This window comes from Cellvibrio fibrivorans (assembly GCF_031457055.1).
Taxonomy (GTDB): Bacteria; Pseudomonadota; Gammaproteobacteria; order Pseudomonadales; family Cellvibrionaceae; genus Cellvibrio; species Cellvibrio fibrivorans.
This window is the reverse complement of sequence record NZ_JAVDVX010000006.1, coordinates 57,672-173,014: the sequence shown is the minus strand read 5'-3', so window position 1 is coordinate 173,014 and position 115,343 is coordinate 57,672. Positions and strand designations below refer to the sequence as shown.

The window sequence follows — 115,343 nt, the reverse complement described above, 5'->3', positions numbered from 1 at the left end:
GCCGGCGGGAAAATACAACGCGTAAATACCGGTAGGTAGTAGCGAAATAAACGGCAGTGCACACAAGAGTTGAATGGATGCACGACGCGATAATGTTGCCAGCCGGGGTAACAGAAATGGCATAACGGCGTAGAGAAATACCAGTGCCGAAATCGTCCAGGTTGGCCACGACCAAATGGGCACAAAATCCGGATACCATGCCTGTGTTAAGGTCAGTGTCGTAAGGCCGCTGGCCACCAATAACCACGGGCTAGTACCTAGCGATAGTTGATAGGCCGTTGTCATGAGCAAGGTAATCAACATCAGTATTAAATGGATGGGATAAATGCGGATCGCACGCGCCAACCAAAATGTTTTTTTGGGAATACTCAATTGCCCATCCTCGCCCCAATACAAATAAGCAAGGATAAATCCCGAGAGCAAAAAGAAAAAACTGGTCGACATCCAGCCATTGGCTATGGCAGTAAATAGCGGCGCGGGTAAATCATTCATACCGCGCAGCAAGTTTTCCATACCCGGTTCTTTTTTCATATCAAACAGAACCCAGAGATGAAAACAAAAAATATGGAGGATCGCTACAAAGCGTATACCTGTGAGCGCAGGCAGATGGGGCCCGTGCTGTTTCGGACGAATATCATGGGGGTTGCTGGTCATATTTAACTTCCTTTAAATAAATGGAACCGATTTATCTCGATTTATTAATTAATACGCAATTTTTCGTAACTGCTAAAACGGGTGGGATCAGAAATAATAATGTTATCGCCCGGTAAGAGGCCTTCAATAATTTCAATATGGTTGGCCGATCCCTGCCCGAGGCGTACGGCAACCCGCTCAAAAAAATGACCGTCGTTGCTTAATTTATAGAGCAGGGTTTTGCTTTGGCTTTGCACAAAGAGCGGGCGCGCAACGTAAAGGGTATCGGCAATTTCAGTAATTTTTATTTCGCCATCGACACTCAAATCAGGTCGTGCGTCATCGGGCAGCGCTTGCGTCAAAACCACATCCACTTGTACATTGCCATTGATAACCGCCGGGTCAACGCGCGCAACCTGGCCTTCAATTTTATTGTTGCGGGTATCGATAATAACGCGCTGCCCCAGCGCTACTTCGCGAATATTTAGCTCGGGGATTTGCAGCTCGGCAATCAGCGAATCTTGCTGCGCCAGCTTGGCAATATTATCGCCCATCATTACCCGCTGGCCGGACACCAGTGGCAATTCCAACACAACGCTGTCCATACTCGCTTCAATGCGTAAATCATTTACCTGCTGCTGGATAATCGCCACGCGCTGTTTGTGTTGGTTCAAACGCGCCTTGTGCGCATTGCGCTGCGCAGTTAACGACTCTTCCATTTTGCCAAGCTGTTGTTGGTGCGTTTGCAAACGCTGTTGGGATTGATCCATGGCGAGGCGGGTGCGGTTGTAATCCAAACGGGAGACAGCACCGGTTTTAATCAGATCAGCGCGCGCCGTAAACTCCAGCTGGCTGGTTTCATAATCGAGTTGTGCATTGAGCAGATCGGATTTTTGTTGTTGCAGGCTGGATGCCAAGGCAACATCGGCTGCGGTAAGCTCTGCTTCCAGCGCCGCTAATTCCCATTGCGCTTCCGCGAGTTGCTGAATCAATCGTGGATTATTTAACTCCACAATCAAATCACCTTTTTTCACGCTGTGCCCAGGTTTCACCGCGCGCTTTACCAATGTGCCTTCTACATTCGCAGACAGCCACTCGATATTGTCTGGCACCAGCACACCGGTGCCTCGTACCGATACGGTAAATTTTCCGCGTTTGACTTCATCAAACACCAGGGTATCGGCATCGACACTCATATCGGCCTGAGCGAGATACCACAAATAGTAAATGGCAGAGATAACAATCAGCGCCGCTAACGCCAGTAGCAAATTGCGTTTACGCAGGCGCGGCTTTTTTCGCTCGATACTGACGTCCATTGCTTTTCCGTTTTTAATATTGATAAAACGGATATAGCAGCTTCCATGCCATTTTTTAAGTGACTGTTTTTTCTACATTATTTATTTTTTGTCGCGGAGCAATCCCGAAATCGGGAGGCGAGCCTGTAACACCAATCCCGATATCGGGACTCGGAATCATTCAAATGAGCGATATAAAAAATATGTTATTTACTTCCTAAAAATTCCACGAGTGATTGATCAGTTTTACCTAACAACCGTTGTGGAAACCATTGCAAACTCTGCTCGCTCTTAATGGCAGGAATACGTTGTTCAGGTGTGATAAAAATTATTCTTTCATTATTTTTATCGATGCTGTGTTTGGCAACATCAAAGGTAAAGGTGTAATAGGGTTCAACCCCCATGCGTAAATCCGCGATACTGATCACCCCGTTTTGTTGTTCCATTTTGAAATAACCGTGACTAAACCAGGCGATGCGGTTAACTTCCCAATTGCTCCTGACCACTTGGTAAATTTCCTGACCGCGCGGGTATTCCACAAAACGAATTTCGGTATCACTATCGAGCAACGAATAAAAACTTTCGGCATAGCCTTCGGGGGTAATAGCCACAACACGCCATAACAAACTATTAAAAGGCGCTGCTGTCACCAGTCGTTGTTGCACTGACAAACCTTGCGCTGCGAGGGATTTATCGGCGAGCGTGCCAACATAAAATTGCATCGCAAGACCCCACAGTAAATACACACTGCTAGCTGCAAGGCCAAATGTGTTCCAGCGCAATCCGGCTAGTTGTTTGCGCGCAAGCGCTATGCCCGTGCCGATTAACAGCGGTAAGGTATAGAGCGGATCGATGACAAATACGCTGCCAATACCAAAGGGATAATCGCTAAACGGCAGCGCGAGCTGGGTACCGTAGATCGTCATGGTATCAAGTAGCGGGTGAGTAACTAGTACCAGCCATACGGCGAGCCACCAGTATTTAAATAAATGCATTTCACGCGCGAGCTTCGCGGTAATCCATGCAAACAAAGGCGCGACCAAGGTGAGGTAAAACAGCGCGTGGCTTTCTGTGCGATGTAGTGTCATATCGCGTATTGGATCGCCGTGCTTAATCAGCACATCCAGATCGGGCAAGGTGCCCACTACCGCGCCCATGACTGCCGCTTTCCAGAGCGCCGTTTTGCGCCCCATCACCGCAACACCCACCGCAGCGCCCAACGCAATTTGTGAAAGTGAGTCCATTTTATTCCTCGTATTCCGCTGCGCGGATCACCGCTAAAAATTCATCGCCAAAACGTTTTAATTTGCTATCGCCCACGCCGGTAATGCTGCGCAGTTGTTCCGGTGTGAGCGGGCGGAACTCCAGCATTTCGCGCAAAGTGGCATCGTGGAAAATAACATAGGGCGGCACACCCTGTTCTTCAGCGAGACGTTTACGGCAGGAGCGCAATGCATTCCATAAGCCTTGATCTTCCGCTTCGATATTCTGGCCAAGGTTTGCACGGCGCGGTGTATTGGCAACGGCCTTAAGCTCGCGACGCAAACTGATTTTTTCTTCTCCGCGCAAGTACGTACGGCAGGATTCATTTAATACCAAGCCGCCAAAACCATCGACATTCACATCGAGCAAGCCGCGTGCAACCAATTGGCGGAAAATCGATTTCCACTCATCTGCACTTACATTTTTGCCGATGCCGTAAGTGGTTAATTTGTGATGATCAAACGACAGGATTTTTTCATTGTTGCTGCCGCGCAACACATCGATTACATGCCCAGCGCCAAAACGCTGGCCGGTACGATACACACAGGAGAGTGCCATTTGCACTGCCTCGGTCGCATCCCACGTCTGCGGCGGCGAAATGCAGCAGTCGCAATTACCGCAGGGCTGCGCGAGCGTATCGCCAAAATAGCGCAATAAACTCTGGCGACGGCAACTGGTAATTTCACACAAGCCGAGCATCGCATTTAAACGCTGCTGTTCATTGCGTTTAAATTCTTCACTGCCTTCGCTCTGCGCCATCATCTGCCGCAGTTTTACGACGTCCTCCAAACCATAAAGCAGTAACGTTGTGGCCGGTTCACCATCGCGCCCTGCGCGACCGGTTTCCTGATAATAGGCTTCAATACTTTTAGGCAGATCCAAGTGCGCCACAAAACGCACATCGGGTTTATCGATGCCCATCCCAAACGCGATAGTCGCCACCATAATGATGTTGTCTTCGCGTAAAAACCGCTCCTGGTTTTTTTGGCGCACATTGGCAGGCAAGCCAGCGTGATAGGGCAGCGCGGTAAAATTTTCACTGCTCAACCACTCGGCGATCTGCTCCACTTTATTGCGCGACAGGCAATACACAATGCCGGAATTGCCCGCTTGCTCCTCGCGCAAGAAACGCATCAACTGGATTTTGGGATTATTCTTTTGCGCGATACGGTATTGGATGTTCGGGCGATCAAAACCATTGATAAATTGCTGCGCATTTTCAAGTTGCAGGCGCGCGATAATTTCATCGCGCGTGCGCACATCCGCGGTTGCCGTTAAGGCAATGCGCGGCACCTGTGGAAATTCGCGGTGCAGCAATTCCAGCTTTAAATAATCGGAGCGGAAATCGTGCCCCCATTGCGATACGCAGTGGGCTTCATCAATCGCAAACAGGGAAATTTTTATTTGGTGAAATAGTTCCAGGGTGCGCGGCTGGATCAATCGCTCGGGCGCAACGTAGAGCATATCCAATTCGCCACGCCGCAAAGCTAATTCGGTTTGCCACATTTCTTGCGGTGAAAGCGACGAATTTAAAAACCCGGCGCGCACCCCCAATTCACGCAGCGCACTCACTTGGTCTTGCATAAGCGCAATCAATGGCGATACCACAATGCCTACACCCTCGCGCACCAGTGCAGGAATTTGGTAACACAGGGATTTACCGCCACCGGTCGGCATAAGCACCAGAGCATCGTCACCAGCAACCAAAGCATCAATCACTGCTGCTTGCGGGCCGCGAAATTCGTGGTAGCCGAAGACGGTATTTAAAATAGAGAGGGGAGTTTTCATTTAATTGTGCAGTCCTTTTGCCCGGAGTCCCGATACAGATTTCAAACACGTTAAAACAGTATTAATTGGCATTGCTAACCTTTGATCGAAATGATGCGTACATTCATCAAAAGAGCGATTTTTCAGTAAATTGATGAATATATCCATCAATTTATGGGAGGAATTTAGCAGAAAAAAGTGCAGCCTGAAAAAGCTCAGCCGCACTGGAAGATCCCTGCAGGCGGGTTGGCCTAGTTTTTCAGGGTTTTATTAAGGAAGCTGATGATGTCATCCATGGGCCAGAGTGCGTCTTTATTGAAACAGCTGCCCACCCAGTTGCAGCCATTGTCCAGATAGGCGTGGGTTTTGTTGGGGTAGACCTTGTATTCCACCGGTTGTTTGCCCGCTTTGAGCAGATCCACATAGTGCTGCGCCGCTTTGGGCGGGGTGGTGGTATCCATGCTGCCCACGTGCACAAATTGCGGCGGCAGTTTGTATTCGCTCGCCTTGGGGACGAAATAAATTGGCGATACCGCTTTGTAGCGCTCAGGGTTGTCATTCACATTAAACGCATTGCTAAACAGGCCGCGCGCCTCGGCCTTGCCGAATTTCCAAAATACGTTGTTGGGCGATTCAAATCCGCCTTTGGCAGCTTCATACAGATCAAAGGCACCGTAGCTCACCACAGCAGCCTGTACTTTTAATCCATCCTCCTGTGCGATTTGTTCGGCGGTTTTGCCTGCGGGCAGATAGCTGGGGTTGAAGCCCAAACTGTTACCGGCAAAGCCATCACTTTCAAGCTGACGCCCGCGCGTAAGAATCATGGTAGTGAGATGGCCGCCCGCGCTATCGCCGGTAATTGCCACACGTGTTGGGTCACCGCTGTATTGCGCAATATTCTCTTTCACCCAGAGCAGGCCACCGAACACATCTTCAATAATCTGGTTCATGGTCACACTGTTGTTTTGGTCGCCGAGCAATCGGTAATTCATATTGGCGACCACAAATTCACCCTCGCGCGCGACCTTGGTGGCCATGTCATTCATGATCGAATTGTTATTCACCAGCCAACCGCCGCCGTGATAAATGACCAGCACCGGATAGGATTTTTTACCGGTTTGCGGCACATAAATATCGAGTGTGAGAGGGAAGTTATCGGGTTTGGCGAATTGGATTGCCTTATGGACGTTGACCTCGGGCGCCGCGCCATCGGCTTGTGCGAACAGCGTGCAGCAGCTCAGGGTCAGGGTGATTAACAGCGTGATAGTTGTGCGCATGGAGATCTCTCTGTAGTAGTGAGTTATTGTGATGTGGAGTTTTGTTGTAATCAGAGCATAGATGCCGCGAGCCTGCGGCGGAAGTGATAAGCGTCAGCAGTTTTGATGTTGCTGTGTAGGATGGAAAATTCGAAGCAAAAAAAAACGGCGCACAGGGCGCCGTTTGTACCACAAGGAATCGAGTTAAACTTTAAAGCTGTCTATCTGCTTTTTCAGCTCGCTGGTTTCGTTAATTAATTGACTACCGCTGTGGTTGACCACTTGCGCATTTTCCACCACGTTTTCCGACAGACCGTGAATGGCGGTAATGTTTTTACTCACTTCATTGGCAACCGAACTTTGCTGATGTGATGCGGTAGCGATTTGATGGTTCATATCGTTAATGATGCCGATATTTGCGCGGATTTTATCGAGTGCACCACCCACTTTAGATGCGGTATCGATAGTTTCACGCGCTGAGGCTGTACTGGTATTCATTGCCTGATGTGCTTCATCGGCAGCGCGTTGCAGCTGCACAATAATCGATTCAATTTCTTCGGTAGATGAACGGGTTTTTTGTGCGAGTGAGCGCACTTCGTCAGCAACCACAGCAAATCCACGCCCTTGTTCACCTGCGCGCGCCGCTTCAATCGCGGCGTTAAGGGCGAGCAAATTCGTTTGTTCAGCGATGGTGCGGATCACTTCCATTACCGAGCCGATATTGACCGAATTATTTTTCAAAACCTGAATTTTTTGCGCTGTGGATTCAATCTGCCCGGTGAGTCGATTCACATTTTCCAGTGAAAGGTTAACGATGGCATTACCTTCTTCCGCTAGGATACTGGTTGCACTGGTGCGCTCGGCGGTATCACCAGCATGGCGCGCAATTTCATTGGCCGATGCAGACAATTCTTCCACTGCAGTGGCAACCAATTCAATTTCACGCAATTGTTGTGAGGTGGAATTCACCGTGCTTTCGGTGGCGCTGCTCATCTTGTTGACGTTGGTGCGAACCTTGTCGTTAACCTGAATTACATTGCGAATAATATCGGCAATATGCTCCATCACCAGATTAAAATTGTGTGCGAGCGCCGCGATTTCATTTTGACTATCCGTGGGCAGACGACGGGTTAAATCACCACCCCCACCAGCAATGGTAGCGAGCGAGCGGGTCACTTCATCAACCGGCCCCAAGACCAGGCTGCGTATCAACAAATATACGGTGATTAAGCTGGCAGCGAGCAATGCCAACACGGTTAGCACACTGGTTTCGATTTGGTCAGCCAGGGTGTCACTTAATTCCTGAGTGGAAAAACTGATGTCATAGCTGCCGATGGTGCTGCCGTTATAGACGATAGGGATCGCAGTGCGGGAGATCTGGTTTTCGCTGCGATCATCATCCGCTGCCTTGGCAAGCGACTGACCGCGATGGTCAACCACATTCACCGAGGTAACCAGCGACGTATTTACCAGCGACTTGGCTATAGCTTCAATCTGTTGGAAATCGTAGGCGAAAACCGCTTCCAAAATTGAACTGTTAGTCAGGGCGATCATGGCTGAGGTCTCTGCCTCCAGCTTTTTTTCTTGTGCACTCGATGCGATCTTGTAATTGGTGAATGCCACGATTACCGCAATCGCCACCATGGCAATAGTCAACACCATCATCAATTTGGTGAGTAAGGATTTCTGTACCATGTTTCCCCCGAAAATATTCGGCTATTAGACTTATTTGGAGTTCCCAGTGTTATTGGCGGCAAATCGGCACCAATCTTGAGGATTGATGTAACCAGATACTTGGGTGATTGCCTTTTATGGCGGTATACAGACGATTATTAAGTGAGCTGTAGTAATGAGCCGGTGACACCAACGGCTGTTGTATACCAGTTAGCAGAGTATAGACACAGCTTTGGAAAGCTGCGCGAAGAAGAAAAGAAGATCTAAAAAGATGTTTTTAATGCCAGGGAGAATATAGTAAGAAATACGGGGGATGAGCCGCCGGTATAAACCGGAACTGGCTCACCCCAAGCCGAGCGTTTCAGCGATTAATCATCGCTGTCTCCATCGGGATCATTGCCACCAGCCATACCCAACTCCTTGAGCTTGCGGGTGAGCGTGTTGCGCCCCCACCCCAGCAAGTTCGCAGCATCGCGTTTGCGGCCAGCGGTGTATTTCAAGGCAGTTTCTATCAATGCGCGCTCGAAGGTGGGCACTGCCTCGCTCAACAACTGGTGTTGGCCGCGAGTTAACGCCTGGTCAGCCCAATGGCGTAGGGCTTTTTCCCAATCGTCCGCCGGGGTGCTGGTCTCTTTGTTTTCGAGCAGCTCGGGCGGCAGGTCTTCAATATGTACTTCGCGCCCGGATGCCATTACTGTGATCCAGCGACAGGTGTTCTCCAGCTGACGCACGTTGCCCGGCCATTGCAGGGTGCAGAAATATTCTTCAGTTTCCGGTAGCAAGACTTTCGGATCGACATTCAGTTCGGTCGCCGCTTTGTGCAGGAAGAAACGCGCCAGCTTGGGGATATCTTCACGGCGGTTGGCCAGCTTGGGGATATGGATGCGGATAACGTTCAGGCGATGGAACAAGTCTTCGCGGAAACGGTTATCAGCTACCAGAGTTTCGAGATTTTGGTGGGTTGCAGCGATGATGCGCACATCCACTTTCACCGGCGTGTGTCCGCCAACGCGATAGAACTCGCCATCGGCCAATACGCGCAACAGACGGGTTTGGGTTTCGGCAGGCATGTCGCCGATTTCATCGAGGAACAGCGAGCCGCCGTTAGCTTGCTCAAAACGCCCCTGGCGCTGGGCAGCCGCACCGGTAAAGGCACCTTTTTCGTGGCCGAACAGTTCGGATTCCATCAAATCCTTGGGAATCGCTGCCATGTTTAAGGCAATAAACGGCTCGTTGCGGCGCGGACTGTGGCGGTGCAGGGCGCGCGCCACCAGCTCTTTACCCGTACCCGACTGACCGTTGATCAGTACGGTGATGTTGGATTGCGACAAACGGCCAATCGCGCGAAACACTTCCTGCATAGCCGGCGCTTCGCCGATGATCTCGGTATTGGTCTCTAGCGCAGTCTCGGCACCGTGTTCGGTTTTTTGCTCTTGCGCATGGGCGAGAGCGCGCTGGGTTACCGCGACGGCATCGTCCACATCGAAGGGCTTGGGCAGGTATTCGAACGCACCGCCTTGATAGGCCGCAACGGCGCTATCCAGATCCGAATGGGCGGTCATGATAATGATCGGAATCTGCGGATGGGTATTGTGCAGATTGCCGAGCAAGGTCAGGCCGTCAGTACCCGGCATACGGATATCGCTGATGATAGCATCGGGCGTATCGCGGTTGAGCTGGCTCATGGCGCTATCGCCCGAGTCAAACACACGGGTTTCGATGTTCGCACCTTGCAGGGCTTTTTCCAGCACCCAGCGGATCGAGCGATCATCATCAATAATCCAGACTTTATTAGACTTCTGCATGTTGCGCTTCCATTGGTAAGTAGAGTGAGAAACGGGTTTTGCCCGGCTCACTTTGGCACTCGATGAGGCCGTGATGTTGATGGATGAGGTGTTGTGAAATGGTCAAGCCAAGCCCCGTACCTTCGGCGCGGCCGGAGATCATCGGGTAGAAAATGTTTTCGATCATATCGGCGGGAATGCCGGGGCCGTTGTCGATAATATCGACCCGGCAGATAAGAGAATGATGTTTGCGGCCAATGGTGTACTGCCGCTGGATGCGCGTGCGCAACTGGATGACACCATTGAGTACGTTGGCTTCCACCAATGCCTGCATGGCATTGCGCACTATGTTAAGCAGCGCCTGGATCAACATCTCCTTGTCGCCCTGCATGGGGGGGATACTCGGGTCGTAATCGCGCACAATTTTGATTGCATCGCTGCTTTCGGCCTTGATGATATTGGCCACCCGTTCAATCGCCTCGTGGATATTGAGCGATTGCCACTTGGGCAACTGGTTGGGGCCAAGCATCCGGTCAACCAGATTACGCAGGCGATCCGCTTCATCAATGATGATATTGGTATATTCAGTCAAACCGGAATTGGGTAGCTCGCGCGCCAACAATTGCGCTGCACCGCGAATGCCACCTAAGGGGTTTTTGATCTCGTGCGCCATACCGCGCACCAGATTGCGTGTGGTTTCGTGTGAAGTAGTGAGCATCTCCTCGCGGCTGATACGCAGCAACCGGTCGATCGGCTGGATTTCAATAATCAGACCATCGTGGTCACCAAACGGGGTTACGGTGTAATCCACGGTAATGGAGCCGCCACTGAGTAAGCGCCACTCGGCATGGCGCTTGGTGTAGTGGTTGGCCTGCGCTGCAGCAAGCTTAAGCTGACGGTCAGTTTCATCCGACTCATAAAAAAAATAAGTGATCGGCTCGCCGGTATTGCTCTCGCAACTCATGGCGAGCAGGGCTTCGGCAGCAGGGTTCATATGGCATAGCAGCAGGTCGGTATCCACCAAAATAATGGCGGTGCTCAAACTATCCAGTATGGGTTTGTAGATATCACGCGGACTCACTAGCTACTGCTCTCCTGAACGCCTCGACAATGGGCATAGGCAGTACTGCAAAAACCAAACCAAGTTAGAAATACCCCAGATTCGGTAGTTTTAGTTGCTGCACTCGTCCATTTTGGGGATTTTCAGGAAAATGATAGCACCAATTTGGTGCGTCTATTTTGGTGTGGGCTTTGAAAGGGCATTGTTATGAATGTTTGGGCGAATAATGTTCACGATGATAGGGGCAGATGTGCCCAATGATCGACCATTTTCATCTATAGCTTCCACGACTACTGTATGGGTGCCACGCGGAACATCCTTGACGATGATGTTATTCATGGTTGTCTCTTCCAGCAATTCACCGTTCATAAAGTACACCAGCAGGTGCCCTTGTTGGAGTTCCGGAGTGAGATTGATGGCTATAGCCAGATCGCGTTGACCAACGGGAATCGTGACATCATTGCGCGGGCTGATAATGGTTATTTGGTAATTAAGTGCGGCAGGCTGGGCATTCACTGGGTCGACAGCTACGGATTGAGGTAAAGCCTGAGGTTGGGCGCCTGGCACAGTATTGATCTCGCGCAACTCCAGCTTTTCAGCTTTTTCGGTGCTGGGTTTGTCGGTGTATTTGATGTTGCCATCTTTATCGACGGTCTTGTACACATCAGCTGCACTCACTTGTGCTAAAAACACTATCACCATCAACACACTGCGCATTACCTGTCCCCTATTACCCGATCGGTTTTCCCTAGAGTACTCTTGCGCCCCACAAAGAAAAAGCCCGCGCCGTTTCCGGTGCGGGCTTTTTCACAGATTAACCGGACCTAAGCCCGTTTAGCCTGCCAGCAGGACTTACACGCTGTAGTAGAGTTCGAATTCTACTGGGTGCGGAGTCATGTTGATGCGTTGGATCTCTTGTTTCTTCAGGTCGATGTAAGCATCGATGAAGTCTTTAGAGAACACGCCGCCAGCCAACAGGAAGTCATGGTCTGCTTCCAGGTTAGCCAGTGCTTCTTCCAGAGAAGAACACACTTGTGGGATTTCGGCTTCTTCTTCCGGCTCCAGATCGTACAGATCTTTGGTCGCTGCTTCGCCCGGATGGATCTTGTTCAGAACACCGTCGATACCCGCCATCAGCAATGAAGCGAAGCACAGGTATGGGTTAGCAGTTGGATCAGGGAAACGGGTTTCGATACGCTTGGCTTTCTCACCAACAGTGTAAGGAATACGGATAGAAGCAGAGCGGTTACGTGCAGAGTAAGCCAGCATTACTGGAGCTTCAAAGCCTGGAACCAAACGCTTGTATGAGTTGGTAGACGCGTTACAGAAAGCGTTCAACGCTTTAGCGTGCTTGATGATACCGCCAACATAGTACAGGGCAGTTTCAGACAAACCAGCGTAAGCGTCGCCAGCGAATTGGTTTTTGCCGTTCTTGGAGAAAGACTGGTGAACGTGCATACCTGAACCGTTATCACCGATCAGAGGCTTCGGCATAAAGGTAGCGGTTTTACCGTATTGGTGTGCAACGTTGTGTACGCAGTACTTGAGGATCTGTACTTCGTCCGCTTTCTTAACCAGAGTGTTAGCGCCTACGCCGATTTCACATTGGCCAGCGTTAGCAACTTCATGGTGATGGATTTCGATTTCCAAGCCCATAGCTTCCATCGCGTTACACATAGCACCACGGATGTCGTGCAGTGAGTCGATTGGAGCAACCGGGAAGTAACCGCCTTTTACGCGTGGAGCGTGGCCGTGTTTGCCTTCAACGTCGTCACCTGATTGCCATGCAGCTTCTTCAGATTTGATCTTGTAGAAAGCGCCGCCCATACCTGAATGGAAATGAACGCTGTCAAAAATGAAGAATTCTGGTTCTGGACCAAACAGGGCAACGTCGCCCAGACCAGTTGATTTCAGGTACTCTTCAGCGCGCAGGCCGATAGAGCGTGGGTCGCGGTCGTAACCTTGCATGGTTGCAGGCTCAACGATGTTGCAACGCACGTTGATGGTCGCTTCGTCGTAGAAAGGATCCAAAACGGCAGTTGAATCGTCCGGCATCAGGATCATGTCGGAATCGTTAATGCCTTTCCAGCCAGCGATAGAAGAACCATCGAACATTTTGCCATCAACGAAGAAGCTGTCGTTAACCACGCTTGATGGGAAAGTTACATGCTGCTCTTTACCTTTGAAATCGGTGAAGCGCAAATCAATCCAGCGAGCTTCGTGTTCTTTGATCAGGTCTAAAGTCTTAGACATTGAATGCCTCCAAGTTGTAATAGCCCGAAGGCTACGGATTGTGAAAGTTGTTATTGCGGCCGGTAAACAATCCAGAAGGGCGGTTTACCTGAAAATTTTCCCCACTTCATCCGGGCTCGCGACTCATTTCGGTGAGCGGGGCAAGACTAGGGTGTCAGAAAAGGGGCAAAATATATGCCATTTAAGGAAAATAGCAATAAGCGTTTAAAAATAAGGCTTTCCAGTGATAAGGAGAACTCGTAAAAAAAGACATTGCACCAAATTAATGCATGTAATTTTCAACTTGCACCAAAATAATTCAAAATATACCGGTTTACCGCTATGCCTTTTACCTCCCAGCAAAACGAGCGCTAGTGTGCCAGCAGCATGCGCCAAATTGCATCACTTTTATGGCCGATTCCATGTAAATCCTGAAGGCGTCCATAGACCGCGATGGGAGTTAGTATTTTGCCTAAATTTACCATAGCGAATATCTATAAGGTTCGGATCGAATGGCGCAAAAAATCACTGTAGTTTGCGCCCTTCGTCAAATCGGCGATGATAAAAAAACACAAAATACATATAAGAAGTAAGGGCTTAAAAAATGCACATGACAACAACCGAAATTTTTCTGATTGCAATGGTGATCATTTTCACCATTCCTTACTTGATTTGGCGTCTCGGCCGGACGGATTATTGGGCACCACTGGTCGTCGTACAAATCATTATGGGCATTGTGCTTGGCCCGGGTGTGCTGGGTAAGGCGTTTCCCGAGTACTACACCTTTGTGTTCAACCCGGACGTGATCAAATCGCTCAACGGTATCGCCTGGTGGGCGGTGATGATTTTTGTGTGGATCGCCGGTATTGAGCTGGACCTGAAAAAAGCTTGGGAATACAAGCGCGAAAGCGGAATCACCGCCGGTTTGGCACTGGGTACGCCGCTGCTGTTTGGCTGCGGCGCCGCGCTGGTGATGATGTCCTTCAGTGACGGCTGGATGGGGCCGAAAGGCATGACCTGGCAGTTTATTCTCGGTGTGGGCATGGCCTGTGCGGTAACGGCATTGCCGATTTTGATCTTGTTGATGGAGAAGCTGGACATCCTGCGCCAGCCAATTGGCCAGCGGATCTTGCGCTATGCCAGCCTCGACGATATCGCTATCTGGGGCGTATTAGCGCTGATCCTGCTGGATTGGGAACGCGTTGGTCGCCAGGGCATGTTCCTGATGGGCTTCGCCGTGGCCGCCTATTTGTTCCGCAAATTGATGGTGGCCATTCAAGAAAAAGACCGCTGGTATGCCGGGTTTATCTGGTTGGCCGTAATAGGTTTAGCGGCAGATTGGGCTGGCCTGCACTTTATGGTGGGTGCCTTCCTGGCCGGTGCAGTGATGGATGCCGACTGGTTTAACCAGGAAGATATGGACAAGCTGCGCTACTTCATTCTGCTGACCGTTATGCCGGTATTTTTCCTCAGTACCGGCCTGCGTACCAACTGGGATGTGGGCGGCTCAACGGTATTTATCGCCGCAGCAATCCTCCTGGTCGCCTCGATCTCAGGCAAGCTTGTGGGCGTTCACGCCGCCGGCAAAATCCTGAAATGGCAAAAGGGCGAGGCATCCGTCATCGGCTGGCTGCTACAGACCAAGGCGCTGATTATGATCATCTTCGCCAACGTGCTGCTCGATAAACAAATCATCACCAGCGAGACCTTCACCGCGCTGCTGATTATGGCGGTCGCCAGTACCATGCTCACGGTGCCGGTGGTATCACCCAAGCTGCAAAAAATCAAAGAGCTGATCTTCCGCTCCAAATAATGCAGATCCCCCCGCCCCTAAACAAAACCCCTGGTTCGTGAGCCGGGGGTTTTGCATGTAGCAATAGAGCAATAGCCGATCCTCTCGCCTTGGTGTGGCGATAACCTATACTGACACTTAATTCCACGCAGTTTTCATTGCGGGCTTGCTTTATAATCGCCGCCTTTTTATCCAGCCAGCATCCGCTGCATCTTGTCAGGCGCACTTCCCATGCATGTTGTTGTTAAAGTCTTTTCCGAAATCATCATTAAAAGCACCCCGGTCCGGAAGCGCTTTATCAAGCAATTGCGCGATAACCTACGCCTGTTGCTGGGGAGTTTAGGGGTAGATATCGATGTGCAGCGCGATTGGGAAAAAATTGAAATCCGTTGCCCAAATGCCGATGCTGAAATCGCCGCGCAGATCGCCGAGGTGCTGGCGCATACCCCAGGCATAGCTAACTTCGCCGTCTTACACGACTATCCACTCGGTGACCTGGACTCCATCTTTCAGCACACCCTGACCCACTGGCGCGACGCGCTCGCAGGCAAAACCTTTTGTGTGCGTGTCAAGCGAGTAGGTAAGCATCCCTATAGTTCGGTCGATGTTGAGCAATATGTCGGCGGTGGATTGCTACAGCATTCAGAGGCCAAGGGTGTAAGCCTGCATAAACCCGATGTCACCGTGCACCTTGAAATTAAAGGTGAGCGCCTCTGGGTGCTTACCAGCAAAACCCAAGGCATGTGCGGTTATCCGCTCGGTGCGCAAGACCCGGTACTGTCATTGATTTCCGGTGGATTTGATTCAACGGTTTCGACTTATCTGTGCATCAAACGGGGCCTGCGCGCGCACTACTGTTTTTTTAATCTCGGTGGACGCGCCCATGAAATTGGCGTAAAAGAAGTGGCCTATTATCTATGGAATAAATACGGCGCATCGCATCGCGTTAAATTTGTCACGGTGCCGTTTGAAGAAGTGGTGAAAGAAATTCTGGAGAAAGTAGACAACCCTTACATGGGTGTCACACTCAAGCGCATGATGCTGCGCGCGGCAGAAAAAGTGGCCGAGTCGCTGGAAATTCCCGCACTGGTCACCGGCGAAAGTGTAGCGCAGGTATCGAGCCAGACTCTCGTCAATTTAAATGCAATTGATCGCGCAATCGATATGTTAGTGCTGCGTCCACTCGCCACTATGGACAAGGGCGACATCATTGATCTCTCACGCAAAATCGGCACCGAAAGTTTTGCTGCGAGCATGCCGGAATATTGCGGCGTAATCTCTGTGAACCCGACCACTCGTGCCAAGTTGCCCAAGCTCGAATATGAAGAAAGTAAGTTCGACATGACCATTCTGGAGCGCGCAATTGCCGAGCGCCGCGCACAAAATATTGATGAAATTGTCGATGAGTTGGATGCAGATTTATCGGTGCCGGTAGTGGGCGAAGTCAACGCGCCCGATGTGATTATCGATATTCGCCATCCGGACGAGCAAGAAGCCAGCCCACTGAAAGTGGTTGGCGTGGAAGTGCGTACAATTCCGTTTTATTCGCTCAACCACAACTTTGCCAATCTCGATATGAGCCGCCAATATTATCTCTACTGCCAAAAAGGCGTGATGAGCCAATTGCATGCGGCAAATTTGAAGGATGCGGGAAAGTTGAATGTCGGCGTATATCGTCCAGAACCCAAGAGTGCCTGCGCTATTTCATGAGTCTACCAACGGCCACCCTACAGAGGGAGCGACTCGCTGAATTTGATTACCTGCGCGGCATGGCAATTGCCATGATTGTGTTGGGGCATTCGATTTTTCTTGCTCAACCGGTATTCCCGGCGCTACTGGAAAATTTATTGCGCGGCGGCACTGGCTTGTTTGTGTTTATTTCCGGATTTTTCTTTCATCGTGTTTTTTATCCGCGTTTTGATTACACGCAATTTATCACCAAAAAAGCCAAGTCCCTGCTGATCCCGTTTCTAGTCACTTCCCTATTCGCCTTATCGATTCGCATGCTCGGTTGGTGGCAAGACGGTCTCAGCTGGCAACAAAATTTACTTAATCTGTGGTACACACTGCGCAATGGCTATGTGCTTTATCCGCACTGGTATATTCCGTTTATTTTTATCACGTTTTTGTGTTCGCCATTGCACCTTGCTTATATTCGCGCAGGTTTATCGGCGCAAATTTTGTTGCTTGTCACTTTTTCTTTAATTGCGTTATTGATTCATCGTCCACAATCCAATTCCAACTTTTTACAATCGCTTATTTATTTCACACCTTATTATTTACTCGGGATTTTATTTTCGCAGTATGACGAGCAGTTGCGCCGCTGGCATTGGCCATTGCTCAGTGTGAGTGTATTTGTTATCGCCACCACTGCGCTGGTGCAAACCTACGTTCTGGTTCACGTTGGTAACTATCACAAAGCTGCATTTACCTATGAAGGCTGTGATTTGCAATTTATCCAAGTCCTGTTCGGCTGCATCGCCATGCTCGCATTGTGCCGCCATATCCGCCCCTGGCTACAGCAACATCTATGCTGGCTGGCGGAATTGAGCTTCCCGATTTTTTTTATCCACCCGCTGCTGACGATTGCGCTGGAAAATCTGGCGGCACTGGAGGCAATAAAACCGTTTTTTCCGGTCGCCAGTTTGGCGACCAGCTTGCTGGTGTTCAGCGTGGTGTTTTTGGTGCAGTTTTATGGATCGGCAGGGGTTGCAGTGGCAATCAAACACTTCGCCGGCAGCCGTAGCCGCTGGTTGATTGGCTAAAATCCCCCGCTCGACACCTCAAACCGCACCCCGGTAGCCCAAAAAATCACCAATTAATCCCTCGTAGTCATATCCGTGCAACACCTTCATAGGTATAATGCGCGCCTTTTTACGCTTCCCCTTTTGCCTCAGACAGGCGCATACCCAAGAGAAATCCCACAGTGACAGATCAATCAGCTATCGAAAAACTGCGCAATATCGCCATCATCGCCCACGTTGACCATGGTAAAACCTCTATGGTTGACCAGTTGTTGCGTCAATCCGGCACCCTCGACCGTCGCGATGAAAGCGCGGAATTAATCATGGATAGCAATGACCAGGAGCGCGAGCGCGGCATTACCATCCTGGCCAAGAACACTGCGATCAAGTGGAACGACTACCGTATCAACATCGTGGACACCCCCGGCCACGCCGACTTCGGCGGTGAAGTAGAGCGCGTATTGTCGATGGTTGATTCGGTATTGCTGATCGTTGATGCTGTTGGTGGCCCAATGCCACAAACCCGTTTCGTGACATCAAAAGCGTTTGAACAAGGGTTGAACCCGATTGTGGTTATCAACAAGATTGACCGCCCGGGCGCACGTCCTGAGTGGGTTGTTGACCAGGTATTTGATTTGTTCGATCGTTTGGGTGCGACTGAAGAGCAGCTCGACTTCCCCATCATTTATGCCTCTGCACTGAATGGTGTTGCCGGCCTGTCACCCGATGACATCGCTGACGATATGACCCCGTTGTTCCAAATGATTGTCGATCGAGTGAAGGCGCCACAGGTTGACCTGGATGGCCCATTCCAGATGCAAATCTCTGCGTTGGATTACAGCAGCTATGTAGGTGTTATCGGGATCGGCCGTATCACCCGCGGCAGCCTGTCGCCCAACCAGCAAATCGTGGTGGTTGATCACCAAGGCAACACCCGTAAAGCGAAAGTACTGCAAGTCATGGGCTATCACGGCTTGCAACGTATCGAGACTGACAAAGCCTATGCGGGTGATATCGTCTGTATTACCGGTGTGGATAAACTCGGCATCTCCGATACCCTGTGCAGCCCGGATTGCATCGAAGCCTTGCCAGCCCTGTCTATCGACGAGCCAACCGTAAGCATGACCTTCCAGGTAAACGATTCTCCATTTGCCGGTAAAGAAGGCAAGTACGTGACCAGCCGTAATATCAAAGACCGCCTGGATCAGGAATTGATTGCCAACGTGGCACTGCGCGTTCAGCAAGGTGAAACGCCGGATAAATTTATCGTGTCTGGTCGCGGTGAATTGCATCTGTCAGTACTTATCGAAAATATGCGTCGCGAAGGTTACGAACTGGGCGTTTCACGTCCTGAAGTAGTACAAAAAATCGTTGATGGCGTAATCCACGAGCCGTTCGAGCAAGTGGTTATCGACGTTGAAGAAAAAGACCAAGGTAAAGTGATGGAAGAGCTCGGCCTGCGCAAAGGCGAGTTGAACAACATGGAGCCGGATGGCAAAGGCCGTATCAAGTTGGAATTTCTCTGCCCATCGCGCGGTTTGATCGGTTTCCGTGGCCAATTCCTGACCATGACTTCCGGTTCAGGCATCATGACCAGTATTTTTGATCACTACGGCCCGGTAAAAGAAGGCGAAGTGGCCAAGCGTCAAAACGGCGTATTGATCTCTATGGTGAAGGGCAAAACTCTCGCCTATGGCCTGCACCCGCTGCAAGAGCGTGGCCGTTTGTTCTACGGCGCTGGTGTTGAAGTTTATGAAGGTCAAGTAGTGGGGATTCACTCGCGCAACAATGATCTGGTTGTAAACCCAACCAAAGCTAAACAATTGACCAACGTTCGTGCTTCCGGTACTGATGACGCGCTGACCCTGTCACCGCCAATCCGTCACACACTGGAACAAGCGCTGGAATTTATTGAAGATGATGAGTTGGTAGAAGTAACACCACTTAGCATCCGCGTGCGCAAAAAACTGCTTACTGAAAACGAGCGTAAGCGCGGCAAAAAAGCGTAACGATTAGTTTTCGCTATGTGATGAGAAATCCCCGAAGTGAAAACAACGGGGATTTTTTTTGCCTATCTTCGGCATCCGTGCTGGTTTACCTGCCTATTATCGGACAACATTAATGAGCATTAAACAATCCATCTTCGCCGCGCTCAAAAAAAATCTCTTACCCGGCTTAGTATTGCAGTTATTTGCCGCCAGCATTTTAGTTATTTACTTTTTTGTTCCCGCCTCCAGACCGCTATTCACTTTATTTGGTGAATTAAAACAAACCTACGGCTTTGGTTATTCTTTTATCGCCACGGCTTTGTTCGGCGGACTCATTCCCTTTTTATATTTACTGCTAACAAAAAGCCTCGCCCCCAATCGCAACGTTGTAGGCCTACTGTTTTTTTATATTGTCTTTTGGGGGTTAAAAGGTATGGAGGTGGATTTTTTCTATCGTCTGCAGGCCGACTGGTTCGGCAACGGCAACGATATAAAAACCATCGCAACCAAAATGGCGATAGACCAATTCCTCTACAGCGCACTCTGGGCCGCACCGGGCATCACAATCGTGTATTTGTGGATGGAATCCAATTGGAATTTTACTGAAACAAAACAAGCGCTGACCAAAGAATTTTTCTGCGTAAAAATTCCCACGGTAATTTTATCGAATTGGCTGGTATGGATTCCGGCGGTGTGTGTCGTCTACGCCATGCCAGCGGAGTTGCAGATACCCCTGTTTAATCTTGTGTTATGTTTTTGGGTATTGTTGTTGGCGGTATTAAACAAAAAGTAGCATTACATCGCATTCGATTGCGCCGGGCGGCGCAATCGAATAACACCTTTACGCGCGGCGTTTTCTCGCTGCGCATAAACCTAATAAACCCAAGCCCATCAGCAGCAAACTGCCTGGCTCTGGTACTTCTTGCGCATCCACGGCGATACGGAAGATCAGGTATTCGTCGTGATTAAAACCAGGGGACGTTGGATTGGTATCACCATTACTGCTATACCATGACCAACGTGCAGCTGCATCAATCTCTGGGCGTAAACCCCATGGGCTTGCACCATTACCGTCACCTGCAGTAGTTGCAACCCAGCCACCGGAAGGGTTATTGCCCGCATTTGCCAACAACAATTGACTGGTCAGCTCAGCAAAATCACTGGTTGTTCCAGAGTAAGGGGCAAAACCATAACGGCCAGTGGCAGTCACTTGCCATTGTGGGTCGTTACTGTAAAAACGGTCGTTGTTCAATAAGTTAGTAAATTGCGCCAGGAAACCTTGGGCAACAGCAATATCCGATTGAGTAACAACATAAATAAAATTGTTAGTCGGCAGATCGAAAGCGTAGCTCTCGGTGGTAGTCCAGTCGCTATCGCTGCCTACAAAGTTAGTTGCTTGTGTCTCTGTGCCGTAGTAAAGCGCGTAGGAATTATCGACGGTAATATCTACCTCAAACGGAATTGCATTTGCGTGCAACGCAACACCACTAAAAAGTAAACCGCCTAATATGTTGGTAAAGAGTGAAGATCGATTCTTGAAACTCATGATTAATCCTTTGGGTAATTATTAAAACAAGGTTTGATTAAGGCATTGGTACTGCAGTTACTTCACCAAGAGCGTGTGCATAAAAACACCACGGCATTGTATGGCCAAGGGAGAATAAAAACATCTGTCGAGGATTTTTACAGGAAATTATCGGCTGGGGATCTGCATGGCAACGCGGTTGTCGTATAAATATGCACGAAACAAAAACGGGAATTGTATTGCACGATTACTAGTTGCTGCACAAATATAAACAGCCACTATTAATCGCGCAACAGTTTGTTAGATGTGATCAAAATGTATAAGTCGCACCAACAGAAATCATATTGAGGTCATCAACTGCGTCGAGATCAAGCACTTCATATTCGGCTCTGATGCCAAAAGATCCAAAGCTCAGTTTTGCGCCCGCGCCATAGGCAGTTGCCGATTCTGAATCATTAAAATCAATATCATCGATAATTGAATCCATATCCGTATCGGAATAACCCAATTTACCGAATAACCCCAGCGGGCCAACATTAAACCCAAGAACGCCAAATAATTCTGATGACACAATTTCAGTATTCAGGTTCTCATTGCCAAATTTTCCGTACTCGCGATAATCGGCTTCAATCGCCAAATCCAAAAATGGTACTAACCCGAAGTTGTATCCAAAGAAAACCTTGTGGCCATTGTCCTCATCATCCAATTTGAACGATGTGTCGTCTCCAAAATCAGACTCAACCGAGGTTTGGCCGACACTACCACCAATGTAAAGCCCGGATTCAGATCCCGCCACAGCCACTAATGGCAAAGAGGTCAGCAGAAGGAACAATGGCGCCACAATTAACTTTTTCATAAAACACTCCTCTGGGCCGAACAGTTAATTAGGATAAGACAGGAATTATCTACAGCAAAAGTAAGATGCGTATTGGCGTAATGCACCTGCTAGATTACAGCCTAAACACTTACAGCGGGTTTGTCGATTGAGGTTTTGTGACGGGTGTGCAGTATCGGTCCTTAATTACTGCACAATAAGAATTTTTTCATTCCACAAGGCGCCAACTAATGGCGACGGATTAAGTGTGCCAACGCATGAATATGATCGGCGCGGTCATTCAGCGCAGGTATGTATTGGTAGTGTTCACCGCCGGCATCCATAAATGTATGGCGATTTTCTACCGCCAACTCTTCCAGGGTCTCCAAGCAATCGGCGCTAAACGCGGGAGATAAAATTGCAATATTTTTAATACCTTCGGCGGGTAAGTTTTTCAGGGTTTCATCGGTATAGGGCTTCAGCCATTCGGCGTAACCGAAGCGCGACTGGAAACAGGCCATGTAATCATCTTTATTCAAACCTAATTTTTCCGCCACAAGACGTGTGGTTTTAATGCAGAGGCAGTAGTAGGGATCACCCAATTCGAGATTGCGTTTGGGAGTGCCGTGATAAGAAAAAAGTATTTTTTGCGGTTTGCCATTTTTTTCAATGTGCTCGCGTACTGAATTCGCGAGTGCATCGATGTATAAAGGTTCGTCACAATAATTATTAATAAAATGCAATTCCGGTACCCAACGCCAATCCTTAAACTCTTTTGCAACAGCATCAAAGGTTGAGCCAGTAGTGGGCCCAGCGTATTGTGGATAAAGCGGAAGCACTACGATTTTACGCACACCTTCATTTTGCAGTTCGCGTAAGGCGCTCGCGATAGAGGGATTACCGTAGCGCATACCGAGCTTCACGCTGTAACCATCACCCAGTTGTGCCTGTATCGCCGCTTGCTGCTGTTTACTGATAGCCAACAGCGGCGAACCTTCACTAGTCCACACACCCTGGTAAAGCTTGGCAGATTTTTTCGGGCGCACGCGCAAAATAATACCGTGCAAAATAAAAAACCAAACCAGCTTTGGAATTTCGATTACCCGCGGGTCTGATAAAAACTCACCCAGATAACGACGCAGGGCCGATGCTGTCGGTGCATCGGGTGTCCCAAGGTTTGCCAGTAGCACTCCCACCTTGGCGGGTGGTTTATTGGCGGCGTGGAAGACCGGATCAACATCATAATTCAGGGCGCGGAATTGGCTCATGTAATTTCTCCGGGAGGGAAGTAGTCGGTAACAAAATGCCGCACAACATACTCGCTCACTGAATGAAAATCCAGCGTGCGGGATGGTGATCGCAATAGCAGAAGCGTGCGTACAAACACATGGAAGCTGATTATCCAGCATATCGAGGATCAACCTTATGCCATTGCCCCAGCCGACTAATCGCGCCCAGCTCTATTATGACGGCCGATGCCCATTGTGCGCGCGGGAAATGGCTTTTTTACGCAAATTCAAACATGCGGGACTAACTCTGGTTGATACACATCAGCTATTACAACTCACCGACGAAGAACAAGAGCAGATGCTGCGCAACTTGCATTTGCAAATGCCCGACGGCAGTTGGCGTTTTGGCGTGGAAGCAAACGTAATTGCCTGGTCGTTTACCCCCATGGGATTTTTATGGAAGCCCTTGCGTTGGAAAATTTGGGCAGCTGTTGTCGATAAAATTTATCAGCGTTGGGCCGACCGCCGCTACTGTCGCAGCTATGCTTGCACTGTAACTCAAGGAGTTAAATCATGAACATCAGTACTCGTGCATTGATTTTTAGTTACAGCGACTGCGTACACTATTTGGCAGGAATTACAGACGAACCTGAAGGGAAGAGTGAGCTAGCTCGATTGCTGAAAGATGATGCGGGCAAGTTACGTAAATTTCCAAGCTTGTATCGCGCACAACTAGCATTGAAAGAAATGGGTTTTGAGCGTTGCTGGTTGGTAATGCACTCACCTTACGACGAAATGATTGGCAATGGAGCAGCGCAAAAAACCGAGCTACCTATGCCGCTTGCGGCGATAAATTAAGTTTGCCTTAAGGATTTAAAAAATCACCGCTGGAGATTTTTTCCAGCCCTGCGATGGGGTGCTGGTACGAATAAATCCATGCCATCAGCGAAGTGCCCTTATCAGTTACGACCGTTATTTGTTTACGCTGATACTCCTGATCAGGTTGCGATGGATAAGTACATTCTTCGTAAGCATCCAGCCGTTGAAGCTGTTCGTTGGAGCTTAATCGGTATACCTCCCCAAGCACCCAGCCCGCTGCATCATCCAGCACTAACGCGGGATAATAACTCACCCGATAAAGGCTGCCTCTAACGTTTGCACTACCAACAAACTCCGCATTCGCCAAATAGGTTTGATGCGCGCCTGTTGTGCAAGCGCGCCGCAGGGTGCCATAGACAAAAATATATTCAGTCTGCATGAAAATTGGGCGCAGCAAGCGGCGCCCCTACGGGTTTTTATTGTGGGGATAGTTGGTAAATCTTTGCTTTGCTTTCATCGGTGACCAAATACACCAAGCCATCGGGCCCTTGTACGACATGACGCAGGCGTTGATCCAATTCTTTGGCTAGCGAGCGTTCTTCTTTGGTAATTTTTTCGCCATCGACTACTAAACGCACAAACGTTTTATCTTTCAGGCTGGTGAGTAGAATATTATTTTTCCACTGCGGAAATTTGTCGCCCGTGTAAAAAATAAATCCAGCTGTGGCAATCGATGGCACCCATTTGTAATTGGGTTGTTCCATTCCTGCTTTGTGGGTGCCTTCGCCAATTTTTCCACCGCCGTAGTTTTCCCCGTAGGTAATCACTGGCCAACCGTAATTTTTTGCCGCGCGATCAATATTTAATTCATCTCCACCCTGGGGGCCGTGCTCGCCAGTCCACAACTCTTTAGTGATGGGGTTTATTGCAGCGCCTTGCATATTGCGATGTCCATAGGACCAAATCTCTGGCAACGCACCAGGTGTTTTTACGAAAGGATTATCCTTGGGCACAGTACCATCGGCATTAATGCGAACCACTTTACCTTGATGGTTATCGAGTGTTTGTGCTTTGTCTTTTTCACTGTAGCGATCGCCCAAGGTGATAAACAGGGTGCCGTCCGGTGCCCAGACCAAACGCGAACCAAAATGTGCACCCGAATCAATTTTTGGTTGCTGGCTAAATACACGCGTGACATTTCCAAGTTTATTGCCATTGAGCGTGGCAAAACTCACAGCAGTGCTATTGCCGCCCTTGCCCGGCTCTGAATAACTGAAATAGATTTTTTTGCTGCTGGTGAAATCCGGTGCGAGCACCACATCCAGTAACCCACCTTGACCCTGCGCATAAATTTCCGGCAGGCCTGCAAGAGGCTCACCCACTTTGCCGTCGGCACTCACAATGCGCATACGTCCACGACGCTCAGTGACCAGCATGCTGCCATCGGGTAAGAACGCCATGCCCCAAATATTCTCCAAACCTTCGGCGATGGTTTTAACCTGAATATTGCCTGTTTCTGTTTTTACTGAAAGTGTTTTTGCGTTTGCAAAGGGTGTGATTGCGGCGATACACAGAACGAGACTGAGCGTGCGAAGTTTCATATTGATCTCCTGAGAAGTTGGCTCAGGGTAACAAGGCGGTTGTGCAAGGGCAATTCAAGGTTTGTTAAGCAGGTTAACATTCGTGCGGCGCAGTTGCTTCCGGCTCCTGCGCGTATTTTTCTTTCATAAGGTGCAGAAAATGTTTGAGACTTTTGCTATCGCTGGTATCAAATTTTTCATCGGTCACCACAATCGACTGAATGCGGTCCAGGCGGAAGGTGCGATAGTCATCGCGCAGATGACACCAAGCCACCAGCGTCCACACCTTGCCCCAAAAAATCATGCCGAGAGGTTCGATGGTGCGCGAGCTGTGCTGTTCGTCGGCGCGCACATAATCGATCGCCACCCGCTGGCGCAAACGGATCGCCTCGCGCATCGGCTGGCTGTGGGCGGTGTAATACTTTTGCACTTCCTCCATATTTGGCACCAGCAGCGGCAAGCTCTCATCGCTGTGTCGCAAATGATCGGGTAATACGGAGAGAATTTTCTGGATCGCCTGATTAGCGTGGATAGCCATATCCGTATCACCCCAACTGCTAACCATGCGCGCACCGAGCAGCAGCGCCTCGACCTCTTCGCGGTCAAACATCAGGGGCGGCAACTGATAGCGGTGCGACAGGCGATACCCCACGCCCGCCTCCCCCTCAATCGGCACGCCGGACAAACTGAGCGATTGAATATCGCGGTAAATGGTTCGCTCGGAAACGCGCAGGTGCTCACTCATCTGCTTGGCAGTGAGCACGGTGCGACGGTTGCGCAACAGTGTGGTGAGTTGAAACAGGCGTTCGGCGCGATGCATAAAAGACTCGGGAGCAGGAAGGAGGGTGCGCTATGCTAACCAGCGTCCCTGACAGTTTATGTCAGTAAGCGATTAAATGTTAAACGGCCTTTCAGCATGTACGCCCTAAATACCGGTCAATTTGTGCTAAAGGTCTGTTTTTCGCTGCAAAAAGTGATCGCTTACGATAGTTGCTGTGCTACCTTTATTGGACGTTATCCCGCGCGCATCCCCATGTGATTGACCCGAACAAGGCGAGTTTATGCAGATTTTTTATCCCGAGATAAAACCCTACCAGCGTCACCAAATTGCCGTAGAGCCTCCCCACGAACTGTATGTCGATGAATCCGGCAACCCAGATGGCATCCCCGTGCTGTTTGTCCACGGTGGGCCAGGCGCAGGTTGCGGCAAGTATGACCGCCGCTTTTTTGATCCGGAAGTCTATCGCATTGTCCTGTTTGACCAGCGCGGCGCAGGCCGTTCGCGCCCGCATGCGGAACTGGAAGGCAACACCACGCAAAAACTGGTGGAAGATATTGAAGTAATCCGCACTACACTCGGCATCGATAAATGGGTGTTATTCGGTGGCTCATGGGGCTCAACGCTTAGCCTGGTCTACGCCCAAACCTATCCCGAGCGCGTGCTGGGTTTAATTTTGCGCGGCATTTTCCTCTGTCGCCGCGAAGACCTGCTCTGGTTTTATCAGGAGGGCGCCAGCCGCTTATTCCCTGATTATTGGGATGACTTTGTTGCGCAAATTCCCGAAGCGGAACGCAGCGATATGATTGGCGCTTACTATCGCCAGCTGATCGGCGACAACCAAATCCAACAGATGACTGCGGCAAAAATCTGGTCGGGCTGGGAAGGGCGCACCGCTACCCTCAAACCCTGCCAGGATGTTGTGGATTCCTTTACCGAGCCACATCGCGCACTCTCGCTGGCGCGCATTGAAGCCCATTATTTTGTGAACGACGCCTTCCTTGAGCACAACCAGATTTTGCGCGATGCCCATAAACTTGCCGGAATTCCCGGCACCATTGTGCATGGCCGCTACGATGTGATCTGCCCGCTCGATAACGCCTACGCATTGCACAAAGCCTGGCCTGGATCAGAACTGCAGATTATCCGCGAAGCGGGCCACGCCTCGCGCGAGCCGGGCATAGTGGATGCATTGATCCGTGCCACCGATGACTTAGCCAAAAGTTTGCTGCACACCGGTGATCAATTGGCCTAATCATCCTGGTAACCAAAACGGTAACAACGGAGCCGCTGGGCTCCGTTGTTATTTTTGCAGCGGCGTTTTATAGCCGCTTTTTGTACTAGACAATTCGATGTTATGATCCAGACCGCAGACTCAAGATCTGCCACTATCGCACTTGCGTACAGTGATAATAAACACCTTACTGACGATCAGGCTGAGTAGATAATTAATAAGATGCCGTACAGCCGCAGCGGAGCAGTGACCTATGTATGACGTCATTTTTAACACCCATGATGTAGTGCTGTTAATGACAGCCTATCAATGTATTTTATTTGCACTCTTGTTGCTTACAATCAAGCGCGACAAATATATCCGCAATGTTTTTCTCGCCTTTTTTTTGCTACAGCAAGCTGCTATTCCCCTGGATATCTTAATCAGCTTCGGTGCTGAGTTTCGCCATATCGCGATTAAGTGGTCCCCGGATTTATTTTACGTATTTGGTTTTGGTTACTGGCTGGAAGGCCCTCTGCTACTCTGGTATACCCGCTCGCTGATCTACAAAGACTATCGTTTGCGTTTAAAAGACATTATTTATTTGCTGCCGTTTATCGCCTATGCGGGCTATCAATTAATTTTTTATTACAGCTTGGATGTGACCGATAAAGTCAGCATCCAGGAAGAGTACGATTTATCTGTCGCGCCACAAATCATGAATTACGTTACCCTGTTCCGCGAACTCTTCCGTGTGGCATTGGGGATCATTTGCCTGATTGAAATCAAACGCTACACCCAACACATCCGTACCAATTTTTCAGACATCGATAAAATCGATTTGACCTGGTTAAAAATTCTGGTGATCGGGTTTTTGGCGATTCGTTTTTGGGCAGTATTGGTCGCAGCCATGATTATTCTTGCCATTAGCTTTGGCATCAGTACCAATTTTGAAATCATGGGTTTGATTGGCAACTACACAACCTTCTTTATGGTAAGTGTGTTGATCTTCTTTGGCCTGGGGCACTCCAGTGTATTTGAAGGATTGGAGCAACGGCAAACGCCTAACGAAGAGCCCGCAAAAGATGAGCCAGAGCAGGCTAAAGAAAAAATAACCCCCGAACTGATCGCGCAAATTACGCAGTATATGGAAACCGAAAAACCGTATCTAACCCCGGCACTAACGCTGGAAAAACTGGCGATACAAATGCGCATTCCCGCGCGGCTATTATCCAATATTATTAATCGTCATTTTAATTGTCATTTTTTTGAGTTTATTAACTCCTATCGTATCGATGAAGCCAAGCACATGCTGTCCAACCAGAATCAATCGGACAAAACGGTGCTCGATATCATGTTGGATGTTGGCTTTAACAGTAAGGCTACCTTCAATACCCTGTTTAAGAAAAAAGTGGGTATGACCCCGAGCGAATACCGTAAGTCGGTGAATACGCTTTAATTTTATTGAGTAAGTTTTATGCTAGGTACTTTATGTTAGGTCTCATACAGCGCGTCAAAAAAGCATCTGTTACTGTCAATGAAGAAATCACCGGCGAAATCCAACAGGGCATTTTATTACTGCTCGGTATCCAAAAAAATGATACCGAAGAAACCGCCAACAAACTGATCGATAAAATCCTTGCCTACCGGATTTTTTCCGATGAAAACAACAAAATGAATTGTAATATCCAGCAGATCGACGGCGGTGTTCTGGTCGTCTCACAATTCACCCTCGCCGCCGACACCAAAAAAGGCCTGCGCCCCAGCTTCTCTTCCGCTGCACCACCCGCCCAAGCTGAAGCGCTCTACGATTATTTTGTGGCACAGCTGCGCAGCAAACACTCGCAGGTTGCCACTGGGATTTTCGCGGCGGATATGCAGGTGAGTTTAGTGAACGACGGGCCAGTGACGTTTATGTTGGAGATGGAATAGAACATCTCCCAACTTATAAAGTTTACTTTTAATCACGGAACCGATTTATGCAAATTCAATTAGCAAACACACCCGAAGAAAAAATCGCATGTTTTGCAGTCATGTCTGAACTGCGCTCACACCTGTCACTTGACGCTTTCATGGCACTTGTTGAGCGAATGCGCAAGACTCATGGCTATGAGTTGGCTTATCTGGATGATAACGGCATTAAAGCGGTGGCGGGAGTTCGTATTGCAGAATGGCTATACACGGGTAAATATCTGGAAATAGACGATCTGATTACAACGGCGACAGAACGATCGAAGGGTTATGGCGCCGCATTGTTTGATTGGGTTGCAAACTACGCACGCGAACACAACTGTATTCAGGTGCGGTTGGTATCCGGCGTGCAAAGAATTGATGCACACCGGTTTTATATCAACATGGGAATGAAATTCGAAGCTAAATATTTTTCGTTGAATCTGTAATAAATTATCCTGAGCAATCATCTATCGATTTAAGATAAATCTATGTATCAGTGCGCGCACCCATATTCTGCATATCGTAGCCTGAGGGTGCTTGATAAACCCGCAAACCAAATTCTGGCACTATGGCAAAAATGTGATCAAAAATATCCGCTTGGATTGCCTCGTAATTAGCCCAGCCAGTGTCATTCGAAAATGCATAAATCTCCAGCGGGATGCCGTTCGCATCTGGTGCAAGTTGGCGCACGATTTGCGACATGTTGGGATGAATGGATTTGTGCTGCTTCAAATACATGCGCAAATACGCGCGAAATGTCCCAAGGTTAGTCAAGCGGCGGCCGTTCACAGGCGAGCTTAAATCGATCTTGGTTTGATTATTTTCAATTTCTATCTCGGTAAGTTTTCGCTCGATGTAATCGCTGAGTAACGCAGCGCGACGCAAACGTTTGATATCCTCCGGCTGCAAAAATGTTACGCTGGTAGCATCAATATGAATGGCACGTTTAATCCGTCGTCCGCCCGATTCGGTCATGCCGCGCCAATTTTTAAACGAATCGGAAATCAATGCATAGGCAGGAATCGTGGTAATGGTGTTATCCCAGTTGCGAACCTTCACTGTCGTCAGGCTGATGTCAATTACTTCGCCGTCGGCGCCAAATTTAGGCATCTCCAGCCAATCGCCCACTGCCAGCATTTCATTCGCAGAAAGCTGAATGCCTGCGACAAATCCGAGAATGGTGTCCTTGAATACCAACAGTAGCACTGCGGTCATTGCGCCTAAACCGCTGAATAATAAAACTGGCGATTTGCCGATTAATAGCGAGAGTGAAAAAATAATTGCGATAAGTGCTGCAATCAGTTTGACACTTTGAAAAATTCCACGGATAGGTAAATTCCGTTTTTGACTAGCAGGCCGAAAAATATCTTCCAGAAAATTCAGCAGCGAAAAGAGTGATAAGAGCAAGTAAAACAAAATCCACAAATGTGCAACCGTACTCACCAGGCTAAATATGTCAGAATCTTTGGGTAGCCAAATGCGCGCCTGCACCAAAAACACAAAACCCTGAAACACCAATGCAATGCGGCTGAGTAACTTGTGTTGGTAGAGCGCCAGGCTCCAGGGGATTTGTGATTTATGCGCACTGCGTTTAAACCAGCGTAAGATTACTGAGTGCAGTAAAAAATGCAGCACCAGCGCCGTCACTAAAAAAATTCCCGCCACTATCAGCGCGTAAGCCCATTCACTGTATTCCCAGTTATTGGTTTTAAGCCACTGTACAATGTGCGCTTTCAGTGTTTCTCCAAGCTGCATGGTGGTTCCTCTTGCGGTGTGGATAGTGCGGTCGCCGGAGTATAACAGAGCATAAAAAATATCAGTCATCACGCCGCTAACTAACCGGCAGCCATAAAAAAACCCAGCACGAGGCTGGGTTTGGATGCAAGGGAATGTTAGTCAATCACGCCTCATTGTTCGGCTTGCCAATCGTGGCCAATATCCCACCATCCACATACACAATTTGCCCGGTCACAAAATCACTAGCTTTCGAAGCAAGGAAAATCGTTGCGCCTTGCAAATCATCTGGATCGCCCCATTTGCCTGCGGGGGTGCGGTTAATGATGAAATCATTGAACGGATGGCCGTCTATGCGAATGGCTTCGGTTTGGCTGGTGGCGAAATAGCCGGGGCCAATGCCGTTGACTTGCACATTGTATTTTGCCCACTCGGTGGCCATGTTTTTAGTGAGCATTTTCAAACCGCCTTTTGCGGCTGCGTAAGCGCCGACAGAATTGCGGCCAAGTTCGCTCATCATCGAACAGATGTTAATAATTTTTCCCTGGCGACGCTCAACCATTTTGCGTGCGATGGGGCGGGTCATGGTAAATACACCGGTCAAATCGATTTTGATCACTTCTTCAAAATCTTCCAGAGTCATTTCTAATAAAGGTGTGCGTTTGATGATGCCAGCGTTGTTCACCAGAATATCGATTGGGCCGTGGTCTTTTTCGATTTGATCGACAGCGGCTATAACTTGTGCTTCATCAGTCACATTAAATTTGTAACCAAAGGCTTTAAAACCTTTTTCGCGATATTCGTTTACCGCGATGTCGATTTTTTCTTGTGAAGAGTTGCCGTTGATAATTAATGTGGCGCCTGCGCTTGCGAGGCCGCTGGCCATGGCCATGCCCAAGCCATGGGTCGCGCCGGTGACCAGTGCAATTTTTCCGGTTAAATCAAAGAGTGGGTGATTCATGTTTGTATCTCTATCGAGAAAGATTTGTTATTTGGAATTCCTCCCATATTTCGCTAGGCTCCATACGGGCTACGAATAAAAAATCGTTATTTCAATTCGCTCGGCTTATGGAAATCCATATCGGTGTAGTCCATATTCTCGCCTGCCATGCCCCAAATAAAGGTGTAGTTGGCGGTGCCGACACCTGAGTGCATTGACCATGGCGGCGATACTACGGCTTGCTCATTGCCCACCCAAATATGACGAGTTTCATTCGCTGGGCCCATAAAATGGCACACCGCATGAGTGTCGGGGATGTTGAAATAAAAATAAGCTTCCATCCGGCGGCTGTGGGTATGCATTGGCATGGTGTTCCAGATGCTGCCGGGTTTTAATTCGGTCATGCCCATTTGCAATTGGCAAGTATCGAGCACGGTGCTAATCATCAATTGATAAATGTCGCGCTCGTTACAAGTGTCGCCGGCGCCCATATGCAGTACTTTACTGTTTTCCTTGTTTACTTTCTTAGTCGGATGGCTCGTATGAGCAGGTGTGGAGTTCAAATAAAACTTGGCGGGATTGTTTGCATCATCGCTGCTAAAAAAGACTTCTTTTGCGCCGCGGCCAATGTAGAGCGCCTCTTTATTGCCGATTTCATAGATTTCTCCATCAACCGACACCTTACCGCTGCCACCAATGTTAATTGCACCTAGCTCGCGACGATCCAAAAAGAATTCCATTTTCAGTTGGTCGTAGGTTTCCAGTTGCACGGATTTATTAACCGGCATAACTCCGCCTACCATCAAACGCTCGTAATGGGTGTAAGTGAATTGCACTTCATCGGCGACAAAAATGCTTTCTACTAAAAAGTGTTTGCGCAATTTTTCGGTGTCGTAGTGTTTGTAGTCGTCGAGGTGGACGGCAAAACGCTCTTCAAGGACTTTCATAATAAACCTTCTGTTTTCGGCTAGGCCATTGCAAAACGGCATTCATGGTTGATAACTAAACGGTGTTGTGTACGCAAGCCAGTGAAAAATTAACACTGGCTATGCGGAGCATTATTATTTTTTAAGTAATTTATACATTTCCACACCCGCCAGAATAAACGGGGTGTTGCCTTTTGCATCATTAGAGACAATGCGCTCGGTCATGTAATAGTCGTAGCTGCCGTCGCGGCCGAAACCTAAACCGGCAACCAAGCATTGATCATTCATGCTAACTTTTCCATCGGCATGCACAGTCACAAATTCATTGATCATGCCTTGGTAACTTTTTATCGCAACGTCGCGATAGAATTCCGGCAAGTAACCTTTGTTAACGCCCTTGATATAAAAATAGGTGAACATAGCACTAGCGGTTGATTCGCGATAGTTGGCGATGGCGCCGGGCTTGTCGATAATTTGCCACCAGGTACTTGTCTCAGCATCTTGGTAACGCAAAATATCGGCCGCTAATTCCACGCTGATATCGATTAAGGTTTTGCGCAGTTCAGTTTCTGATTCTGGAATAAAATCCAACACATCTACCAAGGCCATCGCATACCAGCCAATGCCGCGTGCCCAAAATTGCGATGCACGGCCATGTTCTTTATCTGCCCACAGAGCTTGTTTTGATTCATCCCATGCGTGGAAATACAAACCAGTTTGCGGATCGCGCAATTGATTACGTGCAATCACAAATTCATGCACTGCTTCTTTAAAACTTTCATGTTGTTGTTCGCCGGTTTCATAGAGCGATGCGTATTGCGCGAGAAAGGGCATGCCCATGTAAACACCGTCGAGCCACAACTGATTGGGGTAGGTTGCACGATGCCAGAATGCGCCTTCGCTGGTACGTGGATGACGCTTTAAATTTTCCCGCAAAAAATCTACCGCTTTGCGATATTTTTCTTGCTTGGTGCGCTGCTCCAGCAGAATGACCATTTGACCTGGTTTGGTTAAATCGATACTGAATAGATCCGGTTCAAACGTGTGAATATGGCCGTCGTCGCGGATATAACTACCCGTTACCGTTTCCAATGCTTTTTGATAGGCGGGATTAGGGCTGATGCTGTCCAATTCTTGCAGTGCATGAATTTGCATGCCCACCACATCGTATTCAAATTTGCCGGGGCGCTTGCGGTATTCATCCCAACCTTGATAGTGATAGTTCAGGGTTTTGCGTTCCAATTCTGAATCCGCCAAACCTTTAGCCCATTTCAATGCCGCTTCTGCATCAACCGGATTTTTCTTCGCATCAGCACTGAGTGTTGATTCAAAACGCACACGCGGTGCTTTGGTCAAGCGCCCCACTTCGCGGTCGAGATAGGCTTTAAAATCCGCTTCGGTTTTGATGCCATCCAATTCGTGTTCCCAGGCTGCGAGGAAATAATATTCCAGTTCGCCACCTTTATCTTTCATCACCGATACATAAGAATTTTCATCGGTGGTTTGTTCAGCGCGATCATCGCGGCGGAAAATAACCGCCATACCCAAATGATCATTCTCGCCACTTAAACTTTGTTTGCCCCAGCTTGCCACATAAGTCCAGGCGTAACCGCTAATATTCTGGTTTCCTTCAATAAGCGTGGTGCCTTTATGTTTTACTAAACCAATTGCGAGGTTAGGTAATTGTTGACTGGATTTGAGTTTGACATTGACCAAGCGACTGCCAGCATTCATAGAAAAATGCGCACCCAAATCCACTTTTTGATTGTTGATTTGCCAGCCGTTGTAATTGATTTTGAAACCGGAATAGAGATTACCATTGTTGGTGATAATCGCATCGCGTGTATCCACGAGCGAAACCAGATCAACACTTTTTCCATTCCAGAAACCAAAACCGCCCATGCCGAGCGATTTACCGACTTTTAAAACGTCCACTCCCCAATCAGCATTTAAGTGATAGGAGTCATAACCGTCCAGACCTACTTTTTGTAAAACCACATCGCTGGTTTTTTTACCGAAGATATCAAAACCATTGCGCCAATCGAGATACACACGGTAGGCAACTTTATCCGATTCAATACCAGGGCCTTCGTAGCGAATCCAGTAGGAGTGATCGGTGTATTGCGGTGGTGGCGTTACGCTTTGCACATTTTTAAAGGTGCCGCCGATATATTCTTTACCTTTCCACTCTCCGCCTTCTTTAATCGAAATTTCCGCCTGGGTTTGTTTTCTCAGCGCCGGTTTGGCGATGACAGGATCGCTGGAAATAGTGAAGGATTTTATTTCTGCTGGATTAAAATCAGCAGCTAGCAACAAGCCATCGAGAGTGCCGTCGCCATCGGTATCGACGGTTTGTGATGGTTGTGCGACGTTACCGGCTAAAATATTGAGATGGTTAACAGCGGCATTATCAGCTGTGATACCTAAATCATAAAAAGGAAAATAAATGGCTTCTTGCTGCAATGCAAAATTATTGGCATTGGTAATTTCTGCCGTTGCCAATTGATGGTTGACAGTAACGGGTTGCGCAACAGGTGTTGTAGCAGTAGCTTGTTGTTCGTCGGTTTTTTCGGGTGAGCAACCAGTTAATGCTGCCAGAAAAATACCACCATAAATCACTCTGCTTTTAAACAATACACTCACGCTGCACACCTCTTGTCGTTCAATAAAAGTCACGCACTAATAATCAAACAGGGATGCCAGCAAGCTGGCATCCCTTTTTGTTTTACACACTTTTCACAAAATGACGATCAAACATTCATCAGTATTTGTACTGAACACCCAAGTTATATTGGATGCCGGTGTTGTGGTAGTAAGACAGACGTTGATTGTCTTCCGAACCAACCCATTGGTCATCCACTTCGTCAGTTAAGTTAAGCGCTTCGAAAGTGAACTTTAAGCTGTCGTTGAATTGATAGCCAAAAGAGGCATCCACGTTGGTAGTTTCATTTGTGCCTTCTTCATCGTTGCCATCGCGCCCAATTGGGGTAGTCAAATAACCGCTACGGCTCGCTAACGAAACACGGCCACTAAATACATCATTTTCCCAATAAAGCGTTGCACTAGTTGTTTCATCAGATAGGTTCACCAATGGTTTGGTTGCCTGAACAATCAGGTTGCCATTTGTGATGTCTGATGCAGCGCTTAAATAGTCGAGGTCTGAATCGACACTTGTATAGGAACCAATAAAACCGAAGTTGCTTAAGAATCCAGGTAGGAAAGTAAACGGCTGTTGATAACTGATTTCATAACCATCCAAATCACCACCTGGGCCATTTGCAGGTGCTGAGTAGTTCCAGGGTAGGTTTTCATTACAGTTAGAACCATAACCGCCCAGTGAGGCGCCTTGAGTATTACATGCGTTCACAGCAGCTTCAGTTGGTAAACCAGTTTCAGTATAGATTGGAGTAGAGCGTAAGGTTTGGATATGGCTTTCAATTTCTTTCTTGAACAACGTTACGCTAACCAAACTGCCTTCACCAAAATACCACTCAGCACCCAAGTCATAGCTTTTTGCTTTGGTTGGTTCAAGCAGAGGGTTTGCACCAGAAATATTCAGGTTGGTACCGGCAACGCCCACACTAACAGCAGGAACAATTGAACCAAGGCCTGCACGTGAAATACCTTCCGAGTAACTTGCGCGAAGTACAACGTCTTCCATTGGTTCAACTTTTATATTGAGTGCAGGCAGCGTGTCTGAATAATTGTGTTCAACAGTAACGTAAGAGCGACTAGCCAGCGTGCCATTGAGCCAGCCACTGGATGTTTGATCGGTTTCAAAACGACGTACACCAATATCACCACTTACAGGCACTGAACCAATTTCAAAATTAAAATCGATTTGCGCAAATACGCCGGTTGTTTCTTCACCTACTTCATAGTTGCTGCCATAGTTTGGAACCAAGGCCAGATCAAATAGATTGTAGGATTCCATAATCAGCGCGCGGTTTGGGATTAACCAAGGCTGATCATCGCCAAGCCCAGAATCATATTCAGTAATAAAATCAGGATTGGATTGGATGTTAACGCCATTTGCACCTTCAGAGGCGTAAGCATATTGATCAGTGCTGAAACTGAAATCTTTATAATCAGTGCCAATTTTCAGTTTGATGCTATCGCTAACGTCGTACTCAAATGCAACAGTTGCGGCATCGTTTTCATTTACCGTTGTCTGTGGGCGTTGACGTACACCTGTGGCAGTCCAAGATGCTTTGTTGTACGCCGCAGTGCCGAAAGTCAACACAGGGCTGCTGTAATCGCGATAGTCGTAAGTAAAGCGTTGGTTGTTTGCTTGCATCAACAAGGTATTTTGAATCGGGTTATCGTAATCCGATTTAGTGCTACCTAGCATTGCTTTGAGGCGGAATGTATCGGTGAAGTCTTGCTTCAGAGTAATAGTGCCTTGCGAAAAATCGGTAGACATTTCGTCATAACGATTTTCAGAAAGTAGGCGAGCACCTTCAATATCAGCATATACGAGTGTATTACCTTCGATAGCATAGTCGAGTACGTTACTGGTTGCGTTTGCACCAGGGTTGAGTGAACCCTGCATAAACACTTCCTGGCGGTTTGCATCAAATTTCGCCCAGAGCCCATCAAGACTAATTTCGGTGGAATCAGTAGGGCGGAATTGCAGCGACAAACTTGAACCTAAACGCTCCATTTCATGCTGGTAGGAATCGTAACGAGGAATACGTGGACGAAATGCGGTATTTATTTCATTAGTTGGAGTGATTGTTGCGCCTTTATATTTTCCGAAGCTTTGCGCAGATGCATTAGTCCAGCGGACAGTACTCGAACCTTCGTCTTGCACACTACGTTCAGAATAAGAGAGAGAAAAAAGCGCACCAAATTTACCGTCGGCAAAAATATTACTAACAAGAAATGCGGCACCCGGATCACTTTCTTCAGAGAGATCGTTATAGCCCAATGATCCTGATGCTGTGAGCACAAAATCATCGTAATCAAATGGTTGAGCAGCCTTGAGGTCTACAGTTGCGCCCAAAGAACCCTCTTGCACTTCGGCGGAGTTGGTTTTACGCACGGTTAATGAGCTGAACAAATCAGATGAGAAGGTATTAAAGTCAAAGCCGCGACCACGGTTGTTACCGCCGACAGCGTCGGTGCCGCCTGTTGTAGAAATAGTTTCCATGCCATTCAGGCGCACAGTAGTGAATCCCGGGCCAAGACCACGTACGGTAATATTGCGCCCTTCGCCACCGGAGCGGGAAATTGCAACACCGGGTACACGTTGCAAAGATTCTGCAAGGTTGTTATCGGGAAATTCAGCGATATCCGATGCAACAATCGCATCGACAAAGCCGTTTTGATTCTTTTTGATATTCATTGCGTTCTGCAAACTATCGCGGAAGCTGCCGGTTACAACAACTTCCTCAACAGTGCCGTCGCCTGAGTCTTGCGCGTAAACACTCATTGGCAGTGTGCAGGCTGCCATGGCTAATACGAGTGGATTAAGTTTGAACATTCTCATAGCTATTCCCCATCTTTTATTGTGATTAATTACATTTGAGCTAGCGGAGCTGGTGCTGGTCATCGCAATAACAATGCGGAGACAAACACGTTTTCACAAACTTCACAGATTTTTTGCATAATTGAAGCGACAAATCCGTTGTAATTTGTAACCTGTGTAATCGACTTTTTGAGCTTAGTCGATATATATCAAGTGTCATGGTGGTCGCATGACTTAGCTATCATTAATCCTGTTTATATTTCAATTTGCTGTATCAATAAAAAAATAAAGCCCATTTTGATGTAAAGAAATTGCTTTCTTTATCAAATCGTAAATTCAACGCCTTTGATAGTGACATTGGTGGCGGCAAAATTATCCAATTTCTCCAATACACCAATGGCATCAACTTCTTTGAAGTGGCAGTTGGTGAGATGCAAATTTTGGATGGGCGAGCGCGCATAACCGCGCACTTGGAAAACCTGCTTGGCTTTTTGGCAGATAAGATTACGTATATCGATATTGCGCACTGTCGGTGTAAATTTTCCAGCGTCGCCTTCTTCATAATCAAAGTCGATCACAATGGCTGTTTGCACTTCGCCAATCGTCACGTTGCGCACAAAGAGGTTCTCGATCAGGCCGCCGCGCACCGAATTGGTTTTAACGCGAATACCGCGCTCCAACTCCGGGCTGCTCATTTCGCAATTTTCCACAAACACATTGCGTACGCCGCCAGAAATTTCGCTGCCAATAACTACGCCGCCGTGACCGTTGCGCATTTTGCAATTGCTGATCAGGATATTTTCTGAAGGCGTTTTTAAACGACGACCGTCGGCATTACGTCCCGATTTAATCGCGATGCAATCATCTCCTGTATCAAAAAAACAATTTTTGATCACCACATTTTTGCAGGATTCAGGATCACAACCGTCGGAGTTTGGCCCTATGCTGGCAAAGGTTACTGCATCGATAGTGACGTTTTCGCACAGCACCGGATTGAGCAACCAGAAGGGTGCGTTGGTGATGGTGATGCCTTCTATTAATACGTTGGTGCAGTTGTAGGGCTGGATAAACACCGGGCGAAGATAAGAGCCCTCAGCATAAATACGCTCTGCAACGGGAACATTATTTTCCATGTCCTGCATTAATTTATTGCGGGCTTCAGTCTGGGTTGGCACGCCGGCAATACCCCAATCAACGCTGCTGAAATTGCTACCTTTCCACGGCCACCATGTGGTGCGATTAGCTTGGCCATCGACAGTGCCTGCGCCAGTGACGGCGATGTTGGTTTGACCATAGGCGTAAATCAGCGGCGAGTAGCCCATGATCTCCATACCTTCCCAGCGGGTGAATACCGCCGGTAAGTAAGCGTTGGGATCAGTAATAAAAGCGATGGTCGCGTCTTTGGTGATATGCAGGTTTACATTGGATAACAGGTGGATGGCGCCGCAAAGGTATTTGCCTTGGGTGACCAACACTTTTCCGCCCCCCGCTTTATGGCAGGCAGTTATTGCAGCGGCAAAGGCTTTGGAGTTGTCATGCGCGCTATCACCCTTGGCGCCAAAGTCGCGTACATCAAAGATGCGGTCAGGAAATTCTGGAGCGCGTACTTGCGTGCGAATCTGTTCTGCTTGGGTCCAGGCGTCAGTTGCCTTGGTAGCTATCGTGGTCGATGTTCGGGAACTGGCACAACCTGCGAGCGTGCCCAGCGCACAGCAGCTCACCACACTGTTGAGAGTGTTTCTAATAAAGGCACGGCGGCTTGGCTGTAATAGGCAAAAATCTGTCACCGGTGTTAGCTCTCATGTTGTCTGCCACTGATGTAGCTTTTTCTTAATTAGCTAATAGATGTGATCTCTTGGCTGGGGATTGATGACTTACTGCCATCTGTTACTGCCAAGAAGATACACATCCTCATATAGAGTGAAAATCATTCTGTATGTCATGTTGGATAAAATCAACCTGTGCTCCAAAAAAACACCTAAAAAATCAAATTCTGAGTATTTTTTTCCCACATTATCAAATGTATACGTTTACATTTAATCAATCATTGATTTGTAAACGTTTTCATGCGTGTATCGATAAAAATTATTTAAAAAATAATTGATTTAATGAAAAGAATATTTGTCCTAATTTGTCGCGAAATTAATGGTTTTCTTCACTTATAAGACAAGATGATTTTGTGTAACAGGCTAAATTGATCTTTCGATGCAGATGAAATCGGTTACATTCGCTATTTTCAGGGTTTTGGGGCTGTTGCCGAGGTGAAAATTCAGGGGTAGATTTGATCCCGGTATTGACCGAATACCATTGCCGATTTTGAGGCGCCGCAAGGCGCCTTTTTTTTCGGGACAGTTTCCAGGGAGAGAAAAGTGCGCCTAAATCAGCGCGCCTATGAGGAGTAATTGGCGTAGCGAACTACACTCTTTAAGAGATAGCGGCAAACGGCATAAATCCATTTATCGGTTAACGAATCGAGAGAGAGATCAGCGTGAGCAGCATTATCGTTTTGCATGACAGTGATAACGTCGGTATTTGTAAAGTATCACTCCCCGCTGGTGTTTTATTTGCAGAAAAAGATGTCACCCTCCTGCGTGACATCCCCGCCATGCATAAAGTTGCTGTGCGCAACATCGCCAAAGGCGACGCCATTCTTAAATACGGCCAGACCATCGGCTTTGCCAGCCAGGATATTCCGGCGGGCGAGCATGTCCATGTGCACAACTGTGTCATGGGCGATCTGGAAAAAGACTATGGTTTTTGTGAAGAAGCCAAGCCCACCGAATTTGTCCCTGCCGATAAGCGCGCAACCTTCCAAGGTTACAGGCGTATCAACGGTAAGGTTGGTACGCGCAATTATGTTGGCATCCTCACTACCGTGAATTGCTCCGCGACTGTGGCCAAGGCTATTGCCCAGCACTTCACCTACTCCGGCGAATTGGAAAACTATCCGCATATCGACGGCGTCGTCGCCATGACCCATGACAGCGGTTGCGGTATGCGCTCCGACGGCGATGGTTATGAAACCCTGCGTCGCACCTTTAATGGCTACGCGCGCCACCCGAATTTTGGCGGTGTGATGATGGTTGGCCTCGGCTGCGAAACCATGCAGATTCAACGGGTGATGGAAGAGTGTGGCCTCTCCAATTCCAAAACCTTTACTGCCTATACAATTCAAGATGTGGGCGGCACTCGCCTCGCAATTGAAAAAGGTATCGAAACCCTGCGCGCCATGTTGCCGCTGGTAAATGAATGTCAGCGCGAAACTGTTCCCGCGAGTGAATTGATTATTGGTCTGCAATGCGGCGGTTCCGATGCGCTCTCCGGTGTAACTGCGAACCCTGCACTCGGTATTGCGGGTGATATTCTCGTGCGTCACGGCGGCACAGTGATTTTGTCGGAGACGCCGGAAATTTTTGGTGCGGAACATTTGTTGACGCGCCGCGCTGAATCGCCTGAGGTCGCGCAAAAACTATTGGATCGTATCAGCTGGTGGGAAGATTACACCGCGCGCAATGATTTTGAATTAAACAATAATCCATCGCCGGGCAATAAGGCTGGCGGACTCACCACGATTATTGAAAAATCCCTCGGTGCGCAAGCAAAAAGTGGCTCAACCAATTTGCGCGATGTTTTTCTCTACGGTGAAGACATTACCACCAAAGGTTTTGTATTTATGGATAGCCCGGGTTACGACCCGGTATCTGCCACCGGTCAGGTTGCATCGGGTGCGCAAATTTTGTGTTTCACCACCGGTCGTGGTTCTGCCTTTGGCTGCAAACCGGCGCCGAGTATTAAATTGGCGACCAACAGTAAAATCTATAACCACATGCAAGAGGATATGGATTTGAACTGCGGCAAAGTGTCCGATGGTGAAATCAGCTTGGAGGAATCCGGCCAGGAAATTTTTGAAGAAATTCTGGCAGTTGCTTCCGGCAAGCCAACCAAAAGTGAATTGCTCGGCTATGGCGATAATGAATTTATTCCGTGGAAAATTGGTGCGGTGGTTTAACTTTGATCTCGCCGCGCCATGGACTTTGTTATTTATTCTGAGACCGTCTGAGCCATGGATGGCGAAGATGAGCCTACATGGATGTATTTACGGCGTGTCTCAGAATAAATAACGGAGTTCATAAGCCATCCACGATCTAACGAATATAAAAAACAAACCGAGGCCAGTCAAAGAATTGGCCCGTCCAAAAACTTGGTGAGAGCCAAGTCATATAAAAAGAAATTCACTAGAAAGCAAATTACGGCAGCTCCATTCACATTGATGAAAACATTGATGCGACTTTTTATTAGCAAAAAATAGCTAGTGCCAAAAATTTGCCACTATTACAGAGGGCGACAAAAAAATGAAAATCGTTATTCCAAAAGAAAGGCGCGCGCATGAGCGCCGCGTTGCCGCAACACCCGATACCGTAAAAAAATTCATTGCATTGGGCTTTGAGGTTGCGATCGAAAAAGATGCCGGTATCGCCAGCCGAATTACCAATGAATCCTATCAAGAAGCGGGCGCAACACTCAGCGATGATCTTGCAGGTTTATTGGGCTCTGCGGATATCGTCTTAAAAGTCCAACGTCCCCTTTTAGCTGGTGAGGGTGACGTGAACGAACTGGCGCCGATAAAGCGCGGTGCAGTATTAATTGCAATGCTATCGCCCTATTCCGATTCTGCGGCCATTGCGCAATACGCCGATGCAGGCATCACCACCATGACGCTCGAATTTGTGCCGCGTATTACGCGCGCGCAGTCGATGGATGTATTAAGTTCACAATCCAACTTGGCCGGCTATCGCGCCGTATTGGAAGCGATCAATGTGTATGACCGCGCAATGCCGATGATGATGACGGCGGCAGGCACTATTGCTCCCGCACGCGTGATGGTGCTCGGCGCCGGAGTTGCGGGTTTACAGGCGATCGCAACGGCAAAACGTTTGGGCGCAATTGTATCGGCAACCGATGTGCGCGCCGCATCTAAAGAACAGGTCGAAAGCCTCGGCGGAAAATTTGTGATGGTGGAAAGCGAAGAAGTTAAAAATGCTGAAACCGCTGGTGGCTACGCCAAAGAGATGAGCGATGACTACAAGCGCCGCCAGGCAGAGTTGGTTGCTGAAACCTTAAAGAAACAAGATATCGCCATTTGCACCGCATTAATTCCCGGCCGCAAAGCGCCGACCTTGATTAATGACGATATGGTGCACAGCATGCGCCCCGGCTCAGTCATTGTGGATCTCGCTGCTGAGCAAGGCGGCAATTGCACGCTGACCAAGCCGGGTGAAGTAGTTGAAGTGAACGGCGTAACGATTATTGGTCTGTTCAATATTCCAAGCCGGTTGTCAGCTGATGCCAGCGCACTCTACGCCAAAAACGTGTTGAATTTTTTAACCCCGATGATGAATGCCGATAAACAATTCAGTGTGAATTGGCAGGATGAAATTATCTCCGCCACCGTGCTTACGCGCGATGGCTCCATCGTTCATCCTAATTTCAAACCGGCCAGCGCCGCTTAATCGGGAGTTGATTATGGAAACCAATTTTGTTTCGCAGTTATCCATTTTTGTATTGGCCATTTTCGTTGGCTACTACGTTGTGTGGAGTGTAACCCCTGCATTGCATACGCCGCTTATGGCGGTAACCAATGCCATTTCGAGCGTGATTATTGTCGGCGCATTAATTGCCGTTGGCCCAGAAGGCATGAGCTTATCCAAAGTGCTCGGCTTTTGCGCCATGGTCTTGGCATCGATTAATATTTTTGGCGGCTTTACTGTCACCCATCGCATGCTCGCCATGTATAAAAAGAAAAATAAAGTGGGAGAGAAATAATTATGTCGTCTCTCAATGAAAGTTTAACCTCGCTTGCGTACCTGGTCGCAGCGGTGTTGTTCATTATGGCATTGCGCGGTTTGTCATCGCCCGAGTCATCGCGTAAAGGCAATTTGTTTGGCATGTTGGGTATGCTGACCGCGGTGATCACTACCGTGTTAAGTCCCGCAGTAACATCGTATGGTTGGATTTTATCGGCGTTGGCGATTGGCGCAGTCATTGGCATTTTTATCGCGCGCAAGATAGCAATGACGGCAATGCCGCAATTGGTTGCTGCATTTCACAGTCTTGTAGGTATGGCGGCGGTATTGGTTGCGGGTGCAGCGTTTAGTAATCCGGCGGCGTTTGGAATTTTAAATGCAGCGGGCGAAATTTATATCGCCAGCCGGATTGAAATGGGCTTGGGTGTCGTCATAGGTGCAATTACTTTTTCTGGTTCTGTTATCGCGTTTACCAAGCTGCAAGGTTTGGTATCGGGCAAGCCGATTGTGTTTGGTGGGCAGCATTTTATTAATGCCATTCTTGGTGCCGCAATTCTCGGATTGATTGGATATTTTTGTGTTGATCAATCGCCCTGGGTTTTCTGGGGGATGACGGCACTGGCGTTTGTGATTGGTGTGCTGCTGATTATTCCTATTGGTGGGGCCGATATGCCGGTGGTAGTTTCCATGCTCAACTCTTACTCAGGATGGGCGGCGGCGGGTATTGGTTTCACATTGCATAATGACGCATTGATTGTAACTGGTGCACTAGTCGGCTCGTCAGGCGCGATTCTCTCCTATATTATGTGCAAAGGCATGAATCGTTCGTTCTTTAATGTGATTCTCGGTGGTTTTGGCGCAGATACTTCTGCGGCTGCGGCAGCTGGTGATCAGGAAGAGCGTCCGGTAAAGCGCGGCAGTGCAGAAGATGCTGCATTTATTATGAAGAACGCCGGTTCAGTAATAATTGTCCCCGGTTACGGTATGGCAGTTGCCCAGGCGCAACATGCGCTGCGTGAAATGTGTGAAGAATTGAAAAAAGCCGGAGTAAAAATTAGCTACGCGATTCATCCGGTTGCCGGTCGTATGCCAGGGCATATGAATGTGTTGCTCGCTGAAGCGAATGTGCCCTATGACGAAGTATTTGAGTTGGATGATATCAACAACGAATTCCAAACTGCCGATGTGGCTTTTGTGATCGGCGCCAACGATGTAACCAACCCCGCTGCAAAAACCAATCCGCAAAGTCCGATTTTCGGTATGCCAATTTTGGAAGTGGAAAAAGCGCGCACTGTGTTATTTGTGAAGCGCTCTATGGCCTCTGGTTATTCGGGTGTGGAAAACGAACTTTTTTACAAAGATAACACCATGATGTTGTTTGGCGATGCCAAAAAAATGGTGGAAACGATAGTAAAAAATATTGCGTAAGTGTATGGAGCTCCTACTGAGTGCCTCTTCTTAAGTTTAAGATCAGGCACTCCTTTTTAGGGCTTCAGCAAAAATTGTTTATTCAAATAGATACTTTTATGAAAATTGAACATTTTGCCATTAACGTAAAAGATCCCATCGCTATGGCGGCTTGGTATGTGGCACATATGGGTTTAACCATTGTGCGCAAACAGGATGGTGGTGCTAATACGCATTTTCTGGGGGACGACAGTGGCGATGTAATGTTGGAAATTTACAATAACCCGCCCGATCAGGTGCCTGATTACGCGAATATGAATCCGCTCTTGGTGCATTTAGCGTTTGTGTGTGAAAACCCGATAGAGAAACGTACTGAACTGGAAGCGGTTGGTGCAAGTTTTGCGGAAGAGGTGCATATCAAAGATGGTTCACATCTGGTGATGATGCGTGACCCATGGGGATTGGCAATTCAGTTGTGTAAGCGCGGTAATAAAATGTTGCGCTGTCAGCAGTAGATTTATAAAAGTTTTTTTGTGCTTCGAATACGTTTGCCGTTAATGCTTCTGTTTCAAAAACGCATAAACCCATCCATGGGGCTCACATTCGCCATCCATGGCTCAAGTGTTTTGAAACAGAAACATTAACGACAAACTGGTAGTGTGCAATTTTGCAGAGTGCGGCCTAAGCGCCAAGTTCTTTATCAAAAATAGCCTTATCAATAATCGCACCGCGGTGGCGAATGATAATGCCTGCGCAGCGAATACCTTGCTTGGCAGAATCTTCGAGTGATTTATTCATCAAGCGCCCGGCTAAATAACCGGCATTAAAGGTATCGCCTGCACCGGTAGTATCAATTACACCTTGCACCGGTGGAACAGGAACGCGGATTTCTGCATCGGGCGTGATAATAATCGCATCGTCAGCGCCTCGCTTTAATACCAGCTCGCCGAGATTAAATGCGGCGTAGCGCTGCTTGCAGCCTTCAACGCTGTCGTCGCCCCAGAGCAGTTGTTCATCGTCGAGTGTCAGGAGAGCGATATCGGTATATTGCATAATCGACAGCATTGCCTGTTGCGCTTCAAATTTATCGCGCCATAAACGCGGGCGATAGTTGCTATCGAATGCAACTATCACATCTTGCTGGCGCAACTTGTGCAAACTGTTGTACAAAAACTCGCGCGATTTCTCGCCGATAATCGCCAGTGTAATTCCGCTCAGATAAACGCAATTGCAGTGAACCAGTTTTTGACAAAGTTGATCAGCAGCTTCTTGTGATGAAAACAGCTCGCGTGCCGGTGCCTCTTTGCGCCAGTAGAAAAATTCGCGCTCGCCATCAGGGGTGTTGCGAATGATGTATAGACCGGGTGAGCGACCGGGAAGTTGTTTAATCATGCCGGTGCCAATTTTTTCATTGGCCATACGTTGCATAATTTGTTCACTGTAAGGATCTTCACCGAGTTGGGTAACGTAATCGGTTTTTAAACCAAGGCGCGCCATATACACCGAGGTGTTATAGGTGTCGCCCGCAAAAGATAAGGCCATTGTTTCACGGCCATTGCTGTCGGCAGTGGGGAATGGAGCCAGCTCCACCATGACTTCGCCAATCGCTGCTATGTGTGCCATTTAAGTAATTCCAGGAGTTATTAAAAGCGTTAAATGATGTTTTATTTTGCCGAAAACACTGTGTTTTTGTAGTAAAAAAATAAAACCAAAATATAGCACTCTTAAGCCGTTAAAAATAGAAAATTATGGATTGCAAATCGATATACTGTACAAAATCGACAAGATGAATAAGGTTGTTTTAATCATTATTCCGCAGTCGCGGTGAATTCAATGGATGACTGAAAATCAAATTTTTTCGTTATAAATATTTGTGTGCCTGATGTTGGCGCAATCAACCTTTCTGGATTTTTCTAATGAATCGTTTAAACAAAAATGTAATTGCTGACTTACCGAAAGATATTATTCTGCCCAGCTATGATCGCAGCGCATTAAAGCCGGGCATTGTGCACTTGGGCATAGGTGCATTTCATCGCGCTCACCAGGCATTTTATACCGAGGCGGCATTGAATAAATTTGGTGGCAATTGGGGAATCATCGGTAGCAGTCTACGTTCAGCAAGTGTGCGCGATCAATTAGTACCACAGGATTGCCTCTACACCTTGGTTGAACGCTCCGGGGAAGGTGAAAAATTACAAATTATTGGCGCTGTGCTTGATACGCTTGTGGGGCCGGAAAACCCTGCAGCATTGGTTGCACAGATGGCCGCCAGCAATATAAAAATTGTCTCGCTGACCATTACCGAAAAAGGTTACTGCCACGATCCGGCAACCGGTAATTTAAATCTCGCTCACCCCGATATTATTCACGACCTTGAACATCTGGATGCACCGGCTTCTGCCATTGGTTTTCTTGTCGCCGCATTAAAACATCGTTTCGATAATAATCAAAAAGCATTTACGCTACTCAGCTGCGATAACCTGCCCAACAACGGCGAAGTATTGGAAAAAGTCGTTACCCAATTTGCCCAAAAAATTTCACCGGAATTTTCCGCCTGGATAAAAGCAAACGCTACTTTCCCTTGCACCATGATTGACCGTATTGTGCCAGCAACAACCGAGGATGACCGTCGCGATATTGAAGCTCGTATGGGAGTGCGCGATGAAGGAATGGTGGTATGCGAACCTTTTACGCAATGGGTAGTAGAAGATAAATTTGCCGATGGCCGCCCAGAGTGGGACAAGGTCGGTGTGTTGTTAGTTGAAGACGTGCGCGTGTTTGAGAAAATCAAATTGCGTTTATTAAACGGTGCGCACTCCACCATGGCCTACACAGGTTATCTTTCCGGCTTCCAATACATCAGCGAAGTTATGGAGCAACCAGCGTTCGTCAATCTGGTAAAAACCTATATGGCGCGCGAGGCGGGTGAAACTGTTGTCGCGCCAGCGGGTTTTGATATCGATGCATACAAACAACAATTGCGCGAACGTTTCTCTAATAAGGCCTTGAAGCACCGCACCTGGCAAATCGCAATGGATGGTTCGCAAAAATTACCACAGCGGTTATTGGAAACCCTGCGCGAACAATTAGCGGGTAATGGCCATATCGATATTTTGTGCTTGGGTGTTGCCGCCTGGATTCGCTATGTATCAGGTGTTGATGAAAAAGGTGCGGTCATTGAAGTATCAGATCCACTCGCTAAAGAATTGCGCGCGGCTTGCGATGCCAATCAAAGTAATCCTGCGGGCATGGTAAAGGCGGTAGTCGGAATACAAAAAGTATTTGGTGCTGATTTAATTAATGAAACGCGTTTTGTTGAAACGACCACACAGTGGTTGGAGCGCTTTTACGCTAAAGGTGTATTAGCATCGGTACAGGATGCATTTAATTAACACCTACTGTCGTCATACCCGCGCGCGGGTATCCAGCTTTTAAAATGGATCCCCGCTTCGCGAGGATGACGACTCCCTGCTTATCCTTTACTCCCATCTCTGCTTGGGAGCGTATACACTAAAATCATTTACAAATTCTGACTAAGCGGAGATTAATTAATGATCGCTCGCCTGTTGTTTCAAACCTATTGCATTATCCTCGCAACATTCATTATCTCCGGCTGCACCAATCAACCCAAGTCCACATACAATGCACTGGTGAGCCAGGCCGCCAAACCTGCGGCCAACAGTTTTACCAGTATCCAGGCTGCACTCGATGCTGCACCCATCAACTCTCCGGTGCCCTACACCATATTTATCGCCGCTGGTGATTACTACGAAAAACTTAATGTCACTAAACCCAATATCCGGTTGCTGGGCGAAAGCGCAAATACAGCTCGCATTTATTACAATGCCTATGCCGGAAAAACTTATGCAGAGGGGAAAACCTGGGGCACACCTGGCTCGGCAACAGTTACCATCCGTGCAACCAACATCCAAGTGCACCAACTGACTATCGAAAATACCTTTGATTTTTTAAGCAATGATGCACTGGCAAATAATGATGTAAAACGCATAGCCAACAGCCAAGCAGTTGCATTATTTTTGGATGCAGGCAGCGACAAATTTTTAGCACGCGATGTCCGCTTATTAGGTTATCAAGATACCTTGTTCGTAAATTCCGGCCGCAGCTGGTTTGATAAAAGCTTTATAGCTGGCAATGTCGATTTTATTTTCGGTAAAGGCAATGCACTGTTTACTGATTCCGAAATCCGCACGCTCGGGCGCGGCAAGCCCAATGATCCGCACGGTTATGTATTAGCACCGTCAACACAAATTGCCGATGAATTCGGGTTAACTTTTATCGATTGCAAACTCACCCGCACCGAAGCAGCTCCCGATAATTCCGTCCCGCTCGGCCGCCCCTGGCACCCCACCACCCAATTTGCCGATGGCCGCTACGCCGACCCTAACGCAATTGGCAAAGCAGTATTTATTAATACCTGGATGGATTCCCACATTACCCTCGATGGTTGGTATTCCATGAATGGCACCGCAAAAGACGGAACCAAAATTCCCTTCTTGCCGGAAGACGCACGTTTCTTTGAGTACAACAGCAGTGGCCCAGGCGCAGTGGTTAATAGCAAACGTCGTCAATTAAGTGGTGAAGAAGTAAAAAATTATACGCGTGAAAAAATATTAGGGGATTGGCAGCCGGAGTAAATAATAAAAAAGACCCCACCACAAAAATGGTAGGGTCAAGACTTCCTGTCAACGCGGGGCTGAGGGATGGCTATGGTCGCCCCTTATTGGTTTAGGAATTTATTCATCGCGCAGCACTTCGATCGGACGCAAGTGGCCAATGTTGAGCGAGTGGAGTGTAACAGTAACCCACACTACTAATAATGAAACCGCCAGTGCAGCAATGCAGAATACTGGTAGCCACAACACCAAAGAAAAGTGTTGATGAAAATTCTCCAACCAACCGCTAACTGCATAAAGTGCAATCGGCCAAGCAATCAAATTGGCAAGTATGGCTATCAAGGAAAAATCGCGGTTTAACAAGCGAATAATTTGCCATTGTCTGGCGCCGTGCAATTTACGTAGCGCAATTTCACGTGCGCGTTTTTGTGTATTGAGTGCGGTGATTCCATAGATTCCCAAAAGCCCGATCATCAACGCCACTAGCACAAAACCTGACATAAATAATTGCAAGCGTTTTTCATTGCGGTAGCGGTCACGGAGTGAATTGGCGAATAACCAATGGTGCGGTGGTGCGCCAGCTACTGCATCCCAGAGTGTTTTAATACTATTAATTTCTTGCTCGCTCAGTTCACGGTCAAAACTCACCGCCAATGGCAGGCCATTCACGCCGATAGTGTTAAGTGTCATATACATGCAATCCATGGGCGCTTTTTTGTGATTGCCAATATGAACATTTTCAACCACGCCAATAATTTTCGCCGAAGGTGCTTGGGGCATTCCCGGCTGTTTGAACACTTCAATGGTTTGACCTAAAGCTTCTTGAGGTGATGCAAATCCCAGTGCAGTAGCTGTTGCGCGGCACAGGATGGCTTCCATTGAAGGGCGTTTCTGATCCCTTGAGAAGGTTTTATTCAGGCTGGTTATAATGTTTTCTTTTGTTCCGGCAATTAATGCTATGCCATAGGCATCGAAATAATCTTCATCACTTAACCAATCATAAATAACGGTGTGCTCACTCAGCTCATCGTCAACTTTGGTACTGATATTCATAGTATGCTCATTGCGACCGGGAATATCGCCTACGGGTGATGCTGCCGCAATGAAGCCGGGCATTTTATTTAATTGTTGTTTCAGAGTTTCGCGCTGAATTTTGTTGAGGCTGACGTTGCCCTGCCCGATAAACATAACAGTCCCTTTTGTTTTGTAGCCCGGCTGATATTGATTGATCAATTTCAGTTGGATGTGAATAGCCGCAAGGCCAATCACCAGCGATACTAACGCTATAAATTGCACCAATAACAACACTTTTCGGGTAATGATCGAAGCAGGCGTTTCGGTTGAACGATTCGCACGCAGAATAATTGCTGGGTTCATTTTGGAAAAATAAATGGCGGGATAGCAAGCGATTAAAAGCGATATTAGCAACACCATTGCTGCGCAAATGAACGCTAATAGCGGGCTTACAAAAATGCCGTCCACCAAGGGAAATTGCAGCAGTCCGGCCATGTGAGGCAGAAATAGCTCACACAGAATGAGTGCCAATAGAAAAGCTGCAGCAACATACACTAAATTTTCCAGCCAGTATTGCGCTATCAGCTGCGCAATGCCCGCGCCCTGCATGCGTCTCAGTGCTACTTCTTTTTGTCGTGCCACATATCCTGCTAATCCAAGGCTAATAAAATTTCCTATAGCAACAATCAAAATTATTATTCCCAATAGCGACAGAATAACGACCCGCGTGCGATTTCCATCACTCGCACTGTCGTTCATATGACGTTCGGCAATCGGCATCAGTGAATACTTGATGCGGTTATATTTATTTTCTTCATCATCGTTAGAAAAACTAGCTTCGCCTGCTTTGTTAAGGAGGGTTTCTATGTGGCTCGCTTCAAGTCTTTTTTTCGCTTTCACATAGGTGTCGCGCATATAAGAACCTTGGTCAGTAAGAATAGGCGGATTCTGCAAGCGAGGAAAAAAGATAGAGGGAATAATATGACTGCGAGAATTATCGATATCCACTACCGCGATAATACGTATCTGTTGTAGCGCAGGCTGTTCGCCGGATTTTTGTTGATCGATTGTTGGTGGCAACCGAAATTCCAGGACTTTTCCTAATGGACTTTCTTTACCAAAGATCTGCTTGGCAATGGTTTGACTAATAATGGCAGCATCGGGATTCAAGGAAAAAGTACTTAAGTCTCCAGCTAATATATCTGGTTGGAAAATTGCTAAAAAGTCAGGGTCAACTTGCGTGATGAGCATTGGCTTTGGTAACGGCACGGATTTATTGGTCTCAACCAAGCTGACTTCTGTTGAGCTTGGCTCAATTTTCGTCATCCACAATTGTTCGCTCAGGCTGGTACGCAGTTTCGGATAATGAACCTCGCTAACTACATCCATTATATTTTGCCGATTACCAATTCGGGATTCGCTGCGCACTAAATAAATCTGATCGGCATCCTTCCAAAATGAATCCCAAGTTAGTTCACTGTAGTTAACAATAGTCACCGTCAGAACTGCAGCCAAACCCAAACCCAGCCCAATAATTTTTATAGCACTGTTAATTTTGTTCTTCACAAGATTGCGCAATGCAATAATCAAATAATGCTTAAACATAATCCATCCTTATTATCCGGCCTATCAAGCTGCAGCCAATTGAGTTTGCGCAACAATTTTCCCATCAAACAAATTAATGCGGCGCTGGGCGTAGCTGGCGTGTTCGTTGGAGTGAGTGACTATCACCACTGAGGCGCCTTCTTGGTTTAAGGTCTTGAGCAAGCGCATCACTTCCTGGCCGTGCACAGAATCCAGATTTCCCGTAGGTTCGTCGGCAAGAATTAATTTGGGGTTGGCGACCAGCGCGCGCGCAACTGCAACGCGCTGCTGCTGGCCGCCGGAGAGTTGGTTGGGCATGTGTTGCGCGCGGTGGGCAATTTCCATTCTTTCGATAACCGCTTGCACACGTGCTCTGCGCTCGGCGGCGGGAATTTTGTGGTAGAGCAGCGCCAGCTCGATATTTTCAAACACACTGAGTTCATCGATTAGATTAAAGCTCTGGAAAATAAAACCTATATTGTGTTTACGTAATTCACTTAATTTTGACTCGGAATGACGTGCAATATTATCGCCATTAAAAAAATAATCGCCTTGGTCCGGGTTGTCTAACATGCCCAGGATATTTAGCAGAGTCGATTTTCCACAACCCGATGGCCCCATGATGGCAACAAACTCACCTTGTTTGATCTCCAGGCTGATATTCCCCAATGCTTTGGTTTCTATCGCTTCAGTGCGAAATATTTTGTCAATATTGTTAAGGCGTATCATGTTCTTCTCCTTGCTGTTTTTATATTGAATGTTTAGTAAATTTTCAGGAAATCAATATCGTTATAGGTGGTGTAGGGGCTAACAATGACACGCTCGTTTATATTCAAGCCTGCAAGCACTTCGATAAACTGGCTATTGCGCCGCCCCAGTTTTATATCGCGCCGATAGGCACGCTTGCCATCGGCCGATACAACAAAAATCCAATGTCCGCCCGTATCCTGAAAAAAAGAATTATTGGGAATTAGTTGTGCTGGCTCATTAGCACCCATTTGCAAGCGTAACTGCAAGGTTTGACCGCGGCTGATATTGGCAGGCTGCGCGCTGGTAAACACCAAATCAACACGGAATTGTCCATCAATGACCTGCGGGTAAATTTTTTTTATGCGCAATGGAAATTCTTGCTGATCCACTTTTGCCAGTGCGGTTTGATCAACTCGCGTGCGGTTCATATAAAACTCGTCCATCTGTGCCATTAGCTTGAAATGATCCGGGTCATCAATTTGGCCAAAACGTTCGCCGGGCATCAATGATTGCCCTGGCTCCAGATTAAATGCTGTCAGGCGGCCAGCAATAGGTGCCTTTACATTGAGGCTTGCTAAATTGGTGCGCGCAAAAGTTAAGTTGTTATTGAGCGATGTGACTGAATCGCGTAATTGCTTCATTTGCGCTGCTTGCAAGGCTTGGTCTACTTCGCGCGCTTCGCGGATTAATTGCTGGCGCTTTTTTAAATAGACCAGATTATCTTCAGTCTCTTTCAATTCTGCTGCGGAAATTAATTGCTGTTTTATTAGCGGGCGCATTCGCGCCAATCGTTGGCTCTCAATAGCTATTTGATGATCCAAATCATTCAAGTTGCGCTTATGTTCAAGATCGTTGCGCGCCAGATTTAATTCCTGAGTCTGCAATAAATTAATTTGCTCACTTACCTGCGCTTCGCGGGTGATGGATTCCAATTGCAGGCGGGTGTTGGAGATATCCACAATCGCCGCTCCCTCTTCAATCGTTGCTCCATCTTCCAAATGGATTTTTTCTACCCGTCCGCCTTCAATCGCATCAAGATAAAGCGTGCGGAAGGGCATCACCTCGCCGCGCAGTGGAATTACATCTTCAAAAATTCCCTGTTGAACTGACGCGATAACCAAATCCTTTACATCCACACGCAGTGTGCGCTCACTGCTTGGCGCGGCCATCACCCAGAGCGCGGCAAGCGCAGTAACCAGAAAGAGTGCGCTGATTACTTTGCGCCATTTCTGCCAAAAATTTATTTGTCTGGGTTTATCCATTGTCATTGGGGTCTTTTTATCAACTCGTTCGTTTTGTTGCGGCTTGATTAAAAAATATCGCGCTATCAACGGCTTATCGCTCTGGGTAGCCTTGTCCACCGAGCAGCGCTGCTACTTATGTCGCAACAGCTATGCCATTTAATAAAAGCCAATAATTTCAATTGGTTATCGTTCTTTTGGTAGGTGCCTCGTGGCTTGATGTGTTCGATTTCGAACGCTTGTTGTTCGCAATCGAACGACATAAACTGCGATTACGCTCACTAGAAAACAATAATGCTAGGGATATTTCTCATGACAGTAATTGCTGGACATCTGTTAGTGCTCGATGACGATGAGGATATTTTGTTGTCGGCGCGCCTGTTGCTCAAACGCCAGATAAAAACCTTGAGCTGTTTAAATGACGCGGCCGAGCTGCCAGAGTTTTTAGCGCATCACATGATTGATGTCGTATTGCTGGATATGAATTTTACCCTCGGCGATAACTCTGGTCGCGATGGTTTTGAATGGCTCGCCTATTTGCGAACACATTATCCGCAGATTGTGGTAGTGGTGATGACGGCTTATGCCGGTGTTGAATTGGCGGTCAATGCGATTAAGGCGGGCGCAACAGATTTTGTGATAAAACCCTGGAGCAATGAAAAATTAATTGCGACTCTGCACAGCGCTGTGGCGTTGGCACAGGCGCGCAATAAAAACCAATTATTGCAGGGTGAAAATGTCGCATTGCGCGGTTCGTTAGAGCATTTGTCGCAGATGCAAAAGCCGGCTTGTTTTATCGGCGAGACAACCAGCATGCGTGAGCTACTGCGCAAACTTAGCCTCTGCGCACCTACCGAAGCCAATGTTTTAATTTTGGGTGAAAATGGTTCCGGTAAAGAGTTACTCGCACGTGAGATTCACGCGCGCTCCAAACGCGCCGGCAATATTTTTATGGCTATTGATATGGGCGCAATTCCGGAAAATCTATTTGAAGCGGAATTGTTTGGCTATAAAAAAGGGGCGTTTACCGGTGCAAATGAAAATCGCATGGGGAGATTGGTCGCCGCCAACGGCGGGACTTTATTCCTCGATGAAATCGCCAATCTTGCACTGCATCTGCAGGTAAAGTTGTTGCGTGTGCTGGAGCAACGCCAGGTAACACCAGTTGGCGATGAAAAACCCTTTGCATTAAATGTGCGTGTTATTGCCGCAACTAATGCTAGCTACGTGCACTTAACGGATGAGCGGCAATTTCGCCAGGATTTATTATATCGCCTGAATACCGTAGAACTTACTCTGCCGCCGCTGCGCGAACGCAAAGACGATATCCCATTGTTAGCCGATCATTTCCTTAGCGTTTATGCACAAAAATATCAACGCAAAAAGCCACTACTTAGCCACAAAGCGCTGGCCGCACTGCAGGAATATTCCTGGCCAGGCAATGTGCGTGCGCTAAATCATGCCATTGAGCGGGCGCTGGTGTTGAGTGATAAAGATACCTTGCAAGCGGAAGATTTTGCCCTCGCACCTGTGGCTGAAAATTCTCTATCTGATTCAGTACAAACTAACTGTTTAAATTTGGAAATATTAGAGCGCAATGCAGTTGAGAAGGCGCTAAAAAAACATGCGGGCAATATTTCACAAGCGGCGCGGGAATTGGGCTTAACGCGCATGGCGCTCTATCGCAGGATGGAAAAACATGATCTCTAACGCTGTGATGTCAATCAAGTCAGGATTGACGGATTTTCGTATCAATATACTGCTGCGGTTAGTGCTGATTCTTTGCACTATGTTGCTCTTGGCCGGTATTTATCACGCGGAACCATTTTTACTATTCAGTATGATTGGCATAGCGATATTATTGTCGATACAGATTTATTTACTTTTTAGTTATATGCAATCCACCCAGAGCGAAATGGAAAATTTTTTTGACGCAGTGCGTTATGAAGACGGCGCACGCCGAATCAATACCCGCTTTAAACAAAGCCAAAACCTCAAAGTCCTGTGGGAGGAATTGCAAACGCAGTTACAACAGTTACGACAGAAAAATGAAGAACTGGTGCGCTATTACAGTTTGCTGCTGGAAAAAGTCCCTGTTGCGCTGGTGGTTGTTGAAGATAAGGGTGAAGGCGCAAAAATTGAATTGGTCAATGTGGCCGCGCAGCAATTATTTAAACGCAGCTACCTGGCGGCAGTCGATCAGTTGCAGGAATACGGCGCTCAACTGGCGCAGGACATCCAGCAAATAACGGCAGGCGAACAGCGCAGTTCCCATCTGTTGAGTGATCAAGTGTCTATAGCAGTGGCACTGTCGGCGGCAGCGATTCAATTACAAGGTGGAACCAAAAAAGTCATTAGTATTCAGCCTATCCAACGCGAACTGGATAGGCAGGAAATTCTCGCCTGGCAAAATTTGGTACAGGTATTTACCCACGAAATTATGAATTCAATGACGCCCGTCGCGTCACTGAGCAAAACGGCAGATGAATTATTGTTGACGCAATTAGATAACCATGGGAATACCGATGAGTCTTTGCAGGATGCGCAACAAGCGATCCATACGGTGGCGCGCCGCGCTGAACATTTAATGCAATTTGTGCAGGCTTATCGACGTATTGCCAATCCACCGCAACTAAATTGCGTGGATATAGTTGTGCAGGATTTACTGAAGAATGTATGCCGCTTGTTTCAGGTGCAGGCAGGTGAGCGGAAAATCACATTGGAGTGCAACGCAACTCCTGGACATCTTAAATTACATGGTGACCCTGCCCAAATTGAGCAGGCGCTAATCAATTTAGTGAAAAATTCAATGGACGCCTTATCTTCAATGAACAATGGCCGAATCTATTTACATGCTTACATTGGTCATGGCGGCAATTTATTAATCGATGTGATTGATAATGGAATAGGAATTCCAATAGACAAATTGGAACAAATTTTTGTGCCTTTTTACACCTCAAAACGAGATGGCACTGGTGTTGGGTTGTTTTTGGTGAAACAAATTATGCAGGCGCATCGCGGATCGGTTTGTGCACTACATGATGAAAAAGGTGGAAGTCTTTTGCGGTTGATGTTTTAGGCTTTGCGCTATTGTGCCCAAATGTGTGACATTTTGAGAGATTCTTTTGAATAAACGGAGATAGCGGCTGTATTGCTAAAAAGACTAGGTTAAGATTTAGTTGCCATCAAACGGAAGGCGCTCGTCGAAATCATTCGACGCATATATAGTTCAAGGAGAAATGGTGCAAAACATATCAAATAACAGTGATACTTAAGGAGAAACCTTTGAAAATTTTAACTTCATTAGTGATATTTTGTTTATCGGCAGTGGCATTAAGCAGCAATGCAACGATCATTTGGGATGAAAGTATTAATGGTAGCTCTGAGGGCATGCCAATGCTTAATTTGCAGATGGGGGCAAATGAAATTTTAGGCTCAACCCGTTGGATTGGTGATGACATCGATCCGTTTATTTATACCGAAGCAAATCGGTACGTTTTGAGCTTACAAGAAGGATATAGCATAAAATCCATAACCGCTGAGATCTTTAATTCTGTACTAGATTCTCAGGAGTCACTTGAGAGCCTGTGGGCAACGACATTTTGGTCACTGCAAGATTTTACCTATGACTTCAAGTGGTACGAATATACCCGCATTGGTGAACCGTCACCTTATGCTAGTTTCAGTAATCTTCCGCTCAATGGTTTCAATCATTTTCTCTTGAATCAAGCTGCTGGGCTTTCTATTTCGGGGCCGTTTGATCTTTCCTGGGATTATAGAGTGACTATTGAAGTAGTTAATTCAGTTCCCGAGCCATCATCATTATGGTTGGTGCTGTTCGCACTTGCTGTCATCTTTGGGCACAAATATCAACTAAGAAACGTGTCAGCCCTTTGCAAAATATTCTAATCATTTACACGGCGGTATCGCTGTAGAGGGCTTTGGAAATTATTGATCGTGGTACAGCTTCTATTTGCTAGATAGCAAAAAACAGATTAATGCTTCTCGACACTTTTGACGGCTAATGCGCAGCATGAGCGCCAGATTGAAAATCTTTTAAGCCGTACATTTTCCTCCGGTTTGTTCGTTATGAACAAACCGGTTATTTTCCAAAATAGCCCAAACATTCATCCACTTCATTTGCGGAACCTAAAATGACTGCAACGTGTTCAAGTAATTGTTGCGGTTGAATTTCCAAAGTGCGTTGCTGCTCGCTCCAGGTATTTCTTATTGTGTCCTCAATTAATATCGGTTAGGTAACAGAATTATTGGCTATCGCCCTTGGCTGATTCTCAATCAATGATTTAAGCTATGATTGTTACAATGCAGCTGACCATATTTTGTGGGTGAGTGAACTATTACAATAACAAACAAGATTTCACCGGAGTAGCTTATGCAAGCACAAAGGTATTTGGCATCTCTACTAATATTCATGTGTACCATTTGTATGGCGGCAAATGCCCCGGCGCAATCGCCGGATTCTGTACTCGTTAATTCAACATTGCCTGTTGCAAAAATGCCCTTTTTTAACCTGCACGATTTTGTTTCATTGCTGACGGCAGCGATTTGTGTACTGCTGGTGATTTACCAATTTTTCTTACCAAAGACCAAACCCCTGTCGGCGGTGTTGTTGGGCTTGTTTTTCCTCAGCTTGGGCGCTGCTGCGGTTTCAAATGTATTGCTGTGGAATGCGTACATTAGTATCAACTCAATACTGTTAAAAAATTTAATTCCATGGTTTTTTTCAATAGTCTCTATCACCAAAGGTGTATTTTTATATTTATATGTGGCGTCGTTAACGCAGCATGACTTCAAAATTAATTACAAAAATTTTCTATATGCAACACCGCTATTGATTGTTTTAGTTATGTTGTGGGTGTTTCAAATTGATGCCGATAATTTGCGTTTTATAGGTGTGCACAAATCTCCAGATGATATACAGCATGTTGTGTGGGTATGGCACTTTTTACGCATAACACCGTTTATCTATGCGATTTTGGCGGTAATCATGACATTCTATTATCACAATAATTTAAAGGAATATTATTCGAGTTACACCGTCAATGGACCTGTTTGGCTTAGTGTGTTGACAATTGGTTTTGCGCTGAATTGGGGATGGGCGTTGGCAACGCATTTCGGGGGGCGGTATTTACCTGTGGCAATCGCTGATTCACTTGGCATAGCCGATAATTACATTACGCTGGTGTTGCTCAATGGAATTTTTATTTACAGTTTTGTCTATAGCCATAAATTAGAAGCGACCAAAACGCTGCCAAAAGGTGCTGAGGCGGCGGATGTGACGCACAGCTCTCTATCCGGTGATGAACTAACAAAAATTAGAAATGGAATGGAAGTTGATCAGTTATATTTGAAAAACAATTTGAATATAGAAGAGTTTTCAAAATGCATCGGTCTTTCCTATCGCGAGGTGTCGAGCATTATCAATAAACACTTCCAGACGAACTTTTATGAATTTGTTAATTTGTACCGCGTGAATAAGGCAAAAGAGTTATTACTCAATCCGGATTATGCCGATAGAACCATTTTAGATATTTTTTTGGAATCCGGCTTCAACAGTAAGTCGGCATTCAATCGGTTTTTTAAACGTTATGTGGGAGTTACTGCCACTGAATTCCGTAAAAATCCACTCGCCCAACAAAAACGGGAAGGCTAAGCCTTCCCGTTTCAGGTTAATTCACCAAGCGGTAACTTAGTAGCAACCAGCGTTGATGCGTGTATTGCCATCCCATGCACATTGACCGGTGATACAGTCAACCAAATTGTTGTTAAAGCTGTTCGTTGCATGGCTGAAAATGGTGAACCAGCCACCGTCGTCCCATACTGCAGTCGGATAGTTGCGCGAACGAGCTTCCAGCGAGTGCATTTGTTGGTACCACAAACGAATGTTGTTGCAGGTCATGGTGGGCTTGTTCTTGGCCCAGCCTACCCCCCATTCACTTACATACACTGGCATACCTTTGCCGACCGAATCAGCCCAATTTTTTACCCGCGTCAGAGGATCAGCGATGGTGGCAGTCGTCCAGGCCATTGCATGGTTTCCGTCTTGACCGGAAAAGGTGAAGGGCTCGTAGTGGTGATGGGAGGCCATTATGTAGGGATCATTACCGTTGCCGACCGGGCTCAGGTCGTACCACACGTTACCCAACTCGTAAGACCCAAACCATTGGTTGCCGCCAATCATCACAATACGCTGTGGATTTACTGCGCGAATCTTTTGATAAGCCCGGCCACTCATCGCGCGGATGTTGGCGACTGGCATTGCACTACCATCAGAAAGATGTGGCTCATTCAGCAACTGGAACATCAGGCGCGTGTTGCGATTGCCAAAAATATCCACCACGTCTTGCCACAGACGCTCAAGTACCGCGGCGCGGTTGTTGTCTTTCAGGCCGTATTCGTGGTGGGCGTTGATGACAACATGCATGCCCGGCAGGGAGAGCGCATAGTCAACCGTCTGCTGAAGTTGTGCGAGCCTTGGATGGTTGCGGTCAACCACTCCAGTAAGTTGGTTGGCTAGGCGCGAACCGTTAATGGTTTCAGTCCAGGTAACCGGGATGCGCACATTACGGAAGCCTTTGGCGTAGTAAGCATCGATTTTGGGTTTGGCATTGGCGAAGGTTGACGCGTTCTGCTCGCCTTCGAACATGTTCCCCAAATTAAAGCCTGCACCCATATCCGTTGCTGCTTGTGCAGCAGTTTTCCATTGGCTGGCCGGTGCTGAGCTGGACGTGCTTGTGGCGCTGGATGAACTTGGAGTAGATGTGTTTGTGCCAGAAACGATTTCAATCCAATCCAGATTGAATCCGCCCACCGCCATAAACATACCCAGGTCGTAGGTGCCGGCCTGGATAGTCACGTTAGCCTGGATGGTCTGGAAGTTTTGCCAATCGCCGGTGTTGGGGATCACCATATTGGTGAGGAAAGTTGCGCCGCTGTTTAGATCAACTGCAAATTGGGCCCCGGTATTGGGGCTCGCAACCCGTGCGCGGATGGTGTACTGGCCGGAGGTTGGAATGACAACATCAGTAAATTTGAGCCATTCATTGGCAACGATCCAACCTACATTAAATCCGCCACCCGCGGCCAGTGCTTGTATATCCACTGCGTCGTTACGATAGGCTGCGCCGCTATTACCGGCTGTGGTATCAAAGAACTCATCGTAGTCTTCCGCTTGCAAGCGGAGATTGGTGCCTGCCGCCACAGATGACCTGCTGGATGAGCTTGCCGCACACTTGTCGGTCAGGCTAAACCAATTCAGGTTCCAGCCGCCTGCAGGTACAACAATGCCCAAGCCCTGTGCACCGCCGGGCAGGGTGATATCGCGAGTGATGGTGACCCAGTTTTGCCAGCCGCCAGTGTTGGGTACCGGGAGTGTGTCATAAGTGGCACCTCCACCCGATTTCTCCAGCACCAGCACCGAGCCGGTCACTGCGCTCGCTACACGGTATTGGACGGTGTAAGTACCCGCGCAGGGCAAGTTGAGCGTTGGGTAAGAAATCCAGTCGCCGGCATCGGTATAACCCACATTCAGTCCGCCGCCGGTATCGGTCGTCGCCTGGGTTTGGATGCCGAGCATATTGTTAAAGCTTTCGGCCTGGACAGTGGTGGTCGCAGCATTGACCTGTGCAGCTAGAAGGCCAAGCAGCATGCCTCCCACAGCAGCAGTGCCCCTGAGGGCTTTTTGAGCATCAAGATATGTAGTCATTTGGAAAACCTCTATGAATTTATTATTCGGTGTTGTGCTGCTGGCGATTGCCGATCAGTTTTGGTAATGCATCCTCTTTGTTATTCCGTTGTATAAGGATTCAAGCCAGCTACCCGATAGTAAATTTTGTGCAAGCCGACGCGCGCCAGAAGTTGCACAGCGTCAAAGTTGGTGCGCACCAGCTTCGCGGCGAAACTGGCACCTGTAGTTTTTGTGCTAAACAGCCACTTTTTTATAGAGCTGGTTCAAATTTTTAGCATGCGGCGGGATTTATAAAACAAGGGGAATAAAAAAGCCCCGGTAGTGAGTGGATTACCGGAGCTTCGTTTAAGGTCGAACGTTATGACAAAACAGTTAATGCAATCTGCTCGATATCAAGCAAACGACCCTTGCACAGGCTTCTGCTTGTGGTCTTCTAATACGCTGTCGGATGCGCTTGCAGATAACCTAAACACTCGTCCACTTCATTCGCAGAGCCCAATATTACCGCCACTCGCTCATGCAATTGTTTGGGTTGGATTGCCAAAATCCGCTGCTGTTCACTAAAGGCTTTTCCGCCGGCATTTTCAATTAACAGTGCCATGGGATTTGCTTCGTACAACAGACGCAATTTTGCCGGTTGTTTGGCATTGCGTTTATCTGATGGGTATAAAAATATGCCGCCGCGCGTAAGCACGCGGTGCACATCGCCCACCATTGCCGCGTTCCAGCGCATGTTGTAGCGCTTCTGGCGCGGGCCGGTTTCGCCGAGGATTAAATCCCCAATATAGCAGTGCATATCGTCGTTCCAGAACCGCGAGTTGCTCATATTGATGGCAAATTCCTGGGTGTCTTTTGTGATCTGGATATTATCTGCCGTTAATAAAAAAGTGCCCTGGGTTGAGTCCAGGGTAAAGCAGCGCGTGCCTTTGCCGGTGGTAATGGCGAGCAGGGTTGACGGCCCATAGAGCACATAACCGGCGCAGACTTGTTGTGTCCCCTGCTGGTTAAATTGCAATTCGCTGTTGTGCGGAACTGAATCGAGTGCGCGGTAAATACTGAATATAGTTCCAATCTGGCCGTTGATATCGATATTGGATGAGCCGTCAAGTGGATCAAAGGCCACCAGATATTGTCCCTCTGGATTGGCCGCGACGACGCTATCTTCCTCTTCCGAGGCGAGAGCCGCTACAGGTGCACAGGCGAGTAATAAGTCTTTCAATAATTGGTTGGATATGACATCCAATTGTTTTTGGGTTTCGCCCTGGATATTTTCATCTTGCGTGGAGCCAAGCACGCCCGCGAGTGCCCCCTGGCGCACGCGGAAGGCAATTTCTTTGCTCGCATTGATCACCGTTTCAATCACCTGGATTAAATCGGCGGCAACTTCATCGCTGCGCAATACACTGAGTAAATTTTTCATGCAATTACCTGTAGCGGTTTTTCGTTTTAACTAGATATAACGGTTGAGGCAATTTAAATCGGCAAAGGATTGTTCCAAACGCTTAACCATATGCTCTTCGCTTTGGCGCAGCCAGACGCGCGGATCGTAATATTTTTTGTTGGGCTTTTCTTCACCCTCTGGGTTGCCAATCTGGCTTTGCAAATATTCAGCGTTGGCTTTGTAGTATTCCATTGTCCCTTCCCAAAATGCCCATTGGGTATCGGTATCGATATTCATTTTTACAACACCGTAGTGGATCGCTTGGGCAATGTCGTCTGCTTCAGAACCTGAGCCGCCGTGGAAAACAAAATCCAGGCTGTTGTGCGGCACACCAAATTTTTCACTCACAAAGGTTTGGGAGTTGCGCAAAATTTCCGGCGTGAGTTTTACATTGCCCGGTTTGTAAACGCCGTGCACATTGCCGAAAGACGCCGCTATAGTGAAGCGGGGGCTTATGGGGCGCAATTTCTCGTAGGCGTAGGCCACATCCTGTGGTTGGGTATAGAGCGCGGAATTATCCAGATGGCTGTTGTCCACACCATCTTCTTCACCACCGGTGCAGCCCAATTCGATTTCCAGAGTAATGCCCAGCTTGTGCATGCGCGTTAAATAAGCGGCAGATATTTCGATATTTTCCTGTAACGATTCTTCCGATAAGTCAATCATGTGTGAACTGAACAGCGGTGCACCAGTTTGCGCAAAATGTTTTTCGCTTGCATCGAGCAGTCCATCGATCCAGGGTAATAATTTTTTCGCGGCGTGATCGGTGTGCAATATCACCGGCACACCGTAGGCTTCTGCCACTGTATGTACATAATGTGCAGCGGCGATTGAGCCTAATATCGAACTACCTTGGCCATCGAGCTTGACACTTTTGCCGAGAAAAAACGCGGAGCCGCCCTGCGACAACTGCACAATCACCGGCGAATTCACTTTGCGTGCCGCTTCGAGTGTAGCGTTAATCGTATTGGTGTTGGCTGCATTGACCGCGGGATAGGCAAAACCGCCGGCTTTGGCGGCATTGAATAAGGTTTTTACGGCATCGCCAGTGGCAACGCCAGGGGCAACGAGGTTCGCGAGACTGTTCATCATCAAATCCTGAGCTGTGGTTGATTTTTTGTGATGACCGAGTTATTCGCCGATTGGATTTTTTTAGTTTTTCTTTTTTATGTCGAATATAAATTTATGTGCACGACTTCATTTCTCGTTGCACTGACTCGTAGGGGCGCCGCTTGCTGCGCCCAACTCTCGCCGAACGCGCCCAAGGTTTTCTAGTCATCAATCTCCGCAAGTTCCGACGCCTGTTCGCAAATCGCAACAAAATGCCCCGGGTCCAAACTCGCACCGCCCACTAACAGACCATCGATATCTGCTTGCTGTAATAAATCGCGCGCATTGCTTTTGGTTACGCTGCCGCCGTACAAAATGCGCACGCGATTGGCAGTAGCTTCATCAAAAATGCGCGTGAGTTCTGCGCGGATAAATTGATGCACTTCTTGTGCAATTGCGGGTGTTGCTGCAAGGCCGGTGCCAATCGCCCAGACAGGTTCGTAGGCGATGCACAGGTCTTTGCCGTGCAGGTCAATACCGGTGAGGCCGCCGCGCAATTGTTCACGCAATACTTGCTCGGTGATATTGGTTTCGCGCTGCTGTTGGTTTTCACCGACACAGAGCACCGGCAATAATTCGTGGTTCAAGGCAGTGCGCACTTTGATTTGGCAGCCCTCGTTATTTTCCGCAAACATCGCGCGGCGTTCGGAGTGGCCTATTAAACACAGTGAGCAGCCCGCTTGCTTGAGCATTTGTGCAGAGGTCTCGCCGGTGTAGGCGCCTGATTCGTAGCGGCTCACATTTTGGCTGCCGATTTGCAATTCGGAATACTGCAAAAAAGTCAGCATATCGCGCATATACAAATAGGGTGGGCAGATGGCGATTTGCGCCGCAAAGTGTTTGCCGATAAACGAGGCCACCGAAGTGCAAATCAAATCCAGACCGCCGTTGAGTTTCCAGTTGGCGATCACTATGGGTTTACGTTGTTTCATGAAATCTACTCAAAAGAAGATGTGCACAAGGGTGCGTCGATAAAAATGGGTCGTCGGCGATTGGCGAGCTGATAAGTGAAAATGCTACACAGCGGAATGAAATCGAGCAATAGTCGATTGAAATTATATTGCTTTAAATTGGGTTTTTTTAGAAATTAAATCCTAAATTATCGTGAAAAACATGTGTAAACGTTTCATTTTTGTACATTCACAAAATGTAATCGTTTACATTTTGTGAATGTTTAGTTGTTGGCCGTGAGGGGTAGGTCGTTGTCGCTGGGGTCATAAAATGCGTAGTTGTTTTTGCCCTGCCGTTTGACGATGTACATAGCCTGGTCAGCATGTTTGCGCACGCTCAGTGCGTTGTCGCCATGCTCGGGGTAGAGCGCTATGCCGATGCTCATGCCGATTTTTTCCAGCACTCCGGGTTGTATTTCGATGGGGGCTTGTTGTGCATCGAGAATTTTTTGCGCGATGCGTTTGATGGTGTCGATATTGCCGGCGTGGTTGAGGATCAATAAAAACTCATCGCCACCCAGACGTGCGACCACATCGGAGTCGCGCACCAATTTGCGCAGGCGCGCAGCGATAGTGACCAGCACTTTATCGCCCGCATCGTGGCCGTAGGTATCGTTGATGGTTTTAAATCGGTCGAGGTCGATCAACATCACCGCAAATTCTTTGCCGCCCACCGGGGCTTGCTGGATAAGTTCTTCCAGTGCACTTTCAGCTGCCTGCCGGTTGCTCAAACCGGTGAGGCTGTCTTTTTCGGCCAGCTCGCGAATGCGTTCTTCGGAATATTTGCGCTGGGTAACGTCGTACATCACCCCTTCTACAGTAGCGCCCTGTTGGGTATTGCCCGCGGGCGAAAAAATGCAGTGGACCCAGCGCACCTGATTATCTTGTTCGGTGCGGATGCGCAAATCGGCGGAGTGTGGACGCTTGCTGATCAAGGATAATTTAATCAGCGATGAAGCTTGTTCGTGGTCGAGAAAAACGCGCGCGATAATATTGTCATCACCTGTTGCAGACTGCGGTATTTCGGTTAAGCCGGTGAGATGAAAAAATGCCGGATTGGCGGTGACTAAAGTACCTCGCTCGCGCACTAAAAAAATACCTGCGCTGCTGTCTTCAAAAATGCCGCGAAAGCGCGTCTCCAATAATTCTACGCGATGGCGCAATTGCCGCTCTTCCTCAAGCATGGTTTCAACGGTGTGCAGGAGGGCATTGATATCGCCTGCGAGCAAGCCGATTTCATCCCCGCGGTGTACACCAGCCACATCAAGCCGGTTGCCATCGCCGGGCGTGATGCGATGCAAACGGCCGGAGAGATACGACAGCGGGCGCGTCATCATCCAATACACCAGAATTAATACCAGCAATGCAACTACAGCGGCTTGCGCCGCTAAACCTATCGCAGTAGCCATGGCGGAATCGCGTGCGCGCAGTGCAATGAGCGGAAAATTGGGCACCACGGCGAGCTCGCCCACCTTTTCTTTTTCATCGAAGGGCGCGTTTAGGCTAATCGAAATCAATTGCTGTTTTGCATCGGCATTGGTTCGACCGTGCTGGCCAATAATTTCCTTGTTGGCAACAATTTTTGCGCCTACCACTATATCGTTTTGCGTTAACCCGGTGACCACTTGCTGCGCGAGTTCACGGTTGCCAACGTAAGCTGCAATAGCTGCAGTTGCCTGTACGGTTTCCAATAATTGTTGTACCGAGCGCTCGCTGTCGGCAAAGGATTTTTCATAACTGCGCTGGTAAAAAAATTGTGATGACAAGAGCACAACAAAGAGCGCTGCGGCAGCGACACTAAGCGAGACTTTAATGTGCAGGCTTTGGATATTCATTCGTGCGAGGGTAACTCCGTTACAATTTTTACATTCTTGGGTAGCGCCTGGCGTGTGACATACGCAATCGCTTCGGTATTGCGGGCCACTTCAGCAATCAAGGTTTGTTCATCGACCAGTTGTTTGGGGGGCGACATACGCCCGGCAAAAATCAGTGTGGCCCAATAGGCATCTACCTGGGCTTCATTTTTGCCGGTGAGGATTTTGTAAAAGTGGGCGCGCAAGGGTGTACCGGTTTTTAAATCCAGGGTTTCGGCTGACTGCCCGTTGGGAAACGCGGAGGCTCGACCCATAAACAAATCCATTACCTGTTTTTTTTCCAGTGCACTGACGGAATTCTGCGCGTTGACGATCACCAGTATCTCAGCCTGGAGTTGGCCGCTGAAGATCAGCGCTGCGATCAACATAATCACTTTCGCCATTAGAAGAGCACATCCCATGCAAGGCTAAGGACAACAGGTTTTTGGTCTGCAAGGATCGGCTGGGTATTGTCAGTGCGCAACCAGAGGTTGGTGCCGGTTTTATCTACGTCAAATTGTTCCAGTTGGATTTTCAAGGCCATTTTTGCAGTGAAATCCCAGCGTGCGCCTACACCATAACTGCGCTGCTTGATACGCACACCATTCAGGGTGCGCTCGGTGGCAGCAACCAGGTAATCCAATTGGGATTGAAAGGGCTCAGGCAGCACAATGGAGGGATAAGGTACGTAAACCGATGGGTTTTTGGGTTCCGCATAACCGGCCAAACCGTAAATGCTCAGGCTACCAAAGCGCTTGCCCAGACTGGCATAGGCGTGTTTGCCGCTGGCAACCAGTGCCAGCTCCGACCCCAATTGCAAAAACTCACCTTGAAACCACCAGTCGTTGTTGTCGTAGTTCACACCTATCTGGTTGTAATCAAAACTTTTATCAAGGGTTTCCAGTTCGGACATAAAAAGCGTGGCGGGCGGCCATATCGAAGCCACTTGTGCTAATCCCTCGCGCAGGGGTTTGGCGTGGTCACTTTTGACTTTCACTTTGGCGTAGGTGTAGCGCAGCTTCCAGTAATTCCATTCCATGCTAGTGCTGGCACCATAGAGATCGAACTCCACGTGAATGCCTTGGTCGTTATTGAAACCGGTGGGATATTCCTCATCCGAGTTGCCGTAAAACGCTTTGATATTGAGTGCGGCATCGCCCAGTTCAATGCGCTTGGTAACGTCTGCACCGTCAAAATGATAGAGGGAGGCAAGGCCGTAAAGGTCATGGGGCGGGCGTACCCAAGGGATGGCATAACCGACTTGCCGATACTCAGAGAGCATAAACACATCGGCGCCCAAGCGCCCCAAGCGCAGATCCAGGCCATCGGTGGGACGATAGCGGACAAATGCCCACTCGATGGAATTGGCGAGGCTGTTATTAAAGCGGTCTTTCGCCACCAGCTGCACCATGGTACCCCATTCGGGTGACCAATCTCCCTGCCATTGCAGGCCGAGCAGGGAGTCGCTTTTCCAGCTGCCGCTATGCTTGTAGGCGCCGTCATCTTTGGTGATGTCGCGTCTGAACACAAGCTTGGGGTTATCGCTCATCGCGATACCCAGGGTGGCAAAGCCAGAGAGGCGATGCTCTGCATCAGCGCTTGCGAGTGGTGCAACACACACTAGCAAGAGCGCTAGTAGTGGCGGGAAAATGCGATTTTCAAACATCATGGGAAAGGCAACCTGAAAATCCGCTAGTGGCTGGACATCAACATTGATGGAGGCATGGACTGAGTATAGCCAGCGAGCCGTGCTTTGCAGGTTTACATTTGGGCGATGTATTTGGACAGTGTTTCGAATTTTTCCGCATCGTTATCGACAAAGCGGATAACGATTTTAACTACGCTGGTATCGGGACGGTTCTCGCCCGCCTGGATGCTGTGGACATAGCCGTTGACGCGCGCGAGGTTGCTGCCGTCACCAGTTTCAATATCGACGACGGCCTGCTCAAACACCGTGGGCAGATCATCTGTCCGCTGCATTAAACAGCTCATCAGTTGCAATGACATCTCGCGAATAACACAAGCAAAAGTGCGGTTGTTAGAAAAGCGCAATTGCGCCTTGCCTTTGGCGGCCTTGGGAGTTTCTACTGCTTTAATGACGGGGGCTGAGGGCGCTGCCGGTTTTGCGCCCAATGCGCCAGCGCTGTTATTGGCGAAGGGATTAATGGGTTTGGGGGCAACCGCTTTAGGTGTGCCACCTCCACTGCCGGTCAATACATCCACCGAGGCAAAGGCAATCCCTTGGGTGCTGGCGGTACGCACCGCTTGCGTGGGTGATTTACCGGCAAGTTTCAATTGCTTGAAGACTTTTTTCAGCAGCTCTTCAGCCGAAAACGGTTTGGTTAAATAATCGGATACGCCCAGTTCGATCGCCTTGACGATATGGTTGCGGTCGCCGCGGCTGGAAATCATCACGAAGGGAATAGTGCCGTCGTGGGGCATGGCGCGTACGGCGGTGAGCAATTCGGCGCCGGTCATATTGGGCATTTCCCAATCGGAGAGAATCAGGTCGACCGCCTGGCCTTTGAGTTGCGCCAATGCCCGTGCGCCATCGGGAGCATCAAATACTTCCACGCCGGGAATTTTATCGCGCAGTTGTTTTTTGATCATATCGCGGATAAAGGTGGCATCGTCCACCACCAGAATACGAATGCCCATAGGTCATCCCTCTAACGATTATCCTTTTAGCCTAGCCCAGCTTTGATAATTTGCGCGCAATCCCGGGCAGGTAGAAATACCTAATCACGCGCGTGCATGCAGGTGGCGGATGGGTGTATCGAGGCAGGTTTCGTCGTCGCGGAAGTCGCCAATTTGCGCCGCTTCCACCGCGATACGCAGCCAGTGTTTCAATTCGGCTGGTTGGTCGAGCACTTCATTGGGCAGTTGGAAGAAGGAGGATTCCACATTAATTGCCGCGCGCGGCTGGAACGCGGCCATGCCTTTTTGCTGGTAAAGCGCGCGCGAGTGTTCATCGGCGCGGAAATAGAGGTGGTCGTTGATCACAATGGCAAACTGCACGCCGCGATAATAAATGCCGACACCATTGAAAATCCGGCGATAGGAAACCTCTGCCACTTGCGACAAGCGGGCAATAATGCGATCCAGATACGCATGGCTGAGGTTCATTGGGTGATTTCCTATCCTGACTATTATTTAAAAAGCCCCAAAACTTTATGGAGCTGCGCATCCGTTTGCAACGACCTGCTAAGATCGTTTTCTGCGCCAAAACGAGGATAGTTGAATTTTTGACTATATACAGTTTACTGCTGAAAACGGGCGTATTTATGCAAATTGGGTGTGACGAATAAATACTGCTATAGTGCCCGGCTTTTTTAGGTTCAGGATTTGCTTATGACCAACAATGATATTCTCCGCCGCCTGCGTTTTATTTTTGATTTTGGCGATGCGCAAATGATGGCGCTGTTTGCATCAGGTGGTTTCAATGCATCGCGCGAGCTGGTGAGCGATTGGTTGAAAGCGGATGATAAACCCGACTACAAAGAGTTGCGCGACGTGCAGTTGGCTATCTTTTTGAATGGCCTGATCAATAAAAAACGTGGCAAGCGCGAGGGCGAGCAGCCCGAGCCAGAAAAAAGACTCAATAACAATATTATCCTGCGCAAATTAAAAATCGCGTTGGATTTTAAAGATGAGCAAATTCTGGAAGTGATGGAACTGGCTGGTTTTCCCCTGAGTAAACACGAGTTGAGTGCATTTTTCCGTAAGCCTGGGCACAACAATTATCGTGAGTGCCAGACACAAGTACTGCGTAATTTTTTAAAGGGCTTACAATTCAAGATGCGTGGCAGTGCCGTTGATGCAATGGAGCCTGCGTCCGAATAATACGTCGCTTACATTCTAAAGTCCGTACTAACGAAATAGTTCGTTCTAAATGTATGGCCTCTTCATAACAATTGCTTCCGTTCCAGACGAGATTGCTGGATTACACTTTTAAGTACTCCTACTTGTCACGTGTTGATCCAGTTCATCTGCTGCGAGTCATTGTTATGCGCACTTATATCCGCCACCCCACATCGATTCCCATTCAAGTCTGCGCCGGCGGCGACGAAGACTCGCGCGTTCGGGTGCGCAATTTGAGCGCGGGTGGCTTATGTTTCATCACCGATAAGCCGGTAAAAGTTGGCACCCTGGTCGAATTTGATATTCCGGTCACCAAACCGGATTATCACGGACGCGGTGTAATCGTGTGGCGCCGCGAGCAGTCATCGACGAAATATGAGGTGGGTGTGCGCTTTACCAGCGACGATGAGTTTTTCCGTACGCGCATGGTGGAGCAGGTGTGCCAAATTGAGGATTATCGCCAGCGCCTGGCGTTAAAGGGTCGGCAGTTGAGTAGCGAGGAGGCGGCACTGGAGTGGATTGAACGCTACTCGGCGAGTTTTGATCATCACGCGCAGCATTAATAAAAGCAGGTTATCGAAAAAACAAAACCCGGCCATGAGCCGGGTTTTGTTTGTTGATGGCATCTTAGTCGTGTTTTTGATGGAAGGGTGCGAGCCAGCAAATCAGAAAAGATGGAATAGTTGCTACCATCACAAAAATAAAATAACCGGTATAACCCATCGCTTCCTGCAATACTCCACTCACCATACCGGTGAGCATCATGCACAATCCCATTAGCGCTGTGCCGAATGCATAATGCGCTGTCGTGTATTTGCCGGGAGCGAGCTGCTGCATCAAATAAATCATAAAGCCCACAGAGCCAATACCAAAAAAGAACTGCTCAACTATGACGCCGGTAGCTATCAATGCGTAGCTTTCCGGTTGGATAACGGAAAGCAGTAAAAATGTGACATTGGGAATATTAATCGCGCAGCAAAGAGGGAAGAGTGCCTTTTTCAGTCCTTTTTTGGCAACATAAAATCCGCCGATTAAAGAACCAATGATCATGGCTATCAGGCCAAAGACGGAATAGATAAGTCCAAATTCCTGATTGGTTAATGAAAGTCCTCCATTTTCCATTGAGTCTTTCATAAACAACATGCTGGGTGCCAACAAAAAACCATAGCTGAGACGGAACAAGAGTGCGAAACCAATCATCATCCAAATTCCTTTTTTCTGGAAGAAGGTGATGAATGCATCAAGCAGAGTTGCACTTGCTTCTTTCACACTTGTGGGGGTATTTTCAGAGCGCGAGCCATCGGGCATAAATTTCCAGTGCCAAGCTGCCATTGCCAGCATAACGGCACCCAATAACGCGAAGGCAATTTGCCAGGATTGAGTCCAGTCAGTGCCATTTACCAAGGGATCGTGACCAAAAACATTTTCATGTAAAAAACCGGTCAAAATAATTAAGCCGCCGGTAATTGCCAGTTTTCCAAGGTTCCAGCTTAAGCTTTGCACGCCGCAATACTGCGCTTGCTGTTTGCTGTCCATAGAGGTGACATAAACCCCGTCGCTGGTGATGTCCTGTACTGAGCCGATAAAAGAAATTACCCAGAACAATACAATCATGGGAAGAAAAAAACTGGGAAGATTCAGTGCCAGGGCAACACCGATAAATCCTATACCTTGTATGATTTGGCTGGCGAGTACAAAAAACTTTTTGGTTTTATACATCTCCAAAAATGCAGCGAACAGTGGTTTTATTGTATATGCCAAACCGAGGGCGCTGGCATAACCTGCTGCCTCAGCATTACTCATTCCGAGATTGCTGAACATAATTACGGCGGCTGCGGTAAGAATGTTGTAAGTCAGCGCCATCGTAAAATAACCGGTTGGCACCCAGAGCAAGGGATGTTTAGTTTTGGCGGTCGGCGTTATAACAGAGGCGGAATCAATCGCAGAATCAGAACTCATGGTCAGTACCTTGTGTTTTTTCTTGCTGTTGTGTTTTTGTGGTAACGGCGACCTGCTCGTGTGTGTTGTTTCAGGTATTGGTTTGCGTTACTCACTGCCACTGGTTTTATTTTAGTCGGCGTAATCCATGCCTTGATTGTTACTCCGCTTTGGAAACAGAGGCCACTTTTTCTGAAAGTGGCCTCTGCGATCTCTCTCACCTGATCAAGCGGTTGATGCTGCTTTATTGGGTGTTACTTTTTTTATTGCGATGTTAAATCGCTATTTTTTAACAATTAATTTTTATTGCTGCGGTAATGCATTTTTTTACGGTGTTCGCGCGCAATTATTTGCCCGCTTTGTAGGTTTCTGCGGCTTTCAGGATTTCTGCGCGCGCTTCTTCCAGATCACCCCAGCCAGCGACTTTTACCCACTTGCCTTTTTCCAGGTCTTTGTAGTGCTCAAAGAAGTGTTCGATTTGCTTGAGAGTGATTGCGGGTAAATCTTGCAGGGTTTTTACTTCGCTGTAGATAGTAGTCAGTTTGTCGTGCGGTACCGCTACGATTTTCGCATCTTCACCAGCTTCGTCGGTCATCTTCAGCACGCCCAGCGGACGGCAGCGAATCACAGAACCGGCTTGCACTGGCTGCGGGAATACTACGAGTACGTCTGCAGCATCGCCATCGCCACACAGGGTGTTGGGGATGTAGCCGTAGTTGCAAGGGTAGTACATAGCAGTGCTCACCAGACGGTCAACGAACAGCGCATTGCTGTCTTTGTCGATCTCGTACTTGATACCGGAATTCATGGGGATTTCGATAACTACGTTAAAGTCATCGGGCAGGCTTTTGCCCGCAGGGACAAGTTCAAAACTCATGATGCGTTCCTGAAGTCTATTGATTGAAAATTAATGAATTGAAACGGGTTAATCTGCTGCACCGGGTGGAGCAAGAATTCTTTGAGCTAATAGGCGGCGGATTCTACCACAACAAAAAGGCGACGATAGCGGTGACCACCAGGGTAGCGGCGATCAGTGCCAGCCATGCGTTGCGGCGGCCGTTGCTCAGGCTGGGTTCGATGCGGTTGCCGGGCGAAGTGGGGCGGGTTTTCCAGCGCTTGGGTTCGCTGCTGGGTAGTTTGCGCTCAACTGGTTTGCTCAGCTCATCGATCGGTTTGCGGATGCGGGTTTTGTTGTCTTCGAGGTCGGGTGCGACTATGCGGAAAGTGTAGACATCCAGGCGTAAGCGGTCGCCATTGTTGGCGGTGGCATTGTCGATACGCAATTCATTGAGGAAGGTGCCGTTGGCGGAGCCGAGGTCTTTAATGCGCAGATGGTTGCCTTCGATGCTGATTTCGGTGTGGCGGCGCGATAAATGGGTGCCGGGGATTACAATATCGCACTGGTTGCCGCGCCCTATCACCGTGCTGCGCTCAGGCAGCAATATAAAATGCTTTCCCGCCAGCCAACTGCTATCGGAGACGAGCCGCCAGGGGGCGCTGTAGGTGTCTTTGGCTTTATCGGGCAGGCTGCGAGGATCGAGTACGATAATGTCGCTGTTGCCGATTTTGATAATATCGCCAGGCAGGATTTCTTTTTGGGTGATGCGCTGGCCATTGATGAAACAGCCGCTGGTGCTGTTGTTATCTTTGAGAAAGTATTTGGTATTTTCCTGAATGACCTTGGCGTGCAGTGGGTCTACACCGTCTTCGTCGATGATTAAGTGGTTGTCTGCTGCTCTACCGATAGAGAAGAGTTTTTCGACGACCCACACGGGCGGGCGTCGATTATCCTTAAAATGGAGTTTGAGCATGGCAGATTCCGTATTTTGTCGTCTGAATCATTATTTGTGCTGCTATCTACCCTGAAACTGCGGATTTTGACGCCGATCCTGTGATCTGAATGACCTTATCATCGAATTCTATTAACTCATACCCTAAAGGGCAATCAAATGGCTGATATTCCTGAGTACGTAACTCCTCATGCTCCCCCCCAACCAAAAAATAGAGTGGTTATTCACTACTGCAATATGTGCCGGTGGATGCTGCGTTCAGCGTGGCTGGCGCAGGAGTTATTGAGCACCTTTGATGGCGAGCTGGACGAGGTGGCGCTACATCCTAGTACCGGTGGAATATTCCATGTGTGGCTCAACGGCCAGTTGATCTGGGACCGGGTTAGCGACGGTGGTTTTCCGGAGGCGAAGGAACTAAAACAGCGGGTGCGCGATCTACTCTGCCCCGAGCGCTCGCTTGGTCACAGTGATGGACACACGAAAAAGGCAGACTGACTTTTGTAACAAATCGTTTCAGGCGCCCTGAGTTGATGGCCTTTTTACTGTTTTAAATGGGGGTGGCTGGCATAATGGCGCCACCCTGCTGGCTGATAGACAACTGGCTCGTCCCTCTTAACATCCTGTCGCTCAGGGAAATTTCACCAACCGGATTTTTTCATGCAGACACTTTCACGTTTTTATCTGTCGCTCAACCGAATTTATCGCGCGCTTGTTATCAACCGTCCCTATCATGTACTGACGACGCTGGTGTTGCTCACCATAGTTGCTGCGTTTGGCATGACTAATTTCAAATTGGACGCGTCCGCTGACTCACTCACCCTGGAGCACGATACTTCTATCGATTATCTGCGTGAGGTTTCCAAGCGTTACCAAAGCGGTGATTTTCTGGTGCTCACTTATGCACCTAAAGCCGATATGTTTTCCGATGAGTCGATTAATACGCTTAAACAATTGCGCGATGAACTGGCGAGTGTTGATGGTGTGGCAAGCGTCTATTCCATGATCGATGTACCGCTGCTATACAGCCCAATGCGCCCATTGGCGGAACAAAAGGAATCGACGCGTACCTTGCTTACACCGGGTGTCGATCGTTCGATGGTCAAGCAGGAATTTTTAACCAGCCCGATTTACCGCGATATGTTGCTGAGTCCCGATGGGACGACATCGGCGATTTTGCTCAACCTAAAAGTGAACAATCAATATATCCAAATGGCGCGCCATCGCGACGCGCTGCGCATGAAACGTGACAAGGAAGGTTTGAGTGAAAGCGAAGAAAAAGAATTGGCGCAGGTATCGGCTGAGTTTTTGGATTACCGCACTGCAACTGCCGCACAGGACGCGGCGCGCGTGGAAATTGTGCGCGGCATAGTTGCTAGATATCAGGATCGCGCGCAAATTTTTCTTGGCGGCGTAAGCATGATCACCACCGATATGATTGCCTATATCAAAAGTGATCTGGTGGTATTCGGCGGCGCATTGGTTGCGTTCATTATTTTTATGCTGGCATTTTTATTCCGTCAGTGGCGGTTTGTGGTGCTGCCGCTCGCAACCTGCTTGATGTCAGTGACCTTGATGCTCGGTTGGCTGAGTTGGATTGATTGGCGGCTCACGGTCATCTCATCCAATTTTGTTGCGCTGTTATTAATCATGGTATTTGCATTCACCATTTATGTCGTGGTGCGCTATCGCGAAATCCATGCGATTGATCCCGATATGGATCAAGCCGATATAGTTCTGCAAACTGTGCGCGATATGGCGGTGCCCTGTCTGTATTCGGCATTGACCACGATTGTGGCATTTATGTCGCTGGTGATGAGCGGTATTCGCCCGGTAATTGATTTTGGCTGGATGATGACCATTGGATTGGTGGTGGGTTTTATTTTAGTGTTTGTGGTGTTGCCTGCAGGTTTGATGATTCTTCCGAAAGGCGAGCCCAAAGATCGCGGTGATAATTCCGCAGCGCTCACAGTTCGTTTTTCCAAGCTGGCAGAATTTCACGGTGGCAAAATTTTATTGCTCGCGCTGATTACGGTGCTTATCAGTGCGTGGGGCATCACCCGGTTGGAAGTGGAAAACCGCTTTGTCGATTATTTTAAAAGTGACAGCGAAATCCATCAGGGTTTGAGCGTAATTGATCGCCAACTCGGCGGCACAGTCACACTCGATATTATTCTTGATGCCGATAAAAACACTATCGATATTGTTGAAGCCGATGCGAGCGATGAAGAAGATCCTTTCGCTGAAGATGGTGGCGATGCTGCTGGTGTTGATGAGTCTGCCGACGAAGAAGATCCCTTTGCCGAAGCGGGCGATGAAGATGCTTTTGCCGATGATGCCAGCACTCCCACTACCGCACCAAGTTATTGGTTTAGTGTCGCCGGGTTGGATCAAATCAAACAATTACACAATTATTTGGAATCGCTGCCGGAAGTGGGCAAAGTTCAATCGCTCGCGACCGTTTACCAGTTAGCGCATGACATCAACAAAGGCAAGTTGAACGACTTTGAATTGAATGTGCTGCGCAACATGCTCTCCGACGATATCAAAAACTTTTTGATTACCCCCTACCTTGTTGATGATGTACAGCAAACCCGCATCACCCTGCGTGTTATTGAAACCACGCCGGACTTGAAACGTGCCGAACTGGTGGAAAAAATTCGCCAGTATGCGTTAAAGGATGTTGGTCTTAAACCGGAGCAGGTGAATTTCACCGGCATGTTGGTGCTCTATAACAATATGTTGCAGAGTTTGTTTGCATCGCAAATTGCAACGATCGGCGTGGTGTTTGTGTCAATCATGCTGATGATTATCGGTTTGTTCCGCTCATTTAAAATTGCGTTGATTTCAATACTACCCAATATCCTGGCGGCGGGAACTGTATTGGGTGCAATGGGCTTAGTGGGCATTCCGCTTGATATGATGACAACAACTATTGCGGCGATTGTGGTAGGCGTCGGGGTTGATCAAGCGATCCAGTACTTCTATCGTTACCGGATCGAGTTTGCGCATGACCAAAATTATGTTGAGGCGATGCATCGCTCACACGCATCGATTGGCCGCGCCATGTATTACACCTCAGTCACTATTATTGTGGGCTTCTCCATTTTGATGCTATCGCAATTTATCCCTTCGATTTATTTCGGTGTGCTCACTGCATTTGCTATGTTTATGGCGATTGTTGGGTCGCTAACTTTGTTGCCAAAATTAATTTTGATGCTGAAGCCATTTGGTCCCGGGAAATAATTTGTGCATAGGTTGACAATAAAAAAGGGCGCGAATTTCGCGCCCTTTTTTCTTTTGATATCAAGCAATCGATTAATACTATTTAGGCTCTAGGCGAACGTTGTCAAAATAGTATCCATCGTTCGTTCCTGCTGGACGATTGAGTCCCATGCCAATTTTGATGGTACCTGTAAGCGCAGCTCCTTTGGTTGGATCTACGGTCAAGGTGTAGGTTTTCCACACATCAATGTCATCCCAAATAGTGCCAATTTTGGAGTGGTATGCCGGGTTGGTGTCGCCTGCACCACTAGTGATACTGGTGCCAGCAAGGAAAATAAAGTCCTTGTAGTAGTTGGCTTCTCCATTAGTCAATCCGAGTGTATTTCTGGGGAAGTAAGCGTCTAATTTCACGTTGTAGTCTGCCAGGGTTTTTCCTTCTGGCAAACTAACTTCCATGATAGGCACTGCATTGTAATTACCTACGACTACTTTTAGCACGTTCACTGAGCTGCCGTTAGCCGGGAGTCCGGTGACTGAGGCAATGGTAACGACTGTTGCGGTTAGTTCTCCCGGATTCCAGCTAGCGCCTTCATAGGTAGCACCAGCGGTATCGCTCTCAAAATCGACACTGAGCTTGGTCGCCGCGGCAGAGCTGGAGCTGCTGGATACTGAACTCGATGCGGGTTCTGATGAGGCGGCGGGAGTAGAGGAGGCAGGCATACTTGACGCCGGCTCAGATGACGCAGGAGTACTTGATGCCGGTGTAGATGATGCGGGCGTACTTGATGCTGGAGTAGAGGATGCCGGTGTGCTTGAGGCTGCAGGAGTACTTGACGCCGCAGGCGAGCTGGAGCTTAGCGCAACGGAGGAGCTGCTGCTGGATTTCTTGTTGTCACTACCACCACAAGCAGTCAAAGAGGCCGCCAGTGTAATAATTAATGGAAGATGTTTTAGCATGTTAAAACTCCTGAGGGTAACGTATCTGCCCGGGTAGGCAGTATCGGTAACGCGTTATTGTTAGTGTTGCTGGATATTTGATTGCTAAAAAATATAACTAATTGATTTTTATTTAAATTATTGCTTTTTTAAAAGCCTGCATACTTGTATTTCTGCAGTAAATGAAACATAGCACACAAATGTTCTTTGTGACTATAAGTCGAGTGCTTTTTTCTGTGGAGTAAATTGGGGGGGCAAAGGCTCTAATCCAGAGCCTTTGGGATTTTTATCTATCGAATTACCAATCCATCAATGCTTTCAATTGTGGTACCAAATCTTTAGCCATTGCCGCATGTTGTTCTTTGGTAGGGTGCGCATCCTGCGTATCGCCAGGATAGTGGTTAGAGGTAACTTGATGCACGCGCGAGTCGTTCACGCGTGAGATCGCCTCGCGGATATAATCGATTAATGCTGCTTTTTTATCGCCATTGAGAATGGCTCCTTCCGTCAGCGCGACATGCGCCTGCGGATGATTCGCGAGCAATTTATTGATTAATTTTACATAGGCGGTCACATAGGCTTCGCGTTCGGGAATGCCTTGGCTGAAATCGTTGGTGCCTATGGCACTGACAATTAAATCCGGTTGATACTGCGTGTGATCCCATTTCATTATCGGGTCGTTATCGCCCACTGCAAACTCATAAAAATCTGTCAGGTTTGCGTCATCGGTTTTTCCATTCCAGCTGCGTACCAAACCGCGCCCGCCCCAACACACCAGATTCACCTGCGCATTGAGTGTTTTGCCAGTAAGCATGCCGTAGGATTCGCGCGCATTCCACCAACGGCTATTTTTTTCTTCGCCTGTTACGCGGTCAATCGCTTCGCCACAAGTAACGGAATCGCCCAGCACCAGCATTTTGCGCTTAGGTAGTAGCGGCGCGGATAAAAATTTCTCGCCTGTGAGCGTGAATTGTTTGAGCTCGACCTGGCCTTGCCAATTTTCAGTGCGGTGAATAATTTCCACAGAATGTTTGGCATCCTCCGTAAACCTGAATAATTCGACAGTTTGCGGTTGGTTGGTAATCTTGATGGTAGTCGGTGAACCATTGTCGACAATTACGTCGACCCATGAGCTGCCAGTCGAACTCTGCAAATCGGCGGTCAGGGATTTCCCCACAACATCGGTTTTAACGCTGACGCCGGGGAAACCCAGCAGCAGGCTTTTATCGCTGTTGATGTGGGTGCGTCCCATAGTGGCAATTTCGGTGTTGGCGGCGGGAATGGTAATCATAACGTCGTTGTGTTTTTGCGGGGCGTTGGTGCAGCCAGATAATAAAATAGTGGAAAAAAAAAGAGCGATGGAAATCGGAAGAAGTTTCATGATGGCTACCTTGCTGTAATAATTTGTTGGGTAGGCTGGGCAATTTGCCCAGCGCCATGAACATTTATTGCAATAATGCGTTGATATCCGGTGTCATTGCATTGGCCCAAACTTGATAGCCTTTGGGGGTCGGGTGCAGGTAGTCAGCCATTATGTCGGGCGAAATATTGCCATCTTTTTGCAGCAACAATGGGCCGTAATCCTTAAAGAAAATCATTTTGTTGTCGCCCAGTTTGGAAATAATCTGGTTGAGCTTTTTGACCTTGCGGCGATTATCCGAACTGGGCGCCTGATCAAACGGAAATACCGCATTTAATAATATTTTGCTGTTCGGCCAGGCCAGTTGGAGTTGTTGAACCACTTTGGTTACACCTGCGGCAGCTTGCTCAGGTGTTTCTTGCAATGCGCCGACATTGTTAACGCCGATTAAGGCCACAATCAATTTCGGCTGGATGTTGCCGATAGCACCATGTTGCAAGCGCCAGAGCAGATTGCCGGTGTGGTCGCCACCTATAGCAAAGTTGGCCGCTTTCAGTGGCTTAAAATTTTTCTCCCAGATTGACCAGTCCCAGCCGGCTGTAATTGAGTCGCCAACAAAAAGCACATCGACTTGATCGTATTGCGCAACCACTACATCTTCGGCGTGCATCTTGTCCCACGCCGAAACAGACATCCAGTCGTATTCGACAGTTCGTTTGGTTGGTGTTATGCCAGAGGGTGGTGTAGGTGATAGGGCGCCACTTAATTGGCACAAGAGTGTAAGTCCGATGCCGACACAGAGTTGCGCTAGATTTTTTTGATGCAATTTCATTGTGACTATTCCTGCTCAATAGTGGTTGAAAAATATCTGCCATTAGTAATCACGTTAGAGAAATGATTATTGGCAGCGCGGTATTGCAGGCCGTGTGTTTTTTTGTACTTTTATTTCATGCACGAAAATGCGCTTATATTTTTAGTTTTTCAGATGCTAACTTTTTAAGCTTAGCCGCTCGTTGTGCGCATTCAAACTTTGCACACCAGCGATGTTTAGAATCAAATCGAGTAATTCATCCCAGGGTTCGGCGTTGCGCATGCCTTTTACGGCCTTGTCTATTCCATTGGCTTTGCGCAATAGCTGTTGTAGCTGTGCCGGCTTTAAACGGCGCAGTGCTGCCTGGATTAACGGCTGGCGTTTATCCCACACCCCCGCTTGTTTTGCCGCCCATTCAAAATGTTTACCCTGTGCAACCGCCTGCGAGATTTGCACTAGCGCGCGAATTTCGCGTGTGACTGCCCAGAGGATATTGATCGGTTCAGTGCCTTCGGTTTTTAACCCTTGCAGCGTGCGCACAGCGGCGCGGGCATCGCCATGCAGGGCTTTGTCGGTAAGGCCGAAGACATCGTAACGTGCACTATCAGCGACGACTGATGCCATCATTTCATAGCTAATGCGATTGTCAGTAGTGAGCAGTTTTAATTTTTCAATTTCCTGCGCGGCAGCGAGCAAATTGCCTTCAATGCGCGAGGCGAGTAAATCGATCGCATCGCTGTCGGCGTGCAAACCGGATTGCTGTAGGCGCACGCCAATCCAGCGCGGTAATTGTGCCGGTGTGACTGGCCAAATCTGGATATGTTGGCCGGCATCTTCAATCGCTTTAAACCATTTACTTTTTTGCGTAGCGCCGTCGAGTTTTTCGGTGACGATTAATAACAAATTATCGGGGGCGGGGGATTGCGCATATTCTTGTAGCGCCTTGCCGCCTTTGTCGCCCGGTTTACCTGAGGGCATACGCACTTCGATAATTTTTTTCTCGGCGAAAAGTGAGAGGCTGTTGGCAGAGGCAAGCAATTGGCCCCAATCAAAACTGGTATCTATGTGATACAGCTCGCGCTCACTAAAACCATTTTTGCGTGCGGCGGCGCGGATCTGGTCGCAGCACTCTTGAATCAATAAAGGTTCATCACCCGACACCAAATAAATCGGTGCCAATTGCTTGGTGAGCGCAGCCCCTAATTGTTCAGCGCGCAACTTGGGCATGTTATTGCGCCGTGGGTGTTGGAGTGGAGGTTGCTTTTGCGCTGAGATTTTTGATGCGGCGCAAAATGGTATTGGCCAGTTCACGACGCATTTCACGCAGAACTAATTCTTCTTCCTGCGCTGCGCTGTTGGCATTGTTGACGTTGTAGTTATAGGTGCGCGAGGTGCGCGCGCTGGTGTCGAGCGGGGTGATAACACCGCTGGCATTGCTGATACTGTAATCCACGCGCAGGATAATTTCATAGGCACTGGTGAGTGCATCGCTACCGACGCCGGCGGTGCGTTTATCCATCACTTCGCGATTCAAATTGAGCGTGAGTGAGGTTGCGTTGGCTGCAGTTACTTCATTGATTTTGTAGCTGCGCAGTGCTTGGCGCAACGTGTTAATCAGTGGGCTGTGATCATCTTTGGTGACTATCACCAAATCCAGTGGAGTGGTCATCGCCAGCTTATCTTCACCGGCTGCCGAGCCGCGCAAATGCCAGCCGCAAGCGGTCAGTGTGAGAACTAATAAGCTGACGATAATTTTTTTCATAAATAAATCCGTAGGGCGGGTTCGCACAGTAATCCGCCGTTGATGATCAATTGGCAACAATGTTGACCAGCTTGTTAGGGATCACAATCACTTTGCGCACGGTGATACCTTCAAGGAAGCGCTGCACGTTTTCTTGTGCAAGTGCATCGGCTTCAAGCTGTTCTTTCGGCGCATCAATGGCGACATCCAATTTGCCGCGCAGTTTGCCATTCACTTGAATAACCACTTCAACGGTTGAGCGAGTCAGTGCGCTTTCATCAAGGGTCGGCCACTTCTCATTGAGTGGAATATTCTTGTGGCCGAGCGCTTGCCAGAGTGAATGGCTTATGTGCGGCACTATGGGTGCGAGCAACAAAATCGCCGCTTCCAGCGCTTCGCGTTCAACCGCTAGTCCAAGTGGATTGGCGCGGTCAGCTAGCTTGCTGGTCTCGTTGAGCAACTCCATTGTTGCAGCAATTGCGGTATTAAATGTTTGGCGACGGCCGTAATCATCGCTGACTTTCTGGATGGTTTCGTGCGTCTTTCTGCGCAAATCTTTTTGCGCTTGCGGGAGTGCACTCACATCAAGCTTGCCCGGTGTGCCGGCATTGATGTGGCCTTCAACTGCTTTCCACAAGCGGCGCAAGAAGCGGTTGGCGCCTTCAACACCGGAATCGCTCCATTCCATGCTCTGCTCTGGTGGAGCGGCAAACATGGAAAACAGGCGCACGGTATCGGCGCCGTATTGGTTGATCAGTTCTTCCGGGTCAACGGTGTTGCCTTTGGATTTGCTCATCTTGGTGCCGTCTTTCAACACCATCCCCTGGCAGAGCAAGCGTTCGAAGGGTTCGTCGCAGCTCACCAAACCTTCATCACGCATTAACTTGTGGAAGAAGCGCGAGTAGAGCAGGTGGAGGATGGCGTGTTCGATGCCGCCTACGTATTGGTCTACCGGCAGCCAGTAATCGGCGGCGGCTTTGTCGAGCATGCCACCTTCAAAGTTCGGGCAGGTGTAGCGCGCGTAGTACCAGCTGGATTCCATAAAGGTATCGAAGGTATCGGTTTCGCGCTCAACGGCTTGGCCATCCAATTCGGCTTTGCGCCACTCTGGATCGGCTTTGATGGGCGAGTGAACGCCGTTCATTACGACATCTTCCGGCAGCAATACCGGCAGTTTGTGTGCCGGTACGGGAATTTCGCCGCCGTCGGGCAAGTTGAACATGGGGATAGGCGCGCCCCAGTAACGCTGGCGGGATACACCCCAGTCGCGCAGGCGATAGTTGGTTTTCACCTGGCCTTTGTTAGCCATTTCCAGGGTGCTGGCGATGGCATCGAAGGCGGCGTTAAAGTCCAGTCCATCGTATTCGCCCGAGTTCACCAGCACACCTTTTTCGGTGAAGGCCGCTTTGCTCAAGTCGATGGCTTCGCCATTTTGCGGGGCAATCACTTGAGAGATTGGCAGATCGTACTTCTTCGCAAATTCATAATCGCGTTGGTCGTGCGCGGGCACGGCCATTACCGCGCCTGAGCCGTAATCCATCAATACGTAGTTGGCGATCCACACCGACACCGGTTCTCCAGTAATCGGGTGGAGCGCTTTAATGCCGGTGTCGATGCCGCGTTTTTCCATGGTCGCCATATCGGCTTCCGCCACTGACTGCACTTTGCATTCAGCGATAAATTGCGCGAGCGCCGGGTTCTTCTCTGCCAGAAGTTTGGAGATAGGATGCTCGGCCGCGAGGCTCACATAGGTCACGCCCATAATGGTATCGGGGCGGGTGGTGTAGATATCAAAGCCGGTAAATTCACCCACAGGTGCAGCGAGATCAAAATGCATATCCAGACCGCGACTTTTGCCGATCCAGTTGCGCTGCATGGTTTTGACTTGCTCGGGCCAGTTGGGCAGTTTGTCCAGATCGGCCAATAATTCTTCAGCGTAGGCGGTGATTTTGATAAACCACTGCGGAATCTCTTTGCGCTCAACCAATGCGCCTGAGCGCCAACCGCGTCCGTCGATGACTTGTTCGTTCGCGAGTACAGTGTGGTCAACTGGGTCCCAGTTCACGGTCGCCATACGCTTGTACACCAGACCTTTTTCGTAAAGACGGGTAAAGAACCACTGTTCCCATTTGTAGTATTCGGGCTTGCAGGTGGTCAGCTCGCGCGACCAGTCAAAACCGAAGCCGAGTTGTTTTAATTGGCTGCGCATATGGTCGGTGTTGGAGTAAGTCCATTTGGCAGGCGCGGTTTGATGCTTGAGTGCAGCGTTTTCCGCCGGCAGGCCGAAGGCGTCCCAACCCATTGGATGCAATACGTTTTTACCCTGCATCCGCTGGTAGCGCGCGATTACATCGGTGATGGTGTAGTTGCGTACATGCCCCATGTGTAGCTTGCCGCTCGGGTAGGGAAACATCGCCAGACAATAGAACTTTTCTTTGCTGCGATCTTCAATAACCTTGAAGCTTTGGTGTTCTTCCCAGTACTGCTGGGCTTGGGCTTCAACTTCGGCGGGAGTGTATTGTTCTTGCATGGGGCGCTCTTGCATTGATTGTACGGCCTATACTTAGGTTGGATTTTTTACTTACTAAAGGTAAAAAGTTGCGAAAGGCGGTGATTATAGAGGCTGTACTGCCTATGTGGGTATAAATATCTTGAAGCGCTAGCGGGAGTTATTTGCCATGAAGCCGACTGACAATGTGACCAACAAATTTGCCAACAATGTAGCCAACAACCCTTATCACGTTATCCAACCGGATTTGCCTTTTAGCCAAGAAGAAACCGGTGCATTCGGTGCGCTGAAGCATGAGGTGGACGACCTGGTTAAGCTCGAACTCACTGCTGAGCAGATGGTGGGTGAGGAGGTTGATCTGGCCAAGGCCTACATCCGTGAGGATGCCCAAGGTATTTGGAGCGATATGAAGCTCGGGCTTGCAGAGCTGGAACTAATCACTGGGGATTGGCTGTTGCGCGCCGCTGATCCAACCCGCGTCGAGTGGCAACTGAATCATTGGTGGGAGGATGAGGAGTCCCAATTCCGTCATTAATGGATGCATAATCCCATTTATACGACAAGTTTGTTAAGCTCTCGTCTGTCTGATCATTGATATCAGTCCTTTGATGCATCATCACTGACAAGAACTAATGAGAGAACTCCATGTATGTATCCTCAAGGCGCACGCTGAGTGCGCTTGCCTGCATTTTATTGTCCTGTCTGCCAATCCTTGGAGCTGCCCAGCCTGTGAGCGAATTGCCTGTCGATCCTATTTATCTGTGGGATGAAAAACCCTTGGTCATTCCCGACCGCGAACATATAAAAGACCAGCGTGTTTACGCGGTGGATAATCCGGCGATGATCCCTTATTGGCCCGCTGTCGATAAAGCCAATGGCACGGCGGTAGTGATTTTTCCCGGCGGCGGTTATGTGCGGTTGGCGATCAACCACGAGGGGCACGATATCGCCAAGTGGTTTGCGGCGCGCGGTGTTGCGGCCTTTGTGGTCAAGTACCGGATGCAGGAGTACGGCTTTCCTGCCCCTTTACTTGATGGCTTGCGCGCGGTGCGCCAGGTGCGTAAACACGCAGGTGAGTGGGGAATTGATCCAGCCAAAGTGGGAGTGATTGGTTTCTCGGCCGGCGGCCATCTGGCGGCGAGCGTTGCCACCCGTTCCGATTTCACCTTTGCACTGGATGACCCGCTCGGCGCTATCAGTGCGCGTCCTGATTTTGCGATTCTTGGCTATCCGGTTATCGCCCTTTACGGCCCCGATGCGCATGCGGGTTCACGCAAAGCCTTATTGGGCGAAAATCCCGATCCCAAAAAGCTGCATGACAATTCCTTACAATTTCAGGTGACGGATAAGGTACCGCCGGTGTTTATGCTGCATGGTATCGATGATCAGGCTGTGCCTGTAGGCAACAGCCTTACCTTTTTTACCGAAGTGCAAAAACACAATAAACAGTCCGAGTTACATATTTACCAAACCGGAATTCACGGTGTGGGGATGATTCAGGGGCAGGGCAGTGTATCAAGCTGGCCAGACTCCCTTGAGCGGTGGTTAAAGCAAAACAACTGGATTCATTAGCGCTATGAACACAAATAGCAGAAGGAATACGAGCGCAACCTTTTGGGAGAGACGCAGTTATGGCGCGCAATAGTTTGGCGACAATGCAAGGCATGGTAGAGGTAGAGCAGCAACTGCAGTGTGAAAAAGCAATTGCAATGTATCGCCAACTGCCGAATGTATTGATTTTTACCTTTGTCGCTTCTTCGGCTTTGGCCCTTTATTTCCAAGAGGCGGCCAGTCAGTCGTCATTACTCCTTTGGTGGGGGAGTATGCAACTGGTTAGCCTTTTGCGTCTTGGTGGTTTGTGGTGGTGGCATCAATCCCTGCGGCAGCAGCATCAAAACTATACTCAGATGATCCGGCTATTTATGTTGGGGGCACTGGTATCGGGTGGTGTTTGGGCGAGCTTTTCGGTTGCCTATTTTAACGATGCACCTGCTGCGCAGCGTTTGGTTATCGCACTGGTAATGGCGACTATCGCGGCGGGCAGCATCAATGTGCTCATGTTGGTGCCCTGGGTTGGTCGACTATTTATGGCGTTGTTGATCGGCCCGCTAGTGGTGTTGTTTGCAACGACGGGCGCCATGGATGATTTGGTTGTGGCAGGGCTGAGCTTGGCACTCTTTATTGGCCTATCAGGTTTTGCACGCGTATCGCGCGATAGTGCGCTTCACCTGTTTGCAGCAGCGCGCGATAAAGATCGCAGCATCGCTATTGCGCTCAGTCAGCGCGATGAGCTGGCGCGGGCCAAAGATGACTTGGAGCTGCGCCTTGCCGAGCAGATCGAGACGCTGCAATTTGAAATCGCCCTGAAAGAGCGCTATGCGCAAGAGCTGGCGCGGGTGGCGTCATCTGATCCGCTTACCGGGCTGTTAAATCGCAGCTCTTTTGAGCGCGAGCTGCGCCAGCAAATCGAAATGGCGCGCGCCAATAACAGCTGTCTGGGCGTGCTGGCGATTGAAGTACTGCGTTTTGATGTTATCGAGTTGCAGGGGGCCGTCGTTAGCGAGCAGATATTGCTGGTGCTGGCAGATCGCTTAAAAGGTGCAATGCCACGCGGCAGCCTGATTGCCCGCTGGGGTGGCTCGGAGTTTGCGGTCACCATGAGCACACAGGGGCGCAAATGGGTGCATGAGGCGGCGCTGCTGCGCGGAGTTTTGCAGCAGCCGATTGAAACCGGCGCGGGGGTTATGCGCATCGATGTCATGATCGGAATTTCTGCTTTTCCCGGGGAGGCGCGCGATGCCGAGCAGCTTCTCTATCAAACGTCGATCGCTCGCCACAGTCTGCGCCAGCAGGGAACTGGCGGCGTAAAGCTATTCGATTTAGCTTTGGATGTCGGTATCCAGCAGCGCCAGCGTTTGCGCCGCTCCCTGCATTCGGCGCTGGAGGCGGATGAGTTATCGCTGGTGTTTCAGCCTATTGAGCCCTGCGGCACCTCAGCCCCGCGCAAAATGGAAGCCCTGTTGCGCTGGGATGAGCCTGAGTTGGGGGCAATCTCGCCACTCTTGTTTATCCCTGTTGCAGAAGAGAGCGGGTTGATTGTGCCGCTGGGGCGCTGGGTACTTATGTCTGCTTGCAAGGCCGCAGCGCAGTGGTCGGGCGATGCTGTGGTTAGCGTCAATGTCTCCATCCATCAAATTTTGGGCGGCGACCTGTTGGCTGATGTTAACGCAGCTTTGAAGTCCTCGGGGTTGGCGCCCGAGCGACTGGAAATTGAAATTACCGAAAGCGTTTTTTCCCACGATATAGATCTGGTGTGCTCGGTACTTGAACAGATTCGCGCACTGGGTGTTAGTTTAGCAATCGATGACTTTGGTACGGGCTATTCATCGCTGGCCTATTTGCGACGGTTGCCGGTCAATATCATCAAGATCGACCGCAGTTTTATCGCCGATCTCGACCATGACGCGCGCAAGTTGCTGCTCGCGATTGTCGGCATGGCGCGCGGTTTGGGTTTTCGCATTGTGGTTGAGGGGGTCGAAACCGAGCAGCAGCGCAACCTTCTGGTGGCCATGGGGGTGGATTATTTGCAGGGTTATTTGATATCCCGCCCCATCTCTGCCCGCAATGTTGCTGGCTGGTTGTCGGCACCTAACTCGCTCAATGCGTGATTGTCGCTTTTGCTTGCGATTGATTGGCCATTTGGCATACAATCGCCGCCCCTGAAATCAGGTATACGACGCTAGTCCCAAACGCCAAGGCATGTCGCCCGGCTACTTCGTGTCGTCCAAGCGTTGTTTTTGGAGCAAAGAATGAGCGCATATGCAATTTTTGAAAGCGGTGGCAAGCAACATCGCGTAGTTGTGGGTGAAACCCTCAAACTCGAAAAAATCGATTTCACCACTGGTGGCGTTGTTGAATTCAACAAAGTGTACTTGGTTGCCAACGGCGCAGACGTCAAGATTGGCGCTCCTGTTGTTGAAGGTGCAACTGTTACTGCTGAAGTGGTTGCTCATGGCCGTGCCGACAAAGTGAAGATCATCAAATTCCGTCGTCGTAAGCACCACATGAAGCGTCAAGGTCATCGTCAGTGGTTCACCGAAGTGAAAATCACTGCTATCAAAGGTTAATTGAGGAGGCTATAAAATGGCTCACAAGAAAGGGGTTGGTAGTTCTCGTAACGGTCGCGATTCAGAAGCGAAACGCCTTGGTGTTAAAGCTTACGGCGGTGAATTGATTTCTGGTGGCAGCATTATTGTTCGTCAACGCGGAACCAAATTCCACGCTGGCGTAAACGTAGGTCTGGGTAAAGACCACACTCTGTTCGCGAAAGTGGACGGTACCGTTAAGTTCGAAATTAAAGGCGCTTTTGGCCGTCAATACGTAAGCATCATTCCTGCTGCTTAATATTGCGCTAAAATACTAGCCAAGCTTGCTGCTTGCAGTGGGCAAAAATGAAGAACAATAAAAAAGCCCTGTCGTCCCCGTCAGGGCTTTTTTATATTCAGGACGAATGGTATGTCGCGAGTGCATGGATGCACAGGAGCGACGATATATTTAAGTTTGAATTATTTTTTGTTTTGTATTTTTTATTCCTCTGGAGTGCGCTGTGAAATTTGTTGATGAAGCCCCAATTCATGTCGAAGCCGGTAAGGGTGGCAACGGATTCATGAGCTTCCGGCGGGAGAAGTTTATTTCCAAGGGCGGTCCCGATGGCGGTGACGGCGGTGACGGCGGCAGTGTCTTTCTGGTTGCCGACGAAAACTTGAATACCCTGATTGATTATCGCTTTGTACCTAAATATCGCGCCGAAAATGGCGAGAAGGGTGGCAGTAAAGATTGCACCGGCGCCAAGGGTGCCGATTTGTTTTTGCCTGTGCCGGTGGGCACTACTGTTATTGATATTGATACTGAAGAAGTGTTTGGCGATTTAACCGAGCACGGTCAAAAATTAAAAGTTGCCCAAGGTGGATTCCATGGCCTGGGCAATACCCGCTTTAAAACCAGTACAAACCGCACCCCGCGTAAAACTTCGCCCGGTACGGAAGGTGAAATGCGTAACTTGAAGCTGGAGTTAAAAGTGCTCGCCGATGTGGGCATGCTCGGTTTACCTAATGCCGGTAAATCCAGTTTTATCCGCGCAGTGAGTTCAGCCAAACCCAAAGTGGCGGATTATCCGTTTACCACGCTCGTGCCTAATCTCGGTGTAGTAAAAGTGCAGCAACACCGCAGTTTTGTGATTGCTGATATTCCCGGTGTAATCGAAGGTGCAGCAGAAGGGGCTGGCTTGGGTGTGCGTTTCCTCAAGCATTTAACCCGCTGCCGTTACTTGATGCACATGGTCGATATGGCGCCGGTGGATGAGTCCAATCCCGCCGAAAGTGTGCGTGTCATCGCCAACGAATTGCAAAAATTCAGCCCGACCCTCGCGACACGTGAGCGCTGGTTGCTGCTCAACAAAATTGACTTGCTGCCGCCCGATGAAGTGGAAGCGCGCTGCCAGGCAGTGATTGATGAGTTGAATTGGACTGGCCCGGTATTCCGTATTTCTGCACTCAATCGCGACGGCACCGTGCCGCTGACCGGCAAGCTGATGGATAGCCTTGAAGCTGTGTGGGAAGAAGAAAAAACCAATCCGGAAGCGCGCGAGCGTGAAGCGGAGTTGCAAAACCAAATGGCACAAGAGGCGCGCGAGCGTATCGAAGAGTTGCGTGAAATTGAACGCGAAGCGCGCCGTGCACGGGGCGATGTAGAAGATGATAATTTCAATGAAGACGATTACGACGTAGAAGTTATTTACGTGAATCATTGATCGCGGCCAATTAGCGCCAGCAGCAAAATAGTGTAACCTCACGCCCGGGCACCGCTCCGGGCGTTTTGTATTGATAGCCCGACTTTTTTATAAAAATTTCATTTATTTCTTCTTGAGCACATCCTATTCATGAGCAAAAGAAACATCATTCCCCAAGCCAAGCGCTGGGTGGTAAAAATCGGCAGCGCACTTTTAACCAATGATGGCAAAGGGCTGGATGCAGTAGCAATTGCCGGCTGGGTCAAGCAGATGGCTGAGCTCCGCTTACGCGGAATTGAATTGGTGCTTGTGTCTTCCGGTGCAGTCGCTGCTGGTATGCGCCGCTTAGGTTGGGCTGCTCGCCCCACTGAAATCCATCAGTTACAAGCCGCTGCTGCTGTCGGCCAAATGAGTTTGATCCAAACCTACGAAGTGGAATTTCAGCGCTACGGTTTGCTCACCGCACAAGTGCTGTTGGATCATGACGATTTATCGTCGCGCCAGCGCTATTTAAATGCACGTTCCACATTGAAAACACTGATTGGATTTAATGTAGTGCCTGTCATTAATGAAAATGACACAGTGACCACCGAGGAAATCCGTTTTGGTGATAACGATACCCTTGGTGCGCTCGTTGCGAACTTAATCGAAGCCGATTTATTGGTCATTCTCACCGACCAAAAAGGTATGTACGACAGCGATCCTCGTTCCAATCCCAATGCGCAATTACTCAGCGAAATCGCTGCTGATGATACCCGCCTCGAACAAATGGCGGGTGGCACTGGTGGTGCTTTGGGGCGCGGTGGAATGATTACCAAAGTGCGCGCTGCGCGCGTTGCCGCGCGTTCGGGGGCCGATACAGTCATTGTTGGCGGTCGCATCGACGATGCCTTATTGCGTATTGCCGCAGGTGAAAACCTCGGTACATTTTTGTGGGCTGAACAGCAACCGCAAGCCGCGCGCAAGCGCTGGATATCCGGCCAATTGCAAACCCGCGGTACCATTGTGTTGGATGATGGCGCAGCGCGCGTAGTGCGCGAGCAAGGCAAAAGTATTTTGCCGGTGGGGGTAAAAGAAGTGCGCGGCGATTTCACCCGCGGTGACATGGTAATTTGCGAAGACCTGAACGGAAAAGAAATCGCGCGCGGATTAATCAATTACCACGCCGACGAGGCGCGCAAAATTATCGGCAAACCCAGCAGCCAGATTTTCGATATTTTGGGTTATCAGGATGATAACGAATTAATTCATCGTGACAATCTGGTTTTAAGTTAATAGGTTGGTGTTGAGTTAATTTGTCTTTTGCTTAACGATAAAAAACCCGCGTCAAAAACGCGGGTTTTTTTATTGCGCAGTATTACTTCTGTGATTGCGACATTTTTGCCCGCAGTGCGATAACTGCCAGCATGCCAAGCAACAACAATAAGCTCGATGGTTCAGGTACGGAAATACTTGCTACATTTACTGTTGTTCCAGTGATGGTGTCGATCGATAGATCATTGCCGTACGCATCGCCGATTGTATTGACTGTCAGTGAAAAATTGCCGCTGCCAATAGCGACGGCATTGAGCAGTACACTAAACAGCGTAAATTCGCCTGCCTGCAATAACTCCAAATCCAATGCATCATCAAAAGAAATTTCCAACGCGCTTAACCAGTCCAGTCCGCTGCTGCTGTCTTGCAGGCTACCAAAACCGTTTAGGTCAAGCTGATTGCCCAATGTTGAGTCACCCCACAAAATGCTGCTGAAATTAAACAGACTGGCATCGTAATTAAAATTCACATCGTAAACGCCGAGTGCTGGCGCGCTGGCGTCACTCAAGCCGCTGATGCGCACCTGCACTTCAATATTGTCGCCAACATTGACGGCAGTTTGATTGGCGATAAGGTCAATGCTAATGGCATGGGCGTTGAGCGATAAGCTCAGGCCGAGAGCAAGTAAACCGGCGAATAATTTTTTCATCATAAACTCCTATTAATTAGTTAATGGCGCAGCCAGTGCGAGTGCACTGCAAGGTGAGTGCGCGTGCGTCATTGGCATTAATGATTCCGTCGCCATTCACATCGCGTTGGTCAAATGCGGTTGGCGTTACGCCGCGCGCATTGGTCACGAGCTGCACATCGCTTTTATCGACGTCGCCGTCGCCATCCAAATCGATAATTAATTTGAGTGAAACCACTAGCGGATCATGATCAGAAGAACGATAGGCATCGGTGCTATAAAAATTCGCAATTTGCGCGGCAGATTTAAATTCGGTGTTGTAGTCGAGGCTGATAGGTTCGTCGGCGTTGATGTGCCAATCAGCGGCATACAAGACTTGTGGTGTTAATGCATTGCTCGCCAGTCCATGATCCAGATAGCCGGCTTGTCCATCAAATACATAGGAGTAAGCGGCGTCGCCGCCGAAATGGTTAATCAAATCGGTATAGCCAGCGTTGATAATTTGGACGATGGGGTTTTCTTTAGCGTAAGCATTTAAATCGCCGATGATTAAATAATCGCGATCATTCACGCCGGTCGGATGGGTGCCCAGCCAATTTACTAATGCAGTGGCCGCTTGGGTTCGGGTGATATTGCAATTGCCTTGACCATCACCGATATCGAGATCACCTAAATCATTACAATCCGAACCTTTGGATTTCAGGTGATTAACGGCGACTGTAGCAATCGCACGGTTGCTATTGGCGCGGAAACTTTGCGCGAGTGCCGGGCGGTTTTTGGTATCGATAAATTGTGAATCGACACTTGAATCGAGAATCGCTGTCTTACCAATCGCAGTGGCTTTGTCACTGCGATAAATAAATCCAACAGCGATTTCATCGGTACCGATTTTATTCACTCCTGGATTAATATATTTCCATGCGCTGGTTCCGGTAGCGGCATTGACTGCTGCTGTTAATTCGGCGATTGCACTGGTGCTGCCGTAGCCATCGTTTTCAATTTCAATCAGGCCGATCACGTCGGCGTTCAAGCCCACCAGTGCGCTGACAATTTTTGCTTTTTGCCGTGCAAATTCCGTTGCTGTATTAGCGCCGCGTGAGGTTGGGAAACCGCCGCCAGTTCCGTTACCGTTGAAAAAGTTCAGCACGTTAAAGCTGGCGATTTTTAAATTCGCCGCCGAATCTGTTACAGGTGCAAGTGGGCGTGCATTGGTATTAACAAAATTTGGTGTGCTGGTGGGGAGAATGCGGTACACACCAAAATCGTAAGTGATCACACCTTGCAGATTCGCTACTGTATCGCCACTGCGTAAAGTATTTTCAGCAGACAAACCCGGAGCAGGGAAAATTACCGGATCAGGATTTTGCAGGTTGCTTGCGTCATCCATCATCAACTTATTCAAATTATTTTGCGCCTGCAACACATTGGCTGCTGCACCGGGTTCGACCACATTGGTTGGTTGTTGCAAACGGCCATTAGCCAGCAATAATTGTCCGTAGCGACCCAATTGATAGGTTTCATTGACGGTGAGGGTTTGTGCTATCGCCACTGACATGCCTTCGATTTTTTCAAATGCATCCAGTGATGCAACAGGCAAGGAAATGGTCGCAGGTGTTGGCAATGTTTGGTTGTTGGCACACACAGTGACAGTGGTGTTATTGAGTTGAGTTAACTCAAATGTTTCTGTCACCACACCGCTTACTCGTACGCGATCACCCACGGAAACCGCTGTGGTGCTGGCGATATAAATGCCTTCTGAGGTGTTTGCATTACCATCGTTGTCGGCATCTTCTTCCTGAATAAAAAATCCGCCGAGTTGATTCGCGTTTTGGAAATCGGCCACCACGATTGCTTCAATGCTGATGTTATTGCCAACCAATGCGCTCGCAGTTCCTGATCCTTGAATGCTTGCGATGCGTGTTGCACTTTCACCGCACTGGCCAACAGTCCCACCACCATTATTATTGCCACCGCCGTTGTTGCTGCCTTGATAAGTGCCGAGGTGATCGACGCTATCCTGTGCGTAACCTTCCCATTCCAGCGCCGGATCAAAACTATTGTTGATGCTTACGTCGCCGGTGGTGATAGAGGTTTTACGGCGCAAGGTATTGTCTGCGGTGCTAGTAAAACCAGTGCCCCATTCGCTGCCGGGATCAACACCGACTTGCCCGATGCTATCCAAAACCGTGTTGCCATTTTTCAACAGAATCGCATCGTCGCCGTTAAACCAGCCTGAACTATTGGTTTGGTTGGCTGTGGCCAAAATCGTCGTATTGGCACTGCCGTGAGCAAGCACAAACACACCATTGGCGGGAATGCTGCCGGTGAGGTTGACGGTCAGGCCCGCGCTGTTGCTACCGTTGAAATACATCTCGACTTTGTAGCCACTTAAACTAATTGCGCTAGCGCTGCTGTTGTAAATCTCCAGCGCTTTATTGTTGCTGCTGCCTTCAATGTATTCGGAAAAGTACAGATCGGCGGCGGCGGGTAGCGCGCTCAGGCTTGCAATCGCGACCGCCAATAATAGCGGCTTGTGGGTCTTATAGTTCATGGTTGGCTCCCTGTTAAACCTGGTGGGTTTGATGATCTTGGAGCGCAGCTTAGGCGGAGTTTGTTACGGAGCCGTGGCGGGATTTGGTCGTTTGTGTGATGTTTTTGTGACGCCAGAATGCAATTGTCGGATCGCTGGCTATAGCGAATCCTTCTACAGGAAATGTAAAGATGGGGAACTTGCGGCGAAAGTGGGGAGTCCGAACTGTCCACCCTTTTAATCTAGGCAATCTGACTTGAAACGATAACGCTGTGATCTGTACGTCTGCATCTGTGTAGACAAAGACGCTGTATGGAGGTTTTTATGAACACCAGAAACGATCTTTTGCTCGATAAGATTGAACTTCGCACCCCGCTCACCTCCGATGGTGACGCACTCAAAGGCTTGCTCGCTACCACGCCCGTCCTCGACGGCAATTCCGTGCAGTGCACACTCCTGCAATGTGGCCATTTTGCCAAAACTTCAGTTGCGGCTTTTTTGCACGGACGGCTGGTGGGGTTTGTATCGGCTTATTATCCACCCAACGAACCGCAAACTTTGTTTGTGTGGCAAGTGGTGGTCTCGCAACAATTGCGCGATCTCGGTTTGGGTAAAAAAATGCTGCACTGGTTGGTCGCCCAGCCCGCGTGTGAACAAGCTGTGCGCCTGGTGACGGCGATCGGCATTAAAAATTCGGTCTCCTGGTCGATGTTCGATAGTTTTGCGCGTGATATAGGCGCCTTACCCATCAAATCCTTTGTGACTCCGCTAACACCGAAAGACGGTTACGAGCAAGACGAATACCTGCTGCGTATTTCCCCGCTCCCCAATCGCGCCGAGCAATCTGCAAGCGACCCACTGGAGGATCTCAAAGCCAGCGGCTCACATATCTCGGCGATGCGTCGCTGGTTGGATTAGTTTAGCGGCGACCTTTGGTCGCTCGCCCCCTGCGACAATTTGTCACTATCGGTGGCGCATTAAAGCGCATAAGGTTTCACCCAAAATACGCAAGCCATGCATATAAGGGTGAGATAAGTGAGAAGACTGCAATACCTGAGCGCGATGGTAATCGCGAGCTTTGGGGCTGTTGGTGTGGCCCAAGCGCATGAAGAGGTGCTGAAAAAATCCAAGCGCGCTAAAAATGCCGAAGTTGAAGAAGTAAAAGTTTGGGGCGAGGCGCGCGACAGCTCGGCATCCGGTTATACCAATCCCACCAGCGTTCTGACCCAGGAAGATATGGTCAGCATCAACGCGACTACCACTGAAGATCTGGTCAAATACGAGCCGAGTCTCGTTATCCGCAAACGTTACATTGGCGATTCCAACGGCACCCTGGGTTTGCGTGGTTCCAATATGTTTGCCACGCCGCGTTCAATGGTATTTGCCGATGGCGTGCCCCTGCATTACTTTTTGCAAACCCGCTGGAGCGGCGCGCCGCGTTGGACCATGGTGAGTGCAAGTGAAATTGCGCAGGTAGAAATTCTCTACGGCCCTTTCTCTGCCGAGTACAGCGGCAACTCCATGGGCGGTGTGATCCTGATTGAAACCGCGATTCCGCAAGAGCGACAAGTGCATTTGGATCTGGATTATTTCTCGCAAGATTTTTCTGCGTACGGTTTTAGTGATCGCCTCGACGGCTACAAAACTTTTGTCTCCTACGGTGAAACGTTTGGCGATTTCAGCTTGTATCTTTCCTACAACCGTTTGGAAAATGAGAGCCAACCCCAGTCCTATTATTTTGACAGCAAGCGCACGCTGAATAACGCCACGCCTGTGACAGGTATGGTCACAGACACCGATGTATTTGGTAAACCCGCGTACTATTTTGGCGATACCGGCATAGAGCAGGCGGTTACCGATAATTTCAAAATTAAAGTGGGTTACGATTTTGACAACTGGTCGAGCTTGTTAAATATCGCCTATGAAGATCGCAACACCCTGCGCGATACCCCGAATACCTATCTAACCAATGCGGCCGGCAATAAAGTCTGGTCGGGCAATTTTATTCAGGATGGTATCGCGATTACCGTTCCCGCATCGCGCTTGGGCGCCAGCGAATTGGATCGCCGCAGTTTGTCCACCGGCTTGCGGATAAAAGGCGAGTTAAACGAGCAGTTGCGCTTTGAAGGCAATGTGAGTGACTTCCGGATTTTGGAAGACAACTCGCGTGCATCCAGTCATTCACTGCAAGATCCATTATTCAAAGGTCGCGGACAAACCACTGACTATCAGGACACAGGTTGGCAAACGGCTGAAGGTAAATTTGTTTTTACCGGCATAGATGCCATGGAATTGATTTCCGGCGTTCGTTACGAAACCTACGAGCTCAATTTGGACGTATTTAATTCCGCTAATTGGGAGCAGGCGGACAACGCGGGTTTTGCTAGTCGTTCCGGTGGTGAAGCCAATATCGCTGCCGCATTTGTGCAAATGAATTGGGATGTCAGTGAGCGTTGGGATTTGGCATTGGGCGGCCGCTATGAGCAGTGGCAAAGTAAAAATGGTTATTACAGCAAAGATATCGCCGCCACACCGGCGTTTGATCTGGTTGAAGTTGCCGATGCAGATCGCAATCAATTCTCGCCAAAATTTTCACTGGGTTATGTTCCCGCTGAAGACTGGTTGGTGCGTTACTCCTTGGCAAAAGCCTATCGCTTTCCGATTGTGGAAGAATTATTTACCCAGAGTTCAAATTATTCATCGGTTGTACAAGCACAACCGGATTTAAAACCGGAAAATGGTTTGCATCACAACCTGATGTTTGAAAAACAATTTGATGCAGGTTATGCGCGCATCAATATTTTCACCGAGACGATTAAGGATGCGATTGAGTCGCAAACCACGTTTTTGCCAAGCGGCTCCACTGTTCCCTCTGTTACTACCTTTGCTGCTGTCGATGAAGTGGAAACAGATGGTGTTGAGTTAATTTTAAATCGCTATGGCGTACTGGTACCGGAGTTAGATATACGTTTCAATCTGGCTTATACCAAATCCATCATCACCGACAACTCAACGGCGGAAGCCAATAATCCAGCCGGCACTAAAAGTTTTGAAGGTAATGAGTACCCCCGCATGCCGCGCTGGCGTGGCAATTTGATGGCGACTTATCACGCAACCGATCGTTGGGATTTGAGTGCAAACCTGCAATACGCCGATAAAAGTTTTGGTCGCCTCGACAATACCGACACTGCGGAGCAAGTGATGGGTGCGCAGGATGGTTACACCCGCGTTGGCGTAAAAACTACTTACGATCTTAGCGACCAAATCGAAGTGGGTTTTGGTATTGATAACCTCACCGATGAAGAGAGTTATGTTGCACACCCATGGCCAGGTAGAAGTCTGTATTTAAGTCTCTCTTACGATATGTAATTTACGTAGCTCCCAAGCTCTGCCTGGGAGCGATAAATAAAAAACTATAATCTCCCCGAGAAAATGTGAGAGCAAACATGGCAGAAAATACTAACAATCAAAAAGCCCTTTACCGCACTATCTGGCGCTGGCATTTTTACGCTGGGATTTTCTCAATTCCCTTTGTCATCATTCTTGCGTTGACCGGTGCAATCTATTTGTTCAAACCCTATTACGAACACTGGCAAGAACGTGACTATCGCGGGTTGCAAATCACTGGCGAAGCGCTCGCACCCAACCACCAAATTGCCGCTGCGCTCGCAGCTATCGAGGGCGGAAAATTATTAAGTTATCGCCTGCCGCAAGCACCTGATGAAGCTGTTTTAATAAAAGTGCAGGGCGATACCAACTGGATGGTATTTGTAAATCCTTACACAGGTGCCGTGCTTGCAAAAGAGCGCAGTGACGAACAATTAATGAATATCGTCAAAACACTTCACGGCGAATTACTGCTCGGCACTGTTGGCTCTATATTGGTAGAGCTCGCGGCTTGCTGGGCGATTGTCTTAATCGTCACCGGTTTGTATTTGTGGTGGCCGCGCAATGCGCATGGGTTGGCCGGAATTATTTACCCGCGCCTGCGCGATGGCAGCCGAACATTCTGGCGGGATATTCACGCCGTCACTGGCATCTGGATTTCTGCATTCGCATTATTTTTATTGGTCACCGGTTTACCTTGGGCATTGGTGTGGGGTGCGGCATTAAAAGAAGTGCGCGCAGTTGAGTTCTCCAAGCAACAGGATTGGATCCAAAGCCGCGCACAAGAGCACGACCATTGGCGCGCGCAAGCCAGCAATACCTTTAATTTGACGCCGGAAGTTTTAGTGGCTGCGCAGCAATTAAGGTTACCGCCACCGGTTGAACTCAGTGTGGCGAGCACCCATCACATCAGCTGGAAAGCCTCATCGCAAACCGGCAACCGCCCCGAACGTGCGGATGTGTGGCTCAATGGCGATGGCAGTATCGAAAAGCAAAGTGGTTTTGCGGAAAAAAAATTAATCGATCGCGCCATTGGTGTCGGCATAGCCGCGCACGAGGGTTATTTGTTTGGCTGGTTTAATCTGGTGTTGGGTGTGCTCACCTGTGTGGGATTAATTTTAATTAGCGTTAGCGGATTTATTTTGTGGCGCAAACGTAAACCGGATTCGGTATTGGGCGCGCCTCAACCAATGCCCGCCCGTATTGGTTTCGGAATAGTTGCGATTACCATAGGTTTAGCAATATTTCTTCCGCTATTGGCGATTTCATTGGTTGCACTTTTGATAATTGAATTTATTTTGTTAAGGCGAATCAGTGGTGTCAGCCAATGGTTGGGGTTAAGCAAATAGCCATGCCACTTTTAATATGAAACTCTTATTGTTTTTCCAACAAGCTCGGCCACAATTGCGCCCAGGTTTTCCAATTATGTTTTCCTGTTTGCGTTACTGTGTGGCCTTGCGGTAAAAGGTTGGCTAATAACCCGTTAGGCACTGCGAATTTATCATTCGTACCGTAAGCAAGATAAATTTTATTTTTTGTTTCGTCGGGCAGCTGTGTTAACCAAGGCCATAAATTGACATCGCGCGGAGCTTTTGGGGCAGCAGTGTTTTCAAGCAAATAACCGTAGTCTTGTTGGTCGCCAAGATAGGGCGCAAGAATAAATATTTTTTCAATGTCGTCCGGGTATTGTTTTATATAAAGCAGTGAGCCCAATCCGCCTAATGAAGTCCCGCCTAAATAAATTTTGCTATACCCGGCATCCTGCGCGGGTTTGATAATGTCCTGCCGCAATCGGTCAATGATGGTGCGCGCTTCGTAATATTTAAAATGGGCATCTACCGCAATCACATCCATATCGGGATGGGCGGAGTGAATAAAATCAATCACGCCATGCTTATCAAATACCTTAGCCTTGTCACCAATACCGGGCAGCAATACCATCAATTGACGGGCACTTTTATTTTGTTGTTCCGCATGTTGTGTGTAGTGAATTGTCTTTATCGGTATCGATGTGCTTTGCAGATAGTAACAGCTGGTTAGTAATGCAAGCAGGGGCAAGCTGGCGAGTGTTTTCAGGCGCATGTATGCTTCCACATGATGATGGCGGTCACTTGAGTCTATCAGCTGTGCGTCGCTTTTCCTCCATCCACAGACTATTTTATAAAAATAGTTGTACCGACTGCCGCCATTGCCTTGATCTGGTAAATCGCATTGCGCGCTACGTAATAAGCTGTAATATTGCCCGGTATATTAAACCGCATGCCCTACAATTCTAGTCTGTAGTACTTATAAACTTCACCGGCTTTTCCCACACTGCTAACACCACACAACCTTCCTCACTAAAAATTTCATGGCTACTCGTTGCCGGATTAATTAAAAAGGTGCCTGCGTGATACTGGCCGCGTTCATCGCGTTGGCTGCCGCGCAGGATTAATAAAAATTCCATACCTACATGCAAGTGCCGCGGAATGTGGGCGCCAGGTTGGTAGCGGAGCAGGGCGCAGGAGCATCCTTGCGTTGGGTCACCGTGGAGGGGCAGCATGTCTACTCCTTTGCGAAAGTCCTGCCAATGCAATGTGGGTGAATCGAAATCCATTGTTAATAAACCGTTCCACACCAATTTTTTTCCCGCGTGTTCTTCCATGCGTTTCTCCTAGGTTTCCAGTGCGGCGAGTAAATCGGTTGAAGTGGCGACGGCACCGAATACGCCGCCCTGCATGTGGATCATCGCCAATGCAGCCGCATGATTGGCGGGGTCGGTTGCGGCGCAGCAGTCGCTCAGCAGCACGCATTCAAAACCGCGATCATTTGCCTCGCGCATGGTGGTGTGAACGCACACGTCGGTGGTGATGCCGGTGAGAATAATATTTTTAATGCTGCGCAGATGCAGCACCATTTCCAAATCCGTTGCATAGAAAGAACCTTTACCGGGTTTGTCGATAATAATCTCGCCTGCGATAGGTGCCAGCTCGGGAATAATTTCCCAACCCGGTTCACCGCGAATTAAAATTTTTCCGCAGGGACCTTCATCGCCAATGCCTGCGCCGATTTGCCGCGAGCGCCAGCGTTTGTTTGCGGGTAAATCGGCGAGGTCAGGCCTATGCCCCTCGCGGGTGTGGATAATGTGGAAGCCGGCGGCGCGCAGCGCCGGCAATAATTTCCGCAATGGTTCAATCGGTGCGCGCGTTAAATTGATGTCGTAACCCATGGTGTCCACGTAACCACCTTTGCCGCAAAAATCCGTTTGCATGTCGATAATAATCAGCGCGGTATTTTCCGGGCGCAGATCGCCATCGTAGGGCCACTTGTAGGGTGTGCTGTTTAAATAAATCGACATAATCGCTCCGTAATTAATGCGCTGGCTCAATGATTTCTGTTTCGTGATCCTCTGCCGGCGCTTTGGTCGATACCACACTGAATTTTGCGCAGGCAAATAAAACACCCGCAACCGCGAGATAGGCGAAGGCAACCGTGGGTGATTCCGCAATGCCAATCGCTTCACCGTGCATTAAACCGAAGAACGTCAGCACTGCACTCGCGCAGGCAAATGCCCCGGCTTTGATGAAGTTGCGGTCGATAATAAATACGGTGATGGCACCGAGCATTAAACCGCCCAGGATCGCGCCGCCCCCCAGCACCGATAATCCTTCATAGAGCACCCCGTTTTGCGCGAGCTTGTCCATGCCGACGGCGGCGGCATTGGTGCCCGCTGCACCGAGTACATTATCGATTTGCAATTTGCCCCAGGCGGCGAGGTGTGGCATGAGTGAAACAATAATCGCAGGGGCGTGGGATTTGGGGGTCTCCTGAAAAGCTTGTGAGCCGATCAGCATGCCGATGTATAGCAAAATGGGGGAGATGGCGACCAAGGGAATCGCCGAGGAGAACACCGCAATAATGCCCAGCCAACAGAGCACCAGCACCGCAATGCCCGTCGCGGCGGAATAGCCAATGCCGCCGCCCATGGATTTCCAGCCGGGGTGGCCAATGTAAACCGCGTTGATAAAGGGGTTGCCCATGCAGCAGCCGATCAGGCTGATTACTCCATCGGCCGTGAGTACGCGGGTGGTGGGGTAGCTATCGCCGGCTACGGTGGCGCTCTCCACGTTGTCCATTGCTTCGACCAGATCGTAGATGCCGAAGGGGATCGCGGTGACGAGGATGATTCCGATAAATTCAAACCCGGAAAACACATGGCCAACGGCGGGGATGGGCACCGAGAAGCCAAAACTGGTGAGCGATTGGGTCAGACCCTGCAGGGTGAGTCCACCAAAATTGAGGCCGATAGCGGTCGAGCCCCAGGCGATTAACGTTCCCACTGCAATGGCTACCAGGCCTGCAGGAATACCTTTGAAATAGCGCACCCCGCCAAACCAGCTCAATAAGATAATGGCAAAACAGACCACGCCAATCACCGGGGTCATAAACATTTCCAGCGCCGGGCGCAGCGAGATAAACGCAATGGACACACCGGCCAAGGTTCCCAACAGTGCGGCGCGCGGGGTAATTTTGCGAATGTAAGGGGCGATGTAGCCGCCGATCATCAGCACAAAGCTCTGCACAAACACCCAGGTCAGCCCTGCCTCCCAGCCTTTGATGGGGTCGCCGGAGGTGAGGCTGATGGGCAGCATAATCACAAACACCACCACAAACATATGCGGCACACTGATGCCCGAGGGTAGGGCGCACACATCGGTGCGGCCTGTCTCTTTCGCCAGTTTGTAGGCGAGGTAAGCGTAATAGAGCGTGCTCAAACACATCATTAGCCCCAGCGCAGGTAGTATTCGGCCAAAGACGATGTCGTCGGGCATCTGCAATACAAAGCGCAGCAGTCCCGTGAGTACCAGCAGGTTAACTAGGATATTGGTGCCAAAACCGAACAAGGCGTTCCAATCGCCCGGTACCCAAAGCGCGGGTTTGATAGTTTGCATAGCGGTACCCTCCAAAGTTGTAGTAGGCCTGACTCTTGTGGCCAGAATGTGATGCAGCGGTAAAAGGCGCCAGCGATAGTGGTTATGCCGCGTGGTGAGCCCGGTGAATGCCGTTGACAAGGGGCGCGGTAGTGGCGACCCAGCCGAAAATGCCGCCCTGTGCCGCTATCATCGAAACGGCCACACGGTGGAATTCAGGAAAGTAAGAGGCGCAGGCATCGCTCACCACCACGCAGCGGTAACCACGGTCATTTGCCTCGCGCACGGTGGTATGCACACAGACTTCGGTGGTGACGCCGCATACCAACAGGTTTTCGATCTTGCGCTCCTTGAGTAGCTCGCCCAGATCGGTGTGATAAAACGCGCCCTTGCCCGGTTTATCGATCACGATTTCGCCTTCAATCGGCGTCAGCTCGGGAATAATGCTGTGGCCCGGCTCGCCGCGGATCAGAATCCGCCCCATAGGGCCGGGGCTGCCGATCCTCAAGGCCGGTGTGCCCCGCTCGATCTTGGCGGGCGGAGCATCGCTTAAATCCGGCAGGTGTCCCTCCCGCGTATGGATGACGAGCAACTTCGCCGCGCGCGCCGCCGCCAATAACTGTTGGCAGGGGGCGATCGCCGAGCGCAATAGGCTCACATCGTTACCCAAGCTCGCACCAAAGCCTCCGGGTTCGAGAAAATCGCGCTGCATATCGATAATCACCAGCGCGGTTTTGGCGAATTCCAGCACCAGGGGTGCTGGTTCGGCGGGCAAGAGGTAAGTCGTCATACGCGATTCTTCCTGTACATCAGTAGAAGGTTAAAAACGGAAGCGGGCGCCGACGCCTAGTGTGTGGCCGGTCTGCTCGGCCAGGTCGGGGTCATCGCTGGTATAGGCTGAGTAGATATCGAACTGGCTGGTCAGCGGCAGGTTGTAGACCAGGGTGTAGATGTTGCGGTCGTAGTCGTCAGCTGCGGTGCTGGTTTCGGTCAAGCCGTAGCTGAGGTAGACGGAGCCGGGGCCGGCGGCAATAGAGGCGCTTAGCACTAGCGTGTCGCGGTCGATATCGCCGGTGGCAAGCTCATCGCGCAGCAATTGGTACTGTGCATAAACCGTGCTTTTGCCGATGGCATAACTCAGCCCCGCAATGGCGGCGGTCTGGCTGTCATCCATAGGCAAACTGGTTGCGCCCGGCTGGGTACCGGAAACTTTCTGCACGGCGGCGGTCAGGCCGAGATTGCCGGATGTGTAAAAGGCATTGGCAGCGATTTTGTTAGTGCTGGTATCTCCCTCTTCCTCGCCGAAGGCGTAGGCGACACTGGTAGTGAAATTGCCCATTTTGGGCAAGCTGTAGACCACTGAATCACTCCAGCCGGTGTCGCCATAAAGCCCGCCGCCGCCATATCCCATCAGGATCATCGGCGAGAAGGCAAAGGAGTCGCCAAAGGGGTTAAACAAAATGGTCGATAAAAAATAGAGGCTGGTGGTGCGGCCCATTTTCACTTCGCCAAAGTCTCCCGCCAGACCGACATAGGCGCTGCGGGCAAAAAAGATATCGTTGGCAAAACGCCCCTGCTCGGCGGAGTCAGGTTGGAAAAACATCTCCACCGCGGCGATGGCGGTCAGTCCGTTGCCCAGTTCATGTTTGCCGTGGGCGCCCAGCCAGGAGGTAGTCATGCCATTGGATTGGATACCTTGGGTGCTTTCCGCATCGTCATCACCGGCGGGTTCATAATCGCTGGCGTAAACATCCAGCTCGCCCTTGAATACAACGGACGATTGGGCGATGGCGGTGCTGGCAAGTAACAGCAGGGCAAGGCCGCTGGTGCTAGTGAGTAGTGTTCTCGCGCTTATTGTTGGTGCGATCCTCATGAGCATTTCCTCGTTGTGATGTTCATCGTTGTATACAACGATGTGTTTAGCATAAGATGTGCCAGCTCGAAAAATGAGCTAACGCATGACGGGTAAGCAGATGAATTATTTGAGGATTTTGTCGAGAGGGCGTGTAAGCTTCGATGAGTGTGCGATTGAGGATTAGCTGTGCGACAGCACTAAACCAATGCTTTGTCTTGGCATCTTGCACCGCCGCAGGGCGATAAGTGCGGTACTTTAAGGCGTTAGCGGCCTTGGTTTACAAGGTGCAGGTGCTCGCCTACCATGCAAGTACTACCATGCAACAACCTGCGTGTTAGCAAACGCAGATCAGTAAACGGAGCAGGTGTTTTGACAACCCCCAAATCAGCGGCACAACTGGTGTACGACCAGTTGAAACAAAAGATTATCGATTTTGAGATCTACCCCGGCACACGCCTTACCGAATCCGAAATCGCCGAGGATTTTCAAGTCAGCCGCACCCCGGTGCGCGCCGCTTTGCAGCGCCTGGAAACCGAAGGCCAAATCACCATCATGCCCAAGCAGGGCTGCTTTGTGCGCTCGGTGGATATAGAAACCATCAGTCAATATTACGACGTGCGCATCATGCTCGAGGCCAGCGCAGTCGAACTCGCTTGCGATCATATGGAAGATGAGGATCTGGATGCGTTGCAAGAAGATTGGAATGCCGAGCGGCTGGATGATGAATTGGATATGGAAGAAATCAAAGCGCGCGAAGAAGCTTTTCATATTGGCATCGCTATCGGCAGCGGCAACCCGGTACTCGCCAATTACCTGCGCGATATCAACAACAATATCCGCATCCTGCGCCGGTTAGGATTTCCTGATCGTCAATCCGTCATCGAAACCTGCGAAGAACATTTTGCGATTTGCCAATTAATCCGAGCCAAAAATAAAAGCCAGGCACGCAAAGCCATGACCAAACACATCAGCAAAAGCCAGGGGCTCGCGCGCAGCGTCACGCTGAGTCAATTGCAGCAGGCGATCAAGCGACATAAATCGTAGCCATCGCAGTTTATTGAATTAACACTAAAAAAATTTCTGAGAGACAGCTAATGAGTTCCACCCCTGAAGTAATGATGAGCTTTAGCGATGTCGCCCATGCGATTCAGCTCGCGCTTGCGCCGGTATTCTTGTTGACCGGTATCGCCGGTTTATTGAATGTGATGGCAGCCCGGCTCGCGCGCATCATTGACCGCGGGCGCAGCCTTACCGAACAAGAGCTACCGCTGCATTTACAAAATAATCCCGATATATTTCAAAAAGAATTGAGTCGCCTTGAGCGTCGCCGTCATTACGCCAGCTTGGCAATTACCGCCTGTACCTGTTCAGCATTATTGGTCTGCACAGTGATTGCGGTGATTTTTCTGCAAGTGTTATTGCAAGCGGAATTTAAATGGGTGATTAGCTTTTTATTTACCGCGTCAACCCTGACGTTAATTGTCGGGCTGGGTTATTTTTTGCGAGAAGTTCACCTCGCAACGCGCACCGTGCGAATCCAGATTATCAAACCTGCCGAATAATCTGGATTCGATGATCCTGCAGAAGGAAAAGGCTTCGGTCTCAGTAATACTTCAGCTGCGTCGCTTTACCATGAAATACTTTGTATGAAAAAAAGGTATAGCCGAGAATAGTGGGCAGTACCACGATTACGCCATACAAAATAAACATCAGCGACTCCGGCGCACTGGCGGCTTGCCAGACATCCAATTTATTTGGCACAACATAGGGATAAAAACTGTAAGCCAAACCGATAAAACTTAACAGGAAAATCATCGCGGCCGAGGCAAAAGGAATCCAGCAGCCAAAATCGTTAGGATAAGGTGCGCGTCTTAAGTAGCGATCTGCAATAAAAAACAGAACAAAACAAAATACCGGGATCACCCATAAGATAATAACCAAAGGTGTGCCAAACCATTTATCAAAAATAATATCACTGACGAGTGGATTGACTATGGATACCGCAACAATTCCCAGTAACATTAACCACGCGCAACGACGCGCCCACCATGCGGCGCGTTTTTGTAAATCCCCTTCTGTTTTCATTACCAACCAGGCGGCGCCGATAAAAGTATAACCGGCCGTCACACAAATTGCGCTGAGCGCGGCAAATAGATGCGCAGCCAAGGTATCTTCAAAACCCATCACAAAAAGGCCAAGCATATAACCTTGTGCCAGGGTGGCGAGCAGTGAACCCACTTGAAATGTGCGGTCCCATAATTCCTTGTGGTCCTCCGGCGCTTTAGCGCGAAAGTCGAACGCGACCCCGCGCAGGATCAAACCGGCGAGCATGACCGTTACCGGTAAATATAAATTCAATAAAATCATGCTGTGCGCCAACGGAAACGCAATTAATAAAATGCCTATGCCTAACACCAGCCAGGTTTCATTGGCGTCCCAAAAAGGGCCGATACTGGCGATCATGGTATCGCGCTGCGCCTCGGAATCTTTTGGTAATAAAATGCCGACACCAAGATCGTAGCCATCGAGAATTGCGTAAATAAAAAATGCGAGCCCCATCAAACCAATAAAAATAACGGGTAACCAAAACGCCTCGCCAGATAAAGTGCTGATATCAGTCATGATTCATTCCTCACAAATTTTCTTCGACGAGTTTTTCTTGCAGGGTGTCAATTTCTTCAGGGCGATCTACTAGCACGGCTTTTCTTGCCATCACAAACAAGGTGCGGATATAGGCAATCAGCAACACAACATAGAGCGTTAAATAAATCGCCAGGGAGGTGCCGACATTGCTCGCGGGTGTTGTGGTAACGGCATCAACGGTTTTCAATACGCCAGTCACTAACCAGGGTTGGCGGCCGATCTCGGTGACGTACCAACCTGCCAGCGTCGCAATCCAGCCGGAGAATGTCATGCCGACAAATACTTTTAGCATCAGCGGCGATATTTCATTGCGGCGATAAATTTGCCAGCAGCCAATCCATGAGACTAACAGCATCAGCATGCCCACACCTACCATGATGCGGAAGCCATAAAACAGCGGTCCAACGGGTGGATGTGCATCGGGGAATTCATTCAACCCTTTGAGTTCGCCATCACTGGTGTGCGTTAAAATAATACTTGCCATGTTGGGGATTTGAATCGCGTATTTATTGCTTTGGGTTTCTTTATCTGGAATGGCAAATAACACCAAGGGCACATTTTTCTCGGTATGCCATACCGCTTCCATCGCTGCAATTTTTGCGGGTTGGTGATGCAAAGTGTTAAGCCCGTGCATATCCCCTAAAAATATTTGCAGAGGAATTAAAAACGCAGCAGCGATAGTGGCATTCTTGAGCGCAAGACGTGGTGCCGGTTTGTGGTCATCTTTTAATATGCGATACGCAGAGATACCGGCAATTAAAAATGCTGCAGTTAAACCCGATGCAATCAACATGTGTGCTAAACGATAGGGCATGGACGGATTAAAAATAATTGCCCACCAATCCAGCGGAAAGGCTTTCATGGTGTCGCCGACCTGGCGCATTTCAAAACCGGTGGGAGTTTGCATCCACGAATTCAATGCAATAATCCAGAAGGCCGACATGCTGGTGCCGAATGCCACCAAAAAAGTCGCGAGTGTGTGCACTCGGTTGGATACTTTATTAATTCCGAACAACATAATGCCTAAAAAAGTCGCTTCCAGAAAAAATGCCGTCAGCACTTCATAGCCAAGCAATGGCCCCGCAATATTACCCACGGTTTCCATATAGCCCGGCCAATTGGTGCCGAATTGGAAACTCATGGTGATGCCGCTGACCACGCCCAGTGCAAACGTTAATGCAAATACTTTTACCCAAAAGCGATAGGCGCGCATCCAGACTTCGTCGCCGCTGCGGTTGTAGCGAACCTTGAAATAAAATAAAAACCAGCAGAGTGCGATGGAAATAGAAGGAAATAAAATATGGAACGAAATATTAGCCGCGAATTGTATGCGTGAAAGCATGAGTGTTTCGAGCATGTCGGTTACCTCGATGATGAAACGGTCACTTCGTTGATTCTTTTTTGCTGCCCAATAAACGGTCTTTCATATCCAATACTTTTCCGATGCTGCTGCCGAGCTTGAGTAATTTGCCGAGCTGGGCGGAATCGAGTCGCTGGATTTCCTGTGTCCAGAGCGTGAGCATTTCAATTAATTCGTGCATTTCGCGCATGCGCTGCTGCGCATATTCTTCTTCGGCGTTAGCGGGGGTATCAATCAACAAGTTGCGCAGCGTTGATAACGTTGGGTCAATTTCACGTTTGCGACGCTGCTCAATCAGGGTCTTGGCAATGTCCCACACATCGCCCGGTGCTGAATAAAATTCTTTGCGCTCGCCCGGCCGGTGTTGCAGCTTAACCAGCTCCCAAGACATTAATTCCTTTAATCCCATGCTCACGTTAGAGCGGGAAATGCCGAGTGCTTCGGTGATGTCATCGGCGCACAACGGCTCTTTGCTCAAGACTAACAGGGCATACATCTGCCCGACTGTGCGGTTGATCCCCCAGCGGCTGCCCATTTCGCCAAAGTGAAGGATGCAGGATTGGATCATGGGGGTAAGGGGAGTCGTCATATAGGTCTTCCGGATATTCTGTAATTTCAGTATTTACTGAAATTACAGAATTATTTGATTCTGGTCAAGCTTTGCCTGTTTTTAGTTCTTGCGGATGCTTTGCTTCCAGGGGTGTTGAATCCCTTTTTTATGTTTGTTGCCGCACCGAACCGGGGTGTTTTTCTTTCTATAGTGGGATTGTTGTATCCCGGACTCGATCACATTAGCTATTTAAGCTAGAGGTCGATAAGGGGATAAAAAGGGGAGTTGCTTGTTATCTATGGCTCCCGTATTGAACTTAATTCATAGAGAGATAATCATCATGAACAAAGATCAAGTAAAAGGCTCAGTGAAGCAGGCTGCAGGTAAAGTGCAGCAAAAAACCGGTGAAGTTATTGGCAGCGAAAAACAGCAAGCCAAGGGCATCGCCAAACAAGTTGAAGGCAAAGTCCAAAAAGGGATCGGTGATTTGAAAGATAATCACAAGTAAATGCTCCACCAAAAGTGATGGAAAACTTTGTTCATCCCGACGCAATGGATTGCGTTAGTCTCTGCATCCCATTTGTGTTCTGCTGTGTTTTAACCTCTTTCATTCAATCTCGCTTTAATTACATCAATATCTTTTTATCGAGCAAGTCACACGAGTAGTTTTTGTGCAACACGCTTCTGCCTCTTTTTGTATCTAAGGCATTTCTCCTGAATGTGCTATGTGATTCTATGGCATCGCTCCGGTTCTATTTTGTAAATATGTTGGATTTTTTGAATTTTCAGTATATTCTGAAATTACAGAAGTATTTGATGTCGATCAAATAGAGGTGCAGGAAAATGTGGGATGCCAACGCGGTTCGCCCTTGGTTGGTGATTTGGCTGTATCTGATTGCCCTAGGGCATTTGGCCTGTGCGGTGGGTATGACTTGGCTGGTGGATTCGCCGTTGTTTGCAGATTATCACCGGCGCGTTTTGGTGGCGTTCGGTTTTCCTGTTGATCAAAAAGAAGTTATGGCGCTGCATAGTTGGTGGATGGCACTGTTCGGCGCGACCCTGCAGGCATTTTCCCTATTTCTCTTCGCGCTAGTGTATTTTGCCAATCGTTACCGCTGCGCTGCAATCTGGCTGTGGTTGGGGGCTGGTATTTTGTTGTGGGCGCCGCAAGATATTTATTTCTCTCTGCAGCGCGGTGTGTGGATACACTTGTGGGTAGATCTCGCTGCTGTTGGCGCAATTGTGCCGCCATTGTGTATGTTGTGGTGGTGGGATCGCAAATGGAAACAGAAGTGATGGTGTTGGAAGCCAAATATCCTCCTGCTGTAAATCCTGGCGATCAAATAATACTGTTTGATGCGGTATGCAAATTATGTAATCGCTGGAGTCGCTTTATTATTCGCTTCGACAAACAGCACCGCTTTACGCTTTGCTCAGTACAATCTGAGCAAGGACAGGCAATTTTGCAATGGTTCGGTTACCCACTTGATCGGTTTGAAACGATGCTGCTCGTGCAAGGCGATCAAGCGATCGCTAAAAGTGATGCATTTCTTGAAATAGTACGGCAATTGCCGTTGCCTTGGCCTTTGCTTGGTATTGCAAAAATTCTCCCGCAGAAAGTGCGCGATTGGTGCTATGACCGCATAGCATTGAATCGCTACGAATTATTTGGGAAATATGAATATTGCCTTTTGGCAAACCCTGATCATGAACGACGTTTTTTGTAGGATTATTTCTAATAAATAACAGCTATCGTGGTAGTTTTATTGAATGATATTTAAGTTAGGGGCGAATATGGATATTGTGCACAATATTGAATTTTTACGAGCCGAGTATGAGCGGATTCGCGCTAAAGGCTATCTCCTCGCAGGAGATTTGAATGATCTACCTCAGCGCGCGTCTGTCTATTATCACTTATATGAAGATTCAGGTGGTAGAAACGTATTTCCATTAATTGCTGCACATGGAGCACTTTGGGCTAGCGGCTATTTCTCAAAAGGAATGCGAATAGGGCGGTTTTTAGCACTTCAATATTGTTTCAACTTCACGAAAATGCGCGATAAAATGCAATTGCTGAGTGCTTTTGCGAATGCATTTAGAGATATCAATAGAAGAGTCTGTGCGGAAGCCTACGCTATATATCATTTTAGCAAGCTCTATGGAGATGCTATTTCCTCCAGTGAGATAATCCCCTCTGAATTATTGCAAATACTTAACGAGTGCCACAGCTCGCAACGAAGTGGTAATCATTTTGATTACGGACAGCGATTAAAATTATTTTCAGCTTTTTTTCTGTGGGAGCAAGAAACGATTGTTGCTCCTGCTGTCGCTGATGCCATAAAGGAATTTGATTGGCCATTGGTTAAATGTCTGGCAATGAAGCCCTGCATTGAGTTTTCCTATTTTGGTAAGGGTGGAGGATTACAGTTTTTTGATTTTTCTTCTAAGGTGGAGAGGATTGAGCTTGGTATTCAAGCCTTTAAATTGGCAGAGCATGTTGGCGTTAAGCATGTTAAGCATGTTGAGCAAGCGCTGCAATTTTATAAAATATTGCCTTTAAGTTTCTTTAAGGATACATCATTATTTTTTACTAGATTGCAGGAAAATTTAACGCTACATAGATGCGCAGTGACTAGTTTACGCAAAGAGATAACTTATGATTAACGGTGAGGTTTCAGTTGATGCCGAAAAGTTCTTGAATGATTGTCAGCAGGCATTTACTGCCGGTGCCCTGCAGCGCCTGGTGTTATCCAAATACAAGGGCGCAGAGGTGGATTTAAATCGCATCACGATTCGCCCGGTGCAGATTAGAGACCAGCAACTTCTATCGTTTTTGTACGAGTATCGCACCAACCATGTGACTAAAAATTTGGCTATCGAAGCGGCGATTGTGCAGTTGCGACAGTGGCTCGGTAGTGAGTTCCACAATGCCCACATGATTAGCGACGAATGGGAAACCCAACTGAGTTTTAGCAAAAAAGGCAAAGTGTTGATCAATAAAAACCGCAACAAAAATTCAGCACCGACCGGCGATAGCAGGGCTGTGCCGCCTGAGTTGGCGCACAATCGCAATAAGCTGCGCTATGTGGAGCAAGATCGCCCTTATCTGCGTGAGCTGGGAATTACAGATGCGAGTAGACAGATCATTCCGGCTATGTCGCGCAAGTGGAAGCAGATTAATAAATTCATTGAGGTGCTTTCTACCGCAATCCAGCAAACTGGACTTGATAAGCGCGAAGAATTGCATATCGCCGATTTTGGATCGGGAAAAGCCTATCTGACCTTTGCGGTGCACGATTATCTGACGGCCAATGTGGGTGTAAAAACACAAGTAACTGGTGTGGAATTGCGACAAGGTTTGGTGGATTTATGCAATCAAACTGCGCAAAAATTATCGCTGACTGGCATTAAATTCGAGCAGGGTGATGTACAACATTTCTCCGCGCAGAACATCAATATTATGATCGCTTTACACGCCTGCGATACAGCTACCGACTACGCGCTCAATATGGGGATTCGCACCGGTGCCGAGATTATTATGTGCTCGCCTTGCTGCCACAAACAAATCCGTCCGCAATTAAAAAGCCCCGCGTTGCTTGCGCCTGTATTGCAACACGGCATTCATTTGGGGCAAGAGGCAGAAATGCTGACCGATGGCTTGCGCGCGTTATTGCTGGAAGCCAATGGCTATGACACCAAAGTGTTTGAATTTATTTCGCTCGAACATACCAGCAAAAACAAAATGATCCTCGCGCAGAAGCGGAAAACCGTGCGTGATAATGCAGAAGTATTACAGCAGATTGCAGCGATCAAAACGTTTTACGGAATTGAAGAGCATTGTTTGGAAACACTGCTGCAGAACTAGCTGCGTCGAGGGTTGCGTTAGCGTTTGTATTGCGTCGGGCAGTAGCCGCGATTAATCTCAGGCGAGCGCAGCTGTAGATGTTTGGTTTTTCGTCCGCTAACGCGTTCACGCCACAGGCGAAATGATGCGGGCTTCAGCTCGCGCCGCATCAATACGCGCACATCCGGCTCGCCTAAACCGTAGAGTGTTTTTATGGCTTCAAAAGGTGTGCGATCTTCCCAGGCCATTTCAATAATGCGCGAGATGTCAGCTTTAGTGAGTGATGTGTCGTGATTCATTGCGGTACCTGCATGGTTTGCTACTGGTACGCGTTTTTGGGATTGTGGATCACAAGTACAGAATAAAAAGCCCCGATCATCGGCGATGAGCGGGGCTTTTTA

General features: G+C 48.7%; 100 protein-coding genes (1 of these 100 only partly in view). 44 read left to right on the top strand and 56 right to left on the bottom strand.

Annotated features, from left to right (window positions below; all coding sequences use genetic code 11):
• From J2X05_RS16130 to glnA, 10 genes are all read right to left on the bottom strand, one after another.
• Window positions 1–654 carry the 5' portion of an acyltransferase family protein gene (locus tag J2X05_RS16130; RefSeq protein ID WP_310074381.1) on the bottom strand. The gene continues 624 nt to the left of window position 1, outside the view, so the window shows 654 of its 1,278 coding nt (coding positions 1–654); its start codon is at window positions 652–654; the stop codon falls past the left edge of the window.
• Window positions 655–698: 44 nt separating this feature from the next.
• Window positions 699–1,949, bottom strand: a complete 1,251-nt coding sequence (locus J2X05_RS16125; RefSeq protein WP_310074379.1) for an efflux RND transporter periplasmic adaptor subunit — start codon at window positions 1,947–1,949, stop codon at window positions 699–701.
• A 185-nt stretch (window positions 1,950–2,134) separates the two neighbouring features.
• Complete coding sequence (locus J2X05_RS16120) at window positions 2,135–3,172, bottom strand: metal-dependent hydrolase (protein WP_310074377.1); 1,038 nt, start codon at window positions 3,170–3,172, stop codon at window positions 2,135–2,137.
• A 1-nt stretch (window position 3,173) separates the two neighbouring features.
• A complete protein-coding gene (recQ, locus tag J2X05_RS16115; RefSeq protein WP_310074374.1) occupies window positions 3,174–4,979 on the bottom strand; it encodes a DNA helicase RecQ in 1,806 nt (601 codons plus the stop codon).
• Between the two features lie 230 nt (window positions 4,980–5,209).
• A complete protein-coding gene (locus J2X05_RS16110; protein ID WP_310074372.1) occupies window positions 5,210–6,235 on the bottom strand; it encodes an alpha/beta hydrolase in 1,026 nt (341 codons plus the stop codon).
• Window positions 6,236–6,418: 183 nt separating this feature from the next.
• On the bottom strand, window positions 6,419–7,909 hold the full coding sequence (locus J2X05_RS16105) for a methyl-accepting chemotaxis protein (RefSeq protein WP_310074369.1): 1,491 nt from the start codon (window positions 7,907–7,909) through the stop codon (window positions 6,419–6,421).
• A 347-nt stretch (window positions 7,910–8,256) separates the two neighbouring features.
• Window positions 8,257–9,693 (bottom strand): nitrogen regulation protein NR(I), encoded by a 1,437-nt coding sequence (gene glnG / locus J2X05_RS16100; protein WP_310074367.1) that lies wholly within the window; start codon window positions 9,691–9,693, stop codon window positions 8,257–8,259.
• Window positions 9,680–10,753: a nitrogen regulation protein NR(II) gene (gene glnL / locus J2X05_RS16095; RefSeq protein WP_310074364.1), complete on the bottom strand. Its 1,074-nt coding sequence runs from the start codon at window positions 10,751–10,753 to the stop codon at window positions 9,680–9,682. Before glnL ends, glnG begins: the two co-directional genes overlap by 14 nt.
• A 153-nt stretch (window positions 10,754–10,906) precedes the next feature.
• A complete protein-coding gene (locus tag J2X05_RS16090; protein WP_310074363.1) occupies window positions 10,907–11,449 on the bottom strand; it encodes a DUF4124 domain-containing protein in 543 nt (180 codons plus the stop codon).
• Window positions 11,450–11,584: 135 nt separating this feature from the next.
• Window positions 11,585–12,985 (bottom strand): type I glutamate--ammonia ligase, encoded by a 1,401-nt coding sequence (gene glnA, locus J2X05_RS16085; RefSeq protein WP_310074360.1) that lies wholly within the window; start codon window positions 12,983–12,985, stop codon window positions 11,585–11,587.
• Between the two features lie 583 nt (window positions 12,986–13,568).
• Between glnA and J2X05_RS16080 the strand changes: the two genes are divergently transcribed.
• The 5 genes from J2X05_RS16080 (at window position 13,569) to J2X05_RS16060 (ending at window position 20,281) form a co-directional block, all read left to right on the top strand.
• On the top strand, window positions 13,569–14,777 hold the full coding sequence (locus tag J2X05_RS16080) for a cation:proton antiporter (RefSeq protein WP_310074355.1): 1,209 nt from the start codon (window positions 13,569–13,571) through the stop codon (window positions 14,775–14,777).
• Between the two features lie 210 nt (window positions 14,778–14,987).
• Entirely contained in the window at window positions 14,988–16,466 is a 1,479-nt protein-coding gene (gene thiI / locus J2X05_RS16075) for a tRNA uracil 4-sulfurtransferase ThiI (protein WP_310074352.1), read from the top strand.
• Window positions 16,463–17,521, top strand: coding sequence for an acyltransferase (locus J2X05_RS16070; protein WP_310074349.1), 1,059 nt, complete (start codon window positions 16,463–16,465; stop codon window positions 17,519–17,521). Before thiI ends, J2X05_RS16070 begins: the two co-directional genes overlap by 4 nt.
• Window positions 17,522–17,682: 161 nt before the next feature.
• Window positions 17,683–19,509 carry a translational GTPase TypA gene (typA, locus tag J2X05_RS16065; RefSeq protein ID WP_310074346.1) on the top strand — a complete coding sequence of 609 codons (1,827 nt, stop codon included), beginning with the start codon at window positions 17,683–17,685 and terminating at the stop codon, window positions 19,507–19,509.
• 112 nt (window positions 19,510–19,621) lie between these two features.
• Window positions 19,622–20,281 (top strand): hypothetical protein, encoded by a 660-nt coding sequence (locus J2X05_RS16060; protein ID WP_310074343.1) that lies wholly within the window; start codon window positions 19,622–19,624, stop codon window positions 20,279–20,281.
• A 48-nt stretch (window positions 20,282–20,329) separates the two neighbouring features.
• Here the strand turns inward: J2X05_RS16060 and J2X05_RS16055 are convergent, their stop codons facing one another.
• From J2X05_RS16055 to hemH, 3 genes are all read right to left on the bottom strand, one after another.
• Complete coding sequence (locus tag J2X05_RS16055) at window positions 20,330–21,034, bottom strand: PEP-CTERM sorting domain-containing protein (protein ID WP_310074339.1); 705 nt, start codon at window positions 21,032–21,034, stop codon at window positions 20,330–20,332.
• A gap of 289 nt (window positions 21,035–21,323) precedes the next feature.
• Window positions 21,324–21,869 (bottom strand): outer membrane beta-barrel protein, encoded by a 546-nt coding sequence (locus J2X05_RS16050; protein WP_310074336.1) that lies wholly within the window; start codon window positions 21,867–21,869, stop codon window positions 21,324–21,326.
• 206 nt (window positions 21,870–22,075) lie between these two features.
• The gene (hemH, locus tag J2X05_RS16045; protein ID WP_310074334.1) at window positions 22,076–23,095 is read right to left on the bottom strand and encodes a ferrochelatase; all 1,020 of its coding nucleotides are present in this window, start codon (window positions 23,093–23,095) and stop codon (window positions 22,076–22,078) included.
• Between the two features lie 157 nt (window positions 23,096–23,252).
• On the opposite strand from hemH, the gene J2X05_RS16040 reads away from it, so the two are divergent.
• Window positions 23,253–23,633 (top strand): thiol-disulfide oxidoreductase DCC family protein, encoded by a 381-nt coding sequence (locus tag J2X05_RS16040; protein ID WP_310074332.1) that lies wholly within the window; start codon window positions 23,253–23,255, stop codon window positions 23,631–23,633.
• The gene (locus tag J2X05_RS16035; protein WP_310074329.1) at window positions 23,630–23,914 is read left to right on the top strand and encodes a DUF6482 family protein; all 285 of its coding nucleotides are present in this window, start codon (window positions 23,630–23,632) and stop codon (window positions 23,912–23,914) included. The genes J2X05_RS16040 and J2X05_RS16035 overlap by 4 nt, the downstream gene beginning before the upstream one ends.
• Before the next feature lie 7 nt (window positions 23,915–23,921).
• Here the strand turns inward: J2X05_RS16035 and J2X05_RS16030 are convergent, their stop codons facing one another.
• The 3 genes from J2X05_RS16030 to J2X05_RS16020 form a co-directional block, all read right to left on the bottom strand.
• On the bottom strand, window positions 23,922–24,332 hold the full coding sequence (locus J2X05_RS16030; RefSeq protein ID WP_310074327.1) for a gamma-glutamylcyclotransferase family protein: 411 nt from the start codon (window positions 24,330–24,332) through the stop codon (window positions 23,922–23,924).
• A 19-nt stretch (window positions 24,333–24,351) separates the two neighbouring features.
• On the bottom strand, window positions 24,352–25,476 hold the full coding sequence (locus J2X05_RS16025; RefSeq protein WP_310074324.1) for a PQQ-dependent sugar dehydrogenase: 1,125 nt from the start codon (window positions 25,474–25,476) through the stop codon (window positions 24,352–24,354).
• A 73-nt stretch (window positions 25,477–25,549) separates the two neighbouring features.
• Window positions 25,550–26,275, bottom strand: coding sequence for a helix-turn-helix transcriptional regulator (locus J2X05_RS16020; RefSeq protein ID WP_310074321.1), 726 nt, complete (start codon window positions 26,273–26,275; stop codon window positions 25,550–25,552).
• A gap of 96 nt (window positions 26,276–26,371) precedes the next feature.
• Between J2X05_RS16020 and J2X05_RS16015 the strand changes: the two genes are divergently transcribed.
• From J2X05_RS16015 to J2X05_RS15995, 5 genes are all read left to right on the top strand, one after another.
• Window positions 26,372–26,494, top strand: coding sequence for a hypothetical protein (locus J2X05_RS16015; protein ID WP_310074318.1), 123 nt, complete (start codon window positions 26,372–26,374; stop codon window positions 26,492–26,494).
• 22 nt (window positions 26,495–26,516) lie between these two features.
• Complete coding sequence (gene pip / locus J2X05_RS16010) at window positions 26,517–27,488, top strand: prolyl aminopeptidase (protein WP_310074315.1); 972 nt, start codon at window positions 26,517–26,519, stop codon at window positions 27,486–27,488.
• A gap of 232 nt (window positions 27,489–27,720) precedes the next feature.
• Window positions 27,721–28,905, top strand: coding sequence for a helix-turn-helix domain-containing protein (locus J2X05_RS16005; protein ID WP_310074312.1), 1,185 nt, complete (start codon window positions 27,721–27,723; stop codon window positions 28,903–28,905).
• A 32-nt stretch (window positions 28,906–28,937) separates the two neighbouring features.
• Window positions 28,938–29,378 carry a D-aminoacyl-tRNA deacylase gene (gene dtd / locus J2X05_RS16000; protein ID WP_310074310.1) on the top strand — a complete coding sequence of 147 codons (441 nt, stop codon included), beginning with the start codon at window positions 28,938–28,940 and terminating at the stop codon, window positions 29,376–29,378.
• Window positions 29,379–29,425: 47 nt separating this feature from the next.
• Complete coding sequence (locus J2X05_RS15995) at window positions 29,426–29,845, top strand: GNAT family N-acetyltransferase (RefSeq protein WP_310074308.1); 420 nt, start codon at window positions 29,426–29,428, stop codon at window positions 29,843–29,845.
• Between the two features lie 40 nt (window positions 29,846–29,885).
• Here the strand turns inward: J2X05_RS15995 and J2X05_RS15990 are convergent, their stop codons facing one another.
• The 6 genes from J2X05_RS15990 to J2X05_RS15965 form a co-directional block, all read right to left on the bottom strand.
• Window positions 29,886–31,154: a mechanosensitive ion channel family protein gene (locus J2X05_RS15990; protein ID WP_310074306.1), complete on the bottom strand. Its 1,269-nt coding sequence runs from the start codon at window positions 31,152–31,154 to the stop codon at window positions 29,886–29,888.
• Between the two features lie 145 nt (window positions 31,155–31,299).
• Window positions 31,300–32,094, bottom strand: coding sequence for a gluconate 5-dehydrogenase (locus J2X05_RS15985; protein WP_310074301.1), 795 nt, complete (start codon window positions 32,092–32,094; stop codon window positions 31,300–31,302).
• An 86-nt stretch (window positions 32,095–32,180) separates the two neighbouring features.
• Window positions 32,181–33,020 carry a 5-dehydro-4-deoxy-D-glucuronate isomerase gene (gene kduI / locus J2X05_RS15980; protein ID WP_310074297.1) on the bottom strand — a complete coding sequence of 280 codons (840 nt, stop codon included), beginning with the start codon at window positions 33,018–33,020 and terminating at the stop codon, window positions 32,181–32,183.
• 114 nt (window positions 33,021–33,134) lie between these two features.
• On the bottom strand, window positions 33,135–35,642 hold the full coding sequence (locus J2X05_RS15975) for a DUF4861 family protein (protein ID WP_310074294.1): 2,508 nt from the start codon (window positions 35,640–35,642) through the stop codon (window positions 33,135–33,137).
• Window positions 35,643–35,760: 118 nt separating this feature from the next.
• A complete protein-coding gene (locus J2X05_RS15970; protein WP_310074291.1) occupies window positions 35,761–38,490 on the bottom strand; it encodes a TonB-dependent receptor in 2,730 nt (909 codons plus the stop codon).
• Window positions 38,491–38,792: 302 nt separating this feature from the next.
• Window positions 38,793–40,256, bottom strand: coding sequence for a glycoside hydrolase family 28 protein (locus J2X05_RS15965; RefSeq protein ID WP_310074288.1), 1,464 nt, complete (start codon window positions 40,254–40,256; stop codon window positions 38,793–38,795).
• 701 nt (window positions 40,257–40,957) lie between these two features.
• On the opposite strand from J2X05_RS15965, the gene J2X05_RS15960 reads away from it, so the two are divergent.
• From J2X05_RS15960 to J2X05_RS15940, 5 genes are all read left to right on the top strand, one after another.
• Complete coding sequence (locus J2X05_RS15960) at window positions 40,958–42,478, top strand: D-arabinonate dehydratase (protein WP_310074286.1); 1,521 nt, start codon at window positions 40,958–40,960, stop codon at window positions 42,476–42,478.
• Between the two features lie 343 nt (window positions 42,479–42,821).
• Window positions 42,822–43,979 (top strand): Re/Si-specific NAD(P)(+) transhydrogenase subunit alpha, encoded by a 1,158-nt coding sequence (locus J2X05_RS15955; RefSeq protein WP_310074283.1) that lies wholly within the window; start codon window positions 42,822–42,824, stop codon window positions 43,977–43,979.
• A 13-nt stretch (window positions 43,980–43,992) separates the two neighbouring features.
• Window positions 43,993–44,292 (top strand): proton-translocating transhydrogenase family protein, encoded by a 300-nt coding sequence (locus J2X05_RS15950; RefSeq protein ID WP_310074280.1) that lies wholly within the window; start codon window positions 43,993–43,995, stop codon window positions 44,290–44,292.
• 2 nt (window positions 44,293–44,294) lie between these two features.
• Entirely contained in the window at window positions 44,295–45,701 is a 1,407-nt protein-coding gene (locus J2X05_RS15945) for an NAD(P)(+) transhydrogenase (Re/Si-specific) subunit beta (RefSeq protein WP_310074277.1), read from the top strand.
• 98 nt (window positions 45,702–45,799) lie between these two features.
• A complete protein-coding gene (locus J2X05_RS15940) occupies window positions 45,800–46,195 on the top strand; it encodes a VOC family protein (protein WP_310074274.1) in 396 nt (131 codons plus the stop codon).
• 166 nt (window positions 46,196–46,361) lie between these two features.
• Here the strand turns inward: J2X05_RS15940 and J2X05_RS15935 are convergent, their stop codons facing one another.
• Window positions 46,362–47,303: a sugar kinase gene (locus J2X05_RS15935; RefSeq protein ID WP_310074271.1), complete on the bottom strand. Its 942-nt coding sequence runs from the start codon at window positions 47,301–47,303 to the stop codon at window positions 46,362–46,364.
• Between the two features lie 293 nt (window positions 47,304–47,596).
• Here J2X05_RS15935 and J2X05_RS15930 point away from each other — a divergent pair, with 293 nt between their 5' ends.
• A complete protein-coding gene (locus J2X05_RS15930) occupies window positions 47,597–49,072 on the top strand; it encodes a mannitol dehydrogenase family protein (RefSeq protein WP_310074269.1) in 1,476 nt (491 codons plus the stop codon).
• A gap of 159 nt (window positions 49,073–49,231) precedes the next feature.
• On the top strand, window positions 49,232–50,335 hold the full coding sequence (locus J2X05_RS15925; protein WP_310074266.1) for a pectinesterase family protein: 1,104 nt from the start codon (window positions 49,232–49,234) through the stop codon (window positions 50,333–50,335).
• A 99-nt stretch (window positions 50,336–50,434) separates the two neighbouring features.
• Here the strand turns inward: J2X05_RS15925 and J2X05_RS15920 are convergent, their stop codons facing one another.
• From J2X05_RS15920 to J2X05_RS15910, 3 genes are read right to left on the bottom strand one after another with little or no spacing between them, the layout of a single operon-like run.
• On the bottom strand, window positions 50,435–52,933 hold the full coding sequence (locus tag J2X05_RS15920) for an ABC transporter permease (protein ID WP_310074263.1): 2,499 nt from the start codon (window positions 52,931–52,933) through the stop codon (window positions 50,435–50,437).
• Between the two features lie 24 nt (window positions 52,934–52,957).
• Window positions 52,958–53,641, bottom strand: a complete 684-nt coding sequence (locus J2X05_RS15915; RefSeq protein ID WP_310074260.1) for an ABC transporter ATP-binding protein — start codon at window positions 53,639–53,641, stop codon at window positions 52,958–52,960.
• Window positions 53,642–53,673: 32 nt separating this feature from the next.
• Window positions 53,674–54,924 (bottom strand): efflux RND transporter periplasmic adaptor subunit, encoded by a 1,251-nt coding sequence (locus J2X05_RS15910; protein WP_310074257.1) that lies wholly within the window; start codon window positions 54,922–54,924, stop codon window positions 53,674–53,676.
• A gap of 291 nt (window positions 54,925–55,215) precedes the next feature.
• Here J2X05_RS15910 and J2X05_RS15905 point away from each other — a divergent pair, with 291 nt between their 5' ends.
• The 4 genes from J2X05_RS15905 to J2X05_RS15890 all read left to right on the top strand — a co-directional run bounded on the left by J2X05_RS15905 (window position 55,216) and on the right by J2X05_RS15890 (window position 60,577).
• Window positions 55,216–56,613 carry a sigma-54-dependent transcriptional regulator gene (locus J2X05_RS15905; RefSeq protein ID WP_310074254.1) on the top strand — a complete coding sequence of 466 codons (1,398 nt, stop codon included), beginning with the start codon at window positions 55,216–55,218 and terminating at the stop codon, window positions 56,611–56,613.
• Window positions 56,603–57,982, top strand: coding sequence for a sensor histidine kinase (locus tag J2X05_RS15900; protein ID WP_310074252.1), 1,380 nt, complete (start codon window positions 56,603–56,605; stop codon window positions 57,980–57,982). The genes J2X05_RS15905 and J2X05_RS15900 overlap by 11 nt, the downstream gene beginning before the upstream one ends.
• 206 nt (window positions 57,983–58,188) lie before the next feature.
• The gene (locus J2X05_RS15895; RefSeq protein ID WP_310074247.1) at window positions 58,189–58,812 is read left to right on the top strand and encodes a PEP-CTERM sorting domain-containing protein; all 624 of its coding nucleotides are present in this window, start codon (window positions 58,189–58,191) and stop codon (window positions 58,810–58,812) included.
• Window positions 58,813–59,350: 538 nt separating this feature from the next.
• Window positions 59,351–60,577 carry a helix-turn-helix domain-containing protein gene (locus J2X05_RS15890; RefSeq protein ID WP_310074245.1) on the top strand — a complete coding sequence of 409 codons (1,227 nt, stop codon included), beginning with the start codon at window positions 59,351–59,353 and terminating at the stop codon, window positions 60,575–60,577.
• A 36-nt stretch (window positions 60,578–60,613) separates the two neighbouring features.
• Here J2X05_RS15890 and J2X05_RS15885 read toward each other — a convergent pair whose 3' ends face one another.
• From J2X05_RS15885 to J2X05_RS15845, 9 genes are all read right to left on the bottom strand, one after another.
• Window positions 60,614–62,629 carry a carbohydrate-binding protein gene (locus J2X05_RS15885; RefSeq protein WP_310074243.1) on the bottom strand — a complete coding sequence of 672 codons (2,016 nt, stop codon included), beginning with the start codon at window positions 62,627–62,629 and terminating at the stop codon, window positions 60,614–60,616.
• A gap of 415 nt (window positions 62,630–63,044) precedes the next feature.
• Complete coding sequence (locus tag J2X05_RS15880) at window positions 63,045–64,031, bottom strand: class 1 fructose-bisphosphatase (RefSeq protein ID WP_310074240.1); 987 nt, start codon at window positions 64,029–64,031, stop codon at window positions 63,045–63,047.
• A 30-nt stretch (window positions 64,032–64,061) separates the two neighbouring features.
• Window positions 64,062–65,141, bottom strand: a complete 1,080-nt coding sequence (gene fbaA / locus J2X05_RS15875; protein ID WP_310074239.1) for a class II fructose-bisphosphate aldolase — start codon at window positions 65,139–65,141, stop codon at window positions 64,062–64,064.
• Between the two features lie 182 nt (window positions 65,142–65,323).
• Window positions 65,324–66,094, bottom strand: coding sequence for a triose-phosphate isomerase (tpiA, locus tag J2X05_RS15870; protein WP_310074236.1), 771 nt, complete (start codon window positions 66,092–66,094; stop codon window positions 65,324–65,326).
• A gap of 242 nt (window positions 66,095–66,336) precedes the next feature.
• Window positions 66,337–67,947 carry a diguanylate cyclase domain-containing protein gene (locus J2X05_RS15865; protein ID WP_310074233.1) on the bottom strand — a complete coding sequence of 537 codons (1,611 nt, stop codon included), beginning with the start codon at window positions 67,945–67,947 and terminating at the stop codon, window positions 66,337–66,339.
• Window positions 67,944–68,369, bottom strand: a complete 426-nt coding sequence (locus J2X05_RS15860; RefSeq protein WP_310074230.1) for a hypothetical protein — start codon at window positions 68,367–68,369, stop codon at window positions 67,944–67,946. The genes J2X05_RS15865 and J2X05_RS15860 overlap by 4 nt, the downstream gene beginning before the upstream one ends.
• On the bottom strand, window positions 68,369–69,634 hold the full coding sequence (locus J2X05_RS15855; protein WP_310074227.1) for a hypothetical protein: 1,266 nt from the start codon (window positions 69,632–69,634) through the stop codon (window positions 68,369–68,371). Before J2X05_RS15855 ends, J2X05_RS15860 begins: the two co-directional genes overlap by 1 nt.
• A 92-nt stretch (window positions 69,635–69,726) precedes the next feature.
• Window positions 69,727–70,623 (bottom strand): response regulator, encoded by an 897-nt coding sequence (locus tag J2X05_RS15850; protein ID WP_310074226.1) that lies wholly within the window; start codon window positions 70,621–70,623, stop codon window positions 69,727–69,729.
• An 84-nt stretch (window positions 70,624–70,707) separates the two neighbouring features.
• The gene (locus J2X05_RS15845) at window positions 70,708–71,091 is read right to left on the bottom strand and encodes a TfoX/Sxy family protein (protein ID WP_310074224.1); all 384 of its coding nucleotides are present in this window, start codon (window positions 71,089–71,091) and stop codon (window positions 70,708–70,710) included.
• Between the two features lie 225 nt (window positions 71,092–71,316).
• Here J2X05_RS15845 and J2X05_RS15840 point away from each other — a divergent pair, with 225 nt between their 5' ends.
• Both J2X05_RS15840 and J2X05_RS15835 read left to right on the top strand, forming a co-directional pair.
• Window positions 71,317–71,808 carry a YehS family protein gene (locus J2X05_RS15840; protein WP_310074221.1) on the top strand — a complete coding sequence of 164 codons (492 nt, stop codon included), beginning with the start codon at window positions 71,317–71,319 and terminating at the stop codon, window positions 71,806–71,808.
• A 164-nt stretch (window positions 71,809–71,972) separates the two neighbouring features.
• Complete coding sequence (locus J2X05_RS15835) at window positions 71,973–72,389, top strand: PilZ domain-containing protein (protein ID WP_310074218.1); 417 nt, start codon at window positions 71,973–71,975, stop codon at window positions 72,387–72,389.
• Window positions 72,390–72,453: 64 nt separating this feature from the next.
• Here the strand turns inward: J2X05_RS15835 and J2X05_RS15830 are convergent, their stop codons facing one another.
• The 3 genes from J2X05_RS15830 to J2X05_RS15820 form a co-directional block, all read right to left on the bottom strand.
• Complete coding sequence (locus J2X05_RS15830; RefSeq protein WP_310074215.1) at window positions 72,454–73,785, bottom strand: MFS transporter; 1,332 nt, start codon at window positions 73,783–73,785, stop codon at window positions 72,454–72,456.
• Window positions 73,786–74,110: 325 nt separating this feature from the next.
• Window positions 74,111–74,641 (bottom strand): inorganic diphosphatase, encoded by a 531-nt coding sequence (gene ppa, locus J2X05_RS15825; protein WP_310074213.1) that lies wholly within the window; start codon window positions 74,639–74,641, stop codon window positions 74,111–74,113.
• Between the two features lie 103 nt (window positions 74,642–74,744).
• Window positions 74,745–75,575, bottom strand: coding sequence for an FHA domain-containing protein (locus tag J2X05_RS15820; protein ID WP_310074209.1), 831 nt, complete (start codon window positions 75,573–75,575; stop codon window positions 74,745–74,747).
• Between the two features lie 138 nt (window positions 75,576–75,713).
• On the opposite strand from J2X05_RS15820, the gene J2X05_RS15815 reads away from it, so the two are divergent.
• Both J2X05_RS15815 and J2X05_RS15810 read left to right on the top strand, forming a co-directional pair.
• Window positions 75,714–76,049 (top strand): Rdx family protein, encoded by a 336-nt coding sequence (locus J2X05_RS15815; protein WP_310074206.1) that lies wholly within the window; start codon window positions 75,714–75,716, stop codon window positions 76,047–76,049.
• Between the two features lie 162 nt (window positions 76,050–76,211).
• Entirely contained in the window at window positions 76,212–78,797 is a 2,586-nt protein-coding gene (locus J2X05_RS15810) for an efflux RND transporter permease subunit (RefSeq protein WP_310074203.1), read from the top strand.
• A gap of 78 nt (window positions 78,798–78,875) precedes the next feature.
• Here J2X05_RS15810 and J2X05_RS15805 read toward each other — a convergent pair whose 3' ends face one another.
• The 6 genes from J2X05_RS15805 to leuS form a co-directional block, all read right to left on the bottom strand.
• On the bottom strand, window positions 78,876–79,733 hold the full coding sequence (locus J2X05_RS15805) for a hypothetical protein (protein ID WP_310074201.1): 858 nt from the start codon (window positions 79,731–79,733) through the stop codon (window positions 78,876–78,878).
• 277 nt (window positions 79,734–80,010) lie between these two features.
• Window positions 80,011–81,093 carry a bifunctional acetylxylan esterase/glucomannan deacetylase AxeC2 gene (gene axe2C, locus J2X05_RS15800; RefSeq protein WP_310074198.1) on the bottom strand — a complete coding sequence of 361 codons (1,083 nt, stop codon included), beginning with the start codon at window positions 81,091–81,093 and terminating at the stop codon, window positions 80,011–80,013.
• Between the two features lie 64 nt (window positions 81,094–81,157).
• The gene (locus tag J2X05_RS15795) at window positions 81,158–81,904 is read right to left on the bottom strand and encodes a GDSL-type esterase/lipase family protein (RefSeq protein WP_310074195.1); all 747 of its coding nucleotides are present in this window, start codon (window positions 81,902–81,904) and stop codon (window positions 81,158–81,160) included.
• A 156-nt stretch (window positions 81,905–82,060) separates the two neighbouring features.
• Window positions 82,061–83,110, bottom strand: a complete 1,050-nt coding sequence (gene holA / locus J2X05_RS15790) for a DNA polymerase III subunit delta (RefSeq protein ID WP_310074193.1) — start codon at window positions 83,108–83,110, stop codon at window positions 82,061–82,063.
• Window position 83,111: 1 nt separating this feature from the next.
• The gene (locus J2X05_RS15785; RefSeq protein ID WP_310074191.1) at window positions 83,112–83,645 is read right to left on the bottom strand and encodes an LPS-assembly lipoprotein LptE; all 534 of its coding nucleotides are present in this window, start codon (window positions 83,643–83,645) and stop codon (window positions 83,112–83,114) included.
• 46 nt (window positions 83,646–83,691) lie between these two features.
• The gene (leuS, locus tag J2X05_RS15780) at window positions 83,692–86,154 is read right to left on the bottom strand and encodes a leucine--tRNA ligase (protein WP_310074188.1); all 2,463 of its coding nucleotides are present in this window, start codon (window positions 86,152–86,154) and stop codon (window positions 83,692–83,694) included.
• 148 nt (window positions 86,155–86,302) lie between these two features.
• Between leuS and J2X05_RS15775 the strand changes: the two genes are divergently transcribed.
• From J2X05_RS15775 to proB, 7 genes are all read left to right on the top strand, one after another.
• Entirely contained in the window at window positions 86,303–86,668 is a 366-nt protein-coding gene (locus tag J2X05_RS15775; RefSeq protein WP_310074186.1) for a zinc ribbon-containing protein, read from the top strand.
• Between the two features lie 110 nt (window positions 86,669–86,778).
• On the top strand, window positions 86,779–87,705 hold the full coding sequence (locus tag J2X05_RS15770) for an alpha/beta hydrolase (protein ID WP_310074184.1): 927 nt from the start codon (window positions 86,779–86,781) through the stop codon (window positions 87,703–87,705).
• 59 nt (window positions 87,706–87,764) lie between these two features.
• A complete protein-coding gene (locus J2X05_RS15765) occupies window positions 87,765–89,801 on the top strand; it encodes a putative bifunctional diguanylate cyclase/phosphodiesterase (protein ID WP_310074182.1) in 2,037 nt (678 codons plus the stop codon).
• A gap of 141 nt (window positions 89,802–89,942) precedes the next feature.
• Window positions 89,943–90,260: a 50S ribosomal protein L21 gene (gene rplU / locus J2X05_RS15760; protein WP_062064492.1), complete on the top strand. Its 318-nt coding sequence runs from the start codon at window positions 89,943–89,945 to the stop codon at window positions 90,258–90,260.
• Window positions 90,261–90,276: 16 nt separating this feature from the next.
• Window positions 90,277–90,537: a 50S ribosomal protein L27 gene (gene rpmA, locus J2X05_RS15755; protein ID WP_007640051.1), complete on the top strand. Its 261-nt coding sequence runs from the start codon at window positions 90,277–90,279 to the stop codon at window positions 90,535–90,537.
• A 202-nt stretch (window positions 90,538–90,739) separates the two neighbouring features.
• On the top strand, window positions 90,740–91,942 hold the full coding sequence (gene cgtA / locus J2X05_RS15750; RefSeq protein WP_310074176.1) for an Obg family GTPase CgtA: 1,203 nt from the start codon (window positions 90,740–90,742) through the stop codon (window positions 91,940–91,942).
• A 129-nt stretch (window positions 91,943–92,071) separates the two neighbouring features.
• On the top strand, window positions 92,072–93,196 hold the full coding sequence (proB, locus tag J2X05_RS15745; RefSeq protein WP_310074173.1) for a glutamate 5-kinase: 1,125 nt from the start codon (window positions 92,072–92,074) through the stop codon (window positions 93,194–93,196).
• 82 nt (window positions 93,197–93,278) lie between these two features.
• Here proB and J2X05_RS15740 read toward each other — a convergent pair whose 3' ends face one another.
• Together J2X05_RS15740 and J2X05_RS15735 are read right to left on the bottom strand one after the other, a co-directional pair.
• Window positions 93,279–93,884, bottom strand: a complete 606-nt coding sequence (locus tag J2X05_RS15740) for a cohesin domain-containing protein (protein ID WP_310074169.1) — start codon at window positions 93,882–93,884, stop codon at window positions 93,279–93,281.
• Window positions 93,885–93,900: 16 nt separating this feature from the next.
• Entirely contained in the window at window positions 93,901–96,414 is a 2,514-nt protein-coding gene (locus J2X05_RS15735; RefSeq protein WP_310074166.1) for an ExeM/NucH family extracellular endonuclease, read from the bottom strand.
• Between the two features lie 303 nt (window positions 96,415–96,717).
• On the opposite strand from J2X05_RS15735, the gene J2X05_RS15730 reads away from it, so the two are divergent.
• From J2X05_RS15730 to J2X05_RS15720, 3 genes are all read left to right on the top strand, one after another.
• Window positions 96,718–97,311, top strand: coding sequence for a GNAT family N-acetyltransferase (locus J2X05_RS15730; RefSeq protein ID WP_310074163.1), 594 nt, complete (start codon window positions 96,718–96,720; stop codon window positions 97,309–97,311).
• A 117-nt stretch (window positions 97,312–97,428) separates the two neighbouring features.
• Entirely contained in the window at window positions 97,429–99,762 is a 2,334-nt protein-coding gene (locus tag J2X05_RS15725; protein ID WP_310074160.1) for a TonB-dependent receptor, read from the top strand.
• A 77-nt stretch (window positions 99,763–99,839) separates the two neighbouring features.
• On the top strand, window positions 99,840–101,129 hold the full coding sequence (locus tag J2X05_RS15720) for a PepSY-associated TM helix domain-containing protein (RefSeq protein WP_310074157.1): 1,290 nt from the start codon (window positions 99,840–99,842) through the stop codon (window positions 101,127–101,129).
• 25 nt (window positions 101,130–101,154) lie between these two features.
• Here the strand turns inward: J2X05_RS15720 and J2X05_RS15715 are convergent, their stop codons facing one another.
• From J2X05_RS15715 to J2X05_RS15690, 6 genes are all read right to left on the bottom strand, one after another.
• Window positions 101,155–101,862, bottom strand: a complete 708-nt coding sequence (locus J2X05_RS15715) for a hypothetical protein (RefSeq protein WP_310074155.1) — start codon at window positions 101,860–101,862, stop codon at window positions 101,155–101,157.
• 190 nt (window positions 101,863–102,052) lie between these two features.
• Window positions 102,053–102,424 carry a cupin domain-containing protein gene (locus J2X05_RS15710; RefSeq protein WP_310074153.1) on the bottom strand — a complete coding sequence of 124 codons (372 nt, stop codon included), beginning with the start codon at window positions 102,422–102,424 and terminating at the stop codon, window positions 102,053–102,055.
• Window positions 102,425–102,433: 9 nt separating this feature from the next.
• Window positions 102,434–103,117 (bottom strand): biuret amidohydrolase, encoded by a 684-nt coding sequence (biuH, locus tag J2X05_RS15705; protein WP_310074151.1) that lies wholly within the window; start codon window positions 103,115–103,117, stop codon window positions 102,434–102,436.
• 13 nt (window positions 103,118–103,130) lie between these two features.
• Entirely contained in the window at window positions 103,131–104,711 is a 1,581-nt protein-coding gene (locus J2X05_RS15700; RefSeq protein ID WP_310074148.1) for a hypothetical protein, read from the bottom strand.
• Between the two features lie 82 nt (window positions 104,712–104,793).
• The gene (locus J2X05_RS15695) at window positions 104,794–105,480 is read right to left on the bottom strand and encodes a cysteine hydrolase family protein (RefSeq protein ID WP_310074146.1); all 687 of its coding nucleotides are present in this window, start codon (window positions 105,478–105,480) and stop codon (window positions 104,794–104,796) included.
• 30 nt (window positions 105,481–105,510) lie between these two features.
• Entirely contained in the window at window positions 105,511–106,563 is a 1,053-nt protein-coding gene (locus J2X05_RS15690; protein WP_310074142.1) for a porin, read from the bottom strand.
• A gap of 351 nt (window positions 106,564–106,914) precedes the next feature.
• Here J2X05_RS15690 and J2X05_RS15685 point away from each other — a divergent pair, with 351 nt between their 5' ends.
• Window positions 106,915–107,589, top strand: coding sequence for a GntR family transcriptional regulator (locus tag J2X05_RS15685; RefSeq protein ID WP_310074140.1), 675 nt, complete (start codon window positions 106,915–106,917; stop codon window positions 107,587–107,589).
• Window positions 107,590–107,639: 50 nt separating this feature from the next.
• Window positions 107,640–108,107, top strand: coding sequence for a DUF2721 domain-containing protein (locus J2X05_RS15680; RefSeq protein WP_310074135.1), 468 nt, complete (start codon window positions 107,640–107,642; stop codon window positions 108,105–108,107).
• A gap of 40 nt (window positions 108,108–108,147) precedes the next feature.
• Here the strand turns inward: J2X05_RS15680 and J2X05_RS15675 are convergent, their stop codons facing one another.
• Genes J2X05_RS15675 through J2X05_RS15665 form a run of 3 tightly spaced genes read right to left on the bottom strand, consistent with a single transcriptional unit; the run spans window position 108,148 to window position 111,137 of the window.
• Entirely contained in the window at window positions 108,148–109,167 is a 1,020-nt protein-coding gene (locus tag J2X05_RS15675) for a cytochrome d ubiquinol oxidase subunit II (protein WP_310074133.1), read from the bottom strand.
• 10 nt (window positions 109,168–109,177) lie between these two features.
• A complete protein-coding gene (locus J2X05_RS15670; protein WP_310074131.1) occupies window positions 109,178–110,545 on the bottom strand; it encodes a cytochrome ubiquinol oxidase subunit I in 1,368 nt (455 codons plus the stop codon).
• A 25-nt stretch (window positions 110,546–110,570) separates the two neighbouring features.
• Complete coding sequence (locus J2X05_RS15665) at window positions 110,571–111,137, bottom strand: GbsR/MarR family transcriptional regulator (protein WP_310074129.1); 567 nt, start codon at window positions 111,135–111,137, stop codon at window positions 110,571–110,573.
• Window positions 111,138–111,438: 301 nt separating this feature from the next.
• Here J2X05_RS15665 and J2X05_RS15660 point away from each other — a divergent pair, with 301 nt between their 5' ends.
• From J2X05_RS15660 to J2X05_RS15640, 5 genes are all read left to right on the top strand, one after another.
• Window positions 111,439–111,606 carry a CsbD family protein gene (locus J2X05_RS15660; RefSeq protein ID WP_310074127.1) on the top strand — a complete coding sequence of 56 codons (168 nt, stop codon included), beginning with the start codon at window positions 111,439–111,441 and terminating at the stop codon, window positions 111,604–111,606.
• A 335-nt stretch (window positions 111,607–111,941) separates the two neighbouring features.
• Entirely contained in the window at window positions 111,942–112,394 is a 453-nt protein-coding gene (locus tag J2X05_RS15655; protein WP_310074125.1) for a hypothetical protein, read from the top strand.
• Complete coding sequence (locus J2X05_RS15650) at window positions 112,379–112,825, top strand: thiol-disulfide oxidoreductase DCC family protein (protein ID WP_310074123.1); 447 nt, start codon at window positions 112,379–112,381, stop codon at window positions 112,823–112,825. Before J2X05_RS15655 ends, J2X05_RS15650 begins: the two co-directional genes overlap by 16 nt.
• Window positions 112,826–112,892: 67 nt before the next feature.
• Window positions 112,893–113,762, top strand: a complete 870-nt coding sequence (locus J2X05_RS15645; RefSeq protein ID WP_310074122.1) for a hypothetical protein — start codon at window positions 112,893–112,895, stop codon at window positions 113,760–113,762.
• A complete protein-coding gene (locus J2X05_RS15640) occupies window positions 113,755–114,963 on the top strand; it encodes a class I SAM-dependent methyltransferase (protein WP_310074120.1) in 1,209 nt (402 codons plus the stop codon). The genes J2X05_RS15645 and J2X05_RS15640 overlap by 8 nt, the downstream gene beginning before the upstream one ends.
• A gap of 17 nt (window positions 114,964–114,980) precedes the next feature.
• On the opposite strand, the gene J2X05_RS15635 is transcribed toward J2X05_RS15640, so the two are convergent.
• The gene (locus J2X05_RS15635) at window positions 114,981–115,241 is read right to left on the bottom strand and encodes a TIGR03643 family protein (RefSeq protein ID WP_310074117.1); all 261 of its coding nucleotides are present in this window, start codon (window positions 115,239–115,241) and stop codon (window positions 114,981–114,983) included.
• Between the last annotated feature and the right edge of the window lie 102 nt (window positions 115,242–115,343).

What these genes read in the sequence shown, in the direction of transcription:
- J2X05_RS16125 (WP_310074379.1), bottom strand. Translation starts at nt 1,949, where the DNA reads ATGGACGTCAGTATCGAGCGAAAAAAGCCGCGCCTGCGTAAACGCAAT.
- J2X05_RS16120 (WP_310074377.1), bottom strand. Translation starts at nt 3,172, where the DNA reads ATGGACTCACTTTCACAAATTGCGTTGGGCGCTGCGGTGGGTGTTGCG.
- recQ (WP_310074374.1), bottom strand. Translation starts at nt 4,979, where the DNA reads ATGAAAACTCCCCTCTCTATTTTAAATACCGTCTTCGGCTACCACGAA.
- J2X05_RS16110 (WP_310074372.1), bottom strand. Translation starts at nt 6,235, where the DNA reads ATGCGCACAACTATCACGCTGTTAATCACCCTGACCCTGAGCTGCTGC.
- J2X05_RS16105 (WP_310074369.1), bottom strand. Translation starts at nt 7,909, where the DNA reads ATGGTACAGAAATCCTTACTCACCAAATTGATGATGGTGTTGACTATT.
- glnG (WP_310074367.1), bottom strand. Translation starts at nt 9,693, where the DNA reads ATGCAGAAGTCTAATAAAGTCTGGATTATTGATGATGATCGCTCGATC.
- J2X05_RS16090 (WP_310074363.1), bottom strand. Translation starts at nt 11,449, where the DNA reads ATGCGCAGTGTGTTGATGGTGATAGTGTTTTTAGCACAAGTGAGTGCA.
- glnA (WP_310074360.1), bottom strand. Translation starts at nt 12,985, where the DNA reads ATGTCTAAGACTTTAGACCTGATCAAAGAACACGAAGCTCGCTGGATT.
- J2X05_RS16080 (WP_310074355.1), top strand. Translation starts at nt 13,569, where the DNA reads ATGCACATGACAACAACCGAAATTTTTCTGATTGCAATGGTGATCATT.
- thiI (WP_310074352.1), top strand. Translation starts at nt 14,988, where the DNA reads ATGCATGTTGTTGTTAAAGTCTTTTCCGAAATCATCATTAAAAGCACC.
- J2X05_RS16070 (WP_310074349.1), top strand. Translation starts at nt 16,463, where the DNA reads ATGAGTCTACCAACGGCCACCCTACAGAGGGAGCGACTCGCTGAATTT.
- J2X05_RS16060 (WP_310074343.1), top strand. Translation starts at nt 19,622, where the DNA reads ATGAGCATTAAACAATCCATCTTCGCCGCGCTCAAAAAAAATCTCTTA.
- J2X05_RS16055 (WP_310074339.1), bottom strand. Translation starts at nt 21,034, where the DNA reads ATGAGTTTCAAGAATCGATCTTCACTCTTTACCAACATATTAGGCGGT.
- J2X05_RS16050 (WP_310074336.1), bottom strand. Translation starts at nt 21,869, where the DNA reads ATGAAAAAGTTAATTGTGGCGCCATTGTTCCTTCTGCTGACCTCTTTG.
- hemH (WP_310074334.1), bottom strand. Translation starts at nt 23,095, where the DNA reads ATGAGCCAATTCCGCGCCCTGAATTATGATGTTGATCCGGTCTTCCAC.
- J2X05_RS16040 (WP_310074332.1), top strand. Translation starts at nt 23,253, where the DNA reads ATGCCATTGCCCCAGCCGACTAATCGCGCCCAGCTCTATTATGACGGC.
- J2X05_RS16035 (WP_310074329.1), top strand. Translation starts at nt 23,630, where the DNA reads ATGAACATCAGTACTCGTGCATTGATTTTTAGTTACAGCGACTGCGTA.
- J2X05_RS16025 (WP_310074324.1), bottom strand. Translation starts at nt 25,476, where the DNA reads ATGAAACTTCGCACGCTCAGTCTCGTTCTGTGTATCGCCGCAATCACA.
- J2X05_RS16020 (WP_310074321.1), bottom strand. Translation starts at nt 26,275, where the DNA reads ATGCATCGCGCCGAACGCCTGTTTCAACTCACCACACTGTTGCGCAAC.
- J2X05_RS16015 (WP_310074318.1), top strand. Translation starts at nt 26,372, where the DNA reads ATGTACGCCCTAAATACCGGTCAATTTGTGCTAAAGGTCTGTTTTTCG.
- pip (WP_310074315.1), top strand. Translation starts at nt 26,517, where the DNA reads ATGCAGATTTTTTATCCCGAGATAAAACCCTACCAGCGTCACCAAATT.
- J2X05_RS16005 (WP_310074312.1), top strand. Translation starts at nt 27,721, where the DNA reads ATGTATGACGTCATTTTTAACACCCATGATGTAGTGCTGTTAATGACA.
- dtd (WP_310074310.1), top strand. Translation starts at nt 28,938, where the DNA reads ATGTTAGGTCTCATACAGCGCGTCAAAAAAGCATCTGTTACTGTCAAT.
- J2X05_RS15995 (WP_310074308.1), top strand. Translation starts at nt 29,426, where the DNA reads ATGCAAATTCAATTAGCAAACACACCCGAAGAAAAAATCGCATGTTTT.
- J2X05_RS15990 (WP_310074306.1), bottom strand. Translation starts at nt 31,154, where the DNA reads ATGCAGCTTGGAGAAACACTGAAAGCGCACATTGTACAGTGGCTTAAA.
- J2X05_RS15985 (WP_310074301.1), bottom strand. Translation starts at nt 32,094, where the DNA reads ATGAATCACCCACTCTTTGATTTAACCGGAAAAATTGCACTGGTCACC.
- kduI (WP_310074297.1), bottom strand. Translation starts at nt 33,020, where the DNA reads ATGAAAGTCCTTGAAGAGCGTTTTGCCGTCCACCTCGACGACTACAAA.
- J2X05_RS15970 (WP_310074291.1), bottom strand. Translation starts at nt 38,490, where the DNA reads ATGAGAATGTTCAAACTTAATCCACTCGTATTAGCCATGGCAGCCTGC.
- J2X05_RS15955 (WP_310074283.1), top strand. Translation starts at nt 42,822, where the DNA reads ATGAAAATCGTTATTCCAAAAGAAAGGCGCGCGCATGAGCGCCGCGTT.
- J2X05_RS15950 (WP_310074280.1), top strand. Translation starts at nt 43,993, where the DNA reads ATGGAAACCAATTTTGTTTCGCAGTTATCCATTTTTGTATTGGCCATT.
- J2X05_RS15945 (WP_310074277.1), top strand. Translation starts at nt 44,295, where the DNA reads ATGTCGTCTCTCAATGAAAGTTTAACCTCGCTTGCGTACCTGGTCGCA.
- J2X05_RS15940 (WP_310074274.1), top strand. Translation starts at nt 45,800, where the DNA reads ATGAAAATTGAACATTTTGCCATTAACGTAAAAGATCCCATCGCTATG.
- J2X05_RS15935 (WP_310074271.1), bottom strand. Translation starts at nt 47,303, where the DNA reads ATGGCACACATAGCAGCGATTGGCGAAGTCATGGTGGAGCTGGCTCCA.
- J2X05_RS15930 (WP_310074269.1), top strand. Translation starts at nt 47,597, where the DNA reads ATGAATCGTTTAAACAAAAATGTAATTGCTGACTTACCGAAAGATATT.
- J2X05_RS15925 (WP_310074266.1), top strand. Translation starts at nt 49,232, where the DNA reads ATGATCGCTCGCCTGTTGTTTCAAACCTATTGCATTATCCTCGCAACA.
- J2X05_RS15920 (WP_310074263.1), bottom strand. Translation starts at nt 52,933, where the DNA reads ATGTTTAAGCATTATTTGATTATTGCATTGCGCAATCTTGTGAAGAAC.
- J2X05_RS15915 (WP_310074260.1), bottom strand. Translation starts at nt 53,641, where the DNA reads ATGATACGCCTTAACAATATTGACAAAATATTTCGCACTGAAGCGATA.
- J2X05_RS15910 (WP_310074257.1), bottom strand. Translation starts at nt 54,924, where the DNA reads ATGGATAAACCCAGACAAATAAATTTTTGGCAGAAATGGCGCAAAGTA.
- J2X05_RS15905 (WP_310074254.1), top strand. Translation starts at nt 55,216, where the DNA reads ATGACAGTAATTGCTGGACATCTGTTAGTGCTCGATGACGATGAGGAT.
- J2X05_RS15900 (WP_310074252.1), top strand. Translation starts at nt 56,603, where the DNA reads ATGATCTCTAACGCTGTGATGTCAATCAAGTCAGGATTGACGGATTTT.
- J2X05_RS15890 (WP_310074245.1), top strand. Translation starts at nt 59,351, where the DNA reads ATGGCGGCAAATGCCCCGGCGCAATCGCCGGATTCTGTACTCGTTAAT.
- J2X05_RS15885 (WP_310074243.1), bottom strand. Translation starts at nt 62,629, where the DNA reads ATGACTACATATCTTGATGCTCAAAAAGCCCTCAGGGGCACTGCTGCT.
- J2X05_RS15880 (WP_310074240.1), bottom strand. Translation starts at nt 64,031, where the DNA reads ATGAAAAATTTACTCAGTGTATTGCGCAGCGATGAAGTTGCCGCCGAT.
- fbaA (WP_310074239.1), bottom strand. Translation starts at nt 65,141, where the DNA reads ATGAACAGTCTCGCGAACCTCGTTGCCCCTGGCGTTGCCACTGGCGAT.
- tpiA (WP_310074236.1), bottom strand. Translation starts at nt 66,094, where the DNA reads ATGAAACAACGTAAACCCATAGTGATCGCCAACTGGAAACTCAACGGC.
- J2X05_RS15865 (WP_310074233.1), bottom strand. Translation starts at nt 67,947, where the DNA reads ATGAATATCCAAAGCCTGCACATTAAAGTCTCGCTTAGTGTCGCTGCC.
- J2X05_RS15860 (WP_310074230.1), bottom strand. Translation starts at nt 68,369, where the DNA reads ATGGCGAAAGTGATTATGTTGATCGCAGCGCTGATCTTCAGCGGCCAA.
- J2X05_RS15855 (WP_310074227.1), bottom strand. Translation starts at nt 69,634, where the DNA reads ATGATGTTTGAAAATCGCATTTTCCCGCCACTACTAGCGCTCTTGCTA.
- J2X05_RS15850 (WP_310074226.1), bottom strand. Translation starts at nt 70,623, where the DNA reads ATGGGCATTCGTATTCTGGTGGTGGACGATGCCACCTTTATCCGCGAT.
- J2X05_RS15845 (WP_310074224.1), bottom strand. Translation starts at nt 71,091, where the DNA reads ATGAACCTCAGCCATGCGTATCTGGATCGCATTATTGCCCGCTTGTCG.
- J2X05_RS15840 (WP_310074221.1), top strand. Translation starts at nt 71,317, where the DNA reads ATGACCAACAATGATATTCTCCGCCGCCTGCGTTTTATTTTTGATTTT.
- J2X05_RS15835 (WP_310074218.1), top strand. Translation starts at nt 71,973, where the DNA reads ATGCGCACTTATATCCGCCACCCCACATCGATTCCCATTCAAGTCTGC.
- J2X05_RS15830 (WP_310074215.1), bottom strand. Translation starts at nt 73,785, where the DNA reads ATGAGTTCTGATTCTGCGATTGATTCCGCCTCTGTTATAACGCCGACC.
- ppa (WP_310074213.1), bottom strand. Translation starts at nt 74,641, where the DNA reads ATGAGTTTTGAACTTGTCCCTGCGGGCAAAAGCCTGCCCGATGACTTT.
- J2X05_RS15820 (WP_310074209.1), bottom strand. Translation starts at nt 75,575, where the DNA reads ATGCTCAAACTCCATTTTAAGGATAATCGACGCCCGCCCGTGTGGGTC.
- J2X05_RS15815 (WP_310074206.1), top strand. Translation starts at nt 75,714, where the DNA reads ATGGCTGATATTCCTGAGTACGTAACTCCTCATGCTCCCCCCCAACCA.
- J2X05_RS15810 (WP_310074203.1), top strand. Translation starts at nt 76,212, where the DNA reads ATGCAGACACTTTCACGTTTTTATCTGTCGCTCAACCGAATTTATCGC.
- J2X05_RS15805 (WP_310074201.1), bottom strand. Translation starts at nt 79,733, where the DNA reads ATGCTAAAACATCTTCCATTAATTATTACACTGGCGGCCTCTTTGACT.
- axe2C (WP_310074198.1), bottom strand. Translation starts at nt 81,093, where the DNA reads ATGAAACTTCTTCCGATTTCCATCGCTCTTTTTTTTTCCACTATTTTA.
- J2X05_RS15795 (WP_310074195.1), bottom strand. Translation starts at nt 81,904, where the DNA reads ATGAAATTGCATCAAAAAAATCTAGCGCAACTCTGTGTCGGCATCGGA.
- holA (WP_310074193.1), bottom strand. Translation starts at nt 83,110, where the DNA reads ATGCCCAAGTTGCGCGCTGAACAATTAGGGGCTGCGCTCACCAAGCAA.
- J2X05_RS15785 (WP_310074191.1), bottom strand. Translation starts at nt 83,645, where the DNA reads ATGAAAAAAATTATCGTCAGCTTATTAGTTCTCACACTGACCGCTTGC.
- leuS (WP_310074188.1), bottom strand. Translation starts at nt 86,154, where the DNA reads ATGCAAGAACAATACACTCCCGCCGAAGTTGAAGCCCAAGCCCAGCAG.
- J2X05_RS15775 (WP_310074186.1), top strand. Translation starts at nt 86,303, where the DNA reads ATGAAGCCGACTGACAATGTGACCAACAAATTTGCCAACAATGTAGCC.
- J2X05_RS15770 (WP_310074184.1), top strand. Translation starts at nt 86,779, where the DNA reads ATGTATGTATCCTCAAGGCGCACGCTGAGTGCGCTTGCCTGCATTTTA.
- J2X05_RS15765 (WP_310074182.1), top strand. Translation starts at nt 87,765, where the DNA reads ATGGCGCGCAATAGTTTGGCGACAATGCAAGGCATGGTAGAGGTAGAG.
- rplU (WP_062064492.1), top strand. Translation starts at nt 89,943, where the DNA reads ATGAGCGCATATGCAATTTTTGAAAGCGGTGGCAAGCAACATCGCGTA.
- rpmA (WP_007640051.1), top strand. Translation starts at nt 90,277, where the DNA reads ATGGCTCACAAGAAAGGGGTTGGTAGTTCTCGTAACGGTCGCGATTCA.
- proB (WP_310074173.1), top strand. Translation starts at nt 92,072, where the DNA reads ATGAGCAAAAGAAACATCATTCCCCAAGCCAAGCGCTGGGTGGTAAAA.
- J2X05_RS15740 (WP_310074169.1), bottom strand. Translation starts at nt 93,884, where the DNA reads ATGAAAAAATTATTCGCCGGTTTACTTGCTCTCGGCCTGAGCTTATCG.
- J2X05_RS15735 (WP_310074166.1), bottom strand. Translation starts at nt 96,414, where the DNA reads ATGAACTATAAGACCCACAAGCCGCTATTATTGGCGGTCGCGATTGCA.
- J2X05_RS15730 (WP_310074163.1), top strand. Translation starts at nt 96,718, where the DNA reads ATGAACACCAGAAACGATCTTTTGCTCGATAAGATTGAACTTCGCACC.
- J2X05_RS15720 (WP_310074157.1), top strand. Translation starts at nt 99,840, where the DNA reads ATGGCAGAAAATACTAACAATCAAAAAGCCCTTTACCGCACTATCTGG.
- J2X05_RS15715 (WP_310074155.1), bottom strand. Translation starts at nt 101,862, where the DNA reads ATGCGCCTGAAAACACTCGCCAGCTTGCCCCTGCTTGCATTACTAACC.
- J2X05_RS15710 (WP_310074153.1), bottom strand. Translation starts at nt 102,424, where the DNA reads ATGGAAGAACACGCGGGAAAAAAATTGGTGTGGAACGGTTTATTAACA.
- biuH (WP_310074151.1), bottom strand. Translation starts at nt 103,117, where the DNA reads ATGTCGATTTATTTAAACAGCACACCCTACAAGTGGCCCTACGATGGC.
- J2X05_RS15700 (WP_310074148.1), bottom strand. Translation starts at nt 104,711, where the DNA reads ATGCAAACTATCAAACCCGCGCTTTGGGTACCGGGCGATTGGAACGCC.
- J2X05_RS15695 (WP_310074146.1), bottom strand. Translation starts at nt 105,480, where the DNA reads ATGACGACTTACCTCTTGCCCGCCGAACCAGCACCCCTGGTGCTGGAA.
- J2X05_RS15690 (WP_310074142.1), bottom strand. Translation starts at nt 106,563, where the DNA reads ATGAGGATCGCACCAACAATAAGCGCGAGAACACTACTCACTAGCACC.
- J2X05_RS15680 (WP_310074135.1), top strand. Translation starts at nt 107,640, where the DNA reads ATGAGTTCCACCCCTGAAGTAATGATGAGCTTTAGCGATGTCGCCCAT.
- J2X05_RS15675 (WP_310074133.1), bottom strand. Translation starts at nt 109,167, where the DNA reads ATGACTGATATCAGCACTTTATCTGGCGAGGCGTTTTGGTTACCCGTT.
- J2X05_RS15670 (WP_310074131.1), bottom strand. Translation starts at nt 110,545, where the DNA reads ATGCTCGAAACACTCATGCTTTCACGCATACAATTCGCGGCTAATATT.
- J2X05_RS15665 (WP_310074129.1), bottom strand. Translation starts at nt 111,137, where the DNA reads ATGACGACTCCCCTTACCCCCATGATCCAATCCTGCATCCTTCACTTT.
- J2X05_RS15660 (WP_310074127.1), top strand. Translation starts at nt 111,439, where the DNA reads ATGAACAAAGATCAAGTAAAAGGCTCAGTGAAGCAGGCTGCAGGTAAA.
- J2X05_RS15655 (WP_310074125.1), top strand. Translation starts at nt 111,942, where the DNA reads ATGTGGGATGCCAACGCGGTTCGCCCTTGGTTGGTGATTTGGCTGTAT.
- J2X05_RS15650 (WP_310074123.1), top strand. Translation starts at nt 112,379, where the DNA reads ATGGAAACAGAAGTGATGGTGTTGGAAGCCAAATATCCTCCTGCTGTA.
- J2X05_RS15645 (WP_310074122.1), top strand. Translation starts at nt 112,893, where the DNA reads ATGGATATTGTGCACAATATTGAATTTTTACGAGCCGAGTATGAGCGG.
- J2X05_RS15640 (WP_310074120.1), top strand. Translation starts at nt 113,755, where the DNA reads ATGATTAACGGTGAGGTTTCAGTTGATGCCGAAAAGTTCTTGAATGAT.
- J2X05_RS15635 (WP_310074117.1), bottom strand. Translation starts at nt 115,241, where the DNA reads ATGAATCACGACACATCACTCACTAAAGCTGACATCTCGCGCATTATT.